At 74.0% G+C, this 92,401-nt stretch carries 91 protein-coding genes, 1 tRNA gene, 2 pseudogenes and 2 riboswitches; of the genes and pseudogenes, 55 read left to right on the forward strand and 39 right to left on the reverse strand.

Features of this window, described 5'->3' with window-relative positions:
• Positions 1-234: 234 nt before the first annotated feature.
• Entirely contained in the window at positions 235-510 is a 276-nt protein-coding gene (locus tag M2302_RS23210; protein WP_280839956.1) for a hypothetical protein, read from the reverse strand.
• Between the two features lie 428 nt (positions 511-938).
• On the opposite strand from M2302_RS23210, the gene M2302_RS23215 reads away from it, so the two are divergent.
• The 3 genes from M2302_RS23215 (at position 939) to M2302_RS23225 (ending at position 2,658) form a co-directional block, all read left to right on the forward strand.
• Positions 939-1,751: a helix-turn-helix transcriptional regulator gene (locus tag M2302_RS23215; RefSeq protein WP_280839957.1), complete on the forward strand. Its 813-nt coding sequence runs from the start codon at positions 939-941 to the stop codon at positions 1,749-1,751.
• Positions 1,742-1,924 carry a DUF397 domain-containing protein gene (locus M2302_RS23220; protein ID WP_280839958.1) on the forward strand — a complete coding sequence of 61 codons (183 nt, stop codon included), beginning with the start codon at positions 1,742-1,744 and terminating at the stop codon, positions 1,922-1,924. Before M2302_RS23215 ends, M2302_RS23220 begins: the two co-directional genes overlap by 10 nt.
• Positions 1,925-2,085: 161 nt before the next feature.
• Positions 2,086-2,658 carry a GNAT family N-acetyltransferase gene (locus M2302_RS23225; protein ID WP_280839959.1) on the forward strand — a complete coding sequence of 191 codons (573 nt, stop codon included), beginning with the start codon at positions 2,086-2,088 and terminating at the stop codon, positions 2,656-2,658.
• Here the strand turns inward: M2302_RS23225 and M2302_RS23230 are convergent.
• Positions 2,618-3,163: a CGNR zinc finger domain-containing protein gene (locus M2302_RS23230; RefSeq protein WP_280839960.1), complete on the reverse strand. Its 546-nt coding sequence runs from the start codon at positions 3,161-3,163 to the stop codon at positions 2,618-2,620. The two genes, M2302_RS23225 and M2302_RS23230, sit on opposite strands and share 41 nt — an antisense overlap.
• A gap of 82 nt (positions 3,164-3,245) precedes the next feature.
• On the opposite strand from M2302_RS23230, the gene M2302_RS23235 reads away from it, so the two are divergent.
• Both M2302_RS23235 and M2302_RS23240 read left to right on the forward strand, forming a co-directional pair.
• Positions 3,246-4,205, forward strand: a complete 960-nt coding sequence (locus tag M2302_RS23235; protein ID WP_280839961.1) for an EamA family transporter — start codon at positions 3,246-3,248, stop codon at positions 4,203-4,205.
• A 13-nt stretch (positions 4,206-4,218) separates the two neighbouring features.
• Positions 4,219-4,911, forward strand: coding sequence for an HAD family hydrolase (locus tag M2302_RS23240; RefSeq protein ID WP_280839962.1), 693 nt, complete (start codon positions 4,219-4,221; stop codon positions 4,909-4,911).
• Here M2302_RS23240 and M2302_RS23245 read toward each other — a convergent pair.
• Positions 4,898-5,866 (reverse strand): hypothetical protein, encoded by a 969-nt coding sequence (locus tag M2302_RS23245; RefSeq protein ID WP_280839963.1) that lies wholly within the window; start codon positions 5,864-5,866, stop codon positions 4,898-4,900. The two genes, M2302_RS23240 and M2302_RS23245, sit on opposite strands and share 14 nt — an antisense overlap.
• Before the next feature lie 223 nt (positions 5,867-6,089).
• A complete protein-coding gene (locus tag M2302_RS23250; RefSeq protein ID WP_247659348.1) occupies positions 6,090-6,698 on the reverse strand; it encodes a helix-turn-helix domain-containing protein in 609 nt (202 codons plus the stop codon).
• A gap of 237 nt (positions 6,699-6,935) precedes the next feature.
• Here M2302_RS23250 and cysS point away from each other — a divergent pair, with 237 nt between their 5' ends.
• Together cysS and rlmB are read left to right on the forward strand one after the other, a co-directional pair.
• The gene (cysS, locus tag M2302_RS23255) at positions 6,936-8,351 is read left to right on the forward strand and encodes a cysteine--tRNA ligase (protein WP_280839964.1); all 1,416 of its coding nucleotides are present in this window, start codon (positions 6,936-6,938) and stop codon (positions 8,349-8,351) included.
• Complete coding sequence (gene rlmB, locus M2302_RS23260; protein WP_280839965.1) at positions 8,351-9,478, forward strand: 23S rRNA (guanosine(2251)-2'-O)-methyltransferase RlmB; 1,128 nt, start codon at positions 8,351-8,353, stop codon at positions 9,476-9,478. The genes cysS and rlmB overlap by 1 nt, the downstream gene beginning before the upstream one ends.
• 83 nt (positions 9,479-9,561) lie before the next feature.
• Here the strand turns inward: rlmB and ugpC are convergent, their stop codons facing one another.
• Positions 9,562-10,653 carry a sn-glycerol-3-phosphate ABC transporter ATP-binding protein UgpC gene (ugpC, locus tag M2302_RS23265; protein ID WP_280839966.1) on the reverse strand — a complete coding sequence of 364 codons (1,092 nt, stop codon included), beginning with the start codon at positions 10,651-10,653 and terminating at the stop codon, positions 9,562-9,564.
• A gap of 364 nt (positions 10,654-11,017) precedes the next feature.
• On the opposite strand from ugpC, the gene M2302_RS23270 reads away from it, so the two are divergent.
• Positions 11,018-11,094, forward strand: a tRNA-Thr gene (locus tag M2302_RS23270).
• Between the two features lie 939 nt (positions 11,095-12,033).
• On the opposite strand, the gene M2302_RS23275 is transcribed toward M2302_RS23270, so the two are convergent.
• Complete coding sequence (locus tag M2302_RS23275; RefSeq protein WP_280839967.1) at positions 12,034-12,405, reverse strand: hypothetical protein; 372 nt, start codon at positions 12,403-12,405, stop codon at positions 12,034-12,036.
• Between the two features lie 838 nt (positions 12,406-13,243).
• Positions 13,244-13,471 (reverse strand): hypothetical protein, encoded by a 228-nt coding sequence (locus M2302_RS23280; RefSeq protein WP_238448404.1) that lies wholly within the window; start codon positions 13,469-13,471, stop codon positions 13,244-13,246.
• Positions 13,472-13,576: 105 nt separating this feature from the next.
• On the opposite strand from M2302_RS23280, the gene M2302_RS23285 reads away from it, so the two are divergent.
• The 5 genes from M2302_RS23285 to M2302_RS23305 all read left to right on the forward strand — a co-directional run bounded on the left by M2302_RS23285 (position 13,577) and on the right by M2302_RS23305 (position 16,257).
• Positions 13,577-13,981 (forward strand): AraC family transcriptional regulator, encoded by a 405-nt coding sequence (locus tag M2302_RS23285; RefSeq protein ID WP_280839968.1) that lies wholly within the window; start codon positions 13,577-13,579, stop codon positions 13,979-13,981.
• 35 nt (positions 13,982-14,016) lie between these two features.
• Complete coding sequence (locus M2302_RS23290) at positions 14,017-14,436, forward strand: VOC family protein (protein WP_280839969.1); 420 nt, start codon at positions 14,017-14,019, stop codon at positions 14,434-14,436.
• Positions 14,437-14,449: 13 nt separating this feature from the next.
• Positions 14,450-15,115 carry a DUF998 domain-containing protein gene (locus M2302_RS23295; RefSeq protein WP_280839970.1) on the forward strand — a complete coding sequence of 222 codons (666 nt, stop codon included), beginning with the start codon at positions 14,450-14,452 and terminating at the stop codon, positions 15,113-15,115.
• 72 nt (positions 15,116-15,187) lie between these two features.
• Complete coding sequence (locus M2302_RS23300; protein ID WP_210773737.1) at positions 15,188-15,802, forward strand: histidine phosphatase family protein; 615 nt, start codon at positions 15,188-15,190, stop codon at positions 15,800-15,802.
• A 29-nt stretch (positions 15,803-15,831) separates the two neighbouring features.
• Positions 15,832-16,257 (forward strand): ASCH domain-containing protein, encoded by a 426-nt coding sequence (locus M2302_RS23305; protein ID WP_280839971.1) that lies wholly within the window; start codon positions 15,832-15,834, stop codon positions 16,255-16,257.
• Between the two features lie 80 nt (positions 16,258-16,337).
• Here M2302_RS23305 and M2302_RS23310 read toward each other — a convergent pair whose 3' ends face one another.
• Positions 16,338-17,000, reverse strand: coding sequence for a type 1 glutamine amidotransferase domain-containing protein (locus tag M2302_RS23310; protein WP_280839972.1), 663 nt, complete (start codon positions 16,998-17,000; stop codon positions 16,338-16,340).
• A 72-nt stretch (positions 17,001-17,072) separates the two neighbouring features.
• Between M2302_RS23310 and M2302_RS23315 the strand changes: the two genes are divergently transcribed.
• Positions 17,073-17,957: a LysR family transcriptional regulator gene (locus tag M2302_RS23315; RefSeq protein WP_280839973.1), complete on the forward strand. Its 885-nt coding sequence runs from the start codon at positions 17,073-17,075 to the stop codon at positions 17,955-17,957.
• A gap of 7 nt (positions 17,958-17,964) precedes the next feature.
• Here the strand turns inward: M2302_RS23315 and M2302_RS23320 are convergent, their stop codons facing one another.
• Positions 17,965-18,450: a hypothetical protein gene (locus M2302_RS23320; RefSeq protein WP_280839974.1), complete on the reverse strand. Its 486-nt coding sequence runs from the start codon at positions 18,448-18,450 to the stop codon at positions 17,965-17,967.
• A gap of 206 nt (positions 18,451-18,656) precedes the next feature.
• Between M2302_RS23320 and M2302_RS23325 the strand changes: the two genes are divergently transcribed.
• From M2302_RS23325 to M2302_RS23335, 3 genes and pseudogenes are all read left to right on the forward strand, one after another.
• Entirely contained in the window at positions 18,657-21,044 is a 2,388-nt protein-coding gene (locus M2302_RS23325) for a M4 family metallopeptidase (RefSeq protein ID WP_280839975.1), read from the forward strand.
• A gap of 111 nt (positions 21,045-21,155) precedes the next feature.
• Complete coding sequence (locus M2302_RS23330) at positions 21,156-21,923, forward strand: enoyl-CoA hydratase/isomerase family protein (RefSeq protein WP_210773732.1); 768 nt, start codon at positions 21,156-21,158, stop codon at positions 21,921-21,923.
• A 107-nt stretch (positions 21,924-22,030) separates the two neighbouring features.
• Positions 22,031-22,120 (forward strand): annotated as a pseudogene (locus M2302_RS23335) (DUF6228 family protein); the annotation flags it as partial.
• 101 nt (positions 22,121-22,221) lie between these two features.
• Here the strand turns inward: M2302_RS23335 and M2302_RS23340 are convergent.
• The 4 genes from M2302_RS23340 to M2302_RS23355 form a co-directional block, all read right to left on the reverse strand.
• Complete coding sequence (locus tag M2302_RS23340) at positions 22,222-22,365, reverse strand: hypothetical protein (protein WP_280839976.1); 144 nt, start codon at positions 22,363-22,365, stop codon at positions 22,222-22,224.
• 125 nt (positions 22,366-22,490) lie between these two features.
• On the reverse strand, positions 22,491-22,934 hold the full coding sequence (locus tag M2302_RS23345; RefSeq protein WP_154941475.1) for an HNH endonuclease: 444 nt from the start codon (positions 22,932-22,934) through the stop codon (positions 22,491-22,493).
• A gap of 318 nt (positions 22,935-23,252) precedes the next feature.
• Positions 23,253-24,779 (reverse strand): FAD-dependent oxidoreductase, encoded by a 1,527-nt coding sequence (locus M2302_RS23350; protein WP_280839977.1) that lies wholly within the window; start codon positions 24,777-24,779, stop codon positions 23,253-23,255.
• Positions 24,780-24,817: 38 nt separating this feature from the next.
• The gene (locus M2302_RS23355; RefSeq protein ID WP_280839978.1) at positions 24,818-25,309 is read right to left on the reverse strand and encodes an MSMEG_6728 family protein; all 492 of its coding nucleotides are present in this window, start codon (positions 25,307-25,309) and stop codon (positions 24,818-24,820) included.
• 88 nt (positions 25,310-25,397) lie between these two features.
• On the opposite strand from M2302_RS23355, the gene M2302_RS23360 reads away from it, so the two are divergent.
• Positions 25,398-27,176 (forward strand): NAD-binding protein, encoded by a 1,779-nt coding sequence (locus tag M2302_RS23360; protein WP_280839979.1) that lies wholly within the window; start codon positions 25,398-25,400, stop codon positions 27,174-27,176.
• Positions 27,177-27,182: 6 nt separating this feature from the next.
• Here the strand turns inward: M2302_RS23360 and M2302_RS23365 are convergent, their stop codons facing one another.
• Both M2302_RS23365 and M2302_RS23370 read right to left on the reverse strand, forming a co-directional pair.
• Positions 27,183-28,421 carry an APC family permease gene (locus M2302_RS23365; RefSeq protein ID WP_280839980.1) on the reverse strand — a complete coding sequence of 413 codons (1,239 nt, stop codon included), beginning with the start codon at positions 28,419-28,421 and terminating at the stop codon, positions 27,183-27,185.
• A gap of 10 nt (positions 28,422-28,431) precedes the next feature.
• Positions 28,432-29,199: a phosphatase PAP2 family protein gene (locus tag M2302_RS23370; RefSeq protein ID WP_280839981.1), complete on the reverse strand. Its 768-nt coding sequence runs from the start codon at positions 29,197-29,199 to the stop codon at positions 28,432-28,434.
• Between the two features lie 110 nt (positions 29,200-29,309).
• Here M2302_RS23370 and M2302_RS23375 point away from each other — a divergent pair, with 110 nt between their 5' ends.
• Positions 29,310-30,521 carry a DUF4032 domain-containing protein gene (locus M2302_RS23375; protein ID WP_280839982.1) on the forward strand — a complete coding sequence of 404 codons (1,212 nt, stop codon included), beginning with the start codon at positions 29,310-29,312 and terminating at the stop codon, positions 30,519-30,521.
• A 145-nt stretch (positions 30,522-30,666) separates the two neighbouring features.
• Here the strand turns inward: M2302_RS23375 and nagA are convergent, their stop codons facing one another.
• The 3 genes from nagA to M2302_RS23390 are packed head-to-tail and all read right to left on the reverse strand — an operon-like array spanning position 30,667 to position 33,634.
• On the reverse strand, positions 30,667-31,776 hold the full coding sequence (gene nagA, locus M2302_RS23380; RefSeq protein ID WP_280839983.1) for an N-acetylglucosamine-6-phosphate deacetylase: 1,110 nt from the start codon (positions 31,774-31,776) through the stop codon (positions 30,667-30,669).
• 2 nt (positions 31,777-31,778) lie between these two features.
• Positions 31,779-32,708, reverse strand: a complete 930-nt coding sequence (locus M2302_RS23385; RefSeq protein ID WP_280839984.1) for an ROK family protein — start codon at positions 32,706-32,708, stop codon at positions 31,779-31,781.
• Positions 32,705-33,634, reverse strand: coding sequence for a sugar isomerase (locus M2302_RS23390; protein WP_280839985.1), 930 nt, complete (start codon positions 33,632-33,634; stop codon positions 32,705-32,707). The genes M2302_RS23385 and M2302_RS23390 overlap by 4 nt, the downstream gene beginning before the upstream one ends.
• Before the next feature lie 199 nt (positions 33,635-33,833).
• Between M2302_RS23390 and M2302_RS23395 the strand changes: the two genes are divergently transcribed.
• The 16 genes and pseudogenes from M2302_RS23395 to M2302_RS23470 all read left to right on the forward strand — a co-directional run bounded on the left by M2302_RS23395 (position 33,834) and on the right by M2302_RS23470 (position 44,752).
• Positions 33,834-34,619, forward strand: coding sequence for a DeoR/GlpR family DNA-binding transcription regulator (locus tag M2302_RS23395; RefSeq protein ID WP_154941489.1), 786 nt, complete (start codon positions 33,834-33,836; stop codon positions 34,617-34,619).
• 122 nt (positions 34,620-34,741) lie between these two features.
• On the forward strand, positions 34,742-35,752 hold the full coding sequence (locus M2302_RS23400) for an ATP-binding cassette domain-containing protein (RefSeq protein ID WP_280839986.1): 1,011 nt from the start codon (positions 34,742-34,744) through the stop codon (positions 35,750-35,752).
• A complete protein-coding gene (locus M2302_RS23405; RefSeq protein WP_280839987.1) occupies positions 35,749-36,765 on the forward strand; it encodes an ABC transporter permease subunit in 1,017 nt (338 codons plus the stop codon). Before M2302_RS23400 ends, M2302_RS23405 begins: the two co-directional genes overlap by 4 nt.
• Positions 36,766-36,901: 136 nt before the next feature.
• Positions 36,902-37,366, forward strand: coding sequence for a DUF3263 domain-containing protein (locus M2302_RS23410; RefSeq protein ID WP_280839988.1), 465 nt, complete (start codon positions 36,902-36,904; stop codon positions 37,364-37,366).
• 158 nt (positions 37,367-37,524) lie between these two features.
• A complete protein-coding gene (locus tag M2302_RS23415) occupies positions 37,525-38,424 on the forward strand; it encodes a hypothetical protein (RefSeq protein ID WP_280839989.1) in 900 nt (299 codons plus the stop codon).
• A gap of 154 nt (positions 38,425-38,578) precedes the next feature.
• Positions 38,579-39,088, forward strand: coding sequence for a GNAT family N-acetyltransferase (locus tag M2302_RS23420; RefSeq protein ID WP_280839990.1), 510 nt, complete (start codon positions 38,579-38,581; stop codon positions 39,086-39,088).
• Positions 39,089-39,375: 287 nt separating this feature from the next.
• Positions 39,376-39,801, forward strand: a complete 426-nt coding sequence (locus M2302_RS23425; protein ID WP_280839991.1) for a hypothetical protein — start codon at positions 39,376-39,378, stop codon at positions 39,799-39,801.
• A 2-nt stretch (positions 39,802-39,803) separates the two neighbouring features.
• Entirely contained in the window at positions 39,804-41,012 is a 1,209-nt protein-coding gene (locus M2302_RS23430; RefSeq protein WP_280839992.1) for an SRPBCC family protein, read from the forward strand.
• A gap of 35 nt (positions 41,013-41,047) precedes the next feature.
• A pseudogene (gene gvpJ, locus M2302_RS33175) lies at positions 41,048-41,233 on the forward strand (gas vesicle protein GvpJ); the annotation flags it as partial.
• Between the two features lie 208 nt (positions 41,234-41,441).
• Positions 41,442-42,218, forward strand: a complete 777-nt coding sequence (locus tag M2302_RS23440) for a GvpL/GvpF family gas vesicle protein (RefSeq protein WP_280839994.1) — start codon at positions 41,442-41,444, stop codon at positions 42,216-42,218.
• Positions 42,219-42,221: 3 nt separating this feature from the next.
• Positions 42,222-42,578: a gas vesicle protein GvpG gene (locus tag M2302_RS23445; protein WP_280839995.1), complete on the forward strand. Its 357-nt coding sequence runs from the start codon at positions 42,222-42,224 to the stop codon at positions 42,576-42,578.
• A gap of 5 nt (positions 42,579-42,583) precedes the next feature.
• Positions 42,584-42,934: a gas vesicle protein gene (locus M2302_RS23450; RefSeq protein ID WP_280839996.1), complete on the forward strand. Its 351-nt coding sequence runs from the start codon at positions 42,584-42,586 to the stop codon at positions 42,932-42,934.
• Position 42,935: 1 nt separating this feature from the next.
• Positions 42,936-43,304, forward strand: a complete 369-nt coding sequence (gvpJ, locus tag M2302_RS23455) for a gas vesicle protein GvpJ (RefSeq protein ID WP_154941509.1) — start codon at positions 42,936-42,938, stop codon at positions 43,302-43,304.
• Positions 43,288-44,109 (forward strand): GvpL/GvpF family gas vesicle protein, encoded by an 822-nt coding sequence (locus M2302_RS23460; RefSeq protein ID WP_280839997.1) that lies wholly within the window; start codon positions 43,288-43,290, stop codon positions 44,107-44,109. The genes gvpJ (M2302_RS23455) and M2302_RS23460 overlap by 17 nt, the downstream gene beginning before the upstream one ends.
• Positions 44,103-44,387 carry a gas vesicle protein gene (locus M2302_RS23465; RefSeq protein WP_280839998.1) on the forward strand — a complete coding sequence of 95 codons (285 nt, stop codon included), beginning with the start codon at positions 44,103-44,105 and terminating at the stop codon, positions 44,385-44,387. The genes M2302_RS23460 and M2302_RS23465 overlap by 7 nt, the downstream gene beginning before the upstream one ends.
• Positions 44,384-44,752, forward strand: a complete 369-nt coding sequence (locus tag M2302_RS23470) for a gas vesicle protein K (protein ID WP_280839999.1) — start codon at positions 44,384-44,386, stop codon at positions 44,750-44,752. The genes M2302_RS23465 and M2302_RS23470 overlap by 4 nt, the downstream gene beginning before the upstream one ends.
• A 30-nt stretch (positions 44,753-44,782) precedes the next feature.
• Here M2302_RS23470 and M2302_RS23475 read toward each other — a convergent pair whose 3' ends face one another.
• From M2302_RS23475 to M2302_RS23505, 7 genes are read right to left on the reverse strand one after another with little or no spacing between them, the layout of a single operon-like run.
• Positions 44,783-47,134, reverse strand: a complete 2,352-nt coding sequence (locus tag M2302_RS23475) for an AAA family ATPase (protein WP_280840000.1) — start codon at positions 47,132-47,134, stop codon at positions 44,783-44,785.
• A 45-nt stretch (positions 47,135-47,179) separates the two neighbouring features.
• Positions 47,180-47,692 (reverse strand): hypothetical protein, encoded by a 513-nt coding sequence (locus M2302_RS23480; RefSeq protein WP_280840001.1) that lies wholly within the window; start codon positions 47,690-47,692, stop codon positions 47,180-47,182.
• A gap of 44 nt (positions 47,693-47,736) precedes the next feature.
• Positions 47,737-48,489: an ATP/GTP-binding protein gene (locus tag M2302_RS23485; protein WP_280840002.1), complete on the reverse strand. Its 753-nt coding sequence runs from the start codon at positions 48,487-48,489 to the stop codon at positions 47,737-47,739.
• Positions 48,467-48,955 (reverse strand): DUF742 domain-containing protein, encoded by a 489-nt coding sequence (locus tag M2302_RS23490; RefSeq protein ID WP_280840003.1) that lies wholly within the window; start codon positions 48,953-48,955, stop codon positions 48,467-48,469. The genes M2302_RS23485 and M2302_RS23490 overlap by 23 nt, the downstream gene beginning before the upstream one ends.
• Complete coding sequence (locus tag M2302_RS23495) at positions 48,952-49,422, reverse strand: roadblock/LC7 domain-containing protein (protein WP_280840004.1); 471 nt, start codon at positions 49,420-49,422, stop codon at positions 48,952-48,954. The genes M2302_RS23490 and M2302_RS23495 overlap by 4 nt, the downstream gene beginning before the upstream one ends.
• Positions 49,419-52,187: a nitrate- and nitrite sensing domain-containing protein gene (locus M2302_RS23500; protein ID WP_280840005.1), complete on the reverse strand. Its 2,769-nt coding sequence runs from the start codon at positions 52,185-52,187 to the stop codon at positions 49,419-49,421. The genes M2302_RS23495 and M2302_RS23500 overlap by 4 nt, the downstream gene beginning before the upstream one ends.
• Positions 52,174-53,376: a hypothetical protein gene (locus M2302_RS23505; RefSeq protein ID WP_280840006.1), complete on the reverse strand. Its 1,203-nt coding sequence runs from the start codon at positions 53,374-53,376 to the stop codon at positions 52,174-52,176. The genes M2302_RS23500 and M2302_RS23505 overlap by 14 nt, the downstream gene beginning before the upstream one ends.
• A gap of 379 nt (positions 53,377-53,755) precedes the next feature.
• On the opposite strand from M2302_RS23505, the gene M2302_RS23510 reads away from it, so the two are divergent.
• The 3 genes from M2302_RS23510 (at position 53,756) to M2302_RS23520 (ending at position 58,104) form a co-directional block, all read left to right on the forward strand.
• On the forward strand, positions 53,756-56,623 hold the full coding sequence (locus M2302_RS23510) for an alpha/beta fold hydrolase (RefSeq protein WP_280840007.1): 2,868 nt from the start codon (positions 53,756-53,758) through the stop codon (positions 56,621-56,623).
• Positions 56,623-57,531, forward strand: a complete 909-nt coding sequence (locus M2302_RS23515; protein ID WP_280840008.1) for an ABC transporter permease subunit — start codon at positions 56,623-56,625, stop codon at positions 57,529-57,531. The genes M2302_RS23510 and M2302_RS23515 overlap by 1 nt, the downstream gene beginning before the upstream one ends.
• A 123-nt stretch (positions 57,532-57,654) precedes the next feature.
• Positions 57,655-58,104, forward strand: a complete 450-nt coding sequence (locus M2302_RS23520) for a DoxX family protein (RefSeq protein WP_210773701.1) — start codon at positions 57,655-57,657, stop codon at positions 58,102-58,104.
• A gap of 55 nt (positions 58,105-58,159) precedes the next feature.
• On the opposite strand, the gene M2302_RS23525 is transcribed toward M2302_RS23520, so the two are convergent.
• Both M2302_RS23525 and M2302_RS23530 read right to left on the reverse strand, forming a co-directional pair.
• A complete protein-coding gene (locus M2302_RS23525) occupies positions 58,160-58,504 on the reverse strand; it encodes a hypothetical protein (RefSeq protein ID WP_280840009.1) in 345 nt (114 codons plus the stop codon).
• A gap of 35 nt (positions 58,505-58,539) precedes the next feature.
• Complete coding sequence (locus M2302_RS23530) at positions 58,540-58,848, reverse strand: hypothetical protein (protein ID WP_280840010.1); 309 nt, start codon at positions 58,846-58,848, stop codon at positions 58,540-58,542.
• Between the two features lie 135 nt (positions 58,849-58,983).
• A riboswitch (SAM riboswitch) is annotated at positions 58,984-59,116 on the forward strand.
• Between the two features lie 10 nt (positions 59,117-59,126).
• On the opposite strand from M2302_RS23530, the gene thrC reads away from it, so the two are divergent.
• The 3 genes from thrC to paaN all read left to right on the forward strand — a co-directional run bounded on the left by thrC (position 59,127) and on the right by paaN (position 63,622).
• On the forward strand, positions 59,127-60,416 hold the full coding sequence (gene thrC / locus M2302_RS23535) for a threonine synthase (protein ID WP_280840011.1): 1,290 nt from the start codon (positions 59,127-59,129) through the stop codon (positions 60,414-60,416).
• Between the two features lie 410 nt (positions 60,417-60,826).
• On the forward strand, positions 60,827-61,846 hold the full coding sequence (locus tag M2302_RS23540) for a GNAT family N-acetyltransferase (RefSeq protein ID WP_280840012.1): 1,020 nt from the start codon (positions 60,827-60,829) through the stop codon (positions 61,844-61,846).
• Between the two features lie 102 nt (positions 61,847-61,948).
• On the forward strand, positions 61,949-63,622 hold the full coding sequence (gene paaN, locus M2302_RS23545; protein WP_280840013.1) for a phenylacetic acid degradation protein PaaN: 1,674 nt from the start codon (positions 61,949-61,951) through the stop codon (positions 63,620-63,622).
• A gap of 273 nt (positions 63,623-63,895) precedes the next feature.
• Here the strand turns inward: paaN and M2302_RS23550 are convergent, their stop codons facing one another.
• Positions 63,896-64,426, reverse strand: coding sequence for a GNAT family N-acetyltransferase (locus tag M2302_RS23550; protein WP_280840014.1), 531 nt, complete (start codon positions 64,424-64,426; stop codon positions 63,896-63,898).
• Positions 64,427-64,646: 220 nt separating this feature from the next.
• On the opposite strand from M2302_RS23550, the gene M2302_RS23555 reads away from it, so the two are divergent.
• From M2302_RS23555 to groL, 3 genes are all read left to right on the forward strand, one after another.
• Entirely contained in the window at positions 64,647-64,850 is a 204-nt protein-coding gene (locus M2302_RS23555) for a cold-shock protein (protein ID WP_280840015.1), read from the forward strand.
• Between the two features lie 103 nt (positions 64,851-64,953).
• The gene (locus M2302_RS23560; protein WP_280840016.1) at positions 64,954-65,997 is read left to right on the forward strand and encodes a hypothetical protein; all 1,044 of its coding nucleotides are present in this window, start codon (positions 64,954-64,956) and stop codon (positions 65,995-65,997) included.
• 275 nt (positions 65,998-66,272) lie between these two features.
• A complete protein-coding gene (gene groL, locus M2302_RS23565) occupies positions 66,273-67,895 on the forward strand; it encodes a chaperonin GroEL (RefSeq protein ID WP_280840017.1) in 1,623 nt (540 codons plus the stop codon).
• A 62-nt stretch (positions 67,896-67,957) separates the two neighbouring features.
• Here the strand turns inward: groL and M2302_RS23570 are convergent, their stop codons facing one another.
• The 3 genes from M2302_RS23570 to M2302_RS23580 form a co-directional block, all read right to left on the reverse strand.
• On the reverse strand, positions 67,958-68,200 hold the full coding sequence (locus M2302_RS23570; protein ID WP_210773766.1) for a hypothetical protein: 243 nt from the start codon (positions 68,198-68,200) through the stop codon (positions 67,958-67,960).
• Between the two features lie 149 nt (positions 68,201-68,349).
• Positions 68,350-69,270 (reverse strand): GNAT family N-acetyltransferase, encoded by a 921-nt coding sequence (locus M2302_RS23575; RefSeq protein ID WP_280840018.1) that lies wholly within the window; start codon positions 69,268-69,270, stop codon positions 68,350-68,352.
• 46 nt (positions 69,271-69,316) lie between these two features.
• Entirely contained in the window at positions 69,317-71,830 is a 2,514-nt protein-coding gene (locus M2302_RS23580; protein ID WP_280840033.1) for a S8 family serine peptidase, read from the reverse strand.
• Positions 71,831-72,069: 239 nt separating this feature from the next.
• Here M2302_RS23580 and M2302_RS23585 point away from each other — a divergent pair, with 239 nt between their 5' ends.
• Complete coding sequence (locus M2302_RS23585; protein ID WP_280840034.1) at positions 72,070-73,887, forward strand: glycerol-3-phosphate dehydrogenase/oxidase; 1,818 nt, start codon at positions 72,070-72,072, stop codon at positions 73,885-73,887.
• Positions 73,888-73,963: 76 nt separating this feature from the next.
• Complete coding sequence (locus tag M2302_RS23590; protein WP_280840019.1) at positions 73,964-74,476, forward strand: hypothetical protein; 513 nt, start codon at positions 73,964-73,966, stop codon at positions 74,474-74,476.
• Positions 74,477-74,507: 31 nt separating this feature from the next.
• Here M2302_RS23590 and M2302_RS23595 read toward each other — a convergent pair whose 3' ends face one another.
• Positions 74,508-75,908 (reverse strand): FAD-linked oxidase C-terminal domain-containing protein, encoded by a 1,401-nt coding sequence (locus tag M2302_RS23595; protein WP_280840020.1) that lies wholly within the window; start codon positions 75,906-75,908, stop codon positions 74,508-74,510.
• 35 nt (positions 75,909-75,943) lie between these two features.
• Here M2302_RS23595 and M2302_RS23600 point away from each other — a divergent pair, with 35 nt between their 5' ends.
• Positions 75,944-76,216, forward strand: coding sequence for a DUF4031 domain-containing protein (locus tag M2302_RS23600; protein WP_154941551.1), 273 nt, complete (start codon positions 75,944-75,946; stop codon positions 76,214-76,216).
• Between the two features lie 123 nt (positions 76,217-76,339).
• On the opposite strand, the gene M2302_RS23605 is transcribed toward M2302_RS23600, so the two are convergent.
• Entirely contained in the window at positions 76,340-76,975 is a 636-nt protein-coding gene (locus M2302_RS23605) for a metal-dependent phosphohydrolase (protein WP_280840021.1), read from the reverse strand.
• 65 nt (positions 76,976-77,040) lie between these two features.
• Here M2302_RS23605 and M2302_RS23610 point away from each other — a divergent pair, with 65 nt between their 5' ends.
• Positions 77,041-78,300, forward strand: a complete 1,260-nt coding sequence (locus tag M2302_RS23610; protein WP_280840035.1) for an FUSC family protein — start codon at positions 77,041-77,043, stop codon at positions 78,298-78,300.
• 58 nt (positions 78,301-78,358) lie between these two features.
• Here M2302_RS23610 and M2302_RS23615 read toward each other — a convergent pair whose 3' ends face one another.
• The gene (locus M2302_RS23615) at positions 78,359-79,627 is read right to left on the reverse strand and encodes an aminotransferase class V-fold PLP-dependent enzyme (RefSeq protein ID WP_280840022.1); all 1,269 of its coding nucleotides are present in this window, start codon (positions 79,625-79,627) and stop codon (positions 78,359-78,361) included.
• A gap of 49 nt (positions 79,628-79,676) precedes the next feature.
• Positions 79,677-79,798: riboswitch (SAM riboswitch) on the reverse strand.
• A gap of 23 nt (positions 79,799-79,821) precedes the next feature.
• Between M2302_RS23615 and M2302_RS23620 the strand changes: the two genes are divergently transcribed.
• Positions 79,822-81,297 (forward strand): PrsW family intramembrane metalloprotease, encoded by a 1,476-nt coding sequence (locus tag M2302_RS23620; protein ID WP_280840023.1) that lies wholly within the window; start codon positions 79,822-79,824, stop codon positions 81,295-81,297.
• A 41-nt stretch (positions 81,298-81,338) separates the two neighbouring features.
• Here M2302_RS23620 and M2302_RS23625 read toward each other — a convergent pair whose 3' ends face one another.
• Both M2302_RS23625 and M2302_RS23630 read right to left on the reverse strand, forming a co-directional pair.
• A complete protein-coding gene (locus tag M2302_RS23625) occupies positions 81,339-81,494 on the reverse strand; it encodes a hypothetical protein (protein ID WP_179800955.1) in 156 nt (51 codons plus the stop codon).
• 129 nt (positions 81,495-81,623) lie between these two features.
• The gene (locus tag M2302_RS23630; protein ID WP_280840024.1) at positions 81,624-81,971 is read right to left on the reverse strand and encodes a co-chaperone GroES; all 348 of its coding nucleotides are present in this window, start codon (positions 81,969-81,971) and stop codon (positions 81,624-81,626) included.
• 108 nt (positions 81,972-82,079) lie between these two features.
• On the opposite strand from M2302_RS23630, the gene M2302_RS23635 reads away from it, so the two are divergent.
• The gene (locus tag M2302_RS23635; RefSeq protein WP_348529443.1) at positions 82,080-83,429 is read left to right on the forward strand and encodes an AI-2E family transporter; all 1,350 of its coding nucleotides are present in this window, start codon (positions 82,080-82,082) and stop codon (positions 83,427-83,429) included.
• Between the two features lie 67 nt (positions 83,430-83,496).
• On the opposite strand, the gene M2302_RS23640 is transcribed toward M2302_RS23635, so the two are convergent.
• The gene (locus M2302_RS23640) at positions 83,497-85,668 is read right to left on the reverse strand and encodes an ATP-dependent DNA helicase (protein WP_280840026.1); all 2,172 of its coding nucleotides are present in this window, start codon (positions 85,666-85,668) and stop codon (positions 83,497-83,499) included.
• A gap of 120 nt (positions 85,669-85,788) precedes the next feature.
• Here M2302_RS23640 and M2302_RS23645 point away from each other — a divergent pair, with 120 nt between their 5' ends.
• On the forward strand, positions 85,789-86,295 hold the full coding sequence (locus tag M2302_RS23645) for a DUF402 domain-containing protein (RefSeq protein WP_238450621.1): 507 nt from the start codon (positions 85,789-85,791) through the stop codon (positions 86,293-86,295).
• Between the two features lie 7 nt (positions 86,296-86,302).
• On the opposite strand, the gene sigJ is transcribed toward M2302_RS23645, so the two are convergent.
• Positions 86,303-87,256, reverse strand: coding sequence for an RNA polymerase sigma factor SigJ (gene sigJ, locus M2302_RS23650; RefSeq protein ID WP_348529442.1), 954 nt, complete (start codon positions 87,254-87,256; stop codon positions 86,303-86,305).
• 267 nt (positions 87,257-87,523) lie between these two features.
• On the opposite strand from sigJ, the gene M2302_RS23655 reads away from it, so the two are divergent.
• The 3 genes from M2302_RS23655 (at position 87,524) to M2302_RS23665 (ending at position 90,273) form a co-directional block, all read left to right on the forward strand.
• Positions 87,524-88,507: a PPK2 family polyphosphate kinase gene (locus tag M2302_RS23655; RefSeq protein WP_280840028.1), complete on the forward strand. Its 984-nt coding sequence runs from the start codon at positions 87,524-87,526 to the stop codon at positions 88,505-88,507.
• 130 nt (positions 88,508-88,637) lie between these two features.
• Positions 88,638-89,264: a DUF47 family protein gene (locus M2302_RS23660; RefSeq protein WP_280840029.1), complete on the forward strand. Its 627-nt coding sequence runs from the start codon at positions 88,638-88,640 to the stop codon at positions 89,262-89,264.
• Positions 89,265-89,268: 4 nt separating this feature from the next.
• Entirely contained in the window at positions 89,269-90,273 is a 1,005-nt protein-coding gene (locus tag M2302_RS23665) for an inorganic phosphate transporter (protein ID WP_280840030.1), read from the forward strand.
• Positions 90,274-90,324: 51 nt separating this feature from the next.
• Here M2302_RS23665 and M2302_RS23670 read toward each other — a convergent pair whose 3' ends face one another.
• Positions 90,325-91,293: a Gfo/Idh/MocA family oxidoreductase gene (locus M2302_RS23670; protein ID WP_280840031.1), complete on the reverse strand. Its 969-nt coding sequence runs from the start codon at positions 91,291-91,293 to the stop codon at positions 90,325-90,327.
• Between the two features lie 120 nt (positions 91,294-91,413).
• On the opposite strand from M2302_RS23670, the gene M2302_RS23675 reads away from it, so the two are divergent.
• Positions 91,414-92,247 (forward strand): NUDIX domain-containing protein, encoded by an 834-nt coding sequence (locus tag M2302_RS23675; RefSeq protein ID WP_280840032.1) that lies wholly within the window; start codon positions 91,414-91,416, stop codon positions 92,245-92,247.
• Positions 92,248-92,401 lie beyond the last annotated feature (154 nt).

A 92,401-nucleotide genomic window follows, 5' to 3' on the forward strand; every position in this document is an offset into this window, starting at 1 on the left:
CAAGACCGCCACCCGCTACGACCAGACAACCGCCTGGTCACACCGAACCCAACCCGCCGCTGCTTGACATCCAAGCTCCTGGGATGTCTGACCCCCGCCCCGACCCGGCCCCGGCCCGCCCCCGACCCTGGCGGGGGGCCTGCATCGGCCCCGCGCTCCGTGCGCGGCCCCCGTTTGCGGCGTGTTGCGGTGTCCGGGCGGTGGGACACCGCGACACGCCGCAAACGGTGCGGATCACCGGTCTTCTGGCGTCGCCTGACCACGGGGGACCCAGGCGAGGAAGCGTCCGAAGAGGGTCGCCGGGTCCGGTCCGTCGTGCGGGTGGAGTCGGTACAGGTCGGCGGCCGCGTCATGCAGCACCGCGCAGAGGTAGACGCTGAGCCCGACCCGGTCGTGGGCGTACTCGGCGATGAGGGCGAGCCGGGCCGTCGCGCAGGGCCACGGCGCGGCGCAGGTCCGGCAGATCCAGAGCGGGCGCAGCGGCAGATGCGGGTGGGCCGCGCCGCTCACCACGGGCCGTGGCCGGGCCGCCCGGACGACCCCGGGGTGTGCCGCCGGGACGACGCGGAGATGAGCCGCTTGGACGACGTTGGCGTGAGCCAGCCGGCCGGATCTGGTGCCGGCCCCTCCGTCGGCAGAGGCGTGCGCGAGGACCAGGGTTGCCAGGCGGACCGGGGCATGTGGACTCCCTACGAGGCTGAAACGGCTGCGTCGTCTCCCCCGGTGGGTGGGACCGCCCGGCCGGGGGAGCGGGCGGTCCCACCGCGACACCGGCGCTGCCGGAGGGTTGGCCGCGCGGTGTCACTCTTCACAGTCTGGTGATGAACCCACTACGTTCGGAAGGGTTCGCGCCCGTTCCGGGAGGTGCCGTGTGCTTCGGTCCAGGCCGGCTGGTGCGGCGCTGGAGTCGATCATCGGGGCGCTGGAGGGCGGCTGGGATGGCGGACGGGCGGATGACGGCGACTGCCTTCCTGGTCGCCGAGCTGCGCCGGGCGCGGATGCGTCGAGGCTGGAGCCAGGACGAGTTGGCCAAGGCGGTCAGCTACTCGGCGTCGATGGTGAGCGCGGTCGAGTTGGGCCAGCAGCAACCCACGGCCAAGTACCTGGAACTGGTCGACAAGGCCCTGGATACCGGCGGCCTCTTCGGCCGGATGCTCACCGAACTGGTCAGCCTGGACAAGGCGCAGGTGTGGCTACGCGGTTGGCGCGCGATTCTCGCCGAAGCGCAGGTGATGCGATGGTACGAACCGCGCTATGTGCCGGGCCTCCTCCAGACCGAAGGCTATGCACGAGCGGTCTTCGAGGCCGGCGACCTGCTCAGCCAGGACGAGGTGGAACGGCGGCTCACCGAGCGGATGGACAGCCAGGGCTGTCTGGGCGGCGAGCGGACGATCAAGCTGGTGGCGGTGCTCGACGAAACAGTGCTGCGTCGCTGCGTGGGCGGCCACAAGACGATGTCGGAGCAGGCTCTGCACCTGGCGCGGATCGCAAGCGAGCACCCGCACGTCCGGCTGCATCTCGTGCCACGCTCCGCAGGCGAGTATCCCGGACTAGGTGGACCCTTCATCCTGGCCTCGATGCCCGATGGGAGCGAACTGGGCGTCATCAGTGGACAGGGTCGTGGTGAGGAGCTGCACCAGCCGGGCGATCTGCGGCGGCTCCAACAAGTCTGGGAAGTTAGCCTGGGAGCGGCCCTGCCGGAGCAGGAGTCGATCGAGCTGTTGAGGGAGATAGCCGAGTCATGGAACTGACCAGTGCCCGATGGCGAAAGAGCACCAAGAGCGATCAGGCGACCCAGTGTGTCGAGGTGTCGACGAATCTGCCGGGCGTCGTCGGGGTGCGGGACAGCAAGGATCCGGCTGGTCCGGTGCTCACCTTCGACCCGTACGCGTGGCGGGCCTTCGTGGCCGCGCCGCCGCGCTGAGATGACCCTGCGCCGGCCGGAGCGCCCATGATCGGGTAGCAACTTCCGCACACCCGGCGCGGCGTGTCGTCTCGGAAATCGTGACCCGATCATGGGGCTGACCACCCGGCGGCGGGGGATATCGGTCGACCGGTTCGGGTGGGGCGCGGCATCATCCCGGCATGACCGCTGACGTGCTGCTGGAGACCGAGCGGCTGCGGCTGCGCCGGTTCACCCCGGACGACGTGGACCACCTCGTCGAGCTGGACAGTGACCCGGAGGTCATGCGCTTCCTGACCGGTGGCCGGCCGACCCCGCGCGCCACCGTGCGCGACGAGCAGTTGCCCCGGCTGCTGCGTCAGTACGACGAGCACCCCGGCCTGGGGCGTTGGGCGGCGGAGGACCGGGAGAGCGACGACTTCCTGGGCTGGTTCGCGCTCGACCCGTCCGACGACGGCAAGGAGGCGGAGCTGGGCTACCGGCTGCGCCGTGGCGCGTGGGGGCGCGGCCTGGCCACCGAGGGCTCCCGGGCGCTGATCCGGTACGCCTTCACCGAGCTGGACGTCCGGCGCGTCTGGGCCGAGACGATGGCGGTGAACGCCCGCTCCCGGCAGGTGATGGCGAAGTCCGGCCTGCGGTACGTGCGCACCTTCCACCTGCACTTCGACGACCCGGCCCCGGGGACCGAGCACGGCGAGGTGGAGTACGAGCTGCTCAGGAGCGAGTGGCCGCCTTCCGCGCCCGGTACGCGCTGACCGCGGCCCGGTTGCCGCAGCCTGCCTCGCAGAACCGGCGGGACCGGTTCTTCGACAGGTCGACCAGCACGTTCTCGCAGTCCGGGTGGGCGCAGATCCGCAGCCGGGCCAGCTCGCCGGCGCGGACCAGGTCGGCCAGGGCCATCGCCGCCTCGACCGCCATCCGGGTGGCCAGCGGCGCGTCCCGGGGCACCGCGTGGAGGTGGTACGGCTCGTCGTCGTGCCGGATCAGTTGCGGCAGCGCGTGGGACTCGCGGAGCAGCTCGTTGACGACGGCGACGATCTCGTCGACGTCGGCGTGCCAGATCCGGCGCAGCCGGGGGCGCAGCTCGCGTACCGCCCGCAGCTCGGCCTCGGTGTGTTCGTGCCGGCCCGTCCACCCGTAGGTGACGACGAACCGGTCCAGCGCCGCGACGTCTGGCAGCCCTTCGTCCGCCGGGTCGTCGGTGTTGACCAGGGCGGTCGCGGCGATCAACCCACATTCGGTGTCATGGGCAAAAAGCAACTTGACTCCTGTCAGAGTCGGCCGTTAGCGTCACCAGCATAGGCGTTGTTCGGTCATGACAACTACCGGCGAGGAGAGCCCGATGCACGAACGATCCGCCGGCGCGGGCCTGGGACTGGCCCTGCTGTCAGCCGTCACCTTCGCCACCTCGGGCACCTTCGCCCGCTCCCTGATCGAGGCCGGCTGGTCGGCCGAGGCGGTCGTCGTCGCCCGGGTCGGGATCGCCGCCCTGGTGCTGGCGGTGCCGGCCGTGCTCTCGCTGCGCGGCAAGGGTGCCGTGCTGCGTCGCACCCTCGGTCCGGTGAGCGTCTTCGGCCTGCTCGGCGTCGCCACCGCCCAGGCGTGCTTCTTCAACGCCGTCCGCTACCTGCCGGTCGGCGTGGCCCTGCTGCTGGAGTACCTCGGCATCATCCTGGTGGTGGCCTGGATGTGGCTGGTGCACGGGCAGCGCCCCCGAAGGCTCACCGTGGTCGGCTCGGCCGCGGCGCTGGCCGGCCTGGCCTTCGTGCTCGACCTGACCGGCACCGGCCGCCTCGACCCGGTGGGTGTGCTCTGGGGGCTCGGGGCCGGGGTGGGGCTGGCCGGCTACTTCGTGCTCGCCGCCCGGGTCGACCCCGCGCTGCCGTCGGTCGCCATGGCCAGCGGCGGCATGGCGATCGGCGCCGCGGTCCTCGCCCTGCTCGGGCTGGTCGGGGTGCTGCCGCTGCGGGCCACCTTCGGCGACGTCGAGTTCGCCGGGCAGCGCACCAGCTGGCTGGTCCCGATCGTCGGGCTGTCGCTGGTCGCCGCGGTGATCGCGTACCAGGCCGGTATCGCGGCGACGCGGATCCTCGGCGCCCGACTCTCGTCCTTCGTCGGGCTGACCGAGGTGATGTTCGCGGTGCTCATCGCCTGGCTGGTGCTGGGCGAACTGCCCACCGTGGTGCAACTGCTCGGCGGCGCGCTGATCGTCGCCGGGGTGGCACTGGTCCGCCTCGACGAGCTGCGCGGCGACCGCGTGGAACGGTCGGAGACCCCGGCCGAGGAACCCGCCCTGACGTGAGATGGTCGGTGCCGTGCTGACCGTGCTGGTGTTCGACGCCGACGAGACCCTGCTCGACCTGTGCCCGGCGGTCACCGGCGGCCTGGTGGCCGTACTCGAGGAAATGCGGCGGTTGACCCCGGCGGCGGCCGAGGTGTCGCTCGCGGACCTGGAGTCGGACTGGGGCGCGGTCTTCGGTGCGATGAGCGCGGCCCCCGTGCAGGAGATCCGGCGGGCCGCGCTGGCCCGCTCGCTGGCGCGGGCCGGCCTGGCGGACCGCCTCGACGAACTGGCGGCGCTCTTCTTCGCCCGGCGGTTCACGCTGACCCGGCCCTACGCCGACGTGCTTCCCGCGCTGGCCACGCTGCGCCGCCGGTTCCGGCTGGGCTACGCCACCAATGGCAACAGCCGCGCCGAACGCTGCGGGCTCGCCGGCGAGTTCGCCTTCGAGCGGTACGCGCACGACGACGGCCTGCCGAAGAAGCCCGACCCCGGGTTCTACGCGGCGGTGATCGAAGCCGCGGGCGTGCCGGCGGAGCAGATCGCGTACGTCGGGGACTCGCCCGCCCACGACGTGGTCGGCCCGCAGCGCGCCGGCCTGTGCGGGATCTGGCTCAACCGACTCGGCCTGCCCTGCCCGCCGGGGGTACGACCCGACGCCGAGATCACCGGCCTGGCCGCGCTCCCGGCCGCGCTGGCCGCCCTCCAGCCGGTCAAAGCCGGATAAGCGTCCATTCCGGACGCCCGTCTGGCGCAACCCGCATCGGTGTTGTCTGATGGCTGCCACGTCCCTCAACGAGAGGATCTGATGTGGTGAGCAAAGCCAGGTCGGGACGCAGCACCAGGTTGGACGGCAGCCGGACCGGATGCTGGGTGACCGGCCGGGGCAGGCCGCCGAGGACCAGGCGTACCCGCAGGTGGGACTCCGGGGGTGACTGCGCTCCCGGGTCGGCCAGGTCGAACACTCGACAAGCCCGTCGACCACCGGGGCGGTCGGCGAAGCGCTCCGCTACCTCGGCGAGGGCGCCGAGGTCGGTCAGACCGCCGGCCAGCAGCGAGTCGACGATGCCCACCGCTCGCACCGGATCCAGCCAGGCTCCGGTTTCCCAGGCGGCTACGGCCGGCTGCGACCAGGGCGACATGTCGGCCGCGCGAAAGGTCGGTGCGTCGCTCGGCGAGAGTTGATCGGGCGGCGTGGGCGGGCCGCCGACCATCGCACCGGGCGTGGGCGGGCCGTCGACCGTCGCACCGGGCTTGGGCGGGCCGTCAACCACCGCACCCGGCGTGAGTCGGCGCCCGAGGCGGCCCGACGCGACGGCATCGCCCGCCCGTCGTGGCGACAGCGTCGTGTGGACCCGCAGGCCCCGCTGGGTGCGGACGCTCGTCGCCCACGGGGCCAGGACATGGACGTCGTCGGCGAATCCCGCCGCGTGCTCGACGCCGTGCAGGTACGCCGCAGACGGCCCGGCGAGCACCGTCCCGCCGGGCATCCGCAGGGACACTCCTTGGCAGGCCAACCGGTGATCCCGGTCGAGCCGGGAGTCGGCGTAGACGTCGCGACGCAGCCGGACCCAGGCGGAGCTGCGCAACTGGTGAGGGCTCAGCAGACCGTGGCGGATCGCGTCCGAGCCGCGGAACACCTGCCAGGCCAGCACGCTGGGCCGGTATGCGAGAGGAGGCATGCCGGCCAGCGTGGCGACCGCGAGGTGCTCCCCGACACCCCTGTGGACAGCCGGCGCACCACCCACCGGACCCCCCTGTGGAAAAGCCCTACCCATCACGCCCGCTCTGCTAAGGGGGCCGGGCCTTGATCGACTCGCTTTGCGGCGTGTGGCGGTGTCGGCGCGCCAGGACACCGCGACACGCCGCAAACGGAGTGGATCGGACGGGGCCGAGGGTTGGCGGTCAGGAGAGGGCGGCGGCGATCGACTGGGCGGCGGCGAGCACCTGCGCGCCGACGGTGTCAGGGTCCAGGGGGGCCAGCGCCACCACCCCGACGCTCGCCTCCAGACCCGGCACCCCCAGCACCGGCGCCGCCACCCCGTACGCCCCGGGTTGGAGTTCCCCGACGGTGCTCACCGGGTCGGCCACTCCCGACCGGCCGGCGAGGATGGCCAGGCCGGCCGCCCCGCGCTCCAGCGGGTGCCGGGCACCGGTCCGGTACGCCACGTGGAACGACGTCCAGCTCGGCTCGACCACCGCCAGCGCCACCCCCTCGCCGCCCTCGACCACGGTGAGGTGCGCGGTCGCGCCGGCCTGCTCGGCCAGTCGGCGCAGCGCCGGCAGCGCCCCCTCGGCGAGCAGCGGCTGGGCCCGACGGGCCAGGTGCAGCACTCCGGCGCCGAGGCGCAGCCGGCCGTCGCCGTCCCGGCGCAGCATCCCGTGCCCGGTCAGCGCCCCGACCAGCCGGTAGACGGCCGCCCGGCCGATGCCCAGCCGGTTCGCCGCCTCGGTCACGGTCAGCCCGGCGGGAGCGTCGGCCACCAGGTGCAGCAGCCGCAGGCCCCGGTCCAGGGTCTGCGCCGTCTCCCCGGGCCGGCCCGCCGCCTCGCCGCCCGCCGCCCGGTCCCGCTCCGTCGCCCCGACACCGGCCCGCTCCGTCGCCCCGACGCCGACCCGTTTGGTCGCACCGGCTCCGGGCCGGACCGCCGCGTCCCCGGGCTCGCCGGACCTCGCCGTCGTCTCCACAGCACGCAGCGTACGACCCGGCTCCGGGCGACCCCGGAATGCGTGGACGGCTACCCTTGTACGGTGACGCTACGCCTGTATGACACCGCCACCCGATCGGTGCGGGACTTCGTCCCGCGGGAAGCCGGCAAGGTGGGGGTCTACCTGTGTGGTCTCACCCTCCAGGCCCCGCCGCACATCGGCCACCTTCGCTCCGGCGTCAACTACGACGTGCTGCGCCGCTGGCTGCTCACCGCCGGCTACGAGGTCAACTTCATCCGCAACGTGACCGACATCGACGACAAGATCCTGGTCAAGGCGATGGAGCAGGGCCGCCCCTTCTGGTCCATCGCGTACGTCAACGAGCTGATCCTGGCCGAGTCGTACCGGGCGCTGAACGTGCTGCCGCCGACGTACGAGCCGCGCGCAACCGGGCACATCCCGGAGATGCACCAGCTGATCGCCGAGCTGATCGAGACCGGGCACGCCTACCCGGCCACCGACGGCTCCGGCGACGTCTACTTCGACGTGGCCTCCTGGCCGGCGTACGGGTCGCTGTCCGGGCAGTCGCCCGACGACATGCAGTCCGCCGGGGACGCCCCCGAGCGCGGCAAGCGCGACCCGCGCGACTTCGCGCTCTGGAAGGGCGCCAAGCCGGACGAGCCGGCCGACGCCTACTGGCCGTCGCCGTGGGGCCGGGGCCGCCCCGGCTGGCACATCGAGTGCTCGGCGATGTGCTGGCGCTACCTGGGTGCCGAGTTCGACATCCACGGCGGCGGGCTGGACCTGACGTTTCCGCACCACGAGAACGAAATCGCCCAGTCCCAGGCCGCCGGGCTGCCCTTCGCCCGGTACTGGGTGCACCACGGCCTGCTCAGCATCGGCGGCGCCAAGATGGGCAAGTCGCTCGGCAACGCCCTCGACCTGACGTACGTCGACTCGCTCGGGGTGCGCCCGGTGGAGCTGCGCTACTACTACGCCGCCGCGCACTACCGCTCCCGGATCGACTACTCCGAGGAGGCGCTGCGCGAGGCCGCGGTGGCGTACCGGCGGATCGAGGGCTTCGTCCAGCGGGCCGCCGAGCGGGTCGGCGGCGGGCAGCTCGGCGAGCTGCCGATCGGCTTCGTCGCGGCGATGGACGACGACCTGAACACCTCCGCCGCCCTCGCGGTGCTGCACGAGGTGGTCCGGGACGGCAACACCGCGCTGACCGCCGGCGACGATGTGACCGTCCGCACGACCCTGGCCTCCACTCGCGCCATGCTGGATATCCTGGGGGTTGACCCGCTGGACCCGGCGTGGACCGGCGGCGACCGCGCCGACGACCTGCGCGGCGTGGTCGACTCCCTGGTCGCGCTGGCCCTGGAGCAGCGTGCCCAGGCCCGCGGCCGCAAGGACTGGGCCGCCGCCGACGCCGTACGCGACCAGCTCAAGCAGGCCGGCGTGGTGGTGGAGGACACCCCCCAGGGCCCCCGTTGGACTATTGGAGAGCAGGACTGATGGCCGGCAACTCACAGCGCCGTGGCCGGCGACTGACGCCGAAGGCGGGCGCCCCGAAGGGCACCGGCGGCAAGGGCAAGGACGCTCTGGCCGGCCGGGGCAGGACCCTGCCCGCCGACGAGCGGCCCTGGCACAAGGCGTACTCGGGCACCGAGAAGCTGCCGCAGCGCACCGCCTGGAAGCAGGACAAGGAGCGCCGCGCGGCGGCCGAGGAGGGGCGCGCCCCCAAGATCGGTCAGCCGGGCAGCAAGGACACCACCTGGGGTCGCGGCGGTGGCCGGGGTGCTCCGGCGGCCCGTGGCACGGGCGGCCGGGGCGGTAAGCCCACCGGTCGCTCCGGACCCCGGGTCGCGCCGGGCCGCAAGTCCAACCCGTCGAAGGACACCCCGGAGCTGCTGGTCGGCCGCAACCCGGTGCTGGAGTCGCTGCGCGCGCAGGTGCCGGCGACCGCGCTCTACACCGCGCAGGGCATCGACGCCGACGACCGGGTCAACGAGATCATCCGGACCGCCGCCGACCGGGGCATCGCCATCCTGGAGATCAGTCGCGCCGAGCTGGACCGGATGACCGGCGGCGTGCTGCACCAGGGCGTCGGCCTCCAGGTGCCGCCGTTCGCGTACGAGCCCTTCGAAGACATGATCGCCGCGTCGGTGGAGCACACCGCCCCGCTGCTGGTGGCGCTGGACGGGGTCACCGACCCGCGCAACCTGGGTGCGGTGATCCGCTCCGCCGCCGCGTTCGGCGCGCAGGGTGTCTTCGTACCCGAGCGGCGGGCCGCCGGGATCACCGCGACCGCCTGGCGGACCAGCGCCGGCGCGGCCGCGCGGGTGCCGGTCGCCCAGGTGACCAACCTGACCCGGGCGCTGAAGGCCTGCCAGGACGCCGGCTTCATGGTGGTCGGCCTGGACGCCGACGGCGAAACCGACCTGTACGACCTGGAAGCCGCCGTCGGCCCGCTGGTCGTGGTGGTCGGCTCGGAGGGGCGCGGGCTGTCCCGGCTGGTCGGCGAGACCTGCGACCTGACCGTCAGCATCCCGATGATCTCCGACGTGGAGTCGCTGAACGCCAGCGTCGCCGCCGCGGTCGCCCTCGCCGAGGTGGCCCGGCGCCGCGCCGCTGAGGTCTGACCCACCCGCGCACGCGCAGACGAGAAGGGGCGGCCCGCCGACAGCGGACCGCCCCTTTCGCGTACGTCAGTGCAGCCGGTACGTCAGATCCGCTTGCCGGTGACGGCGTGGAAGACGTGACTGCGGCCGGTACGCGGCTTGACGAACACGGTGTCACCCATGTTCGGCATGGTGCGCCGGTCGGTGCGGACGACGAACCGCTCGTTCGCGCCCTCGAGCGCGGCGTGCCCGTAGACGTTGGCGTCCGAGCCGAGGTCCTCGACCAGCTCGACCACGACCGGCATGCCGCCCTCGGTCGGGCTGACCAGGTCGCAGTCCTCCGGGCGGAAGCCGACGGTCACCTTGCCGTCGCCACCCTCCTCCTTGGCCGCGGCGATCTGCTCCCGGGTGAGCGGGATCTGCAGGTCGGCGAAGGCGGCGCCCTGCTCGTTCAGCGGCACGGTCTTGATGTTCATGGCGGGGGAGCCCATGAAGCCGGCGACGAAGACGTTGGCCGGGGTGTCGTACAGCGCACGGGGGGTGTCCACCTGCTGGAGCACGCCGTCGAGCATGACCGCCACCCGGTGACCCATCGTCATCGCCTCGACCTGGTCGTGCGTGACGTAGACCGTGGTGATGCCGAGCTTGGCCTGCAGCGAGGCGATCTGGGTACGGGTCTGCACCCGGAGCTTGGCGTCGAGGTTCGACAGCGGCTCGTCCATGAGGAAGACCTGCGGCTCGCGGACGATCGCGCGGCCCATGGCCACCCGCTGGCGCTGGCCACCGGAGAGCGCCTTCGGCTTGCGGTTGAGGAACTCCTCCAGCTGGAGCAGCCCCGCCGCCTCCTTGACCCGCCGGTCGATCTCGTCCTTGGAGGTCTTGCGCAGCTTCAGCGCGAACGCCATGTTCTCGTACACCGACATGTGCGGGTAGAGGGCGTAGTTCTGGAAGACCATCGCGATGTCGCGGGCCTTCGGCGGCAGGTGGGTGACGTCCCGGTCGTCGATGTAGATCGCGCCGTCGTCGACGTCCTCGAGGCCGGCGAGCATCCGCAGGCTGGTGGACTTACCGCAGCCCGACGGGCCGACCAGGACGAGGAACTCCCCGTCGCCGATCTGGAGGTCGAGCTGGTTGACCGCGGGGCGTTCGGTGCCCGGGTAGATCCGGGACGCCTTCGCGTACGTGACCGTAGCCATGGTGGTGCGCTTCCTTTCACCGGCAGGAACGTGCCGGACGATCCGAGTGAAGGAGACACCGGCACCCTCGGTGCCGGTCCTCGGGCGACGTCCCCTGCGGCCGGAGCCGATCGGGGGTGTCATCCGTGTCACTGCACGGTAAACGGCTTTCCCCACCCTGCCAAGACGGGGGACAGCGGGTGGGATGGACCGCATACGCATTCCGGTCAGTCGGGCACGGCCGGGGATCAATCGCCACAGGCGGCCGCGCGGGCCACGGCGATGCGTCGGCCCCGAGGGTCGGGAAATTGACGTTTTCCGTGCTCGGGACACCTGCCCAGCGGGATTTCCGGACACCAGTCGCTATGCTGACGTCGAGACACGCGCCCCTGTAGCTCAGCTGGCCAGAGCACTCGCCTTGTAAGCGAGATGTCGCCGGTTCGATCCCGGCCGGGGGCTCCACCTTCGCCCGGCAGATTCAGCCGGGCCCTGTCCGCCAGTGTGACCGGATGCTGTCGACGCCGCGTCACACCTGGTGACGCCGGGGAGGCAGTGCCCGGCCCGACCATCGGTGGCACGACCTGACGACTCGAATGATCTTTTGGTCAGTTGTGCGGTTATCGTGTTGCCTGTCGATGGGTCTCCCAGAGGTGGGCGGCGTTGCCATCCGGGTCCCGCAGGCTGGTGAACCGTGCGTCGGGGATACTCCTCAGGTCCACCTCCACAAGGCGCCGCGCAACTGGGTGACCATCGTGTCGAGGTCGGCCAAAACCCAACCCATTCCGAGCTCCTCGGTGGCGTCCGCGGCCCGCCGGAGCGGGGCTGGTACGTCGTCCTCGTCGGATCCGACGGGTTTGAAAGCGCCAGAAGCAAGATAGACGAACGCTCGGGCACTCGGGTATGGGCCGACGAGCAAGCCGCAGAACGAGGTCGACGCGGGGCCGCCGGAGTCCGGACGCGCCAAGCCGTACCCAATGCGACAAGGGCAGGGGTGGGAGATGGAACTTCGCCTCTGCCGGGAGTCCGACTCTAGAAGTCGGAGGCTACTGCCCATGCCAGGCTGTGCGTGCCTGTAGGGGCCGGTCGCCATCCCGCCCGCCGTCGACTCAGTCGAAACCGAGCAGGCGTTACCTACTCCGCTGTCCTGGGCCAACGGCCGGCGGGATGGCGATAGCAGCACGTGGTTTGTGCATCGCAGCCCTAGTCAACAAGCGACGACAGGGAAATGCGCTAGATGGACATGCGGGAACGCCGCAGTAGCAACTCAGCTCGAAATTGGTTGCTGACTATGGTTTCATGTAGGGTGCCGCCCTGGCGGTCGGTGGTTTCTACCTCGTTCCCTTTATGGGCTGGCTTTGGATTATAGGCAATCCTGGGTCCAGGCTAGTCTTTGCCTTCAGCCTAGGATTGAACCACTCCACTGCACCCTACGTTCCTCTCGCATACGTAGAACCAATCTACGCCGACGCTAAATCCTGCACTTCCGCCGCCTGCGCTGCTTCCGTTAGGGTCACCAACCGTGCGGGAGGTACCGTCATTCAACCAGAAGTAGCCGTACACGCCGTTGCCGTCAGCCTCTTTGTCATAAACCTCTACGAAGGTATGACCCGACGACACTGTTGCCACGTCGGACCCGTGGTAGGCTGCGGCGAAATGCGCCTGTGCTGGTGTCGCCCCAAGTCCCAGCATTAGGGGAACGCCAGCAATGGCGGCCAGGGGCAGCCGGAGCTTTTTTGAAAGGCGCATGCATTCCTTCTTCCGATCGAAGATCATGAGGCGTCAAGCGTAAGTCACCCGCTCGCTTGAGTCAATGCATGCTCCCGACAGATGTGACCACTAACCTGTTCATCCTGCCCATCGCCCCCATTGACCCCGATGCTCGTCGACAGCCTCTCCGTGGCACCAAGTCGGTGCCAGTCCGCCGTCAATGGCCCGAGCGCCATCCGGCTGCTCGATCCATGCAGGGCACTAGAGATGGCAGCGGCTGAACTTCACAGGCGAACCTCGAACGCACCAACCCACGTTGTCCCCACCGCCCCACCCAGCGCAGCAAACGGAAGCATCGTGAGTACTACGGGAAGTCCGGCCAGCTGCGCCGCCTGATTGCCGAGCCCCCAGCAGTCGCCTCGCCCGACGCAAGGGCGCGGGCAAATGCATACGGGTGTCATCTCCGGCTTGAGCCCGTTGGACACCAGTAGGCCCTAACGCTTCTGTCAAGAGCATGTGGTAAGCGAGATGTTGCCGGTTCGATGCCGACCGGGGAACGCATCCCCGCCGACCGTCGCGCAGGTGTTGCCTGTCAGGCATGGTGCCGACGGCGGGCAGAGGCCTCAGAGCTTGGATTTCTCCCTCTGGTCTTCGTTTAGCAAACCGGGACGCGTTGTCTCCTCCGCGCCCCCGTTCCCTTGGTCGACGCCGAATTCGTGGGCCCCACCCTTGCCGGGCAGTCGCCCATGCGCTGGCGAGTGGAAGGGGAGCGGCGGTAGGTCCAATAGCGGCCCGGGCCGGCCATGCTCGCCTCGCGGCCCCAAGTGGCTCGGTCAGGCGATCGACGTGTGGGGGTCCGCGGGCGCGATTGCTAGAACCCTCGGTCGGGGCGCGCGAACGACCCTCATTCGCCGCCGTTCGACTCCTCGTGGAAGTAGACGGTCAGCGAGTACCAGTCACCGTGCTCGTTGATCTCGTTCTCGAAGGTCATGTCCTGGATCCACACCGGCCCGAGTTCCTCGATGGTGTCCGCGACCCGCCGGAGCAGCGCCGGTACGTCGTCCTGGCCGGGCCCGACGGGGTTCGCCGTGGCGAAGTACCGGACGGTCGGGAATTCGGAAACCTCGTTCACAATAAGATTGTTGCATCGATAGATACCGCTGCGTTGTCCCTCGGTGCCGGCGCCAGGCGACGGCGATAGCCTGGCGCTGACGGCGGGGAGGACGGGTGGGGGCCGATGAGTCGGGCAATGGAGGAGTCGAACCGGGCCATGCTGCGCGCCCGGGACGCCATGGACCGGGCGTACGCCGAGCCGCTGGACATCCCGGCGCTGGCCCGGATCGCGCTCGTCTCCGAGGCGCACTTCATCCGGACCTTCCGCGCCACCTTCGGCGAGACCCCGCACCGCTACCTGCAACGGCGGCGGGTGGAACGCGCGATGTCGCTGCTGGTCGAGAGCGAGCGGGACGTGACGGACATCTGCTTCGCGGTCGGCTTCAGCAGCCTCGGGACGTTCAGCCGGACGTTCCGGCAGATCGTCGGCGAGTCGCCGAGCGACTTCCGCAGGCGCCGGTCGGCCGTCGCCGCGCGCGTGCCGAGCTGCTTCACCAAGGCCTGGACCAGACCGAGCAGTTTTGGATAAGCGGCAGGTCAGGCCCGACCTCTAGCGTTATGGGCATGACGATGAACGCAATCAGCCGCTCCCAGATCTACGTCCTCGACCAGGACGAGGCCCTCGACTTCTACGTCGGCAAGCTCGGCATGGAGGTCAACACCGACCAGGACCTCGGCTTCATGCGCTGGCTCACGGTCAACCTGCCCGGCGACCCGGAGCGCGAGATCCTGCTGGAGAAGCCGGGCCCCCCGAGACTCGACCCGGCCACCGCCGAGCAGGTCCGCGAGCTGCTCACCAAGGGGGCGCTGCCCGGCACCCTCTTCATGACCACCGACGACGCCCGCAAGACGCACGAGGACCTGGTCGCCAAGGGCGTCGAGATCACCGACGAGCCGATGGAGCGCCCGTACGGGATCGACTTCGGCATCCGGGACCCGTTCGGCAACAGTATCCGGATCGGCCAGATGTTCCCCCGGGCCTGAGGGGAGCGGGGCCGTGACCGACGCGATCACCCTGCCCGCCGCCGGACCGGCCGCCCTCGGCCGGGACCGGGCCCTGCTGGTCGGCGGCATCCTCGCCGGCCCCGTCTTCGCCGTGTCCGCGCTGGCCCAGGGCCTCACCCGGGACGGCTTCGACTTCCGGCGGCACCCGGTCAGCATGTTGAGCACGGGCGACCTGGGTTGGCTCCAGATCGCCACCTTCCTGGCCACCGGGGCGCTCTGCGTCGGCGCCGCCGCCGCGGTGCGCCGCCGGCCGGTGACCGGCTCGACCTGGCTGCCCCGGCTGCTCGCCCTCTGGGGATTCGGCCTGATGGCGGCCGGGGTCTTCAGCGCCGACCCGGCCGACGGCTTCCCGGCCGGCACGCCGCGGGGGCCCGGGCAGATCAGCTGGCACGGTGGGCTGCACTTCCTCGCGGCGGCGGTCGCCTTCGGGTCGCTGATCGTGGCGACCGTCGTCGCCGGCCGCCGGGCCGCCCGAGACGGCGACCGTGTGTCGGCCGTCACCAGCATCGCGACCGGGGTGTTCTTCGCGCTCGCCTGGGGCGCGCTGATGGTCCGGCCCGGCCCGGTGGCCATGGTCGCCTTCGGTCTGGCGGTGACCGCCGGCTGGGCCTGGGTGACCGCGACGTTCGCCGCGGCGCTGCGACGGTCGCCTCGCTGAGCGTGATCGGGGCGGCGACGGCCGGGAGGTGCGGGTTAGCATCGCGCCTCCCGGCTGCACGAGGAGGCGACGATGGCCACCCGGCTGCTCTACCTGGCCAGGCACGGCGAGCAGGACCGCCCGGAGATCGAGTCGCCGGAGGTGGGGCTCTCCGAGCGGGGCCGCCGGCAGGCCGCGCTGCTCGGTCAGCGACTGCGGGCCGTACCGTTGCGCGCCGTCCACCACGGCCCGCTGCGTCGGGCCGTCGAGACCGCCGAGCTGGTCGCCGGGTCACTGCCGACGGTCCCGGTGTACGCGACGGAGCTGGCCGGCGATCACCTGCCGCACGACACCGACCCGGCCGGGCTGCCGGTGACGTACGCGAGTTTCCTGGCCGGCTTCTCGGCGCGCGAGCGGGCCGACGGGCCGCGACTGGCGGCGGAGGCCGTCGCCCGGTTCGCCACCGCCCCGCTCGACGGTGACGTCCGCGAGCTGGTGATCACGCACAACTTCCTGATCGCCTGGCTGGTCCGGCACGCCCTGGGCGCCCCGGAGCGGCGCTGGCTGGGCCTCAACCACCACAATGCCGGGCTGACCGTGATCCGCTACAGCTCGACCGGGCCGCCCAGCCTGATCGCCTTCAACGACGTGTCCCACCTGCCACCCGAGCTGCGCGGCACCGGACTGCCCAGCGATTATCGGGTGTGACCGGGCGCGGTGCCGGCTACGGTCGCCGGATGACGACGCCGCCGCCCGACCTGCCGAAGACCGAGTTCGCCTTCCCGGGGCCGCTGCGGGACCAGCTCGTCGCAGCCGTCCTTTCCGGCGCGAAGACCTCCACCACCGGTCTGTTCCAGGACCACGAGCGCGACGGCGAGCCGCTGCCGGTGGTCGGTGCCCGCTCGGTGGTGGTCGACTCCGCCGACCGTCCGGTCGCGATCATCGAGCTGACCGAGGTACGCCTCGTCCGGCTCGGCGACGTCGACCTGGACCACGCCCGGGACGAGGGCGAGGGGTACGACTCCGTCGCCGCCTGGCGCGCCGGGCACGAGACGTACTGGCACGGCCCCGACTACCGGGGCTGGCTCGGCGACCCCGACTTCACCGTCACCGACGACACCCTCGTGGTCGCCGTACGCTTCCGCCTCCTCCAGCGCCTCTGACGGCCGAACCGTCCCCGGAAGGAGTGGCCGTTCCACCGGGAACAGCGACTCCTTCCGGGCGTCCCCGCCCGCCGAGGGGGTCAGCGGGAGGCGACGGTCCTGACGACGGCTTCGGCCATGGCCCGGGCGGACTGCGGGTTCTGGCCCGTGACCAGGCGGCCGTCGACGACGACGTGCTCGGTGAAGTTCGGCGCCGGTACGTGGACGGCACCGGCCTCGGTGAGCTTGTCGGCCAGCAGGAAGGGGACCTCGTCGCTGAGGCCGACGGCGTTCTCCTCGTCGTTGGTGAAGCCGGCCACCCGCTTGCCCGCCACCAGGTGGGAGCCGTCGGAGAGCTTCAGGTTCACCAGCGCGGACGGGCCGTGGCAGACCGCCGAGACGACCCCGCCCCGCTCGTAGACGGTCGCGGCGATGCGCGCCAGGTCCGGGTCGTTCGGGAAGTCCCACATGGTGCCGTGACCGCCGGCGAAGACGATCACGTCGTACCCGGTCGGGTCGACGTCCGCGGCCTTCGGGGTGTGCTCCACGCCGGCGGTGGCCAGGAAGTCGTTCTGGGTCCGGTCGTTCTCGTCCCGGCCGTCCAGCGGCGGCTGGCCGCCGGCCACCGAGACCAGGTCGACGTCCCAGCCGGCGGCCCGGAACACCTCCCACGGCTCCGCGGCCTCGCCGACGTAGAAGCCGGTCTCGCGGCCCGTGGTGCCGAGCTGGCGGTGGCTGGTCAGAGCGATGAGTGCACGTGTCATGTCCACCATGCTGGCGCGCGAATCCATAGCTGACCAATAGGCGAACGACACAGCGGCGATAGGTTTGCTGATGTGAAGGTGTCACTCGACCTGCTCCGCAGCTTCCTGGCCGTGCACCGGTCCGGTTCGATCACCGCCGCCGCGGAGCTGCTCGGGTTGGCCCAGCCGACGGTCACCGCCCAGATCCGCGCGCTGGAGGAGGCGGTGGGCCGGCCGCTCTTCGACCGGGTGCCGAGGGGCGTGCTGCCCACCCCGGCCGGCGACGAACTGGCCCGCCGGGTGGCCGATCCGCTGGACCGCCTCGACGCCGTGCTCGCCGACGACACGGGCACGCCGTACCCGCGGACGGTCTTCCTCGGCGGGCCGGCCGAGTTCCTCGCGGAGCTGGCGCTGCCGGCGGTGGCCGGCCTGGTCGCCGAGGGGCTGGAGCTGCGGGTCTCCGCGGGGCTGCCCGAGCAGCTCCTGGACGAGGTCGCCGCCGGCCGGCTCGACCTGGTGGTGAGCAGCGTGCGCCCCCGACGGCGAGGGCTGGCCGTCGAGCCGCTCTACGACGAGGAGTTCGCCCTGGTCGCCGCGCCCGCCTGGGGCGAGCGGCTGCCCGACCCGGTGACCCCGCAGGCCCTGCGGGACGTGCCGCTGGTCGCCTACGCGGAGGAGGCGCCGATCCTGCGCCGCTGGTGGCGGACGGTCTTCGACACCCGACTCACCCGTACGCCCAGCCTGGTGGTGGCCGACCTGCGGGCGGTGCTGGCGGCCGTGGTGGCCGGCGCTGGGGCGAGTGTGCTGCCGACGTACCTGTGTCGCAGTGAGCTGGCCTCCGGCGCGCTGCGTCCGCTGTCGAGCCCGGCGGTGCCGCCGCTCAACACGCTCTTCCTGGCCGCCCGGCCGGCGGTGGCGGGGCGGCGCGAGGTGCAGGCCGTGCGGCGGGCGCTGCTGGCGGCGGCGGCCGGCTGGTAGCCGGGCGTCAGCGCAGGGCGCCGGCCCGGAGCAGGAGGTCGGCCAGGGCGGAGGCGGCGGCCGGCGGCTGGGGGCCGCTCGGGCAGTCGGTCCACTCGACCGGGTTCGCGCCGATGGTGAGCCGGTAGGTGTAGGTGTCCGCGCAGCGCACGTCGGGGCGGCCGGGGCCGCCGCCGCTGGGGGCGCTGCCCGCCAGCGCGCGCAGCCGGTCGAGGTCGGCCGGGGAGAGCTGACCGGTCCGGGTCGCGCCGGTGCGACCGGTCGCCGTCCACCGGCCGTCCGGTTCCACGGTGACCGTGTCCGCGCCGCCCGCGATGCCGCCGCTGCGGGTCAGCGTCACCCGGGAGGCGGTCGCGGCGGGGGTGCCGCTGGCGGTGCCGCCCGGCGTGGCGGTGCCCGGCGTGGCCGTGGCGGTCCCACCGGTGGGGGTGTCCGACGCCGGCGCAGGTGAACCGGAACCGGTTGCTGAGCAGCCGGTCAGGAGGCTGGCCACAGTTACGATCTTGACAATGGCCAGGACGGATGATCTCATGCCGTTCGGACGTGCATCGATGCCGCCGGGTTCCCTCACCAGGGCTCATCCTCCGTTCGGTCAGTGTCGCGGGATGGAAGCGCTTCCCCTCTTCTCTTTTCTTCGATGTATCTCCATATTTACATGCGTGACTACCCCCGTCACATCTTTCCTTGTCAGGAGGGCACGTGAGAAGAACCCTCGCCGCCGTCAGCGCAGCGCTGCTTACCAGCGGCATGCTGACCTGCGTCGCCACCGCAGCGCAGGCGGCCCCTAGCGCCCCCGCCCCGGACACCTCACCCGCAGCTCGTGCCGAAAGCCTGCTCCGCAACAACCCCGGCGCCGTCCAGGGCGTCAGCGGAGAGTCGTACCAGGCGGTTCGCACGAAGGTGGACGCGAACGGCGCGGCGCACACCCGCTACACCCGGACCTACCAGGGCCTGCGCGTCTACGGTGGCGACTTCGTCATCCACACGACGCCCACCGGCGGCTACGCCGGCTCCTCGGTCGGCCTCGCCGCGCCGCTCACCCTCGGCACCGCGCCGAAGGTCACGCCGGCCAGGGCCAAGGCGACGGCCAGGAAGGCGTTCTCCGGCAAGCTGGAGAGCGTCGGCGCCCCGGAGCTCTTCGTCGACGCCAGCTCCGGCACCGGCCGCCTCGCCTACGAGACGGTGCTCTCCGGGTGGCACACCGACGGCCAGACCCCGTCCCGGCTGCACGTCATCAGCGACGCCGTCAACGGCAAGGTGATCGGCTCGTACGACGAGATCGAGATGGTCGCCGGCACGGGCCAGAGCGTCTACTCCGGCACGGTCGCCATCGACACCACGCTCTCCGGCAGCACGTACCAGATGATCGACCCGTCGCACGGCAACGGCAGCACCTGCGACATGAACCAGGGCACGTCGACCTGCACGACGTTCACCAACACCGACAACAGCTGGGGTGACACCAACACCCGCCAGCGGGCCGGCGTCGACGCGCACTTCGGCGCGGCCAAGACGTTCGACTACTTCAAGAACGTGCACGCCCGCAACGGCATCTTCGGCGACGGCCGCGGCGTGCCCAGCCGGGTGCACTACGGCAACAACTACGTCAACGCCTTCTGGGACGGCTCCCGGATGACGTACGGCGACGGTTCCGGCAACTCCCGCCCGCTGGTCTCGCTCGACGTGGCCGGTCACGAGATGGCCCACGGTGTGACCGAGAGCCTGGTGTCCGGCGGCCTGACCTACTCCGGCGAGTCCGGCGGCCTGAACGAGGCCACCAGCGACATCTTCGGCAACATGGTCGAGTTCTACGCCAACACCACCGTCGACCCGGGTGACTACCAGGTCGGCGAAAAGATCAACATCAACGGCAACGGCACGCCGCTGCGCTACATGTACGACCCGGCGCTGGACGGCTCGTCCGACCGTTGCTGGACCACCAGCACCAAGAACAAGGACGTGCACTACTCGTCCGGCCCGGCCAACCACTTCTTCTTCAACCTGGCCGAGGGCACCGGTGCCACCCCGTACGGCACCTCGCCGATCTGCGGCTCCGCCCCGGCGGTGACCGGCATCGGCCGGGCCAAGGCGGAAAAGATCTGGTACCGCGCCCTGGACGTGTACTTCACCTCCAACACCTCGTACGTCAACACCACCACGCCGTCGAACACCGCTCGGGCCTACACGTTGCGCGCGGCGACCGACCTGTACGGCAACTGCTCCACCGAGTACAAGGCCGTCCAGGCGGCGTGGACCGCGGTGGCCGTCGCCGGCAACGACGCGCCCTGCTCGTCGACCGGCAACGACTTCTCCGTCTCGCTCTCCCCGACCTCCGGCTCGGTGACTGCGGGCGGCTCGGTCTCGACCACCGTCGCCACCGCCACCACCGGTGGCACCGCACAGACCGTGACGTTCTCCGCGTCCGGCCTGCCGACCGGCGCCACCGCCACGTTCAACCCGACCTCGGTCACCTCGGGCGGCTCGTCGACCCTCACCATCGCCACCTCGGCCGGCACCCCGGCCGGCACCTACTCGGTGACCGTCACCGGCGCCGGCTCGGTGAACCGGACGGCGACCTACACGCTGACCGTCAACGGCACCGGTGGCGGCTGCACCGGCGCCGGCCAGAAGCTCGGCAACCCCGGCTTCGAGTCCGGCACCACCCCGTGGGCGTCGACCTCGGGCGTCATCGGCTCGTTCACCGGCCAGCCCGCCCGTACCGGCACCCGCAACGCCTGGCTGGACGGCTACGGCAGCACCCACACCGACACGCTCTCGCAGGCGGTGACCCTGCCGGCCGGGTGCACGTCGTACAACTTCACCTTCTGGCTGCACATCGACTCGGCGGAGACCACCACCGGCACCGCGTACGACACGTTCCGGGTGCAGGTGCTCAACTCCTCCGGGACGGTGCTGGCGACCCTGGCGACCTACTCGAACCTGAACAAGGCCGCCGGGTACTCGCAGAAGTCGTTCTCGCTGGCCTCGTACGCCGGCCAGACCGTCACCCTGAAGTTCACCGGCACCGAGGACTCCTCGCTCCAGACGTCCTTCGTGGTCGACGACACCGCGGTCAACGTCTCCTGACCTGACCTCGCCGTCGGCGGGCCCGGCGACCACCCCTCGCGGGTGGTCGTCGGGCCCGCGCCGTTATGGTCGCCGGACCGGGTCGGCGCGCGCCGGCCGGCGGAAGGGGTGGTGTCGGTGTCGGACGCGGAGCTGACCGTCGAGGTGACCGGCGCGGTGGCGACGGTGACGATCCGGAACCCGGCCCGGCGCAACGCGATGACCCTGGACATGTGGCGGCGGCTGCCGGTGCTGCTCGACGCCCTGGAGGCCGACCCGGCGGTGCGCGCCCTGGTGCTCACGGGCGCGGACGGCACCTTCTGCGCCGGTGCCGACCTGGGCGACCTGGACGAGTTGCTGGACGCCGGCGACCACAGCATCGCGGTCGTCGCCGAGGAACGGCTGGCCGCCTTCGCCAAGCCGACGGTCGCCGCCGTGCAGGGGCCCTGCGTCGGCGGTGGTTGCCAGCTCGCCGTGGCCTGCGACCTGCGGGTCGCCGCCCCGGACGCCCGCTTCGGCGTGCCGCCGGCCCGGCTCGGGCTGGTCTACCCGGCCCCGACCACCCGCCGGCTGACCCGGCTGGTCGGCCCGGCGACGGCGAAGTTCCTGCTCTTCACCGCCGAGCTGATCGACGCCGAGCGGGCCCTGCGGGTCGGCCTGGTGGACGAGGTGGTCGACGACCTGGCCGGCCGGGTGGCCGCGATCACCACCGCCATCGCCCAGCGCTCGCAGCTCAGCGTCGCCGCCGCCAAGGAGATCGTCGACGACCGGGCCGGGCCGGCCCGGATCGCCTGGTGGCACCGGAAGGTGCGGGACAGCGGCGAGGCCCGCGAGGGGGTCGCCGCCCACCGCGAGCGACGGGCCCCGAACTTCGCCTGGTCGCCGTCCGACCGCCCCTGACCGCCGCTGATCGTGGTCCCGTCGGTTCGAGGGGCCGGCCCGGCACCCTCGGACACCTTCCGGACGCTACGGACCTGATGACGTAGACGGATCGCCTGTCGGGCCCGTGGCGGGCGTCGATCACGACCTGGCTCGAAGCCGGCGAGCAGATGAGCCGCCTCGCCGCGGACCTCCGCGAGTTCCTGCCCAAGCCGTGAGTCGTCCACGACATCAGGTCTGTAGCGTCCGCAGCCCCTCTCCGGCGTCGGCCCGCAGGGGCGGCAGTGAGCTCCGGCGGTGAGGACGTGTTGGGGGTCCGTCAGCCGCCGGTCCCCGAAGCCGGCGGAGTCGAAAGCGACGTGACGAGCCTGAGTAGTTCGAGGCGGGCTTCGCCGGCACCCGCCGGGTGGTCGCGCTGCGCGCCCTGCTCGCGTACGCCGTCGGCGCGATCCAGCTCGAACACCTGGGCCCGCTCTCGGGCAGCGGCACGGACGCGATGGCGGGACTGTCCCCGGCGGAGGGACCGGCGGGCGCCGCGCCGGAGGTGTACCCCTCCGACGCGGCCCCCTGTGCCCGCCGGCCGGCGGGTCACCGCCCGGCGAACGCGGCCCAGCTCGGCGTCACCGGCTCGCGCCGCAGCGGCATGCCCGCCTCGGCCGGCGTCCGGTCGCCCTTGCGCTGGTTGCAGGCGTAGCAGGCGGCGGTCGTGTTCTTCCAGGTGTTCCGGCCGCCGCGCGAGCGGGGCAGGATGTGGTCGATGGTGCTGGCCGGGCCGCCGCAGTACGCGCAGCACCGGTCGTCGCGCCGCAGCACGGCGGCACGGGACCAGGCCGGCCCGGCGTGGAACCGCCAGCGGGTGACCACGTACCGGACGAGGCGGACCACCCGGGGAACCGGGAAGACCCCGATCACCTGGTCCGGCTCGGCCTCGTGGATCTCGGCGACCCGGCGGCACAGCATCCGGATCGCGTGCTGGACGGTGACCCGGTGCAGCGGGCCGAGGTCGGCGTTGATGACGAGGACGGCGTCCACCGGGCTCTCCCTTCACGATCGGCGGCGGACCGGGCCGGACAGCGAAAAGCCGCCCGGTCCGGCTGGGGACGGGCGGCTGGAGCGCGTGCGGGCACGCGTCAGTCGGGCCACCCGTCCCGGGGACCTTCAGCTCGGCAACCATCGAGCGGCAGCGTCGACCACGCGCACGTGACGTGCGACAACGACATGACTGACTCCCGGCGGGCTGGTTGACCTTGCGCGATCACGGTAGGGCGGTCCCGGGCGGGCCGGCAACGCATTTCGATGCCCGCCCGGGCCGGCTCAGCCGGAGACCGACCAGACCGACGGGCCCAGCGCTCAGCGTCGGGCCAGCAGCCCGCGCGGCCGGACGGACCGGACCGGCTCGGCAGCCCCGCCCTCGGCCCGCATGATGTGGTTGGCGGCGATGATGCCGGTGGCCGCCGCACGCTCCATCAGCGCGCTCGGGAACTCCGTCCGGATGCCGTCGCCGGCCAGGTAGAGGCCGTTCGCGTCGGTGCGTACCCCCGGCCGGTCGGCGTGGCTGCCCGGGGTGAACGCCGGGGCCTGGGCCTCCACCCGGGCGCGCAGCTCGCGGACCCGCAGCCCGGCCGCCTCCGGCCAGAGCGTGGTCAGCTCGACCCGCATCCGCTCGGCCAGCTCCTCGGCGGGCACGCCCTCGTCGCAGGCGTACGCGTGCAACTCCACCACCGAGCCGCCGGTCCGCTCGGCCCACCGGCGGGAGGAGTTCTCCAGCCGGTGGTAGAGGGTCACCGAGTCCAGGGTGGGCTGCCGGGACACCCCGCTGAACACCGCCCGGTCGGCGCGGACGTCCCCGTCCATCCAGTACCGCGCCACCGCGTACGGCGGACCGGGCCGGCCGAACGCGGGCATCCGCGCCACCAGCCGGGGCGCCGCCCCGGGCAGGCCGGGGGAGGCCGCGACCAGGGCGGCCAGTGCGGGCGGGTCGACGGCGAGCACCACGTGCGCGGCGCGGTACGCCGAGCCGTCCGCGGTCCGCACCCGCCAGCCACCGGGCTCCCGGTCCAGCCGGGTGACGGCGGCCTCGGTGACCACCCGGCCGCCGTGCTTCTCGACGTGCCGGGTCAGCGGCTGCCAGATCGCCGTCGCGTAGTCCTCGTCCGGGCAGTCGAAGGCCAGCCCCTCCGGGTTGCCGAGCAGGTAGAAGTGGAACTGGGCGATCATCTCGGCGGCCGACATCTCCGCCTCGCGGTTGAAGAACGAGTGCGAGAAGACCTCGAAGAGCATGGCCCGGGCCCGGTCCGGCAGCTTCAGCGAGGTCAGCAGCTGGTCGGCGGTGGTTTTGTCGAACTCGGCGTAGGTGCGTTCCGGGTGGTAGCCGAGCAGCGGCAGCGCGGCGTCCCGGTCCATCCGGCGCAGGTCGGCCAGGCGCAGGCTGGGGCTGCGCAGAACGAGGGCGAGCAGGTTGAGCGGCGCGGCCGGCGGCAGCCGGCCGAACTCCTCCGTCGGCCACTGCCCGCTCAGGATCGGGTACCCGGGGATCGGCTTGAGGAAGCCCAGGCCCGGATCGACCCGGCGCAGGATCGCCCGCCAGTTGTAGTACTGCCGGAAGAATGCGTGGAACCCGTGCTCGACGAGCTGGGTGCCGTCGGTCAGGGCCACCGGCCAGGCGCCGAGCCGGCCGCCGAGCGTCGGCGCGGCCTCCAGCACGGTCACCGCCACGCCCCGCTCGGCGAGCACCACCGCCGCGGACATGCCGGCGATCCCGCCGCCGACCACCACGGCCTCGACCGGGCGCGGCACGCGGGGGGCGCCACCGCCGCCGGGGTCGACCACCCCCTGCCGTACGCCGATGAGCCGGCCCAGCATCTGTGACAGCGCCATGTGCACCTTCCCGGCCGAAGAAATCTCAGTCTGCCCGGTCAGCCCTCTGACGGGAGCAGACAGCGCCGTTCCCGGTCCGAGGCGGGCCAGACGTACTCCAGGTCGGGCGGGATGTCGCCGAACTGCGGCCGGTAGTGCTCCGGGTCCTTGCGCAGCAGCGACGAGCGGTGGCTCAGGTGCAGGTCCTCCCGGCCCAGCCAGGGTGGCAGCTCGCCGGCCCCGGCCAGCTCGGCCTGGGTCCGGATCCGCTCGATCCCGCAGGCGGCGTTCAGGTCGGTGGTCATGGTGCCGGCGCAGGTGTCCGCCCGGCCCGGCTCGCACCAGACCGCGCACATGTCCAGCCCGTACCGGGTCAGCGCCTCCTCGTAGCCGGCCCACATCTTCACCGCCGGATGGTTGCGCCAGCCGTAGGTGGGCCGGGTCAGCCCGCGCAGCACCTGGATGGTCTCCACCCGTTGTTTGCCCAGCCGCTTCTGGTCCAGCGTCCGGGCGCTCGCCAGGAAGTCCGGGTACGGGAGGAACGTCTGCATGCCGCTGCACTACCCGCCGCACGCCCCGACATGCGCTTCATGATCAGCGGGGCTGCGCCCGGTGCGACCGGCTGACTACGATCCGGTCATGGCGGAACCCCTGCGCGACCGCGCGCGCCGCGCGACCGGCTGGCGGTTACGGGCCAACGGCGAGACGCGGCCGCACTACGTCGTCTGCGGCAACGACCCGCTCGCCTACTGGGTGGTCAAGGCGCTGCTCGCCACCGAGCTGGCGCAGGGCCGGGTCCGCATCACACTCGTGGTGCCCGAGCGCCGTCGCTCCGAGGGGCCGGACGGCCGCGACGTCGACGGCATCCAGGTGGTCCGCGCCGACCGGCTCGACGAGGCCGCCTTCCGCCGGGCCGGCCTGGCCGGCGCGGACGGGCTGGCCCTGCTGCACCAGGACGACGTGGGCAACATGCACGCGGCGCTCTGCGCCCAGGAGGTCGAGCCCCGGCTGCGCCTGGTGGTGCGCATGTTCAACACCAGCCTGGCCAACGGCCTGCGCGAGCTCTTCCCCGACTCGGCGGTGCTCTCCGACGCCTCGATCGCCGCCCCCGCGTTCGTGGCCGCCGCTCTCGGCGAGGTCGCCCCCACCCATTTCCGGCACGCCGGGCGCACCCTCTACGTGGCCCGTCGCGAGGACGTACGCGCCGGCGACGTCGTCTGCGGCCTGGCCGTCACCACGGATCCGGCCCTGGTCCGCGTGCTGCCGGCCGACGAGCCGGTGGCCGACGTGGTGCTCGCCGAGGCGACCGGCCAGCCGGCCGGCACCGAGCTGGCGGCCCGTCGGCTGGTCCGGGCCCGCCGCCGCCGGCAGCCGGTCGCGGTGCTGCTCCGGGCGGTCCGCAGCTTCGCCACCCGCAAGATCGGCATCGCGGTGATGGTGCTGCTCGGGGTGATCGCGGTGCTCGGCTGGCTCAACTCCCGCGCGGTGGACGTGAGCTGGACGGAGGCGCTCTACCTGACCCTGGTCACCACGCTCAGCGGCCAGGACCCGGACGTCAGCAAGCCGGCCGCCGCGCAGATCATGCAGGTGGTGCTCAACCTCGCCGGGCTGGCGCTGATCCCGCTGATCACTGCCGTGGTGGTCGACGGCATCGTCAACGCCCGGCTCGCCCTGCACGCCGGCCGGATCCAGCCGCAGCGCACCGGGCACGTCGTGGTGGTGGGGCTGGGCAACATCGGCACCCGGGTGATGGCCCAGCTGCGCGACTTCGGCGTCGAGGTGGTCGCGATCGACCGGACCGCCGAGGCGCGCGGCGCGGCGCTGGCCCGTCGGCTGGGCGTACCGCTGATCGTCGGGGACGCGGCCCGGGAGGAGACCCTGCGGTCCGCCTCGGTGGAGACCTGCCAGGCACTGGTGGTGGTCTCCACCGACGACGGGGTCAACCTGCGCGCCGCGCTCAACGCCCGGGGGCTCAACGCCGAGCTGCGGGTGGTGCTGCGGCTCTTCGACGGCGACTTCGCCGAGCGGATCCAGCAGGCGTTCGGGATCGGCATCTCGCGCAGCGTGTCGTACCTGGCCGCGCCCGCGTTCGCGGCGGCGCTGCTGGACCGGGCGGTGATCGCCACCATCCCGGTCGACCGGCACGCGCTGCTGGTGGTGGAGGTGCCGGTGGTGGCCGGCGCGCCGCTGGACGGCCGGCCGCTGGCCGCCGTCGCCCGCCCCGGCGAGGTGCGCCTGCTCGCACACACCCGGGTCGGGCAGCGGACGGACTGGTCCGCCGACCCGCGCATGGTGATCAACTCGGGGGACCGGCTGACCGTGGTCGCCCGGCGGGCCGGGCTGAGCGCGCTGCTGCGCGAGACCACCCCGCCGCTGCCCGCGGCCAGCACTCCCACCCCCCGCGAGCCGGAGGACTGACCCGGGTCAGCGGGCCCGGTGGCGCAGCGCGTACCAGGTGGCGCCGAGGGCCAGCACGCCGAAGCCGGCGAGCACGCTGGCCGGCGGCAGGTTGACCGCCAGCAGCAGGCAGCCGGCCAGCCCCGCGGCGGCCAGCGCCCGTACCGGCAGCTTCCGGGCCCGATCCCGGCCGAGCGTCAGCGCCGACGCGTTGGTGATCGCGTAGTAGACCAGCACGGTGCAGCTGGAGAAGCCGATCGCGCCGCGTACGTCGCCGAGCGCGACCACCAGGATCACCACGGCGGCCACCGCCAGCTCCGCCCGGTGCGGCACCCGGTGGACCGGGTGCACCGCGGCCAGCGCGCCGGGCAGGTCGTGGCGACGGGCCATCGCCAGCAGGGTCCGGCCGACGCCGGCGAGCAGGGAGAGCAGCACCCCGGTCACCGCGACGGTCGCCCCGGCCCGGACCAGCCAGGCCAGGTCAGGCAGCCCGGCGGCGGCCACCACGTCGACCAGAGGCGCGGCCGAGGCGGCCAGCCGGTCGGCCCCGAGCACGCCGACCGCGACCACGGCGAGGAGCAGGTAGACCGCCAGCACCACGCCGAGGGCCAGCGGCACCGCCCGGGGGATGGTCCGCTCCGGGTCGCGTACCTCCTCGCCGAGGGTGGCGATCCGGGCGTACCCGGCGAAGGCGAAGAAGAGCAGCCCGGCCGCGGTGAGCACGCCCCGGACCGAGCCGCCGGCTTCGGTGAGCCGGTCGAGCCGGACGTCGCCGGCCGCCACCCCGGCCACCGCGACCAGGGCCAGCACCGCCAGCACCACGACCACCAGGAGCTTCGTCGCGGCGGCGGTCTTGCCGATGCCGCGCAGGTTCACCACGGTCACCGCGACCACGGCGGCGACGGCGACCAGCCGGGCCTGCCCGGGCCAGAGGTACGCCCCGATGGTCAGCGCCATCGCCGCGCAGCTCGCCGTCTTGCCGACCACGAATCCCCAGCCGGCCAGGAAGCCGGCGAACGGGTTCAGCCGCTCCCGCCCGTAGACGTACGTGCCGCCCGACTCGGGGTAGCGCGCGGCCAGCCGGGCCGAGCTGGTCGCGTTGCAGAAGGCGATGAAGCCGGCCAGCGCCAGCGCGACCAGCAGCCCGGCGCCGCCGGCCGCGGCGGCGGCCGGGGCGAAGACCACAAAGACGCCCGCGCCGAGCATCGACCCCAGCCCGATCACCACCGCGTCGGGTACGCCCAGCCGGCGCCTCAGTCGCTCCACCGGCAGCAGGCTAGGTGATCGAGGTGAACGGACGGTCCCAGGCGCGCAACCGGCCGGGAAGGGGCAGGTCGTCCCAGGGCACCCGGTGCAGCAGCCGGTCCAGCAGCAGCCCCAGCAGCAGCCCGGCCACCGAGTCGGTCAGCCAGTGCCAACCCAGGTAGGTGGTGGTGGTCAGCACCACCAGCGGCGGCACCACCCGGACGACGGTGACCAGCCAGGTCGGCAGCCGCCGGCCGAAGGTGCGCAGCAGCGGCGCGATCAGGAGCGCCAGCACGCCGTACCAGACGATCGCGTTGGCGACGTGGCCCGACGGGTAGGACTGCGCGTAGCTGACCGGCAGGTCGTGCTGGAACAGCGGCAGGGTCCGCTCGGGCGGCAGGAAGGGCTCCTTGACGCTCGCGCTGGGGGCGGGGCGGGCGGTCCACACCTTCAGTGGCCCGATCGTCAGGTAGGTCAACGCGAAGGCGGCCACCGGGGGCAGCACCGGGCGGACCGAACGCAGCCGGACCGCCAGCAGCACGCCCAGCCCGGCGGCGAGGAGCGTCAACGGGGTGCCCTGGCCGAGGAAGTTGAACACCCGGGCCACCCAGTACGCCGCCGCCGGCCGGTGCTCCCCGGCCCAGTCGGCGACCGCCCGGTCGATGCCGAAGAAGTGGCCGGTGGCGAGCGCCACGGTCAGCCCGACCAGCCCGGCCAGCAACAGGGCGTCCCACCACCAGCCGGCGGGGCGTACCCGCGGTGGTCGGGACGCGCCGCGTACCGTCGTGGTCTCCCGCACGCGATCACGCTACCGGCCGCGGGCGGCGACCGGCCGGCGCGGGCCGTGGCGGCTGTGTGCCGAGCCACGAAGGGAAGCGTTGGGCGGGGGCACCCTTCACACTTGTCCCCGTGCGGATCACCTCGGCCCTCGTCGACCCGGCGCTGCTCGACCTCCCCTGGTCGACGCCGCTGGAGCAGTGGCCTGCCCAGCACCTGGTGGCGCTGCCCCAGGGCATCTCCCGGCACATCGTCCGGTTCGTCCGGCTCGGCGATTACGTGTACGCGTTCAAGGAGACCCGCGAGCGGATCGCCGAACGGGAGTACGACCTGCTCCGTGCCCTGGAGCGGATCGACTTCCCGTCGGTCGAGGCGGTGGCGATCGTCGCCGACCGGCAGACCGAGGACGGGGAACCTCTGGAGTCGGTGCTGATCACCCGGCACCTGCAGTTCTCGCTGCCCTACCGGGCGCTCTTCTCGCACACCCTGCGACCGGAGACGATGAGCCGGCTGCTTGACGCGCTCGCCGCGCTGATCGTGCGGATGCACCTGACCGGCTTCTTCTGGGGCGACTGCTCGCTGTCGAACACCCTGTTCCGCCGGGACGCCGGCGCGTTCGCCGCCTACCTGGTGGACGCCGAGACCGGCGCCCTGCACAGCTCGCTCTCCAACGGCCAGCGCGGCGAGGACCTGGAGATCGCCCGGGTCAACATCTTTGGCGAGGCGCTGGACCTCCAGGCCGCCGGGCTGCTGCACGAGTCGATCGACCCGGAGGTGGTCTGCGAGGAGGTCGTGCAGCGCTACGAGCGGCTCTGGCACGAGATCACCTACGAGCAGCAGGTCGAGCGGGAGGCCCGGCACGACATCGAGGGGCGGATCCGCCGCCTCAACGAGCTGGGCTTCGACGTGGCCGAGGTGGCCCTGTCGACGGTCGACAACGGCCGGTACCTGGTCCGCCCGAAGGTGGTCGACGCCGGCTACCACACCCGGCGGCTGCTCCGGCTGACCGGCCTGGACGCCGAGGAGAACCAGGCCCGCCGGCTGCTCAACGACCTGGACGCCTACCGGGTGGAGAGCGACCTGACCGACGAGCAGCAGGCGGCCCACCGCTGGCTGACCGAGGTCTTCGAGCCGGTGGTCCGGGCGGTGCCGGCGCACCTGCGCCGCAAGCTGGAGCCGCAGGAACTCTTCGCGCAGATCATCGAGCACAAGTGGCTGCTCTCCGAGCAGGCCGGTCGGGACGTCGGCATGGGCCCGGCGGTGCAGTCGTACCTGGCCGACGTGCTGGTGCACCGCCCGGACGAGCAGGCGGTACTGGGCGTCGAGGTCCCCACCGCGGGCTGACGCGCACGGCCCCTGCCCGCCCGGTTCGATTCGCGCCCGCGGCTGCTCCGTGGCTGCTCCGTGGCTGCTCCGTGGCCTCGGCCGATTCGTCTACGACATCAGCTCCAAAGGGAGTCGACGGGGCGTGCCGCCCCTACGGAGGGGCTCAGTCCAGCCAGGAGCCGCCGCGCATCACCCGGACCACGTTCAGCTCGTCGTCGAGTACGACGAGGTCGGCGCGGAGCCCGACCTGGAGCGCGCCGAGCCGGTCGCCGAGGCCGATCGCGCGGGCCGGCGTGGTGGCCACCATGCGGACGGCGTCGGCGATCGGGATGCCGGCGTCCACGGCGTGCCGCAGCGCGGCGTCCATGGTCAGCGTGCTGCCGGCGATCGCGCCGTCGCGGGCGAGCCGGGCCACCCCGTCGGCCACGGTGACCGCCTGGCCGCCCAGCTCGTACTCGCCGTCGGGCATCCCGGCCGCGGCCATCGCGTCGGTGATCAGCGCGGCCCGCTCCGCGCCGGCGGTCGCGGTGGCGAAGGTGAGGATCCCGTCGTGCAGGTGCACGCCGTCGGCGACCAGCTCGCAGACCACGTTCGGGGCGTCCAGCAGGGCGACGATCGGGCCGGGCTCGCGGTGGTGCAGCGGCCGCATGCCGTTGAACAGGTGCGTGGCGACGCTCGCGCCCGCCGCCACGGCGGCCCGGGTCTCGTCGTACGTGGCGTCGGTGTGCCCCACCGCGGCGACCACGGCGTGCGAGGTGAGCAGCTTGATCGCGTCCAGCGCGCCGGCCCGCTCCGGGGCCAGCGTCACCATCCGCACCGCGCCCGCGCCCAGCTCGATCAGCTCGGCCAGCTCGTCGGTGGAGGGGTCGCGCAGGTACTCCGGGTTCTGCGCGCCGCACCGCGTCGCGGACAGGTACGGCCCCTCGAAGTGGACGCCGGCCAGCACCCCCTCGCTGACCAGCGGGGCGAACGCGGCGGTCGCGTCCCGCATCAGCTCGATCGGGGAGCTGACCAGGCTGGCCAGCAGCGTGGTGGTGCCGTGCCGCAGGTGGAAGGCGGCCGCCGCGCGGGCGGCGTCGGCGTCGCCGGTGGTGAAGGTGTGCCCGCCGCCGCCGTGGGTGTGCATGTCCACGAACCCGGGCACGATCCAGTGCCCGTCGCGCTTCGCCGGGTACTCGGCGACCGCGGTGATCCGGTCGCCGCTGATCTCCACACACCCCTGCCGGATCACACCGGTCGGGGTCACCACCTTGCCGTTCACCCGCAGGGCCATCACTACTCCAGTCTGTCGAGGGCGAGCAGGGCGGCGCCGAGGCAGCCGGCCTCGTCGCCGAGGGCCGCCGCGACCAGCCGCGGCTCCCGGTGGAAGGTCATCCGTTCCCGCAGCGCCGCCCGCAGCGGGTCGAACAGCCGCGCGCCGGCCCGGGCCAGCCCGCCGCCGATCACCATGGTCTCCACGTCGTAGAGCGCCTGGGCGGTGGCGAGCCCGTCGGCGAGCGCCTCGACGGCCTCCCGCCAGACCTGCCCGGCCAGCTCGTCACCGGCCGCCGCGCGGTCGGCCACCTCGGCGGCGGTCAGCGGGGTGCCGGCCAGCTCGGTGTACCGGCGGCCGACGGCCGAGGCCGAGGCGACCGCCTCCAGGCAGCCGGGCCGCCCGCAGCCGCAGGGCGGGCCGTCGGGGCGTACCTGGATGTGGCCCAGCTCGCCGGCGGCGCCGTGCGCCCCGGCGGCGGCCGAACCGCCGACCACGTGGGCGGCCGCGATGCCGGTGCCGACGGCGACGAAGAGGACGTGGCCGACGCCGCGGCCGGCGCCGAGCCGGCTCTCGGCGAGGCCACCGACGCGCACGTCGTGGCCGAGCGCCGTGGGCAGTCCGAGCCGCGTGGCGGCCAGCTGCCGCAGGGGTACGTCCCGGAAGCCGATGTTGGACGACCAGACCGCCACCCCGGCGACCTCGTCCACCAGCCCGGGCACCCCGATGCCGCAGGCGACCGGGGTCAGGCCCTCGGCGCGGGCCTTGCCGGCCAGCCCTTCCGCCACGTCCAGGATGGTGTCGACCACGGCGGCGGGGCCGCGCTCGGCGCCGGTGGGGTGCCGTTCGGCGTGCACCACGGCGCCGTCCGGGCGGACCAGCGCGCACTTCATCCCGGTGCCGCCGACGTCCAGTGCGACGACGACCGGGGCACCGTCGGGAGCGTCGGTCACGCGAGGACCACGGAGCGGCTCAGGTGCCGGGGCGCGTCCGGGTCGAGGCCGCGGCTGGTGGCCAGGGCGACCGCGAAGCGCTGGGCCAGGATCAGGTCGGCCATCGGGTCGACCGGGGTACGCCCCGCCGCCCAGCTGCCCAGCACGGTGCGGCAGCCGTGGTGGCGGCTGTGCACGAACGCCGCGCCGGTGGCGGCAACGTCCTCGGGCAGCCCCTCGGGCAGCTCGCCGAACGCCCAGACCAGCCGGCCCGGTGCGGCGATCGAGATCGGGCCGTGCCGGTAGTCCATCGCCGGGTACGCCTCGGCCCAGAAGGTGGCCGCCTCCCGGCACTTCAGCGCGGCCTCCTGGGCCAGCCCGACCGTCCAGCCCCGGCCGAGGAAGGTGGCCTGCTCGATGCGGGCCGGGTCGATCGGCAGCGGGGCCCGGACGGTCACCTCGGCGTCGGCGGCGAGCGCCTCGACGTTGTCGCCGAGGTGGGCGCGGAGCAGCGCCAGGGCGGTGGTCGCGAAGCGGGTCTGCACCACCGACCGCTCGTCGGCGAAGGGCATGGTCACCGCCGCGTCGGCCAGCCCGGTGGCAGGCGAGGCGGGGTCGCCGACGAGGACCGTGGTGGGGGTCTGCCCGCGCAGCGCGGCGAGCAGGTCGAGCACCTCGGTGGTGGTGCCGGAGCGGGTGATCGCGATCAGCCGGTCGTAGCGGCGGCCGGTGGGGAACTCGCTGGCCTGGAAGGCGTCGGTCTCGCCGTGGCCGGCGCGCTCGCGCAGCCCGGCGTACGCCGCCGCCATGAACCAGGAGGTGCCGCACCCGACGACGGCGACCCGCTCGCCGGGGCGCGGCAGGTCGGCGGCCACGGTGCCGGCGAGCTGTGCCGCCTCCCGCCAGCAGTCGGGCTGGCTCGCGATCTCCGCGTCGACGTACGCCATGAGAACTCCTCGCACAGGGCGGCGGTGCGCAATACGGCTCATTACAGCCGTCTTTCGCGCGTCATTCTGCGCGAACCCGGGCGGCCATCGCAACCAGCTCCCAGATCGCGCAGGTGGTGGTTTTGCGCCTACGTAGTTTCGCGCACTACTGTGCACGCAATCAATCACCGTTCGTGCAGAGTCAACGGAGGCCCCCGCGGTGGACCGGTACGCCAGATGGAACGCTCTGCTCGAGATGCTGACCGACAGTGGCCGGGTCAGCGTCGAGGAGGCGGCGGAGCGGCTGGACGTCTCGCAGGCCACCATCCGCCGTGACTTCGACCAGCTCGCCCAGCAGCAGATGATCACGCGGACCCGGGGCGGCGCGGTCGCCAACGGCGTCTCGTACGACCTGCCGCTGCGCTACAAGACCGCCAAGCACTCCGCCGAGAAGCAGCGGATCGGGGCGGCCGCCGCCGCCCTGGTCTCCCCGGGCACCGTGGTCGGCCTCAACGGCGGCACCACCAGCACCGAGGTCGCCCGCGCCCTGGCCGTCCGCCCCGACCTGAACACCAGCGCCGAGGGCGCCCAGCTGACGGTGGTCACCAACGCCCTGAACATCGCCAACGAGCTGCTGGTCCGCTCCCGGATGAAGGTCGTGGTCGCCGGCGGGGTGGTGCGCCCGAAGTCGTTCGAGCTGGTCGGCCCGCTGGGCGGGGCGCTGCTGCGCGAGGTCACCCTGGACGTCGCCCTGCTCGGCGTGGACGCCGTCGATCCGCAGCTCGGCGCCGCCGCCCACCACGAGGGCGAGGCGGCGATGAACAACCTCATGGTGGCCCGCGCCAAGCGCGTCGTGATCATCGCGGACTCGTCCAAGCTCGGCGGGCACGCCTTCGCCCGGATCTGCCCGGTGGACCGGGTGGAGACCCTGGTGACCGACTCGGGCGCGTCGGTCGACGTGGTGGAGGCGTTCCGCGCCGCCGGAGTCAACGTCATCTGCGCCTGAGTGTCTCGTTGATACACGGTCGGTAGCGACTCGACGCCCCGATGCATACCGGGTATTGCCCTCCGGGGTATACCGAGTATGGTGACCGCTGTCCATGAGCCAACCATCGGGGGAGGCGCAGCTTGTCGGCTGTCCTGGAGATCGAAGGTCTACGTAAGACGTACAAGAGCCGCCGGCGGGGCACCCGCAACGCGCTGGACGGCTTCGACATGCGGGTCGAGGCGGGCCAGGTGCACGGCTTCCTCGGCCCCAACGGGTCGGGCAAGACCACCACCCTGCGGACCCTGCTCGGCCTCATCCGGCCCGACGGCGGCCGGATGACCATCCTCGGGCACGAGGTGCCCGCGGCGCTGTCGACCGTGGCCGGTCAGGTCGGCGCGATCGTCGAGAGCCCGCAGTTCTTCCCGCACTTCACCGCGCGCGACACCCTGTCGCTGCTCGCCGGTGCCGGCGAGGTGCCGGTCAACCGGGTCGACGAGGTGCTGGAGCTGGTCGGCCTGCGCGACCGGGCCGGCGAGCGGGTCAGGACGTACTCGCTCGGCATGAAGCAGCGGCTCGCGGTCGCCTCGGCCCTGCTCAAGAACCCGACGCTGCTGATCCTCGACGAGCCGGCCAACGGCCTCGACCCCGGCGGCATCCGGGAGATGCGCACCCTGATGCGCACCCTCGCCGAATCCGGGATGACCGTGGTGCTCTCCAGCCACATCCTCGGCGAGATCCAGCTCATCTGCGACTCGGTCACCATCATCTCGCTGGGCCGGCGGGTCGCCTTCGGCCCGGTCGACCAGGTGCTCGCCGCGCACTCGCACGGCGGGGTCCGGGTCCGGCTGGAGGCGGCCGAGGACCTCGCCGCCGCCGCCGACCTGCTGGACCGTTCCGGCGTGTCGGTGACCCGGCACCCGGACCACCTGATGCTGGCCGGCGTGGACAAGCCCGCCTCGGTCAGCCGGCTCCTCGCCGAGCAGCACCTGTACGTCAGCGAACTGGCCCCGGTCGCGGTGGACCTGGAGAGCGTCTTCCTGGAGCTGACCGCGACCGCGCCGGTGCCCGGTCAGCACCGCCAGGTCGACCAGTCCACGAAGGTCGGTGGGTCGGACCAGGCCGGCGCCGCCGGAGGAGGTTGGGGAGCATGAGTCTCTACCGTACGGAGCTGCGCCGGCTGACCAAGCGGCGCCTGACCCGCTGGTCGGCCCTGCTGGGACTGCTGGTCCTGACCGCCGTGGTGGTGGGGGTCTTCTTCACCAACCAGAAGATCGACGCGAGTACGCGGGCCACCGCCGAGCGGGCCGCCGAGCAGCAGTGGCAGCAGGACGTCCGCAGCAACGAGCAGTATCGCGCCGAGTGCGAGAAGGCGAAGACCAGCGGCACTGCCCAGCCCGGCCAGTTCCCCGATGACTGCTCGATGATCCAGCCGCCGCCTCGGGAGGCGATCCAGGCGGACTGGTTCCTGCCCTCCACCTTCGACTTCCGCACCAACTTCGGCGACACCCTGCTGCCGCTCGCGGCCATCCTGGCGATGGTCGGGTTCGTGGTAGGCGCCTCGTTCGTCGGTGCGGAGTGGAGCACCGGCGGGATGATGAATCTGCTGCTGTGGCGGCCGAAGCGGTTGACCGTACTCCTGACCAAGCTGGCGGCGCTGCTCACCGGCCTGCTCGCGGTGGCGGTGCCCACGACGGTGCTCTGGTTCGGCAGCTTCTGGCTGGTGGCCAACCTGCGCGGGAGCACCGCGAAGATGACCTCCGGCACCTGGCAGTCGTTCGCTCTCGGCGGGCTGCGCGGGGTGGTGCTGGCCCTGGTGACCGCGACCATCGGCTTCGCCCTCGCGTCCCTGGGACGGCACACCGCGATGGCCCTGGGCGGGGTGATCGCCCTGATGGTGGTCGGCCAGTTCGGCCTCGGGATCCTCCTGGAAATGGCGGGTGTGCGGTTCGCCGCGGCGTGGCTGCTGCCCACCTATGCGCTGGCCTGGATGCAGAAGAAGGTCACCCTGGAGGACTGGGACTCCTGCCAGGCCACCTACTTCGGGGAGTGCAAGCCGGACACCCTCACCATCACCTGGCAGCAGTCCTCGGTGCTGCTGGCGGTGGGGCTGACGGTGATCCTCGGCGCGGCCCTCTGGACGATGCGGCGGCGCGACATCTCCTGACCCGCCGGCCGGGTCCCGCGCCACCGCGCGGGGCCCGGCGCGCGTCGGGTGCGTCGGACAGCGGCCCTGGTTACGCTGGGGTCCCCCCGGTCGGCGTTCGGAGTTGCCGGCCGTCCGCGCTGTGTGAGGAGCGACCATGCCCGCCGACGCGTCCGCCGCCGCCAGCGACCGGCCGGAGCCGTCCGGGCAGGCCGTCACCGACCAGCGGCCCGGGGCCGTCGTCCCCCCGCCGCGCAGCGCGCCGCCGGTCGAGGACGCCCCGGAGCCCGTCGACGCCGCTGCCGTCCTCGCCGCCATGGCGGACGACGCGCCGGAGGTCGAGGGGTTGCCGGCCGAAGCGGTGCCCGCGCAGCGCGGACCGGGGACGGCGGACACCCTGACCGAGCGGGAGCAGCAAATTCTCGCCTTCGAACAGCAGTGGTGGAAGCACGCCGGGGCCAAGGAACAGGCCATCCGGGACACCTTCCGCCTCTCCGCCACCCGCTACTACCAACTGCTCAACGCCCTGCTGGACCGGCCCGCCGCGCTCGCCGCCGAGCCGGTGCTGGTCGGGCGGCTGCGCCGGCTGCGCTCCTCGCGGGCCCGCAACCGCCGGCGCTGACCCACTTCCCGTCCGTGCGCAGGCCGCCGCCGGTGGTGGGAAGGTCGGTGACCGGCGTGTACCGGCGGGTTCGTCCGAATCCCGGTGGCGCCGGACTCGGGCATGGCGTGGGCCGGGCCGGGTAGCCGGGCTCGGACGACGGCGAGGGGAGCGGGCTGATGGTGGGACCGGAGGCGCGGCACCCGGCGGGGCACACGGTGCGGACCGTCGGCGAGGCGTACGCGATGCGGGTGCGGTCCGCCTCGGTGGCGGCGCCCGGCCGCCCGGAGAACGAGGACGCGGTGTTCCGGTTCGGTCCGCTGGTGGGCGTCCTCGACGGGGCGACCGTGCCGGAGGGCTTCGACACCGGGTGCGTGCACGGGCCCGCGTGGTTCGTCCGCCACCTGGCCGCCCGGATCGGGCTGGCCGTCGCCGCCCGGCCGACGGCGACCCTGGTGAGCAGCCTCGCCGCAGCACTGCTGGCGGTCCGCGCCGACCACGGGGACGCCTGCGACCTGGACCATCCGGGCACCCCGTCGGCGACCGTCTGCCTGCTCCGGGAGGGCGGCGACGAGATCGACTACCTGGTGCTCTGCGACAGCCCACTGGTCCTCGACGTCAGCGGCCGGGTCGAGGTGATCTCCGACGACCGGCTGGACGACGCGCTGGCCGACCTGCGCCGGATCGCGGCGGGACTGCCGGCCGGGCAGGTCGACGCGGAAACCCGGTTCCGGCAGGCGGTGCAGGTACAGCGGGCGCGGATGAACCGCACCCACGGTTACTGGGTGGCCGCGACGGACCCGGACGCCGCGTACCACGCGGTCACCGGAACCCTGCCGCTGCGCGGGCCGGACGCGGTCCGCCGGGCGGTGCTGCTCTCCGACGGCGCGTCCAGTGCCGTGGAGCAGTTCGGCCTGTTCGACTGGGCCGGACTGCTCGACCTGGTGACCACGCAGGGGCCCGGGGCGCTCATCGACCGGGTACGCGCCGCGGAGCGCGACCATCCCGAACTACTGCGCCGGCACAAGCGCGCCGACGACGCCTCGGCGGTGCTCTGCGAGTTCCCGTCCCGAACCTGAGCCGCGCGGCCGGCCGGTGCCGGCGCTGGCCGCCGACAGCGGAGCGTGACGCGGAACACCCCGATGGGACGACCGGCCGGTACCTCCGGCCGGAGGGCCATTCGCGGCCCAAAGGGCTGGACGACCGGCGGCGGTGCCGGCAGACTGCGGCACTGTGACGGGTGCGGTACGACTGGAGCCACTGGACGAGCGGAACCTGGAGCCGTTGCTCTCCGTAGCGGTGGCCGAGGCGGAGGCGGGTGACGTGATGCCCCCGGTCGAGGCGCCCGCCGGCTGGTCGCTGGCCCGTCGGGAGGCGTTCCGGGAGTTCCACCGGGCCAACTTCGCCGGGCTCGACGGTCCCACCCGCACCCGCATGTACGCGATCGTCGCCGGTGGCGAGGTGGTCGGCATGGTGCGGATGAGCCGCTGCGAGGAGCCCGGCGTGGTGGAGACCGGGATGTGGCTCGGGCGTTCGGCCCGCGGCCAGGGCCTCGGCGTCGGCGCCCTGCGCGAGTTGCTCAACGAGGCCGCCGCGGCCGGCATGCACGCCGTGGTCGCGGACACCACCCGGGACAACATCGGGGCCGTCCAGGTGCTGAAGAAATGCGGCGCGAAACTGCTCGAAAATGGCGACAAGGTTCACGCCGAAATCTGCCTCGACGCCACCCCGCCGGCATTCTGACAATTCTTCGCGAGGTTTGATCCATCTCGCGTCCTTCCTGGTCGACGCGCTCTGACTGTCCGGTTTGTGGCCTTGGTAGCCGCCTGGACGACTCCTTCCCCTCCTTGCCGTAATGGGGCCAGGAATTGCCGGGAAATGTTTTGCACCGGGGCGGGCGGGTACTGCCGGCCGGGTCCGTAACAACGGGACGTCCCGACGCAGGACCGCCGTGCGCATTTCCCCGGTGCTGGTTTCCGGCCCTCGGTGGAATCGGGTCGTCCCGACCACCGGGGAGTGAAGGAGAACCGATGAAGAGCGGAATGCGGGTCGGCCTCGCGGTCGGCCTCGGATACGTCCTCGGCCGACGGAAGAAGCTGCGTACCGCCCTCACCCTGGCCGCCGCCGTCGCCGCCGGGCGGGCCAGCCGTGATCCCCACCTGCTCAAGCGCGGCACCGACCTGTTGACCTCGGCCCCCCACCTGGCGGGCCTCGGCAAGCTGGGCAGCCCACTCGCCTCGGCCGGCAAGGCCGCCGCGGGCGCCGCCGCCGGCAGCGGGATCGACGCCATCAGCGGCAAGCTGCGCGGCAGCGCGGACGCCCTGCGCCGCAGGTCCGGCGGAGGTGGGGGCGACGACGGGCAGCGGTCCGCGCCCGACGAGGAGCAGGAGCTGGGCGACCAGCCGCAGCCGGGTGAGGGCGGCGCCGACCCGGCGACGTCGAAGCGGGGGCGGTGACCATGGCGGCCAACGATCCCGGCGCCCTGGCCAACCGGGCGAAGGAGCAGCTCGGCGCCGACCTGCGGGACCTGGCATCCGCGATCGGCGAGCGGGCCGTCTCGGTGGTCACCGAGCGGATCACCGGCGCCACCGGCCGGCTCAGCGAGTACGCGAAACAGGGCGGCGGCCCCGGCCTGATCGCCGCCGCCACCGGCGCACAGCAGCTCGCCGAGGGTAAATCCCCCATGAAGGCCATGTTCCGGGCCGGCCTGGCCGGCGGTAAGGAGAAGGTGATGTCGGCGTTCGGTCGTGGCGGCGGCAAGGGTGGCAAGGGCGGCGGCAAGAAGCTCAAGGTCACCAACATCGTCGAGACGATCGAGGTCGGCGTGCCGGTCCGGGTCGCGTACAACCAGTGGACCCAGTTCGGCGACTTCCCGAGCTTCATGAAGAAGGTCGAACAGGCCGACTGCGAGTCCGACGAGAAGATGACCTGGAAGGCGCAGGTCTTCTGGTCGCACCGGAGCTGGGAGTCGACCATCGTCCGGCAGATCCCGGACCGGCTCATCCACTGGCGGTCCAAGGGTGAGAAGGGTTCGGTGGACGGCACCGTCAGCTTCCACGAGGTGGCCCCCGAGCTGACCCGCATCCTGGTGGTCCTGGAGTACCACCCGCAGGGGCTCTTCGAGCACACCGGCAATCTCTGGCGCGCCCAGGGCCGACGGGTCCGGCTGGAGCTGAAGCACTTCGTCCGGCACGTGATGACCAACACCGTGCTCGACCCGGACTCCGTCGAGGGCTGGCGGGGCGAGATCGAGGACTCCCAGGTGGTCAAGGACCACGAGAGCGCGCTGCGCGAGGAGCAGGAGGCCCGCGAGGAGGAGGAGCGGCGGGGCCGGGCCGCGGAGGCCGAGGAGCAGCCGGAGGAGCCCGAGGAGGAGCGCGAGGAGCGCCGGCCCGCCGAGCGCGCCCGCCGTCGACCGCCGGAGCGCCGCCGGCCCCCGGCGGACGAGTACGACGCGTACGACGAGGGCGAGGACTACGACGAGGGGTACGACGAGGCGGAACCCGAGGAGGAGCCGCCGCCCCCGCCACGCCGGCGACCCGAACGGGCCCGCCGACCCCAGCCTGCGCGGGAGGAGCCGGAGCGCCCTCGCCCGGCGGCGCGACGTGCCCCGGAGCCCCCGCGTCGCCCGGTGGTCCGCCGCCGGCGTGAGGAGCGTGGCGAATGACGATCGCGACGACCGGTGGACAGGCCGGTAGCGCCCTGGAACGCGGCGGAGGCGGTGCCGGCGGGAGCAACCTCGCCGACGTGGTGGAGACGGTGCTGGACAAGGGCGTGGTGATCGACGCCCAGGTCTCGGTCGCCGTGGTCGGCATCCAGTTGTTGGAGATCAACGCCCGGATCGTGATCGCCAGCGTGGAGACGTACCTGCGGTTCGCCGAGGCGGTCGACCGGCTGAGCATCACCCCGAAGAACCAGAAGGGGCTGCCCGACCTGGTGGGGGACGCGGCCGGTGCGGCGACCAAGGGCAAGGCGATCTCCGGCCTCGGCAAGGCGGCCCAGGAGATCAGCGGCGCGGTGGCGGACTCGCTGGGCGACCGCGGCCGGGACCGGCAGCGGGAACGGCCACGCCGGCGCCGGGACGAGGAGCGGTGAGATGACCGACGAGCAAATTCAGCCGGGCGGCGAGCTCGGGCTGTTCATCTACGGCATCGTGCCGTCCGACGTGGAGCCGACCCCGGACGCGGAAGGGGTCGGCGACCCGCCGGGCGAGGTGGCCGCGATCCGGCACGGCGAGCTGGCCGCGCTGGTCAGCGAGGTCGGGTTGGTGGAGCCGTTGGGCCGCCCCGCCGACCTGACCGCGTACCAGACGCTGCTGGACGGGACGGCGGCCGTCGCGCCGGTGCTGCCGGTGCGGTTCGGCACGGTGGTGACCGGGCCGGACGCGGTCGAGGACCTGCTGGAGGCCCACCACGACCGGTTCGCCGCCGCCCTCGACGAGTTCGAGGACCGGGTGCAGTACACCGTGCACGGCCGCTTCGACGAGGAGGAGATGATCAGCGACTTCCTGGCCGAGAACCCCTCCGCCGCGGCGCTCGCCGACCAGGTGCGCGGCCGGCCGGAGGCGGAGAGCCGGGAAGAGCGGATCCGACTGGGCGAGATGATCAGCCAAGGGGTGGAGCTGCGCCGGGAGGCGGAGAACCGGGCGCTGATCGACACGCTCACCCCGTACGCGGTGGCGCACGCACCGCGCCCGCCGAGCAGCGAGCTGGACGCGATGAACGTCGCCTTCCTGGTCGACGCCGACGACGAGGAGGAGTTCGTCCGGGTACTGGAGGAGTTCGCCGAGCAGCGTCGGGACCTGATCCGGATGCGGCTGCTCGGGCCGCTCGCCCCGTACGACTTCGTCAGCGCGCACCAGCTGGTGGAGTGACCGGTGGACATCCTCTGGACGCTGCTGACCCTGCCGTACGCCCCGGTGCGGGGGCTCACCGCGGTGGTCAAGGTGATTGCCCGGGAGGCGGAGTCGCGGCAGTACGACCCGGCCAACATCCGGCGCGAGCTGGAGGAGCTGGACCGGGCGGCGGAGGCCGGCGACATCACCCCGGAAGAACGGGACCGGGGGCAGCAGCGGGTCCTGGACCGGTTGACCGGCGCCGGCGCCGGCGGCGGGGCGGACACCGCCGCCACGCCGGCCCGCCCGCCCCGGCGGCCACCCGCCCGCCGCCGGGCGGCGGGTCAGGCACGGCGGATGGACCGGCGGGACGACCCCGATCGACGGCGAGGGAGGTGAGCGGGATGGCCCCAGGACGCGTGCGGGGAGACGGTGACCGCGAGCGCCGGCAGGAGCCGGTGCGGCAGGACGACCGGTACGACGACGAGGACTACGAGCCGATCTCGGCCGCCGAGGCGGCCCGCGAGGGGCTGCGCCAGCTCGTCGGCCTGACCGGCAAGGACCCGCTCGGCGTCACCTCGATCCAGCCCACCGACGACGGCTGGCTGGTCGGGGTGGAGGTGGTGGAGGACCACCGCATCCCGGCCTCCACCGACCTGCTCGGCCTCTACGAGGTCGAACTCGACATGGCGGGTGGCCTGCTGGGCTACCGGCGGACGCGCCGCTACCAGCGGGGCAAGGGCGACGGGGGTTGAGATGACCAGTCCGCGGCCAGCGGTGGTGCAGAACACCGGCCAGGTGATGGGCGCCGGGCACGAGCCGGCCAACCTCGGCGACATCCTCGAACGGGTGCTCGACCGGGGCATCGTGATCGCCGGCGACATCCGGGTCAGCCTGCTCGACATCGAGCTGCTGACGTTGAAGCTGCGGCTGGTCATCGCCTCGGTGGACACCGCGCGGCAGATCGGCATCGACTGGTGGGAGCACGATCCGTGGCTCAGCTCGAAGGCCCGCCCGCCGGTCGAGCCGGGGCCGCGCGACCCGGAGCAGGTGGAGGCGGAACGCCGGCCCCGGGTGGCCCGGCGGGCGGCCGCACGGGAGGGGTGGAATGAGTACGGCACTTGATCCGGCGGTCACCGTCGGCGCCTGGCTGCACGGTGTGGTCCGCGACCCGGACCCGGCCGCCCTGGCCGCGGTCCCCGGCATGGACGGTGGGCCGGTGCGGGCCGTCCGGGCCGCCGGCCTGGCGGCGGTGGTCAGCGCCGCGCCGCTGACCGAGTACGGCGAGGAGGCGCTGCGCCGCAACCTGGAGGACCTGGCCTGGCTGGAGCGCGCGGCGCGGGCGCACCACGCGGTGGTGGACGCGCTCAGCCGGGCCGGCGCGGTGGTGCCGGCCCGGCTGGCCACCGTGCACCACGACGACACCCGGGTCGCCGCCATGCTCGCCGAGCGGCAGGCCGAGCTGGCCGCGACGCTGCACCGGCTGACCGGCCGCGGCGAGTGGGGCGTCAAGGGGTACGTGGTGCCGGGCGCCCTGCCCCGCACCGAGGCCGCCGACGGCGGGCGCGGGCCGGGCGCGGCGTACCTGCGGCGGCGCCGGGCCGAGCTGACCGCCCGCGACGAGGGGCAGCGGATCGCCGGGGAGGCCGCCGCGGCGGTGCACGCCGCCCTCGCCGGGTACGCCGCCGTCGCGCGCCGGCACGCTCCCCAGGACCGGCGGCTCTCCGGCGCCCCGACCGCCATGGTGCTCAACGGCGCCTACCTGGTGGAGACCGCCGGGGTGGCGGGCTTCGCCGCGCTGGTCCGGGAACTCGCCGACCGGCATCCGGAGATCCGGCTGGAGCTGACCGGCCCGTGGCCGCCGTACTCCTTCGTGGCGGACGGTCCGGAGGAGCCCGCGCACCCGGTGCGGCGGGAGCCGGCGTGGTGACCACCTCGCTCGCCCCGAGCAGTGCCGACGACCCGTTGGCCTACCGCCCGGTGGCGCTGGTCGACCTGCTCGACCGGGTGCTCGCCACCGGGGTGGTGATCTCGGGCGACATCACCCTGGCCATCGCCGACATCGACCTGGTCCGCATCTCGCTGCGCGCGCTGGTCGCGTCCGTCGGCGCGCTCACCCCGCCCGAGCTGCCCGAGCCGCTCGGGGAGGCGCGGCCCGGTGCGGTCGGGTCGCCCGGTGTCGTGGTGCTGCCCGGGGAGGTCGGGTGACCGGGCCGGGGCCGCGCCGGGACGAGGCCGCCGACCTGGCCGCGGCCCTCGGCGAGACGGCCGCCTGGCAGGCCCCCCGGGTGACGCCGCTGGACCGGCGGCTCGCCGTCGACCGGGACTCCGTCGAGCGGGGACTGGCCAGCCTCGTGCTCACCGTGATCGAGCTGCTGCGCCAGCTGATGGAACGGCAGGCGCTGCGCCGGGTCGACCTCGGCGATCTCACCGAGGAGCAGATCGAACGGGTGGGCGCCACGCTGATGGCACTGGAGGAGCAGATGGCCGAGCTGCGCCAGTACTTCGGCCTCGCCCCCGAGGACCTCAACCTCGACCTCGGTCCGCTGGGCCCGCTGCTGCCCACCGACTGAGGGCCCCGGACGCCCTCGACGGGTTGCCCGTCAGCGTGCCGCGTGCTTCTCCGCGTACGCGGCCAGCCAGGCCACCTGCGCCGGGTCGAGTGAGGGGCGCACCCGCCGCCGGGCGGTGGCCACGTGCCCGGCGGTGACCGTGGACGCGGCCAGCGACTCGCGCATCGCGGCCAGCGCGGCCTCCCGGACCAGCGCGGCGCAGTCCGCCGCCGAGAAGCCGTCCAGCTCCCCGCCGAGCGCGGCGAGGTCCACGTCCGGGGCGAGCGGCACGGTCCGGGACGCGGCGTGCAGGATCTCCGCCCGGGCGGGACCGTCCGGCGGCGGCACGTAGACCAGCCGTTCCAGCCGCCCGGGGCGCAGCAGTGCGGGGTCGACCAGGTCCGGCCGGTTGGTCGCGGCGACCACCACCACGTTGCGCAGCGCCTCCACCCCGTCCAGCTCGGTGAGGAGCGCGGCGACCACCCGGTCGGTCGTACCCCCGTCGCTGGCCTGGCCGCGCACCGGGGCCAGCGCGTCCACCTCGTCGAGGAAGACCAGCGTGGGCGCGGCCTCGCGGGCCCGGCGGAACAGCTCCCGGACGGCGCGTTCGCTCTCGCCGACCCACTTGGAGAGCAGCTCCGCGCCCTTCACGGACAGCACGTTCGCCCGGCCCGACCCGGCCAGCGCGGTCACCAGGTAGGTCTTGCCGCATCCGGGCGGCCCGTAGAGCAGCACGCCCCGGGGCGGCTGCACGCCCAGCCGGGCGAAGGTGTCCGGATAGGTCAACGGCCACAGCACCGACTCGGTGAGGGTCTGCTTCACCTCGACCAGGTCGCCGACGTCGTCCAGGGTGACCGAGGCCAGCTCCAGGGTGGACGCGGCCATCGTGGTCGGCCGGACCACCTCCAGCGCCGCCGTGAAATCGGCCATCGCCACCGTCGGCCGCTCGACGGCCTTCTGCCGCAGGGCCGCGCGGACCCCGGCCTCGCGCACCAGCGCGGCCAGGTCGGCGGCGACGAACCCGGGGGTACGGCCGGCGACCTCGTCCAGCCGGACGTCCTCGGCCAGTGGCACCTGCCGGGTCAGCACGGTGAGCTGCTCGCGACGCAGCGCCGGATCGGGCAGCGGGACGGTGATCCGCAGGGAGAGCAGGTCCGGGGCGCGCAGCGCCGGGTCGACCGCCTCGGGACGGGAGGTGGTGCAGACCACCGCCGCCCCGGCGCGGACGGTCTCGGCGATCGCCTGGCGGAACACGGTGGCCAGTGGACCGGGCTCCTCGGCCGGGGCCAGCGCCTCCACGTCGGTGACCAGGAGCACGGCCGGCCCGCCGGCGCGTACCTCGGTGGCGGCCTCGCGGAGCCGGCGGGCCGCCGCGTCGTTGCTCAGCGCGGCCAGCTCGGGCGCCCAGAGCGGGCGCACCCGTGCGCCGACGGCGGCGGCGACCGCCCGGACCAGCGCCGACTTGCCCGAGCCGGCCGGCCCGCTGAGCAGCACGCCGAGCGAGACGGTGGTGCCGAGCCGGCCCAGCACCTCGCGGTGGTGGAAGCCGAGGTCGAGCAGCTCGGTCAACTCCTCGGCCTGGGTCCGCAGCCCGGGCAGCTCGTCCACGTGCGGCGCCTCGTCCGCCGCGACCGTCCCGCTGCCGTCCAGCCCGGTGCCGTCGAGCCCGGCGCCGTCCAGGCCGGGACCGCTCCGGTACCGCAGCGTCCCGGTCGCGGCCTGGGGGGTGCCGTTCCGGCCCGTCCCGGTGGTGGGGTGGGCGCCCGGCGCCGAGCCGGGCGCGAGGCGGGCGGTGGTGGGGCGGGCCGGTCCCGGCGAGCCGTGGGTGGCCGGGCCGTGCTCCCAGCCGACCACGGTGTCCATGGTGACCAGCGCGCCGGCGTCCGGCTCGGCGTCCACGACGGTGAGCAGGGTGCTGGTCCAGGCGTACCCGACGGTGTTGGCGAGGCTGCGCCGCGCGGCCTCGACCAGGCTGCGCACCGAGGCGTCCGGCAGCACGTCCTGCGGCAGCAGGGAGACGTCGTCGCCGGGGGTGACCATCTTGCCCAGCAGGGCGAGCCGCAGCATCTCCGGCGACACCGCGGCCACCACCGCCACCGGCCCGCTCAGCGTCACCCGGCGGGCGGGGACCACCGGTGCCGGGCCGATCGTCACCCGGCCACCGTCGCGCAGCCCGAGGTTGCCCAGTACCAGATCGTCGGCGTAGAGCAGGGCGGCGCTCGCGGTCGGCTCGGCGGGCGCCACGATGCCGGCGGTCACCCGCCGGCCGACCAGCCGCACCGGGTCGCCGGGGCGCAGCGCCAGCGCGGTCAGCACCTCCGGGTGCAGCCGCACGATGCCCCGTCGGGCGTCCAGCGCGGCAGGCCGCAGGCTCGCGGTGAGGGTCAGGTCCGGTTCGGCCATCGCCCGAGAGTAGCGGCCCCCGACACCCCCGCCCGGCCGTCACGGTCACCGGTCGTCGGCGAGCAGCGACGGGTCCCGGCGGACCATCTCGGCCAGCCGGGCCGCCTGGTCGGCGCCCGTCCCGTCCCGGCCCGCCGACCACACCGGCCCGGTGTTGACCGGCCTCGGCCAGGGCGGCGGGGGCGTGGCCGTGTTCTCCGCGGCGACCGTCACCGCCGTGTCCGCCCAGTCGACCCGCAGCGGGTACGTCCGGCCCTCGTGCTCCACCCGCATGACGACCGACAACCCGGGGTGCTCGGCCACCACCTGGCGGACCGCCTCGGCGACCTCCTCCACCGGGTCGCGCCCGTGGGCGGCCGACCGTCCCACCCCGGTCCGCGCCGCCTCCGACCGGCCGGCCCCGTCCCACCCCGGGCCGTCCGACCGCCCGGGGTGGCCGGTCGCCTCGAAGGCGACGGTCGACGCCCCGGCCTCCTCGCCCGGCTCGCCCGCCCGGCGCCGCAGCGCCTCCTCCCGGCGGGCCAGCCGGGCCAGCGTCTCGTCCAGACCACCTCTCATCACGTCCCCCTCTTCCTGATGAACGGGTCGTACCGGCGAACGGTTCACGTCCCCCTCTCCCGGGTGGCGCGGTCCAGCGCGCCGTCCAGGACGACCAGCAGGGCGTCCCGCACCGAGAGCCGGTCCCGGGCGTCGAACCGCACCAGCGGCACGTGGTCGCCGATCGCCAGCGCCCACCGGATCGCCCCCAGGTCGTGCGCCAGCCGTCCGTCGAAGGCGTTCACCCCGACGACGAACGGCAGCCCGGCCCGCTCGAAGAAGTCGATGGCTGGGTAGCAGTCGTCCAGCCGCGCGCTGTCCACCACCACCAGCGCGCCGAGCGCGCCCCGGGCCAGGTCCTCCCACATGAACCCGAACCGGGCCTGCCCGGGCGTGCCGAACAGGTAGAGCTTGAGGGTGCGGTCGATGGTGACGCAGCCGAAGTCCATCGCCACCGTGGTGGTGGTCTTCGTGCTCCGTACGCCCGGATCGTCCACGCCGAGGCCCGCGCTCGTCATCGACGCCTCGGTGGTCAGCGGGGCGATCTCGGAGATCGCGCCGACCGTGGTGGTCTTGCCGACGCCGAAGCCCCCGGCGATGAGGATCTTCACCGGGATCGGCGGCCGGCCACCCGGCGCGGTCCGGGCCGCCCCGCCCGTGGCGGCCGGCGGCCGGTACGGCGGTGGCGGGGTCGCGGGCGGCGCGGGCGGTACGTCCTGCCCACCGCCCACCGGGCTGCCGTAGCGGGTGGCGGCGCTGTTCGAGGAGACCCCGCCCAGCGGGGCGACCGGCCATTCAGGAGATCGCACGGAGTCCATCAATCACTCGCAGGATGAGGTCGGGGTCGAGGGCGTCGTCGACGCCCCCGACGTGCACGTCGAGGTGGCCGGCGGCCCGCAGGTCGCCGACCAGGACGCAGGCCACGCCGAAGTGCATCCGCATCCGGGCGGAGATCTCGGCGACCGAGATCGGTTCACCGCAGAGCGCGATGATCGCCTGCAACTCCGGGGCGAGCCGGGCCGCCGAGGTGGCCGTCCACGGGCCGCCGCCCGGTCGCGCGGTCACCTGGGTCTCCAGACCGATCGCCGGGTCGGTACCGGTGACCCGCCCGGCGGTGAGCACGAACGGGCGCGGGCCGGCCGGCCGTTCGGCCCGCGGGTCGGGCCCGGGCGCCGGCCTCGTCGCCGGTACGCCCCCGCCGGTCGGTGCCGGCGTCCGCAGGTAGGGACGGATCCGGACCATCGGGTCCGGTTCCGGTCCCTCGCCGGCGGCCTGCGGGGTCATTGCTGAACGGCGTTCTTCAGCTCGGCGATGAGGGTCGGGCTGAGGGCGCCGCCGGCCCGCCCGGCGAAGAGGGTCATCTCGTACGCCACGGTGCCCAGGTTGGCCGACCGGTCGGCGACGACGCCGAGCACCGAGCCACTGCTGATCGCGCTGATCAGCAGGTAGCCGTCGGCCATGTCCACGATCACCCGGTTCAGGCCGCCGAGGGTGTACCAGCTCGCCGCGCCGCCGGCCAGGCTCGTCATGCCGGAGACGACGGCGGCGAGCCGCTCGGCGTTGGACCGGTCCTTGATGGCCGACATGGCCATCAGCAGCCCGTCCGAGGAGACGGCGATCGCCTCCAGGACCCCGGCGGTGCTCGACGTGAACGAGTCCAGCAGCCAGTTGAAGGTGCGTGCCTCCGGGCTGAGGTCGGGCCCGGCGTGGGTCGGGTGGTCGACGTTGTCGTGCAGGAAGGGGCTGGTCACCGTGATGATTCCTCTTCGTCGTGGCGGTGGTCGGTGTTGACTTCACGCAGAGCACGGGCGACGCCCGCCTCGAACTCCGTGATCAGCTCCCGGACCTCGGTCGGGTCCTGCGGCGGCTGGCTCACCTGGGCCTGCTGCGGCGGGGTGACCGCCAGGTTGGCCCCGGGCACCCGTCGGCTCAGCCGTGGCCGGCCCGGGGTGGCGCCGAGGTCGGCCCAGCCGGACTGCTCGGCCCGGCGTACCCCGGACTGGAACTGCTCGACCAGCGTCCGGGCGGCGTCCGGGTCCGCGCCGGTGGCGTCCACCGGGCCGATCGCCGGCTCGGCCGGTGACAGGGTCGCCCCCGGCACCCGCTGCCGGACCGTCGGCGTCCCGGCCTCGCCGGGCGGTGGCCAGGACGGCGGGCCGGCCGGCGCGAAGAGCGACGGCGCGGGCGCCGCCGGGACGGGCGGCGCCTCCGCCCACGGTGGGCCGGCCGCCGGCGTGAAGAGCGACGGCGCGAGCGACAGCTCCACCGACTGCGGGGCGGGGGCCGGCGGCCGGCCGGCGACCGGCACGTCCGCACCGGTCGGCGCGGGTCGGCCGGCGACCTCGTCGGGCCGGCGCCGTCGCGGCAGCCCGCCGGGGGTGGCCGGGTCCGCCGCGGCGTCCGGGTCGGGCTGCCGGATCTCCAGGAACGCGGTGCCCCCGGTCGGTGCCGCCCCGGCGCCGAACGCGTCCCAGGATTCGCCGGCCGCCATCGTGCGGGTGGCCCGGTTCAGCAGCGCGGGATCGAAGGTGGCGGCCGGGCTGTCGGCCGGCGCCGCGGTGAGTGCGCGGCCGGACCGGGCCGGGTCGATCGCGGCGGCCGGCGACCGCCGGTCCCGATCCGGTACGGCGGCCCGCGCCACGGTCGCGCCGGCCGGGTCGGCCGGCCGTACCACCAGCAGCGGGTGCGGCACGTCCAGCCGGGCGGTGACCCCGCCGCCGGCGGTCGGGGCGAGGCGCACCGTCCAGCCGTGCCGGCGGGCCAGCCGGCCCACCACGAAGAGGCCGAGCACCTCGGTGGGGGCCAGGTCCAGCCGCTCCCGGCGGGTCAGCCGGGCGTTCTCCTCGGCCAGCCGGTCCTCGGTCATGCCGATGCCCCGGTCCACCACGCAGATCCGGGCGCCGATCTCGGTCAGCTCGCCGGAGACCACCACCCGGGTGTGCGGCGGCGAGAAGACGGTGGCGTTCTCCATCAGCTCGGCCAGCGCCAGCACCAGGTCGCCGGCGATGGCGGGCGCGGCGGAAATCTCGGCCGGCACCCGCACGTCGACCCGGGTGTAGTCCTCGATCTCGCCCAGCGCCAGCCGTACCACGTCGGCCAGCGGCACCGGGGCGACGTGCCCGTCGCTGCCGGTCGCGCCGGAGAGCACCACCAGGCTGCCCGCGTTGCGGCGCAGCCGGCTGGAGATGTGGTCCAGCCGGTACAGGTGCGCCAGCCGGCCCGGGTCGGTCTCCTGCCGCTCCAGCCGGTCGATCAGCGCGATCTGCCGGCCGACCAGGTTCTGGGTACGCCGTCCGACGTGGCCGAACATCTGCGCCACGTTGCGCCGGCCGGCCACCTGGCGCTCGACCAGCCGGGCGGCGGTGCTCTGCACCCGCTCGAAGGCGCGGGCCAGGTCGCCGATCTCGTCCCGGGCCCGGACGTCGACCGGGTCGAGGCGTACCGGGGGGCCGGTGTCGGACTCGTCGTCGGCGACCCGCACCAGCTCGGCCTCGGCGACCCGGGCCACCCGGTCGGCGGAGCGGGTGAGTCGGGTCAGCGGCCGGGCGACCGTACGGGCCACCGCGACGCTGAGCAGCACCACGGTCAGCAGGACCAGGCCGGCCGCCCCGGCCACCAGCCAGGCCGTGGTGAGCGCCCAGCGCTTGTCGGCGGTGGTCTGGGCGATGACGTCGGCGACGACCTTCTTCTCCACGAACTGGCCGAGGGTGATCATCGAGCGGACCGACGGGAAGAGCGCGTCCAGCGGGACGTCCCGGATCGCCGCGATCGGGTCCTGGACGCTGTCGACGAGGAAGGTCGGGCTGGTCCGGGCGGCCACCGCCGCGTCGTCCAGCAGGGCGAGCTGGTACTGCTCCGGGGTGATCAGGCTGCGGAACCGCAGGTTGTCCACCTGGAGCGCGGCCATGCAGGCGATGTAGGAGGCGGACACCCGCGGGTTGCTGGTCGCCTTGACCAGCACGATCAGGGTGGCGCAGGCGCCCAGCCCCTCGTCGGCCCGCAGCAGCGCGTCGAGCGCCAGCACCTGCCGCCCGGCGGGGACGGTGGTGTCCACCTTCGACGGCAGCTGCAACGAGTCGATCAGGGCCATGTCGATCGGCCCGTACGCCTCCATCACCTGGGCCGGGGTGGCGGCGCGGGTGAGCACCTGGGTGCGCAGCTCGGCGAGTTCGTGCACCCCGTCCAGGGCGGCGGTGGTCTCGGCGGAGAGCCGGCCGGCGTAGTCGGCGCGCAGGTCGGCGACCAGGTCGTCCACCATGGCCGCCTTCTGGATCAGCTCACTGCGCTGCACCCGGCCGAGCAGCAGCCCCACCGACATGACGCGTTCCTGCTGGAGGTCCTGGACCAGGCTGCCGATCCGGCTGGCGAGCCGCACGGTGTCGGCGGTCTCGCCGGCCCGCTGGGCGGCGGCGACCCGGTCGAGCACCACCGGTACGGCCAGCCCGACCGTGCTGAGCAGCGGGATGAAGACCAGCAGGGCGAGCTTTCCCCGGATCCGGAGCCTACCGAGCAGCATCGAAGGGCCCCCAGCGTTCGGATCCGCCGTCGCGGCCCGAGCCGGCCGGCTGGAGCAGCCGGTGGTCCTCCGGGCGGATGCTCCGCTCCGCCGCCGGCGGCGCCCAGCGCTGCGGCTCGGGCACCGTGTCGGTGTCGCCGTCGCCGGCGCGCCGGGCCTCGGCGGTGTACCGCCGCGCCCGCCGGTACGCGGCGATCAGCACGCCGGCGAGGAGCAGCACGAGCAGCACCGCCGTGCCGGCGGCCCCGGCGGCCAGCCGGCGGTCCCGGTCGTACGACTCGATCCGCTCCTTCAGCAGCGCGTCGAGCTGGTCGAGGATGACCGGCTGGAGCTGCCGGGCGGCGGACTGCGCGTTGAGCCGGGCGGCGGCGACCTGGCCGGGGTCGGCGAGCCCGGTCTTCGATCCGGCGCTCGGCCCGGAGAAGGCGGCGAGCGCCTCGACGGCACGCTGGTAGGTGTCCAGCGGGGTGAGCACGTTGGTACCGAGGTCGGTGCTCTCCGAGCTGTCCACCGCCTCGCGCAGGTCGGCGACCAGGTCGGTGGCGGAGGCGAGCGCGCCGACCCGCAGCTCGGCCAGTTCGCCCTGGGTGCGGGCGCGTTCGGCGGCCGGCCGGGTGGCGCCGAGCGCGCTCAGGTCGGCGAGCCGGCCGGCGGCGACCATGGCGGTCGGCAGGTCCAGGCCGATGCTGTCCTGGAGGAAGAAGGAGTCCTGCCGGGGGTCGCGGACCAGACCGGAGCTCTCCCGCACCTTGCGGTGCAGGGCCAGCAGCAGGTCGGTGACCTCCCCGTACGCGACGAAGGCGGCCTCCGGGTCGGTGAGCGGCCGCTCCGGCAGCGCCTCCAGCTTGGCGCGCAGGCCGGCCCACCGCTCGTGGCTGCGCAGCTCGTCGCCGATGCGCACGTCGACCCCGGCGGCGTCCCGGACGGCCCGGTCCAGCGCGTCGCGGCCGGCGGGGCGGCCGGCCACCGCGGCGGACTGGGCGTCCACCAGCGCCTCGGTCACCGGGCCGAGCGCGCGCAGGTACTCGACGCCGAGTCGTTCCCGGACCGCCAGGTCGCGGTCGTCGCCGGTGAGCCGGTCATGCTGCGCGAAGAGGAAGGCCACCGGCGCCAGCATCGCCACGACGAGCAGCAGCGGCAGTACGCGGCCGGAGGGCCGTCGACGGACCCGCTGCGCGGGGACGGTCATGGGTCTGTCTCCTCCGGCGACGGCGGGGGATCTCCTCCGGGTGTCGGGGGTCGCCAATGGAGTCCCGTACACCGGACCGGAAAACTAACCGACCCGGCCCTGGCTCATGCCGTGGTTGTTCAGTCAACTTCGCGTCACTACGAGCGATGTCACATGCCGTTCACCGATCGCCACGGAAAGTGTCGCCGGGGTAGCCGTCATGGTCTGATCCGAGTCGATTTGGGAGCTAAGATCGGAATTCACGTGATCCGAAGTCGTCCCCCCGGTAATGGTCTGGACGGCGCGCGCTCGATCGACCCCGCTCGTCGATCGGACGAACCGGACGGACGTACGGAGGATCCCAGCCAACGCTCAGGAACCGGGCCGTACCGTGAGCCACATGAGATCACCGCTGTCGGCCGCGTGGCTGCGGCGCGTCCTGGCCAGCCGCCGCCGGGTCGCGGTCGCGTCGGTGGTCGTCGTGCTGCTGGTCGCCGCCGCCGTCTGGGCGGCCCGACCGGACCGGCCCGGCTTCCGCACCGAGTCCGCCCTGGTCACCGTCCGATCCGGACCGGCCGGCGACCAGCCGGTCGAACTGGACACCACGCTCTGGCTGCCCGACGACGCCTCGGCCGACCGCAGGGTGCCGGCGGTGCTGCTGGCGCACGGCTTCGGCGGTACGAAGGACTCGGTCCGGTCCGACGCGGAGGACCTCGTCACCCGCGGCTACGCCGTGCTGACCTGGACCGCGCGTGGCTTCGGCCGCAGCGGCGGCCAGATCCACCTGGACCACCCCGACTATGAGATCCGGGACGCCCAGCGGCTGCTGGACCGGCTCGCGGAGCGCCCGGAGATCCGCACCGACGCCGCCGGCGACCCCCGGGTGGGCGTGGTCGGCGGCTCGTACGGCGGCGGCCTGGCCCTGCTGCTGGCCGCCCAGGACCAGCGGGTCGACGCGATCGTCCCGATGATCACCTGGAACGACCTCTCCCGGGCCTTCCTCCCGGAGAGCACTGGCCGGCCGGCGACCGACGGGGTGTTCAAGAGGGGCTGGGCCGGGATCTTCTTCGGCGGCGGCGGCAACGCGGGCTCCGGGCCGGCCGGGCTCTCCGGCACCTCGGCCGCCCAGCCGGAGGGCGCTCCCGCTTCCGCCGGACCGGCCAGCCCGGCGCCGGGCGCGGGACCGGGCACCGGTCCGGGGCCCGGCCCCGCGCCGGCCGCCGACCCGTCCTGCGGCCGGTTCGCCGCCGACATCTGCGCCGCGTACCTGCGGATCGCCACCACCGGGCGGGCCGACCAGGCGGCGGTGGACCTGCTGCGCCGCTCCTCGCCGGCCGGCGTCCTCGACCGGATCAAGGCGCCGACCCTGCTGGTGCAGGGCGAGGCGGACAGCCTCTTCCCGCTGACCGAGGCGGACGCCAACGCGCGCGGCATCGCCGCCGCCGGCACCCCGGTGCGGGTGGCCTGGTTCACCGGCGGCCACGACGGCGGCACCGGGCCGACCAGCGACTCCGACCGGGTGAAGTTCCTGACCGCGCAGTGGCTCGACCACTACGTCAAGGGCGAGGGGGCGGCTCCCGGCGACGGCTTCACCTTCTCCCGGATCGCCGGCTTCGACGCCCTCGACCGGGGGCTGGTGGCCACCGGCTACCGCACCGCCGACTACCCGGGCATCGCCGGGGACGCCCGGCGCGAGGTCGCCGTCACCGGCCCGGCCCAGCCGATCGCCAACCCGCCGAACGGCAACCCGGCGGCGATCTCCTCGGTACCCTTCGCCGGCGCGCTCGGCTCGCTGCTCGGCGGGGTGGCCGGCGACGTCCCCGGCCAGCACGCCCGGTTCGAGTCGGCGCCGCTGGCCGACGCGGTGGACGTCGCCGGGTCACCCACCTTCGCGCTCCGGGCGGCCTCGCCGACCGGTGCGGCGGTGCTCTTCGTCAAGCTCTACGACGTCGACCCGAACGGCGCCGCGACGCTCCCCGACGGCCTGGTCGCCCCGGTGCGGCTGACCGGCCTGCCGAAGAGCCTCGACGGCGCGCGGCCGGTCACCGTCACGCTGCCGGCGATCGTCCGCCGGATCGAGGCCGGGCACCGGCTGCGGGTCGTGGTCGCCACCTCCGACCAGGCGTACACCACGCCCGCCGAGCCGACCGTCTACACGGTGGCGACGGGCGACGCCCCGGTCAGCCTGCCGACGGTCGACGCCGAGCCGATCCCCACCACCGCCACCGTCTGGCGCTGGGTGCTGGTCGGGCTGCTCGCCGCCATCGCGGTCGGGCTCGCCGTGGTCGTCGCCGTCGCCCGCCGCCGGCACCGCCGCCAGGACAGCTCGGTCCACCCGGAGTACGCGGGCGTCCCACTCGCCGTCCGCCAGCTCCGCAAGGAGTACGCCGACGGCTTCGTCGCCGTCTCCAACGTGGACTTCGAGGTGCACCCCGGGCAGGTGGTCGGCCTGCTCGGGCCGAACGGCGCGGGCAAGACCACCACCCTGCGGGTGCTGATGGGGCTGACCCAGCCCACCGCCGGGGAGATCTACGTCTTCGGGCACCGGCTGGTGCCGGGCTCGCCGGTGCTGTCCCGGATCGGCGCGCTGGTCGAGGGGCCCGGCTTCCTGCCGCACCTGTCCGGGCTAAAGAACCTGAGGGCGTACTGGCGGGCCACCGGGCGGCCGGCTGCCGACGCGCACTTCGACGAGGCGCTGGAGATCGCCGGACTGGGCGACTCGGTGCACCGGCGGATCAAGAACTACAGCCACGGCATGAAGCAGCGGCTGGCCATCGCGCAGGCCATGCTCGGCCTGCCGGAGCTGCTGGTGCTGGACGAGCCGACCGACGGGCTCGACCCGCCGCAGATCGCCGAGATGCGCCGGGTGCTCCAGCGGTACGCCACCGACGGCCGGGCGGTGCTGGTCTCCAGCCACCTGCTCGCCGAGGTGGAGCAGACCTGCACCCACGCGGTGGTGGTCAACAAGGGCCGAATCGTCGCCTCCGGGCCGGTCGAGGAGATCGTCGGCGATTCGCCGAGCGTGCTCTTCGACGTGACCGACCCGGCCGCCGCGCGGGTCGTGCTGGACCGCCTGAAGGGGGTCCGGGTGCTGCCCGACGGTGACGGCGGCCTGGTGGTAGACACCAACGGCACCGCGCGCAGCGAGGTGGTGGCGGAGCTGGTCCGGGCCGGGATCGGGGTGGACCGGGTGGTGCCGCGGCGCCGCCTGGAGGACGCGTTCCTCGCCCTGGTGGGCGAGAATTCTCGGGGAAGCGGGGACCGGTGATGGCGGGCTCATCCATCGACACGGCGGGTCCGGCCGACGCCGGCCGGGTCGGACCGGGCGGGGCGGCCGCCGGCTACCGGCCGTCGGCGACCCTGCCGTTCGCGGCCGAGTTCCGCCGGCAGGCGTCGCGGCGGCGTACCCAGCTCGCGCTGGGGTTCATGGTGCTGCTGCCGCTGATCATCCTGATCGCCTTCCAGTTCGACTCTGGCGACGACGACGACAACGGGCGCAACGAGTTCGGCAGCCTGGTCGAGCTGGCCACCTCGGGCGGGCTCAACTTCACCCTCTTCTCGATCTTCGTCTCGGCGTCGTTCCTGCTGGTCGTGGTCGTGGCCCTGTTCTGCGGGGACACCGTGGCCAGCGAGGCGAGCTGGGGCAGCCTGCGCTACCTGCTGGCGGTGCCGGTGCCCCGGTCCCGGCTGCTCGCGGTGAAGCTGCTGGTCGCGCTCGCGTACTCGGCGCTGGCCCTGCTGCTGCTCGCCGGCACCGCCCTGCTCGCCGGCACCCTGCGGTACGGCTGGGAGCCGCTGCGCAGCCAGGTCGCGGCGGAACTGGCGCCGAGCGACGGGCTGCTGCGGCTGCTGGCGGTGCTCGGCTACCTGGCGGTCGTCCTGCTGGTGGTGGCCGGGTTGGCCTTCCTGCTGTCGGTGACCACGGACGCCGCGCTCGGCGCGGTCGGTGGCGCGGTGCTGCTCTGGATCCTCTCCAGCATCCTGGATCAGATCACCGCCCTCGGCGGGCTGCGCAACTTCCTGCCGACGCACTACAGCACCGCCTGGCTCGGCCTGCTCTCCACTCCGGTGCAGACCGACGACGTGGTGCGGGGCGCGATCTCGGCGGTGAGCTACGCGACGCTCTTCTGGGGGCTGGCCTTCTGGCGGTTCACCCGAAAGGATGTCACGAGCTGACGGCGGGGTGGCCTTGAGCGTTGAATCGCCCAGACGGCGCGTTCGTTAACAAAAAGTTCATTAGGTCGGATATTTCCTGGCTGATCCTGGGTGCACCGTTTCCACTCACCCGGAGGTAGCGAGATGAATCTCGACCGGTTCAACGGACCCGCCCTGTCCCTCTTCCGTATGGTCATCGGCCTGCTCTTCCTCTGCCACGGCCTGTCGTCGCTCTTCGGCGTGCTCGGTGGCGCCCGCGGCACAGGCGAGTCGCTGCCCGTGGGGCAGTGGCCGGGTTGGTGGGCGGCGCTGATCCAGGCGGTGTGCGGCGCGCTGGTGCTGGTCGGGCTCCTCACCCGGCCCGCCGCGCTGCTCGCCTCCGGCTCGATGGCGTACGCCTACTTCGTCGTGCATCAGCCGGACGGCCTGTTGCCGATACACAACAACGGCGAGCTCGCCGCCCTGTTCTGCTGGGCGTTCGCCCTGGTGGTCGTGCTCGGGCCGGGCAGTTGGGCGCTCGACCGCCTGATCGGTCGACGCCGCGCCGGCGTGGCCACCCCCGCGCCGGCGGGCCGGAACTCCGTACCCGCCTGACCCCGCCGGCCACCATCCGCCGGAGCCGTTCCGCACGGCTCCGGCGGCGACCCGGTCAGGGCGAGTACGGCGCGTCGGTGTGGCCCACCTCGACCAGCGTCGGGCCCGAGAGCTGGTACGTCGACGTGCGCCTGATGTCCAGCTCGGCCATGCTCCTGCCGTCGCTGCGGGTCAGCCAGACGACGGTGGCCTGCTGCCCGGCCACCTTGACCGACAGGACCGGGGTGCGGTCGCCGAGATCGGCCAGCGCCCGGAAGGCCGGCTTGCCGCCGCTGTTGCGCCAGGCGAGCACGGTGAAGAAGGTGCCGCTGCCCCCGCCGTTCAACGCGACCACGCCGACCGCGTCGGCCGCCCCGTCCCCGTCGAGGTCGCCGATCCCGCACGGCTTCTGCAACAGCACGGTCGCGCCGTCCTCGCCCGACCAGCGGCCCTCGATCAGCGGCAGGTGGTCCGGGTAGCCGTTGTAGGCACCTTGGCGCTGCCGACGTGCGCACCGGCGAGCTGCTTGCAGGTCAGCGCCGGGGCGGCGGGCGGCTTCGGCTTCGCCGTCAGGGTCTCCGCCGGAGCGGGCGCGGCCGGCGCCGCCGTGGTCGGCGTGGCGCTGGGCGCGATGGCGGCCGGAGCCGCGTCCGCCGACGGGGTGACGGTGGTGGACGCGGTGTCGGTCGTCCCGGTGTCACCTCCGCACGCGGTGAGCAGGCAGGCCAACGTGACGGCCGCGAAGCTCGGCAGGGTCCGGCGCATGGGCGGAGATTTCCTCTCTCGACGGGATCGCCCGCACCGTACCGACCCCCCGCCACCCACGGCCTCAGCTCACAGCGTGGGAACCGGGGTCGGGTTCGGGTCGCGGAACTTCTAGACTCGGTGGCACAACTGCATACCTCATCCAGAGGGGCTGAGGGATACGGCCCGACGACGCCCCGGCAACCACCCGCACGCTCGATGACGAGCCGGCGCGGGCAGGTGCCAATTCCGTCCCCGCCGCAGGGTGCGATGCGGGGAAAGATGAGAGGACTCTCGACATGACGTCGACGCTTCCCGCCGCCCCCGGCATCGACACCACCGCCAGCCCGGCCCGCGCCCTGGTCTGCCGCGCCTGTTCCGCGCGGTACCCGCTCGCCGCCCAGCACGCCTGCTACGAGTGTTTCGGGCCGCTGGAGGTGGACTACGACACCGCCGCCCTGGCCGCCGTCACCCGGGAGCGGATCGAGGCCGGCCCGCAGAACATCTGGCGGTACGCCGCCCTGCTCCCCGCCGGCCAGGACCCGGCCACCCGGGTGACGCTCGACCCGGGGCTGACCCCGCTGGTCGCCGCCCCGCACCTGGCCGCCGAGCTGGGCATCACCGCGCCGCTCTGGGTCAAGGACGACAGCGCCAACCCGACCCACTCGTTCAAGGACCGGGTGGTCTCGGTGGCGCTGACCGCCGCTCGGGCGCTCGGCTTCACCCGGTTCGCCTGCGCCTCCACCGGCAACCTGGCCAACTCGGTGGCCGCCCACGCGGCCCGGGCCGGCGTGCCCTCGGTGGTCTTCATCCCCGGTGACCTGGAGCAGGGCAAGGTGGTCACCACCGCCGTCTACGGCGGCGAGCTGGTCGCCATCGACGGGTCGTACGACGACGTGAACCGGCTCTGCGGCGAGCTGGTAGAGACCGACGAGTTCGAGGACACCGCGTTCGTCAACGTCAACGTCCGCCCGTACTACGCGGAGGGCTCCAAGACCCTCGGCTACGAGGTGGCCGAGCAGCTCGGCTGGCGGATCCCGGCCCAGGTGGTCATCCCGATGGCCAGCGGCGAGCTGCTCACCAAGATCGACAAGGCGTTCTCCGAGCTGGTCGAGATCGGCCTGGTCGAGGCGCCGACCGGTGGCTGGAAGGTCTTCGGCGCCCAGTCCGCCGGCTGCAACCCGATCGCGGTCGCGCTGCACGGCGACAGCGACACCATCGTCCCGGTCAAGCCGACCGGCATCGCCAAGTCGCTCAACATCGGCGACCCGGCCGCCGGCCTCTACGCCCTGGAGGCGGTGCGCCGCACCGGCGGCTGGATGGAGTACGTGGACGACGAGGAGATCCGGGCCGGCATCCGGCTGCTCGCCCGGACCACCGGGGTGTTCGCCGAGACGGCCGGCGGGGTGACGGTGGCGGTGCTGCGCAAGCTGGTCGAGTCCGGCCGGCTCGACCCGACCGCGGAGACCGTCGTGTTCAACACCGGCGAGGGCCTGAAGACCATCGACGCGGTCGCCGGCCAGGTCGGCCCGACCCACCGGATCAAGCCCTCGCTGCGCGCCGCCCGCGACGCCGGCCTCCTCGCCTGACGCCGCCGGCCCGCTTGATCGACCCCCGTTTGCGGCGTGTCGCGCCCTCCCGCCGCCGGGACACCGCGACACGCCGCAAACGGGGGCGGCGGTGGGCGGCCCGCGCAGCCGGAGCGGGGCGAGGGGTCGGCCGCGCGGGGGATGGGCGGATCGCCCGGACGGGGGATCGGGTCGATCCGCCGGGTAACTGGCTTTTCGCTGTGAGTGTGGAAAACCCGCCGACAAGGACTTGACGACAGGAACCGGACGGCGCAAGATGCTCCGTGCGGGAGGGCGATCCGCCGGAGACTTTGAGTTCTTACGACCCAACGCCGGAGGCGTTGTGTGGACGTCCCTCCCGACCAACGTCCGAACGGGCCAGCGAGAAAATCGCTGGCCCGTTCGCTTTCCGGTGCCGCAGGCTCACCGGCATGGGCATCTCCCTCACGGCGCTGGAGCCGACCGACCAGACCGCCGTCGACGCGGCGTACCGGATCGGGGCGGCGGTCACCGACGCGGACGCGCCGGACCTCCCGCCGTACTGCCGGCGGCGCTTCGAGGCGCTGGTCCGGCACCCGATGCCGGGCCTCGTCGTGCACTGGGCGCTGGCCCGGCTCGACGGGGTGCCGGCCGGCTGGCTCCGCCTCGAGCTGCCGCAACTGGACAACACCGACAACGCCGTCGCCGAACTGGTGGTGCACCCGGCGTACCGGCGGCGGGGCGTCGGCCGGGCGCTGCACGAGCACGGGGTGCGGCTGCTCCGCGACGCGGGGCGCAAGCGGGTGGTGGGGGAGGTCGTCTCGGCCCTGCCCGGCGGCCCGGCCCGCGACCCCGCCGGAGCGGCCTTCGCCGCGGCGGTCGGCGCCCGCCCCGCGCTGGCGGCGGTACGCCGCCGGCTGGACACCACCACGCTCGACCGGGCCGCGTTGGACACCCTGCTGGCCGGCGCCCGGAGCGCGGCCGCCGGCTACCGCACGGTCCGCTGGCAGCAGGCCACCCCCGAGGAGTACGTCGACGACGTCGCCTACCTGGAGGGCCGGCTGATGACCGACGCGCCCCTGGGCGACCTCGAGTGGGAGCAGGAGCGGGTCGACGCGGACCGGATCCGGGGCACCGAGCGGGCGCTCGACCTCCGGGGCAGCCGCCGCTACCACGTCGCGGCGGTCGACGAGCGCTCCGGCCGGCTGGTCGCCTGGAGCATGCTCAGCCTCGGCGCCAGCGCGGACTGGCACGCCTGGCAGCAGATCACCATCGTCGACCCGGCCCACCGCGGCCACCGGCTGGGTCTGCTCACCAAGATCGAGAACCTCGGGCACGCCCTGGCGTACGAACCGGCGCTGCGCGCGATCGACACCTTCAACGCGGCGGAGAACGAGCACATGATCCGGATCAACGAGGAGCTCGGCTTCCGGCCGGTCGACGCCTCGACGGAGTGGCAACTGACGCTCTGACCGCCGGGGAACCAGCGGGCGGCCGGACCGAGCGGCGGGTGACGATCCCACTTGTGACACTGCTCTACTGATCTGGGACCAACCTGTTGCATGATGGCGGGCATGACGGAGACCCCGCACCCCCTGTACGACAGGCACGCCGACACCCTGAACCGTGCGCTGACCGCCATCACGGAGCGGGGATACTGGTCCGCCTATCCCGAGTCACCCAGCCCCCGGGTGTACGGCGAGACCGCCGCCGCCGACGGCAAGGCCGCCTTCGAGGCGTACCTGAACGGCGACTTCCCCCTCGACCAGCCCGGCTCGGGCGACCGGGTCGCCACCGAGACCAGCCCCTTCGGGCTGGAGCTGAACGTGCGCTACCCGCACGCCGCCGCCGACGAGCTGGTCGCCGCCGCCTCCGCCGCCCTGCCGGCCTGGCGCGACGCCGGCCCGCAGGCCCGGGTGGGCGTCTGCCTGGAGATCCTCGACCGGCTGCACAAGCACATCTTCGAGCTCGCCAACGCGGTGCAGTTCACCAGCGGCCAGGCGTTCGTGATGGCCTTCCAGGCCGGCGGCGCGCACGCGCTGGACCGCGCGCTGGAGGCGCTCGCCTACGCGTACGCCGAGATGACCCGGCACCCGGGGACGGCCGGCTGGGAGAAGGCGGCCGGCAAGGGCGACCCGCTGCGGATGACCAAGACGTTCCACGTGGTGCCCCGGGGCGTGGCGCTGGTGATCGGCTGCAACACCTTCCCCACCTGGAACTCGTACCCGGGTCTCTTCGCCTCGCTGGTCACCGGCAACCCGGTGGTCGTCAAGCCGCACCCGCGCGCGGTGCTGCCGCTGGCCATCACCGTCCGGTACGCCCGCGAGGTGCTGGCCGAGGCCGGGTTCGACCCCAACCTGGTGCTGCTCGCCCCCGAGGGGCCGGGCGAGAAGCTCGCCTCCACCCTGGCGCTGCACCCCGCCGTGAAGATCGTCGACTTCACCGGCTCCACCGAGTACGGCGACTGGCTGGAGGCGAACGCCCGGCAGGCGGCCGTCTACACCGAGAAGGCCGGCCTGAACACGGTGGTCATCGACTCCACCGACGACTTCGCCGGCTTGTGCCGCAACCTCGGCTTCACGCTGACCCTGTACAGCGGCCAGATGTGCACCACCTCGCAGAACATCCTCATCCCGGCCGGCGGCATCGAGACCGACCAGGGGCACAAGAGCTTCGACGAGGTGGCCGCCGGCATCGCTGGCGCGGTCGGCAAGCTCACCGCCGACCCGGCGCGCGGGGTCGAGCTGACCGGCGCCATCGTCAACGTCGGGGTGCTGGAGCGGCTCGACGAGGTGACCAAGGTCGGCGAGCCGGTGCTGGAGTCGCGTACCGTCGAGCACCCGGCGCTGCCCGGCGCGGTGGTGCGGACGCCGACCATCGTGAAGCTGGCCGCCGACGACACCGCGACCTACGGCCGGGAGTGGTTCGGGCCGATCTCCTTCGTCATCGCCACCGATTCCACCGCGCACAGCCTGGAGATCATGCGCGCGACGGTGGGGGAGAAGGGCGCGCTGACCGCCGCCGTCTACTCCACCGACGAGGCCGTGCTGGACGCGACCGAGGCCGCCGCGGTCGACGTCGGCGTGCACCTGTCCTGCAACCTGACCGGCGGGGTCTTCGTGAACCAGTCGGCCGCGTTCTCGGACTTCCACGGCAGCGGCGCCAACCCGGCCGCGAACGCCGCGCTGACCGATGGGGCGTACGTGGCGAACCGGTTCCGGATCGTGCAGAGCCGGCGGCACGTCTAGGCCTTCGTCTCGGGGCTAGGCCTTCGCCTTTGGTCCAGGTCGGGGTTTCCGGGGGAGCCCGCCCGCTCCAGGCGGTCAGGCGTGATCCTTCCGCGGGCGGGCTCCCCCGGAAACCCGTGCGGGGTGCGCTTGGGGCGTCGCTGCCGGGACCGGGGGTGTGGCTCATCGGGGTGCTGCCCTGCGTCGTGTCCCCTGTCCCTGGGCGGGCCGGGCACTGCCTCCAGCGGGGTGTGGCTCGTCGGGGTGCTGCCCTGCGTGATGTCTCCGGTGGGGTCAGGCGGGGCGGCGCATCTGGAGTTCGCGCATGGCGGGGACGGTGGGGTGCGGCACGCGTACGCCGGTGTCGGTGAAGCCCAGCCGCTGGTAGGCGCGGTAGGCGCGGTCGTTGCCGACCACCACCTCCAGCAGCAGTTCCGGGCGGCCGGCGGCGCGGGACCAGGCGGCCACCCCGTCGATCAGGTCGGCGAGCAGGCCGCTGCCCCGCCAGGTGGGGGTCACGTAGACGGCGTAGACGACGGTCAGGCCCGGCTCGTCGGGGGAGACGGTGCCGCCGGCGTGGCCGACCAGCCGGCCACCGGGGTCGGCGACGAACTGTGCGGTGTGGTCGCCCCGGGAGACCGCGGCGATCCGGGCCGCGTAGTCGGCGTGCGGGCGGGCGGCGGCCTGGGCGACGGTCTCCAGGAACGCCAGCGGCGCGTCCGCGAGCATCTCCAGCCGCAGCGCCCGCATCCGGGCGGCGTCCTCGGGGCGTACCCGGCGGACGGTGGCTCTCCGGGCTTCCGGCGGGGCCGGGGCAGGTGTCATGTCCGCATGCATACCGCAGCGACCACCGCCGATGGACGGACGGTCGGCGGAGCACCGGAATATGCCCGATTTGTGGTCGTGCGCGGCCGTCACGCCTCGTGTAGCGTGCGATTTCGGTCACCGATTCAGCGGCCCTCACCGATCGCCGAAGCGGTGGTCCTCCGGTGCCGGTCCGCCGGCCCGGGGTCGTGGAACGCCGCGCAGAGTGAGGAAGTGCACCGTGGCACAGGGCAGCGTGAAGTGGTTCAACGCCGAGAAGGGCTACGGCTTCATCGCCGTCGACGGCGGCCAGGACGTCTTCGTCCACTTCTCCGCCATCGAGATGGACGGCTACAAGGCGCTGGACGACGGGCAGCGGGTGGAGTTCGACATCGCCCAGGGCCAGAAGGGCCCGCAGGCCGAGCGGGTGCGCGTCATCCCCTGAGTCGCGTCCGGTTCCGCTCGTCGGCCGGCCCCCCACGGGGCAGCGGCGCGGGCGGGCACCAGGGAAGATCGTGGGCCGATCCAGCCGTCGCTGAGGAGTGCTCATGTCCGACCAGTCCCCGTCGGGTCCGCCCGGACCCGATCCCGTGGACCCGCCCGCGCCGGGCGGCCCGGTCGGGCCCGCCGGCCCGTACCAGGGCTGGGTCTTCCCGCCCACCGGCGGCTACCCGCCCGGCGCCGACCCGTACGCCGGCTTCCCGCCGGGCTACCCGCCGTACGCCGGCCACCTGCCGTACGGCTGGCCGGCCGCCGGCGGCTGGGACCCGGCCGACCCGCTGGTGAACCCGCCGCACGCCGGCGTCGACGGCTGGTTCACCCGGTGCGCCGGCGCGCTGCGTCGGGGCTGGCGCACGCTGCTGCCGATCATGCTGCTCACCCAGGCGCTCCCCGCCGCAGTGGTCTCGATCATCTCCCTCGGGCTGGAGCCGTCCTCGCAGGTGCCGGCCGACGGCTCGCTGCCCCCGGGCTACCTGGGTGACTTCCTCACCTTCGGCGGCGCGACGCTGGTCGCCGTCCTGCTGCTGTACCTGGTGCAGAGCGTGGGTTGGGCGGCCGGCACCTGGGTGGTCACCCGGCAGGCGGCCGGTGAGCCGGCCGACCTCGGCGGCGCGCTGCGCTACGGCCTGCGCCGGGCGCCCGGGCTGTACGGCTGGACCCTGCTGGTCGGCCTGCTCGTCACGGTCGGTCTCAGCTGCTGCGTGCTACCCGGCGTCTACCTCGCCTTCGCGCTCGCCCTGGCCGGCCCGGTCTACCTCTTCGAGCGGCAGAACCCGATCGGCCGCTCGTTCCGCTTCTTCCACGACCGGCTCGGCATGGTGCTGGGCCGGGTCGGGCTGGTGGCGGTGGTGGTCGTCCTCGGCGGCGTGCTGGGCGTGGTGCTGGAGGCCGTCGGCACGGCGCCGCTGGGCACCGACCCGTTCGCGGCGCCGGGCACCGCGGTGGGCGCCGTCGTGGTGGTCACGCTGGCCGCGGTGCTGGTCGTCCCGGTCTACCTGGTCCAGCTGGTCGGGCTGGTCGTGGCGTACGCCGAGCAGCGGGCCCACGAGGGGCCGGTGAACGCCGCGCAACTGGCGGCGGAACTCGGCTGACCGGCCCGAGTGCGCTTGCACTCGGCAGGGGAGAGTGCTAAACAAGTCATTGGCACTCGCATACCGTGAGTGCCAGTGGTCGGGACGGTGGGGCCAAGGTTCCAGCGGCGTTGGAGACGCCGATGGGGCACACGGCCGGTCGTCGCGGGCTATCCGGCCCGGCCGAAGGACGTCGTCGTCGCCAGGTGGCGACGTCCCAAGGTGCGTACACCAGGCGGCCCATCCGGGGCACAAACACTCGGGTGGCCCGTGAGTGTCCAGGAGGACAACGCCGTATGGCCAAGATGATCGCGTTCGACGAAGAGGCGCGCCGCGGCCTCGAGCGGGGCATGAACCAGCTCGCCGACGCCGTGAAGGTGACGCTCGGCCCCAAGGGCCGCAACGTCGTGCTCGAGAAGAAGTGGGGTGCCCCCACCATCACCAACGATGGTGTGAGCATCGCCAAGGAGATCGAGCTCGAGGACCCGTACGAGAAGATCGGCGCCGAGCTGGTCAAGGAGGTCGCCAAGAAGACCGACGACGTCGCCGGTGACGGCACGACGACGGCGACCGTCCTGGCCCAGGCCCTGGTTCGCGAGGGCCTGCGCAACGTGGCCGCCGGCGCCAACCCGATCGCCCTGAAGCGGGGCATCGAGGCCGCCGTGGCCAGCGTCTCGGAGGAGCTGCTCAAGCTCGCCAAGGACGTCGAGACCAAGGAGCAGATCGCCTCCACCGCCTCCATCTCCGCCGGTGACAACACCGTCGGCGAGATCATCGCCGAGGCGATGGACAAGGTCGGCAAGGAAGGCGTCATCACCGTCGAGGAGAGCAACACCTTCGGCCTGGAGCTCGAGCTCACCGAGGGCATGCGCTTCGACAAGGGGTACATCTCCGCGTACTTCATGACCGACCCGGAGCGTATGGAGGCCGTCTTCGACGACCCCTACCTCCTGATCGTCAACAGCAAGATCTCGTCGGTCAAGGACCTGCTCCCGATCCTGGAGAAGGTCATGCAGTCGGGCAAGCCGCTGCTGATCATCTCCGAGGACATCGAGGGCGAGGCCCTGGCCACCCTGGTCGTCAACAAGGTCCGGGGCACCTTCAAGTCGGTCGCCGTCAAGGCGCCGGGCTTCGGTGACCGCCGCAAGGCCATGCTGGCCGACATCGCCATCCTCACCGGTGGCCAGGTCATCAGCGAGGAGGTCGGCCTCAAGCTGGACGCCGTCGGCCTCGACATGCTGGGCCGCGCCCGCAAGGTCGTGGTGACCAAGGACGAGACCACCATCGTCGACGGTGCCGGCGACGCCGAGCAGATCCAGGGCCGGGTCAACCAGATCCGGGCCGAGATCGACCGGAGCGACTCCGACTACGACCGCGAGAAGCTGCAGGAGCGCCTGGCCAAGCTGGCCGGCGGTGTTGCGGTGATCAAGGTCGGCGCGGCCACCGAGGTCGAGCTCAAGGAGCGCAAGCACCGCATCGAGGACGCTGTCCGCAACGCGAAGGCCGCCGTCGAGGAGGGCATCGTCCCGGGTGGTGGCGTCGCGCTGGTGCAGGCCGGCAAGACCGCCTTCGACAAGCTGGACCTGACCGGCGACGAGGCGACCGGCGCGCAGATCGTCAAGATCGCGCTGGACGCCCCGCTGCGGCAGATCGCCGTCAACGCCGGCCTCGAGGGTGGCGTGGTCGTCGAGCACGTCCGCAACCTCGAGCCGGGCCACGGCCTCAACGCCGCCAACGGCGAGTACGTCGACCTGCTGGCCGCGGGCATCATCGACCCGGCCAAGGTGACCCGCTCGGCGCTGCAGAACGCCGCGTCGATCGCGGCGCTCTTCCTCACCACCGAGGCCGTCGTGGCGGACAAGCCGGAGAAGACCCCGGCCGCCCCGGCTGGTCCGGGTGGCGGGGACATGGACTTCTGAGTCCAGCTCCACCAACGCCGAAAGGGGCGGGCCGCGCGAGCGGTCCGCCCCTTTCCGTCTCCTCAGGGCAGGCTGCGCTGGTTACGCCGCTTCTGCGCCCGGTCGTACGGCGGGCGGATGGCGACCGGCTCGTCCACCACGGTCACCAGCTCCTCGGCCTCCGGCTCGTCGACGCCGGTCATCTCGGCGAGCTGCTCCGCGTCGCCGTAGTCCCGCCGGTCGAACGGCACCGCGATGGGCGGGTCGCCGACCGGAGCCCAGGTGCGGGGCACCGGATCGTCGGTCTGTTCGTCGTCCGTGGTCATGGGTCGCCTCCTCTACCGAAACGGTAGGGGGCGGCCATCGCACATGCGGGCGAATGGCATTATCAGGGTCTATATCCCATTCGCCCGTTTATCGATATCTCGCGGTCTTTCCCGGGGCGCGCGCCGCGCCCGTCCGGCCGGCAGGGCCGTCAGAGCGTGCGGCGGTACAGGAAGAAGACCCGCTCGATCCGGGCGCCCGCGCTGCCGGAGTAGAACGGCACCGGGCCCACCCAGCCGATCTGCGCCGCGCTGATCCCGGCCTCGTGCTGGTCGCGCAGGCAGCGGCGCAGCAGCACCCCGCCGATGCCCGAGCCCGCCGCCGCCGGCGCGGTGCCCATCGGCCCGAACCAGCTCGGCCGCGACGAGCCCCAGGCCGCGAAGCCGAGGATCTCGCCGTCCCGCTCCGCGAGGTGGCAGCCTGCGTCGGCGCGGCCGACCGAGCCGGCCAGCTCGCCGTCCCAGGCGCCGCCGAAGGTGGAGCGGGCGAACGCGGCCAGCGCCGGCAGGTCCGCCGGCTCCGCCCGGCGTACCGACACGCCCTGGCCGGCCAGCCTCGCCTCCGCCGGCTCCGTCGTGCGCAGCGCCGGCGACCCGTCGTACGACAGGTCGGCGGTCATGTTCCAGGCCGTACGGTCCTGCCGGTAGCCGAGCGCCAGCGCCAGGCAGACCGCCGGGGTGTACCGCACGTCGATGCCCGGCCAGGCGTAGTACGGCGGGTTCCCGGCCAGCAGCAGCTCGGCCGCGCCGAGGCCGGCGAGCCGCCGTTCCGCCTCGGCCACCAGCGCCCGGCCGACCCCCCGGCGCCGCCACTGCGGCGCGACGGCCAGCAGGTCCACGTGCCCGAGGCGCTCCTCCGCCGCCGAGACCGATCCGATCAGCACCCCGACCAGTTCGTCCCCCGCGTACGCCCCGACCGCCAGCACCGTCCGGTCGGCCGCGGCCCGGGGCCAGAGGGCGGTGACCACGGACTCCGCCTCGGCGGCGTCCTCGGGCAGGTCGAGCGCGCGTCCACAGAGCGCGACGACGGCGGGGACCCGGTCGGCGGGCAGGTCGGCGAGGGTGAACTCCATGGTGGCCGACCCTAGATCAACCACCACGGGTGGGCGCAAGACCCGATCAGCCGGCCCGGGCCGCCCGCACCGCCGCGTACGCGTCGACGAGGCCCGCACCGGTGATGTTCGCGTCCCCGCCGCAGGCGTCCTGCGGTGCGCGGGAGCGGTAGCTCGGCTGCGCGGGCCTCGCCGTCTCCCGCAGGATCCGGCGGGTGCGCTCCAGGTCGCCGACGAGCGCCGGGTTCGCCGACCACATCAGCGCCACCACGCCCGCCACCTGCGGCGTCGCCATCGAGGTGCCGTCCAGGGTGGCGTAGCCGCCGCCCGGCATCGCGGAGAGCACGCCCGCGCCCGGGGCGAGCACGTCCGGCTTGGCCGCGCCGCCCGGGGCCGGTCCGCGACTGGAGAAGAGGGTCACCCGGCGGTTCCGGTCCACCGCGCCGACGGTCAACACGTCCGGGTACGGCGCGGGCGGGTCGGCGATCGAGCCGCAGTACGGGCCGGTGTTGCCGGCCGCCGCGACCACCAGGATGCCGGCGGCGGCCAGCGCGTCGGCGGCGGGCCGGAGCGCCCGCGGGTCGCACCCCTCGATCGGTGGGCAGCCCCAGGAGTTGGTCAGCACGTCCGGCGCGCGCGCCGGACGGCCGTCGGTGAACGGGTCCCCGCCGGACGGGAAGGGGGCCAGCATGAACTGGAGGCAGTCCAGGTAGTGCGCGGGGCTGCCGAGGTTGCGGTCGAGGTTGACGCAGCCCACCCAGCGCGCGCCCGGGGCGACCCCGATGCCGTCCCGACCCACCGCGCTGCCCACCGTGTGGGTGCCGTGCCCGCCCGCGTCGTTCGGGGAGCGGGTGCGGTCCCACGGGTCGTACCAGGAGTCGTCGCCGCCCCGGAAGCCGTCGGCCAGCGCCGGGTGGCGGCCGTCCACCCCCGAGTCGGAGCTGCCGACCACCACGCCGGAACCGGTCACCCCCAGCTCCGACCAGACCCGGTCGGCGCCGAGCAGCCGGATGTTCCAGGCCGGGCCGGCCGGCGCCGGCGCGTTGCCGGAGGTGGTCGGGGCGGGGGCGGGCAACGGCCGTACCCGCTGGCTGAGCAGCACGCGGGAGACCTCGGGACGGCCCGACAGCCAGGCCCGCACCGCCGGACCGCCGTCGATCTCGATCGCGTTGACCAGGTAGTACGGCCTCGGGCTCAGGCGCAGCCGGGACAGCTTCCGGCGCAGGTCGCCCTGGGTCCGCTCGGCGGTGGCGACCAGCCGGCGGTACACCTCGGCGGCGCGCGCGTCCCGACCGGCCCGGCCCGGCGTACCGGCCGGGATGCCGGTCAGGTCGGCCTGCTCGCGCAGCACCACCAGCAGCCGCTCGCCGTGCAGCCCGGGCTGCCCGGGGACCACGTCGACCACCCCGACCGCGGCCAGCAGCACGCCGGCGGCCAGCACGGCCACCCGCCGGCTGGGCGTGACCGCCCGGGGCCGGGCCAGCAGGACGCCGTACCCGACGGCGAGCAGGACCGCGACGCCGAGCCCGGCGACCGCGGCGGCGGCCACCCAGAACGGCACGTCGCGGGTGGTGGCCAGGAGGACCGAGACCTCCTCCGGGTCGGCCAGGGCGAGCGGGCCGAACAGCGCCAGGCCGACCAGCCAGCGGACCGGTGCTACGGCCCGGGTGCCGGCCTGGCGGGTGGCCGCGTACAGGGCGGCCAGGGTGAAGGCGACCGGCGGCACGGCGAGCAGGGCGGGCAGTTGGGCCCCGGACTGGCCGGTGCCGGCGGCCAACAGCAGCAGGGTGACCCCGCCGACCAGCCCGCCGAGGAACACCAGCCGGGCGGGCCCGGGTGGCTCGCCGCCCCCGAGCCGGCACCAGAACCGCCCGTCGAGCAGCACCCCGGCCAGCGCGCCGAGCGCCGCCGCGGCCAGTGCGGCGAGCACGGTCTCCAGCAGGCCGCCCAGCGCGCCGAGCCAGGCCCAGGGGAGCAGCAGGGCCAGCCCGGCGGCCACCGCGAGCAGGGTGACTGGATCGGGCCAGCGGCCGCCTGTCCCGCCGGTGGCGCTCGCCCGCCGCCCGGTGTGGGATGCGCCGTCCGGTGCGTCGGGAGTGGCCGCAGGCCCGGGCTCGCCGTCCGGTGCATCGGGGGTGGTCGCCGGCTCCGGCTCGCCCCCTGGTGCAGCGGGGGTGGCCGGCCCGGGCTCGCCCCCCGATCCGTCGGGCAGGGCGCGGCGTCGGGCCGGCAGCCGGGCGGCGACCAGGGCCAGCCCGGCGGCGGTGGCGGCCAGCGCCGCCAGGTAGAGCTCGTGGTGTACCGGCGGGAGGGCACGCAGCGCCCCGAGCGCGCCGAGCGCCAGCGCTCCGGCCAGCCAGGCCCGGCCGGTGCCCCGCAGCGCCGGGGACCGGGGGAGCAGCGCCAGCAGCAGGGCCGGCAGGCCGACCAGCAGGACGCCGGCCAGGGAGACCACCGGCCAGAGCCACGGCCACCGGTCCAGCCCGCTGGCGAGCCGTACCTGGTCGACGGACCAGCCGGCGACCTGGAGCAGCACGGTGGTCGCCACCGTCCAGCCGCCCGCCAGCACGGCCGCCACCACCGCCCAGGGGTTGGCGGACCGGGTGGTCCCGTCGCTTCCGGTGGGAGGTGGCTCGGGCCGCATCCGGAAACAGTACGACGCCCGACCCGCCCCCGGACGTCCGTGCCGTCCCGGCGTGCCCGGATCGCGCGAACCCCGTCGCGCGGTGGGTGATCAATGCCTCTCCCTGCCCCTGGCGGGGGACAGGACCTGCTGCCCGGGCCCCGGGCGGTTACGGTGGACCCGTGCGCGACCCCAACGTGACCCGATCCGCCGCCGGCCAGCTCTCCCCGGAGCGCCGCGCCGCGGACCTGCGCCGCCTCCGGTCCGAACGGTTCGACGTGCTGGTCATCGGTGGTGGGGTGACCGGGGCGGGCGCCGCGCTGGACGCCGCCTCCCGGGGGCTCAAGGTGGCCCTGGTGGAGGCCCGCGACTACGCCGCCGGCACCTCCAGCCGGTCCAGCAAATTGATCCACGGCGGCCTGCGCTACCTGGAGCAGTTGGAGTTCCACCTGGTCCACGAGGCGCTCACCGAGCGCGGCCTGCTCGCCACCCGGCTCGCTCCGCACCTGGTCCGGCCGGTGCCGTTCCTGGTGCCGCTGCCCGCCGGCCGTGGCCTGCGGGACCTGCCGGCCCGGGCGTTCCGCCGCTCCTACTACGGTGCCGGCGTGGCCGCGTACGACGCCTTCGCCGGGGTCTTCGGCGGTGGGCGGGGGATGCCGCTGCACCGGCACCTGACCCGCGAGGGCGCCCGCCGGATCTTCCCCAGCCTGCGGGCCGACTCGCTGGCCGGCGCCATCCGCTACTACGACGGCCAGGTCGACGACGCCCGGCTGGTGGTGACCCTGGCCCGCACCGCGGCCAGCCTGGGCGCGACCGTGGTGAGCAGCGCCCGCGCGGTCGGGCTGATCCGGCAGGCCCGCGAGGTGACCGGGGTCCGGGTCCGCGACCTGGAGGCACCCGCCGGTTCGCCGGACGCCGAGTTCGAGGTACGCGCGCGCACCGTCATCGGGGCCACCGGCGTGTGGAGCGACGACATGTCGCGGATGCTCAACGACGTCGGACTGCGCCCCGGCATCCGGGTGCGGGCCTCCAAGGGCGTGCACCTGGTCGTCCCCCGCTCGGCGATCACCGGCGAGACCGGGCTGATCCTGCGCACGGCCACCAGCGTGCTCTTCGTCATCCCGTGGGGCGGGCACTGGATCATCGGCACCACGGACACCGACTGGCGGCTGGACCGGTCCCACCCGTCCGCCTCCGCCCGCGACATCCAGTACCTGCTCGATCAGGTCAACACGGTGCTCGACCGGCCGCTGTCCACGGCGGACATCGAGGGCGTCTACGCCGGGCTGCGCCCGCTGCTCGCCGGTGAGGCGGACTCCACCTCCAAGCTCTCCCGCGAGCACGCCGTCTTCGAGCCGATGCTGGGGCTGCTCCTGGTCGCCGGCGGCAAGTACACGACGTACCGGGTGATGGCCTCCGACGTGGTGGACCGGGCGGTCCGCCGGCTCGGCGGCGGTCGCCCCTCGCGCACCGCCGACCTGCCGCTGCTCGGCGCCGACGGCTACCAGGCCATGTGGCGGGACCGGGCCGACCTGGCCCGCCGGCACGGGGTGCCGGTCGGCGTCGTCGAGCACCTGCTGGAGCGGTACGGCACGCTGACCCGGGAGCTGCTGGCCCTGGTGGACGCCGACCCGCTGCTCGCCTCGCCGCTGGCCGGCGCGCCGGAGTACCTGGCCGCCGAGGTGACGTACGCGGCCCGCGCCGAGGGGGCGCTGCACCTGGAGGACGTGCTGACCCGGCGTACCCGGATCTCCTTCGAGACCACCCATCGCGGCCTGGAATCGGCCGGGCACACCGCGGAGCTGATGGGCGCGGTGCTCGGCTGGGACGCGGCCACCCGCGAGCGCGAGATCACCCACTACCAGGCCCGGGTCGAGGCGGAGCGGGAGTCCCAGCTGATGCCGGACGACGCCACCGCCGACGCGGCCCGGCTCGGCGCGCCGGACGTGCGGGGCTTCGCCGCCGACCGGGGCGTCGACGGGGACAGCGCCGGGCTGCCCACCTCGTCCCGTTGACCGACCGTTACACCCATCGATGCCCATCCGGTCGGCGGGTACCGGTCGCTACCTACGGTGGGGTAAGTTCCGGCGCGTGGTTCCCAACCAGTGGTCACGCATGCTCATGGTCTGCGCCGGTGCCGTCCTGACGATCGCCCTCACCGCCTGCTCGGTGTTCGACCGGGGCACGGACTCCACACCGGACAAGGCCGCGGCGGCGACGGCCTCCCCCGGCGCCGGAGCGGCCAACCGGGTCAGCCTGGTACAGAAGCTCGGTCAGGACGGTCCGCTCCGGTCGCTCAACGTCGAGCCGGACGGCCACTGGGAGTGCGACGACTGCGCCGGCGACGGGGTGACCTCGACGGGCAGCCTCGACCCCGAGCAGGTGAAGCGGCTGCACGACCTGCTCGCCGACCCGCGCCTGCGTCAGGAGACCGACGAGGCCCGCCGCTACCGGGTCAGCTGCATCGACGCGCTGACCTCCAGCCTGCTCACCTCGGCCGGCCTGATCACCTCGCAGGACTGCCCCGGCGAGGATCGGCCGCCGGTGGCCAACGAGATCCTGCTGCTGCTCACTCAGGCCACCCCCGCCGAGCCCACCGCCTGACCCGCCCCCGGGCAGCGGCGGGCCCCGCGCCTCAGAGCACCTTGCCCGGGTTGAGCAGCCCGGCCGGGTCGAGCGCCGCCTTGATCGCCTGGTGTACCCGCACCCCGACCGGACCGATCTCCCGGGCCAGCCAGTCCCGCTTGAGCAGCCCGACGCCGTGCTCGCCGGTGCAGGTGCCGCCGAGGTCCAGGCCCAGCCGCATGATCTCGTCGAAGGCGCGCCGGCCGCGCTCCAGGCTGGCCGGGTCCGCCCGGTCCACCACGATGTTCGGGTGCATGTTGCCGTCCCCGGCGTGCCCGACGACGCCGATCGGCACGTCGCAATCCTCGGCGATCCGCGCCACCCCGTCCAGCAACGCCGCGAGCGAGCCGCGCGGCACCGCCACGTCGTCGATCACCAGACCGCCGTTGCCGCCGGGGAAGGCGTCCGCGGCGAACTTCTCCATCGCCGGGTGCGCCAGCCGGCGGGCCTGGAGCAGCGCGGCCGCCTCGACCGCGTCGGTGGCCGCGTACACCTCCTCGGCGCCGGCGGCCTCGCACACCTCGGCCAGCCGGGCCAGGTCGTCCGCCGCCCGCGCGCCGGTGTCCGCGGCGGCCAGCAGCAGCGCCTGCGCGTCGGTCCGCAACCCCATCGGCCGGTACGCCTCGATCGCCGCCAGGTGGGTCCGGTCGAGCAGTTCCAGCAGGCTGGGGGTGAGCCCCCGGGCGGCGATCTGCGCCACCGCGGTGCCCGCCTCGGCGGTCGAGCCGAAGACCGCCACCATGGTCAGCGACTCCTCCGGCGCCGGGCGCAGCGAAACGGTGATCTCGGTGAGCACCCCGAGGGTGCCCTCCGAGCCGACGAAGAGCCGGGTCAGGTCGTAGCCGGCGACCCCCTTGGCGGTGCGCCGGCCGGTGCGCAGCACCTCGCCGGAGGCGAGCACCACCTCCAGGCCGAGCACGTACTCGGTGGTCACGCCGTACTTGACGCAGCACATGCCGCCGGCGTTGGTGGAGACGTTGCCGCCGATGGTGGAGGACTCCCAGGAGCCCGGGTCCGGCGGGTAGTAGAGGCCGTGCTCGGCCACCGCCGCCGCCAGCCGCGCGTTGACCACGCCGGGCTGCACCACGGCGATCCGGCTCACCGGGTCGATCTCCAGGATGGCGTCCATCGCCACCGTGCTGAGCACCACCGCGCCGTCGATCGCGTTCGCGGCGCCGGCCAGGCCGGTCCGGGCACCCTGCGGCACCACCGGTACGCCGTGCCGGGCGGCGGCCCGGACCACGGCGGCCACCTGCCCGGTGTCGCGCGGGCGGGTCACCACCAGCGGCGTACCGGCCGGGCACAGGTCCGCCTCGTCGCGCTGGTGCATCCGGAGCAGATCGGGGTCGGTGAGGACGGCGTCGTCGCCGAGCGCCGCACGCAGGTCGTCGAGGAGGGGGGATCCGGCCATGCGGGAGAGGCTAACCGGCGGCTAGATTGGCCGCCATGCTGTACCTGGACCGGCCCGCCTGGCCGTCGCGGGGACGGCTCTGGTCGCACCTGATCAGCGACGTCTCCCTTGCGGAGCTGCACGCCTTCGCCGAGGCGCTGGGCGCACCCCGGCGCGGCTTCGACCGCGACCACTACGACATCCCCGCCGAGCGCTTCGCCATGGCCGTCTGGCTCGGGGCCCGGGTGGTCCCGAGCCGGGAGCTGGTCCGCCTGCTCCGCGACGCGGGCCTGCGCCGCCCCAAACACCTGACCCGCCCCGCCCGCTGACCCCCGTCGCCCCGGCCCGGCGCCGCCGCGGTTCGCGGCGTGTCGCGGTGTCCGGCCGCGCGGAGACCGCGACCCGCCGCGAACCGGGAGTGGATCATGCCGCCGGGTGGCCGGGCCGGAAGGTCAGGCGAGGGTGGCGAGTTCGCGGGTGAGGTTGGCGCGGGCCGGGTCGGTCCAGCGGGCCGCGAGCGGGGGGAGCCGGTAGAGGGCGGGGAGCGCGAGCAGGGCGGTCAGCACGCGGGCCCGGCCGGCCCGGAAGTCGGGCTCCGGCACGTGCGCGTACTCCGCGCGGATCGCGGCGGCGTACGCGTCGTACTCCTGCCGGGGTGCGGCGAGGATCGCCAGGTCGGCGTCGCAGAGCAGGGCGCCGTCCCGGTCGCCGGCGGTGGTGGCGTGCCCGGCGGTGAGCAGCACCAGCCGGCGCACCTCGGCCACCGCGGCGGCCGGCAGCCCCAGCGCGGTCAGCAGCGTGCCGGCGAGCGCGGCGCTGTCCCGCTCGTTGGCCTCGCCGGCCGCGTGGGGGTCGTAGACCGCGTCGTGGCACCAGGCGGCCAGCCGGACCAGGTCCGGCCGGTCGGCCAGCTCCGCGTACCCGTCGACCACGTCGAGCACGGCGGTCAGGTGCCGCACGGTGTGGTAGCGCCGCTGTGGCTCCCGCCATCGGGCCAGCAACTCCTCGCCGGCCCGGACCAGCGCCGGCCCGTCCGGGGCGCCGGCGTCCCGCGCGGCCATCCGCCAGCGGTCGATCAGCTCCGTCACCTCGCCGAGTCTGCCCGAGCGGGCGGGGATGAACCGCGCCGGTACGGGTAGTCCCGGCCATGGCCGTGGCCCGGGACCGACGACTACCGCTGTGGCGTCGGCTCGGCCGGCGCGACGGTGAGTCCGACGTCGACTCGATGCGCATCGCCGACGCGGTGGAGGAGCTGCGGCATCGCAGCCGCGCCACCCTGCACGACCGGTTGCACCGGGTGCGGATGGCTCTGGGCCTCGCTCTTCAGGCCGGGGTCGCCGCGGCGCTGGCCTGGGTCGTCTCCCACGAGTTCCTGAACAATCCGCAGCCGGTCTTCGCGCCGATCTCGGCGGTCGGCACCCTGGCCGCCTCGGTCGGCCAGCGGCTGCGCCGCACGGTGGAGCTGATCATCGGGGTCGCGGTCGGGGTCTTCCTCGGCGACGTCCTGATCTACTTCCTCGGTACCGGGGGATGGCAGCTCGGCCTGGTGGTGACCTCGGCGATCCTGCTGACCATCTTCTTCGGCGCCAGCGTCGCCATCGTCATCCAGGCCGCGGCGACCGCGGTGCTGATCGTCACGCTCAGCCCCTCCACCCAGGACCTGGAGATACCCCGCTTCATCGATGCGTTCATCGGCGGCGGCATCGCCCTGCTGGTGACGGCGATCCTGCTGCCGCTGAACCCGCTACGCGTGATCAACCGGGCCGCCCGGCCGGCGCTGGACCTGCTCGCCGCCCAGCTCGACATCACCGCCGAGGCGCTGCGCAACCGGGACCGCGGCAGTGCCCAGCGGGCCCTGGAACGGCTCCGCGAGAACAAGGAGGAGCTGGCCAACTTCAGCGAGGCGATCGAGGGTGCGAAGGAGACCAGCACCCTCTCACCGGCCCGCTGGCACCGGCGCAGCGAGCTGACCCACTACGCGGAGGCCGCCGACCCGATCGACCGGGCCATGCGCAACAGCGGCACCCTGATCCGGCGCGCCGTCACGATGATCGAGGACGAGGAGCCGGTGCCGGATCCGCTGCCGGACGCGGTGGCCCACCTCGCCGAGGTGGTGCGCCTGCTCCGGCACGAGTTCGCCGTCGGTGAGGAACCGGAGAAGGCCCGGGAACGCTCGTTGCGCGCGGTCAGCGAGGCCGGCCGGGCCTACGCGGAGGGCGTCGGCTTCTCCGGCAGCGTGGTGGTCGCCCAGGTGCGTACCACCGCCAGCGACCTCCTGGTCGCCTCCGGCATCGACCAGGAGGAGGCGAACCGGCTGGTCCGGAGGTCCTTCGGCGACCAGGAGAAGCCGGCCGGCGAGCCGGCGGAGCGGCAGGGCACCTCGAGGCCCCCCACCGCCCCGCCGATCGGCTGAACCCCGCCCGCACCGGTCCCGCCTGAGCGCCGGCGGGTCAGCTCCCGCGCGCTTGGGCTCAGTGCAGGGCGGCCAGCGCGGCCAGCAGCCGGTCCACGTCCGCCACGGTGCTGCCCAGCCCGAGGCTGGCCCGCAGCGCGGTCGGCGGCAGGTCGTCCCGCCCGGCGCGCGCCGCCGCCTCGGCGAGCAGCCGCCGGGCCAGCGGGTGCGCGCAGAACAGGCCGTCGCGCACCCCGATGTCGTGCTCCCCGGCCAGGTACGCGGCCACCTCGGCGGAGTCCCGGCCGGCCAGCACGAACGACACGATGCCCACCCGGGGCGCCTCGGGGGAGAAGGTGCGCAGCTCGACGGCGTCCGGCAGCGCGGCGAGCCCGTCGCGCAGGCGGTCCACCAGCCGCTGCTCGTGGGCGTGCAGCGCCGCCCGGTCCGCCCCGGCCAGCGCCGCGCAGACGGCGGCCAGGGCGACCGCGCCGAGCAGGTTGGGCGTACCGCCCTCGTGCCGGGCCGGGCCGGTCGTCCAGCGCACCTCGTGGGTGGCCGCGCCGACGTGGCTGGTGGCGCCGCCCCCGGCCAGGTACGGCGGGGCGGCGTCCAGCCAGTCCGCCCGGCCGAGCAGGATCCCCGCGCCGAACGGGGCGTACAGCTTGTGCCCGGAGACGGCCAGGTAGTCCACGTCCAGCGCGGCGACGTCCACCGGCGCGTGCGGGGCGAGCTGGGCGGCGTCCACCACGATCCGGGCGGCGTGCCGGCGGGCCACCCGGGCCAGCTCGGCCACCGGCCAGCGTTCGCCGGTCACGTTGCTCGCCCCGGTCACCGCGACCAGCACCGGCAGCCCGGACGTGGCGCCCCGGCGCAGCTCGGCCAGGGCGGCGTCCAGCGCCCGGACCGCCCCGGCGGGACTCTCCGGCACCGGCAGGCGGACCGAGCCGCGCGGCCAGGGCAGCAGGTTGGCGTGGTGCTCCCCGGCGAAGGTGACCACCGTGGTGCCCGGGGGCAGCGCCCTGGCCAGCAGGTTGAGCGCGTCGGTGGTGTTGCGGGTGAACACCACGTGGTCGTCGGGCCGGGCGCCGAAGAAGTCGCCGACCGTCTGCCGGGCCCGCTCGTAGGCCAGGGTGCAGCGCCGCGACAGCGCCCCGGCGCCGCGGTGCACGCTGGCGTACCAGGGCAGGAGCTCGGCCACCGCGTCGGCCGCGGCCCGTGCGCAGGGTGCGCTGGCGGCGTGGTCCAGGTTGATCTGCCCGGGTACGCCGAGCACGCCGAGCGGATCCGGCCCGGTCGACGCCGGCGTGACGGTGGCCGGGGCGGGCGGTACGAGGGTGAGGGTCATGGTGGGCCTCCGGGGTCCAGGGACCCCGGGTGTGGGCACACCGGGACGGGGTCCGCGCTTGCCCAGCACACGGATCGGGCCGGGCCCGGTCATCACCCGGGGCACCCCACCGCGAACCTCGACGAGGGTTGCCGGCCAGCAAGCCGGGGCTTGACGCTGGCGCTCGTGACCTGACCGCAGCATAACCACCACCGATGCGCCCGGACCAGTGGACCGGAGATGACTACGCTGACCGCATGGCCGACACCCCGCCCGGCTCGCCCGCGCCGCCGCCGCTCGCGCCCGCCCTCCCGCCGCCGTCGGGTGGAGCCCTGCCCCGGATGCCGCTGCGCCGGCTCGGCTGGCGACGGGTCCTGGCGCTGGCCGGGGTGGTGCTGCTGATCGCGGCCTGCGCGGTCTACATGCTCTTCGTGCTCGGCTCCAACCTCGGGCTGGAGGCACTGCTCATCGGCCTGGTGGCGGCGATCCTGCCGGTGCCGGTGCTGGTCGCCTGCTTCCTCTGGCTCGACCGGTACGAGCCGGAGCCGCTGAAGTACCTGATCTTCTGCTTCGCCTGGGGCGCGTTCGTCTCCACCGCCGCCTCGCTGACGGTCAACGAGACCGCGGCCGGGCTGTTCAAGGACTGGGGGCTGCCGCAGGCGCTCACCGGCGTGCTGGTGGCGCCGTTCATCGAGGAGCTGACCAAGGCGCTCGGCCCGATCCTGCTGCTGGTCTTCCGGCGGCGGGAGTGGTCCGGCATCACCGACGGCCTGGTCTACTGCGGGCTCTCGGCGGTCGGCTTCGCCATGGTGGAGAACATCCTCTACCTGGGCGGCTACGGGTACGCCACGGGCGCCGACCAGTGGGGCCCGGCCACCGGCTTCCGGCAGGTGTTCGCCATCTTCATCACCCGGATCCTGCTCTTCGGCTTCGCCCACCCGCTGTTCACCGCGATGACCGGGGTCGGGCTGGGCATCGCCGCCCGGACGGCGGACCGCCGGGTGCGGTTCCTCGCGCCGGCCGCCGGCCTGCTGCTGGCGATGATGCTGCACGGCACCTGGAACCTGATCCCGACGCTGGTGCAGGCCACCGGCGAGCTGGTGATCTTCATGTACGGCATGGTCGCGCTGATGGTGCCGATCTTCTTCGGCATGGTCGGCTTCGCGGTCTGGCTGCGGGCCTGGGAGGGGCGGCTCACCGAGCGGACGCTGCCGGACTACGTCCGGGCCGGCTGGCTCAGCCCGCCGGAGGTGGCGGCCCTGGGCAGCCTCGGCCGGCGGCACGCCGCCCGGGTCTGGGCCCGCCGGGTCGGCGGCGACGCCGGACTGCGGGCGATGCGTGGCTACCAGTTCGCGGCCACCCGGCTGGCGCTGCTGCGCGACGGGATGCGCCGGGGGCTGGACCGCAAGGCGGCCGACCGCGAGCGCACCGTCCGGGAGGAGCGGGAACTGCTGGAGGCGATCGCGGCGTACCGGGCGTTCTTCGTCGGGCGTGACCCGCAGGCGCCGGTCGGGGTCTGGGACGGGCAGCGCTACCACCTGCGCTTCCCGGACGGGTCGCGGCGGGCGGTGGACGCCCCGGACTCCCCGGTGGTGCCGATCCCGGTGGTGCTGGCCCCGCCGCCGCTCCCGGCCGGCCACCCCTGGTACGGCCCGTCCCCGGCCGCGCCGTGGGGGCCCAGGCAGCCCTGACCCGCGCCAGGCGTCGCCGGTGCGGAGGCGGCGCACGGTGGTCAGGTCATCAGGCTGGTCATGAAGTCACCGAGGCCCTGGAAGATCGCCATCAGGCCCGCGCCGATTCCCTTGAACATCTGCGCCGCCCCGTCCGGCCGAAACGCCATGAAGAAGATCAGGAACGCGATGAAGCCCCAGAACAAAAGCTTCCTCACTAATTCCGGCATCGTCCCTCCCCAGGGCCCCTGATTGGGGCCTGGCTTCCCCTCGACAGGAAGCCCAAACGGCGCGGCCAGTGGTCGAGGTGAAACGACGGCACGCCGGTGCCGTCGACCGGTGATCGGCTACAGGTAGAGGCCGGTGTTGCCGGTGGACTCGACCTCCACCCGCTCGGCGGCGACGGCGTGCACGTCGCGCTCGCGCAGCAGGACGTACCCCCGGCCGTGCAGCTCGACCTCGGAGCGTTCGTCGGGGTCGAAGAGCACCCGGTCACCGGAGACGATCGCGCGGACGTTGGGCCCCACCCCCACCGCGGTCGCCCAGGCCAGCCGCTTGCCCACGGCGGCGGTGGCCGGGATCACGATGCCGGCGGTGGAGCGGCGCTCACCCTCGCTGCCCTCCACCCGCACCAGCACGCGGTCGTGCAGCAGACGGATCGGCAGGCCGGAGTCGAGGTTCTGATCGGCGGTCACGCGAAGACGCTACCGCGTGCCCGGGGGCGCTCGTCGCCGCGGTTGAGCGGTGCTGGGCGGGGGCAATGTGTGGCGGAACTGCCCTACGGTGTCGCTGTCGGACGTACCCTGTCCGGACCGTCGTCCTGGGCGGCCCGGTTTCATCCTGAGGAGGTGCGCTTGAGCCGCTTCGAGCAGGTACGCGGTCGGCTCCGCCGCGCGTACGAGTCCGGGCGGGAGTCGGTGCGCTCCGGTCGTTCCACCGCCGCCGACGTACCCGAGGAGGCCCGGGTCGCCTCGCCGGCGTCCCCCGGGCCGGCCGCGCCGAGGTCGGCGACGGTGGTCGGCGCGGAGCCGCCCGCCGCGATGCACAACTCGACCAGCAGCCGCGACGACGCGGACGTGCCGCACGCGCTGCGGATCGCCGCCGCCTGGTCGTGGCGGCTGATCGTTATCGGCGTGGTCACCTGGGCGGTGCTGAAGATCGTCGGCACGATCAGCATCGTGATCATCCCGCTGGCGGTGGCGCTGCTGCTCTCGGCGCTGCTCGCGCCGGCCGTCGGCTGGCTGCTCAGGGCGCGCTTCCCCCGGTCGCTGGCGACGGCCGTGGTGCTGGTCGGCGGCCTGGCGGCGGTGGTCGGCACGCTGACCCTGGTGGTGAACGAGTTCATCCAGGGCGTGCCGCAGCTGAGCGACAAGTCGTCGCAGGGCGTACGGCAGATCCAGAACTGGCTCAAGACCGGCCCGCTGCACCTCTCCGACGGCCAGTTGGAGCGCTACATCGACGAGGCGCAGGCCTGGGTGAACGGCAACACCGAGAAGTTCACCAGCGGCGCCCTCGCCACCGCGAGCACCCTGGCCGAGGTGCTGACCGGCACCGTCCTGGTGCTCTTCGCCACCTTCTTCTTCCTGCGTGACGGCAACAACATCTGGCGGTTCCTGGTCCGGCTGCTGCCGGTGGCCGCCCGTTGGAAGGTCGACGACGCCGGCCGGGCCTCCTGGGCGACGCTCGGCGCGTACGTGCGGGCCACGGTGCTGGTCGCTTTCATCGACGCGGTCGGCATCGGCATCTTCCTGGTCATCTTCGACGTGCCGTTCGCGTTCCCGCTGGCCGCGCTGGTCTTCCTGGGCGCGTTCATCCCGATCGTCGGCGCCGCGCTCTCCGGTGTCGTGGCGGTGCTGGTGGCGCTGGTCGACAGCGGCCCGGTGACCGCGTTGATCATTCTGGGTGCGGTGATCGGGGTGCAGCAGGTCGAGGGCCACGTCCTCCAGCCGCTGATCATGGGCCGGGCGGTGGCCATCCACCCGCTCGCGGTGATCATCGGGATCGCGGCCGGCGTGGTGCTGGCCGGCATCACCGGCGCGCTGGTGGCGGTGCCGCTGATCGCGGTGCTCAACACCGCCGTCCGCCGGTTGGCCGCGCGTACCGTCCCGGACACCCCGCCGGACGCGGTGGTGGTCGCCTCCCAGGCGCCCTGACCGCGCAGACCCGCACCCGGGCCCGTCCCTTCCCGGGGCGGGCCCGTCGCGTCGCGGGCAGCGGAGGTCAGGCCTTGGCGAGGCGTTCGAGGGCGCCGCGGGCCACGTCGGGGCGGGTGGTGTACCAGAACGGGGGAAGCGAGCGGCGCAGGAACGGCCCGTAGCCGCGCGCCGTCTCCAGCCGCGAGTCCAGCACCGCGACCACACCCCGGTCGCCGGTGGCCCGGATCAGCCGGCCCACCCCCTGGGCCAGCCGGACGGCCGCGATCGGCACGCTGACCGCCGCGAAACCGGAGCCGCCGCCGGCGTCCACCGCCGCCGCCCGGGCGGCGGCCAGCGGCTCGTCCGGGCGCGGGAAGGGCAGCCGGTCGATCACCACGAGCTGGCACGCGTCGCCGGGGACGTCCACCCCCTGCCAGAGCGACATCACCCCGAACAGGCAGCTCGACCGCTCCTGCCGGAACCGGCGGACCAGCAGCGGCAGCGCCTCCTCGCCCTGGAGCAGCACCGGCAGGTCCGTCCGCGCCCGCAGCAGCTCCGCGGCCTGCTGCGCCGCCCGCCGGGAGGAGAAGAGCCCGAGGGTACGGCCACCGAGCGCGTTGACCAGCCCCAGTAGCTCCTCGCCCGCAGCCTCGGGCAGCCCCGACACGCTCGGGCGGGGCAGGTGCGCGGCGACGTAGAGGATGCCCTGCCGGGCGTAGTCGAACGGGGAGCCGACGTCCAGCGACCGCCAGCCCGGGCCCTCGGTGGCGGGCACGGTGCCGGTCGCGGCCCGGCTGCCCGCGGCGACCGCCACCCCGCCGGCCTCCGATCCGGTGCCCGGCGTGACGCCCGGCCGGCCGGCGGCGGCGGTCACGGCCATCGCGGCGGCGGCCGGCGACGGCGGGGCGGGCGGGGGAGCGTCCAGCCCCAACGCCCGGGCCACCGTGTCGAAGCGCCCGCCCAGCGCCAGCGTGGCCGAGGTGGCGACCACGGTGCGCTCGTCGTACAGGTGGGTGGCGAGGGTGCCGGCGACCGACAGCGGCGCGACCACCAGCGCCCGGCGGCTGCCGTTCTCCGGCTTCTCCACCCAGGCCACGTCGTGGTCGGCCTCCTCCAGCAGCCGCTGGGCGGTGGTGGAGAGCTCGTCCAGCACCGCCTTGGCCTGCTGCTTGCGCACCGGGTCCGGGTCGTCGGCCTTGATGTCGCCGATCGCGTCCAGCGCGGCCCGGGTCGCCGCGTCGAGCAGCGTGCACGCCTCGCGCAGCGGGGCCGGCAGCCCGGCGGTGATCCGCCCGGCCGGCGCCTCCGCCAGCCCGACGGCGAGCGCGTCGCCGGCCTCGGTCAGCCGCTCGGCGACGTCCGGTCGCAGCAGCGGCCGGGCCCGTCGGGCGGACCGGTCGACCAGCTCCGGGACCAGTTCGGCCTGGGCGGCCGAGGAGACCCGGTCGGCCAGCTCGTGCGCCTCGTCGACGATGAGCAGCTTGTGCGGCGGCACGATGTGCCGGCCGGCGATCATGTCGACGGCGAGCAGGCTGTGGTTGGTGACCACGATGTCGGCCTCCCGCGCCCGGGCCCGGGACGCCTCGGCGAAGCACTCCTGGCCGAACGGGCAGCGGGACGCGCCGACGCACTCCCGCGCTGGCATGGAGACCAGCCGCCAGGCCTGGTCGTCGACGCCCGGGTCCAGCTCGTCCCGGTCACCGGTGGCCGTCTCGTCGGCCCAGTCGCGCAGCCGCTGGACCTGCTTGCCCAGCCGCCCGGCCTCGCCGAGCCACCTGGTGCCGCCCCCGGGCCGCGCCGCCGGGGCGTCGAAGAGGGTGTCCTCCGGCTCCTCCTCGGTGGAGTTGTCCAGCCGGGCCAGGCAGAGGTAGTGGTGCCGGCCCTTGAGCACCGCGAAGGTGGGCCGCCGGCCGAGCAGCGGCTCCACCGCGTCGGCCAGCCGGGGCAGGTCGTGGTCGACCAGCTGGGACTGCAACGCCAGGGTGGCCGTGGAGACCACCACCGGGCCGTCGACGGTCAGCGCGGGGGCGAGGTAGGCCAGGGACTTGCCGGTGCCGGTGCCCGCCTGCACCAGCAGGTGCTCGCCGGAGCCGATGCTGTGCTCGATCGCCTCGGTCATCTGCTGCTGGCCGGGGCGGGCCGCGCCACCGGGCACCGCGCCGACCGCGGCGGCCAGCAGCTCGCCGCCGCTGGGCCGGGCGCCCCGACGCCGGCCGCGGGGGGTGGCGGAACCGGTGGCGGTGCGCGGCGGAGTCACCGTGCGACGGTACCCGCCGACGCCGACACCGGGCGCGCCACCCGGCCGCGTGGGATACCCGATCGTGACCGGTTACTTCCGCGCAGCGACCGTTGGGCGGAATCGGTTAGGGTGCGACTCATGCCGAGCGACGTGGTCCGTGTGATCTACCGCAAGTACGACGGCAGCGCCCACCGTGACTACCCGGCCCGCCGGCTCACCGAGGACGACCTGGGGGTCTGGCTGGGTGTGCCGGCCGGCACCGAGTCGGTCTACCACGGCCGGCCCTCGGTGGAGCAGATCCCCTTCGTGCTCCTGGTGCCGCACCACGCCTGGTGGACGGGCATGTTCAACCCGCCGCCGCGGACCAGCGAGGTCTACTGCGACATCACCACCCCGGCCCGCTGGGAGGGCGACGACACCGTGCACCTGTTCGACCTGGACCTGGACGTGGTGCGCCGGCGTGCCACCGGGGCGGTCGAGCTGCGCGACGAGGACGAGTTCGCCGAGCACCGGGAGCGGTTCGGCTACCCCGACGACCTGGTGGCCGAGGCGGAGGCGGCGTCGCGCTGGCTGCTCGGCGCGCTGGGCGACGGCACCGAGCCGTTCGCCACGTCGTACCGGAAGTGGCTGGCGCTGGTGCTCTGAGCCGGGCTCACCAGCGCTGCGGCCAGTCGTCCCCGGCGCCGATCTCCGCCACCCGGGTCAGCTTGTCCGGATTGAGCTGGTTGAAGATTCCGGTGATCCGCCCGCCGTCCACGGCGAACGCGCTGACCAGGCGCTGCATCCGCCCGTCGGGCCGGGTGGTCTCGATCTGCAACCCGAGCGCCCCGTCCACCAGCACGGGCCGGGCGCGCACCCGGTGGCCGAAGCGGTCGGCCCGGCTGAAGAAGCCGAGGGTGAACCGGGCGACCTTGTCGGCCCCGGCGATCGGGTTGCGGGCGGCCGGGGCATGCCCGCCGCCGTCGCCGATCAGCACCACGTCCGGCGCCAGCACCCGCATCAGCCCCGCCAGGTCGCCGGACTCCGTGGCGGCCACGAAGGCGGACACCACCCGCCGCTGCTCGGCCGGGTCGGCGGTGTGCCGGGGCGCGTCCGGGGCGTTGACCGCGCGGCGGGCCCGGGAGGCGAGCTGCCGGGCCGCCTCCGGGCTGGTGCCGAGCGCCTCGGCGACCTGACCGAACGGCACCGCGAAGACATCGTGCAGCACGAAGGCCACCCGCTGCTCGGGGGTGAGCCGTTCCAGCACCACCAGCAGGGCGGTGCCGAGCTGGTCGCGGCGGACGACCCGCTCGGCCGGGTCGGGGGCGAAGCCGTCCGGCTCCGGGGCCGCATTCAGCGGGGTCACCCGCGGCTCGGGCAGCCACTGCCCCGGGTACGTCTCCCGGCGTACCCGGGCGGAGCGGAGCAGGTCGAGGCAGATCCGGGCGCAGGTGGTGGTGAGCCAGCCGCCCAGGTGCCGCACCTCGGCGCGGGCGGCCGGGTCGCCGAGGGCAGTGGCGTAGCGCAGCCAGGTCTCCTGCACGGCGTCCTCGGCCTCGCTCCGGCTGCCCAGCATCCGGTACGCCACCGCCATCAGTCGCCCGCGCTCGGCCTCGAACTCGCTCACCGCGTCCACCGTCACAGTCCCCTCCCCACCCGACGGCATTCTCCCCGCCCACCGGACGCCCCACCGCCCCAAAACGTGACACCCACTCCCGCCAGCTCCGTCCGACAACGCGCACTTTCCGAGAAAGCGGGGCCGCGGAGGGCCGCGAGGCCACTCCTTCTCCGAACGTACGCGGATCTTGAGCGGGCCCGGCGGGGCGGTGCGGCGGAGGGGAGGGGCGGTGGTGCTCGGGAGGCGGCGGGGGGTTTGGTGGGTGATGATCGCGGGATGAGCGCAGTCGATGGATCGGACATCGTGGCACCCGAGGGCGGAACGATGCGGGACCTGCTCCGGGTCTCACCGGGGGCGGTCGACCCGCGTACGGTCGATCCCCGCTCGACCGCGGGGCTGCCGGCGGCGGCCGGCGGCGGCCGGGCGCGCAAGGCCTGGGCCCGTGAGCAGGTCGAACTGCTCGGCGCGGAGCTGGGCGAACAGCAGGAGATGCTCTTCGCCACCGCGAAGGCCGCCGGCGAGCCGGACGCGCCCGCGTCGGCGCCCACCATGGGCGGCGCGGAGCTGGCCCCGGGCCGGCCGGGTCGGGTGCTGCTGGTGCTCCAGGCGATGGACTGCGGCGGCAAGGACGGCACGGTCAAGCGGGTCGCGGGCGCGATGAACCCGCTGGGCCTGCACATCCGCTCCTTCGGCCCGCCCACCGACGAGGAGCTGCGGCACGACTTCCTCTGGCGGATCCGGCGCGCGCTGCCCCCGCCCGGGTACGTGGGTGTGTTCAACCGCTCACACTACGAGGACGTGCTGGTGGCCCGGGTGGCGGAGCTGGTCCCGGAGGCCACCTGGCGGGCCCGGTACGACGAGATCAACGCCTTCGAGCATGAGCTGGTCGACGCCGGGGTGACCCTGGTCAAGGTGATGCTGCACATCTCCCGCGAGGAGCAGGGCGAGCGGCTGCTGGAGCGGCTGACCGACCCGCGCAAGCACTGGAAGTACAACCCGTCGGACCTCGATTCCCGGGCCCGCTGGGACGACTACCAGGCCGCGTACGCCGAGGCGCTCCAGCGGTGCGGCACAGAGGCCGCGCCCTGGTTCGTGGTGCCGGCGGACCGCAAGTGGTACCGGGACTGGGCGGTGGCCCACCTGCTGCGGGAGACGTTCGCCGGTCTGCATCTGGGGTATCCGCCTGCCGGTTTCGACGTCGAGCGCGAGCGGGAGCGGTTGCGGGCCGACGATGAAGGGATGAAGGTGAACGGCGGGTGAACGAGCGGTGAATCGGGCCTGACCAGGGGTGGGCCGGGGAATGCCCGGTTTTCCCATGTCCTTAGCATGCCCAGAGCAGGCGCCCCGGCGGCGTCGGCCACCCTTCCACCGACACGACGAGGTCCGTGCTGTGAAGTTTTCCTTCCGTCCCACCGAGGGCGCCTTCTACGAGCTCTTCACCAGGGCCGCGCAGAACCTGGTGAAGGGCACCGAACTGCTGAACGAGCTGGCCCTGCCCGGAGTCGAGGTGCAGTCGGTGAGCGAGCGGCTGACCGAGGTCGAGCACGACAGCGACCAGATCACCCACGAGCTGTACAAGAAGATCAACTCGACCTTCATCACCCCCTTCGACCGGGAGGACATCTACCGTCTGGGCTCGCTGCTCGACGACGTGATGGACCACCTCGAGGCCGTCGGCAACCTGCTCTACCTGTACGGCCTCACCAAGCTCCCCTCGCTGCCCCGCGAGATGCACGAGATGGTCAACGTCCTCGACCAGCAGGCCAAGCTGACCGCTGACGCGATGCCCAGGCTGAAGTCGATGAAGGACCTCGAGGACTACTGGATCGAGTGCAACCGGCTTGAGAACACCGGTGACCAGGTGTACCGGATGCTGCTGGTCCGCCTCTTCTCCGGCGAGTACGACGCGCTCACCGTGCTGAAGATGAAGGAGGTCGCCGACGAGCTGGAGGCCGCCTGCGACGCCTTCGAGCACGTGGCCAACACCGTCGAGACCATCGCGGTCAAGGAGTCCTGATCCTGTGAGTCCCGAACTCATCGCCGTGCTGGCGGTGATCGTGGTGGCCCTGGCGTTCGACTACACCAACGGCTTCCACGACGCCGCCAACGCGATCGCGACCAGCGTCTCCACCCGGGCGCTGACACCCCGGATCGCCCTGCTCCTGGCCGCGGTCGGCAACTTCGTCGGCGCGCACTTCGGCGCCGGGGTGGCCAAGACCGTCGGCGACGGCCTGGTCACCCTGCCCACCGGCGTGGCCAGCCTGGGGGTGGTCTTCGCCGGGGTGCTCGGCGCCATCGCGTGGAACCTGATCACCTGGTACTTCGGTCTGCCCTCGTCCTCCTCGCACGCCCTCTTCGGCGGCCTGGTCGGGGCGACCCTGCTCGCCACCGGCGGCGTGGTGCAGTGGGCGAACATCGGTCAGAAGGTCATCGTCCCGATGATCCTGTCGCCGATCGTCGGCCTCACCCTCGGCTACCTGCTGATGCTGGCCATCCTCTGGCTGTTCCGGAAGGGGCAGCCGGGCAAGCTCAACCGGGGCTTCCGCTGGGCGCAGACCGCCTCCGCGGCGGCCATGTCGATCGGCCACGGCATGCAGGACGCCGCCAAGACCATGGGCATCGTGGTGCTGGCCCTCTACACCGGTGGTTTCCAGGACGACAAGACGCACATCCCCGGCTGGGTGTTCTGGACCTCGGCGACCATGCTGGCGCTGGGCACCTACGCGGGCGGCTGGCGGATCATCCGCACCCTCGGCCGCAAGATCATCGACCTGGGCCCGCCGGAGGGCTTCGCCGCCGAGACGGTGGCCAGCATGGTGCTCTACTTCAACGCCCTGGTGCTGAAGGCCCCGATCTCCACCACCCACACGATCACCTCGGCGATCATGGGTGTGGGTGCCACCAAGCGGCTCTCCGCGGTGCGCTGGAACGTCGCCGGCAACATCGTGCTCGCCTGGATCATCACGTTCCCGGCGGCCGCGCTGATCGCCTGCCTGACCTACCTGGTGGTCCGGCCGTTGTTCTGATCCCGGCCGCACCGCCCGTCGAGGGGCTCCCCGCCACCGGCAGGGGGCCCCTCACGCGTAGTGCACGCCGATCCGCTCCCGGATGCCGTCCAGCAGCCCCATCACCTCACACGTGGCGGAGTGCGGCACCAGCGGGCTCTCGGTCAGCCCCGCCGCCAGGCAGCGCTGCACCTCGGCGGCCTCGTGCTGGTAGCCGCCACCGGTGAGGTCGGCGGGGATGATCTCCGGCTCGGCGCCGGCCCGGTGCAGCACCGCCGACCCCGGCCGGTAGAACGGCTCGGGCAGGTCGATCCGGCCGGTGGTGCCGGTGATCGAGGCGGTGATCGCGGTCGCGCCGACCATGCCGCAGCCGAGCGTGGCGACCGCGCCCGAGTCGTACCCGAGGACGATGCCGGTGTTCTCGTCCACGCCCTCCCGGCCGAGCTTCGCCCAGGCGTGCACGTGCTGCGGCACGCCGAGCAGCAGGTGGGCCAGGCTCACCGGGTAGACGCCGAGGTCGAGCAGGGCGCCGCCGCCGAGGGTGCGGGCCCGCATCCGGTGCTCGGGCGGGAACGGCCCGGCCGCGCCGAAGTCGGCCCGGACGCTGGTCACCTCGCCGATCGCCCCGTCGGCGATCAGCTCGACCACCCGCAGGACGAGCGGGTTCGTCCGCATCCACATGGCCTCCATCAGGAAGACCCCACGGGCGCGGGCGGACTCGACCAGCTCGGTGCTGCTCGGCAGGTCGAGGGTGAACGGCTTCTCCACCAGCACCGCCCGGCCGGCGTCCAGGCAGACCCGGGTCGCCTCGTGGTGGGCGGCGTGCGGGGTGGCCACGTAGATCACGTCGAGGTCCGGGTCGGCGGCCAGCTCGGCCCACGAGGCGTACGCCCGGGGGATGCCGTGCCGGGCGGCGAACAGCTCGGCGCTCTCGGCGGTCCGCGAGCCGACCGCGACCAGTTCGGCCCCCGGCACCAGGCGCAGGTCCTCGGCGAAGCGGCCGGCGATGTACCCGGTGGCCAGGATTCCCCAACGTGTCATGCCGGCAGGTTAACGAAGATCGACGACCGGCCGGTCGGGCGATCCACAGCTCGGGAAATGGGGCCGGTGTGAAGGTCCTCGGCCGGCCAGGGGCTTTGACACAGGCCCTAGGCTCGCGGGATGACGATCGACAGTGACGGCTTCGCCGCCCCGGCCGCCCTGGTCGAGCACGCCCGCCGGTTCCGCGCCGAGGGTGGCACCCCGGCGGTGCCGCGGGTCGCGGCCACCGTGCTGCTGCTGCGCCCGGCCGGCGACGACTTCGAGGTGTACGTCATCCGCCGGGTCGCCGCGATGGCCTTCGGCGGCATGTACGCCTTCCCTGGCGGCGGGGTGGACCGCTCCGACTCCCAGGCGCACCTGGACTGGGCCGGCCCGGAGCCGGCGGAGTGGGCCGGCCGGCTGGGGGTGGCCCCGGCGGCTGCCCAGGCGGTGGTCTGCGCCGCCGCGCGGGAGGTCTTCGAGGAGGCCGGCGTGCTGCTGGCCGGCCCGGACGCCTCGACCGTGGTCGGCGACGTCAGCGGCGACGAGTGGGAGGCCGCCCGGCAGGACCTGGAGGCCCGCCGGGTGGGCTTTGCCGACCTGCTCGCCGGGCGGCGGCTGACCCTCCGGTCGGACCTGCTGCTGCCGTGGAGCCGGTGGATCACCCCGGAGTTCGAGCCGCGCCGCTTCGACACGTACTTCTTCGTGGCGCTGCTGCCCGAGGGGCAGCGGACCCGGGACGTCTCCGGCGAGGCCGACCACACCATGTGGATCCGCCCGGCGGACGCCCTGGCCCGGGCCGAGGCCGGCGAGCTGACCATGCTGCCGCCGACGCTGGTCACCCTGGCCCAGATGGTCGCCGCCGGCGACCTGGCCGGCGTGGCGCGGGCGGCGGCCGACCGGGACGCCGCCACCCCGGTCACCCCGCGTCTGGACCTGCCCGAGGACGGCGAGCCCCGCTTCGTGCTGGGCTGACCCGCCGCCCGCCGCCCGCCGCCCGCCGCCCGCCCGCCGCCCGCCGCCGCCCGCCGTTTGCGGCGGCGGGACCTGGTGGCGCACGGCGCGCACCTGGCCCGCTGGCGGGGCACCCCGTACGGGATGCGGAGCGCCCTGGAGCTGGCCACCGGGG

It is taken from the genome of Micromonospora sp. A200 (genome assembly GCF_029893845.1).
In the GTDB taxonomy this organism is placed as follows: Bacteria; Actinomycetota; Actinomycetes; order Mycobacteriales; family Micromonosporaceae; genus Micromonospora; species Micromonospora purpureochromogenes.

Excerpts from the sequence above, each read along its gene's own strand:
- M2302_RS23355 (WP_280839978.1), bottom strand. The coding sequence starts at position 25,309 with ATGCAGACGTTCCTCCCGTACCCGGACTTCCTGGCGAGCGCCCGGACG.
- M2302_RS23220 (WP_280839958.1), top strand. The coding sequence starts at position 1,742 with ATGGAACTGACCAGTGCCCGATGGCGAAAGAGCACCAAGAGCGATCAG.
- M2302_RS23670 (WP_280840031.1), bottom strand. The coding sequence starts at position 91,293 with ATGACACGTTGGGGAATCCTGGCCACCGGGTACATCGCCGGCCGCTTC.
- M2302_RS23275 (WP_280839967.1), bottom strand. The coding sequence starts at position 12,405 with ATGATCTTCGATCGGAAGAAGGAATGCATGCGCCTTTCAAAAAAGCTC.
- M2302_RS23510 (WP_280840007.1), top strand. The coding sequence starts at position 53,756 with ATGAGATCACCGCTGTCGGCCGCGTGGCTGCGGCGCGTCCTGGCCAGC.
- paaN (WP_280840013.1), top strand. The coding sequence starts at position 61,949 with ATGACGGAGACCCCGCACCCCCTGTACGACAGGCACGCCGACACCCTG.
- M2302_RS23405 (WP_280839987.1), top strand. The coding sequence starts at position 35,749 with ATGAGTCTCTACCGTACGGAGCTGCGCCGGCTGACCAAGCGGCGCCTG.
- M2302_RS23490 (WP_280840003.1), bottom strand. The coding sequence starts at position 48,955 with ATGACCCCGCAGGCCGCCGGCGAGGGACCGGAACCGGACCCGATGGTC.
- M2302_RS23615 (WP_280840022.1), bottom strand. The coding sequence starts at position 79,627 with ATGACCCTCACCCTCGTACCGCCCGCCCCGGCCACCGTCACGCCGGCG.
- M2302_RS23570 (WP_210773766.1), bottom strand. The coding sequence starts at position 68,200 with ATGACCACGGACGACGAACAGACCGACGATCCGGTGCCCCGCACCTGG.
- M2302_RS23475 (WP_280840000.1), bottom strand. The coding sequence starts at position 47,134 with ATGGCCGAACCGGACCTGACCCTCACCGCGAGCCTGCGGCCTGCCGCG.
- M2302_RS23235 (WP_280839961.1), top strand. The coding sequence starts at position 3,246 with ATGCACGAACGATCCGCCGGCGCGGGCCTGGGACTGGCCCTGCTGTCA.
- M2302_RS23215 (WP_280839957.1), top strand. The coding sequence starts at position 939 with ATGGCGGACGGGCGGATGACGGCGACTGCCTTCCTGGTCGCCGAGCTG.
- M2302_RS23245 (WP_280839963.1), bottom strand. The coding sequence starts at position 5,866 with ATGCCTCCTCTCGCATACCGGCCCAGCGTGCTGGCCTGGCAGGTGTTC.
- M2302_RS23675 (WP_280840032.1), top strand. The coding sequence starts at position 91,414 with ATGACGATCGACAGTGACGGCTTCGCCGCCCCGGCCGCCCTGGTCGAG.
- M2302_RS23485 (WP_280840002.1), bottom strand. The coding sequence starts at position 48,489 with ATGGACTCCGTGCGATCTCCTGAATGGCCGGTCGCCCCGCTGGGCGGG.
- M2302_RS23290 (WP_280839969.1), top strand. The coding sequence starts at position 14,017 with ATGACGATGAACGCAATCAGCCGCTCCCAGATCTACGTCCTCGACCAG.
- M2302_RS23390 (WP_280839985.1), bottom strand. The coding sequence starts at position 33,634 with ATGGCGTACGTCGACGCGGAGATCGCGAGCCAGCCCGACTGCTGGCGG.
- M2302_RS23500 (WP_280840005.1), bottom strand. The coding sequence starts at position 52,187 with ATGCTGCTCGGTAGGCTCCGGATCCGGGGAAAGCTCGCCCTGCTGGTC.
- M2302_RS23425 (WP_280839991.1), top strand. The coding sequence starts at position 39,376 with ATGAAGAGCGGAATGCGGGTCGGCCTCGCGGTCGGCCTCGGATACGTC.
- M2302_RS23350 (WP_280839977.1), bottom strand. The coding sequence starts at position 24,779 with ATGGCGCTGTCACAGATGCTGGGCCGGCTCATCGGCGTACGGCAGGGG.
- M2302_RS23550 (WP_280840014.1), bottom strand. The coding sequence starts at position 64,426 with ATGACACCTGCCCCGGCCCCGCCGGAAGCCCGGAGAGCCACCGTCCGC.
- M2302_RS23430 (WP_280839992.1), top strand. The coding sequence starts at position 39,804 with ATGGCGGCCAACGATCCCGGCGCCCTGGCCAACCGGGCGAAGGAGCAG.
- M2302_RS23505 (WP_280840006.1), bottom strand. The coding sequence starts at position 53,376 with ATGACCGTCCCCGCGCAGCGGGTCCGTCGACGGCCCTCCGGCCGCGTA.
- M2302_RS23530 (WP_280840010.1), bottom strand. The coding sequence starts at position 58,848 with ATGCGCCGGACCCTGCCGAGCTTCGCGGCCGTCACGTTGGCCTGCCTG.
- M2302_RS23305 (WP_280839971.1), top strand. The coding sequence starts at position 15,832 with ATGACGACGCCGCCGCCCGACCTGCCGAAGACCGAGTTCGCCTTCCCG.
- groL (WP_280840017.1), top strand. The coding sequence starts at position 66,273 with ATGGCCAAGATGATCGCGTTCGACGAAGAGGCGCGCCGCGGCCTCGAG.
- M2302_RS23620 (WP_280840023.1), top strand. The coding sequence starts at position 79,822 with ATGCGCCCGGACCAGTGGACCGGAGATGACTACGCTGACCGCATGGCC.
- M2302_RS23450 (WP_280839996.1), top strand. The coding sequence starts at position 42,584 with ATGGCCCCAGGACGCGTGCGGGGAGACGGTGACCGCGAGCGCCGGCAG.
- thrC (WP_280840011.1), top strand. The coding sequence starts at position 59,127 with ATGACGTCGACGCTTCCCGCCGCCCCCGGCATCGACACCACCGCCAGC.
- M2302_RS23285 (WP_280839968.1), top strand. The coding sequence starts at position 13,577 with ATGAGTCGGGCAATGGAGGAGTCGAACCGGGCCATGCTGCGCGCCCGG.
- M2302_RS23560 (WP_280840016.1), top strand. The coding sequence starts at position 64,954 with ATGTCCGACCAGTCCCCGTCGGGTCCGCCCGGACCCGATCCCGTGGAC.
- M2302_RS23410 (WP_280839988.1), top strand. The coding sequence starts at position 36,902 with ATGCCCGCCGACGCGTCCGCCGCCGCCAGCGACCGGCCGGAGCCGTCC.
- M2302_RS23415 (WP_280839989.1), top strand. The coding sequence starts at position 37,525 with ATGGTGGGACCGGAGGCGCGGCACCCGGCGGGGCACACGGTGCGGACC.
- M2302_RS23310 (WP_280839972.1), bottom strand. The coding sequence starts at position 17,000 with ATGACACGTGCACTCATCGCTCTGACCAGCCACCGCCAGCTCGGCACC.
- M2302_RS23655 (WP_280840028.1), top strand. The coding sequence starts at position 87,524 with ATGAGCGCAGTCGATGGATCGGACATCGTGGCACCCGAGGGCGGAACG.
- ugpC (WP_280839966.1), bottom strand. The coding sequence starts at position 10,653 with ATGGCTACGGTCACGTACGCGAAGGCGTCCCGGATCTACCCGGGCACC.
- M2302_RS23440 (WP_280839994.1), top strand. The coding sequence starts at position 41,442 with ATGACCGACGAGCAAATTCAGCCGGGCGGCGAGCTCGGGCTGTTCATC.
- M2302_RS23645 (WP_238450621.1), top strand. The coding sequence starts at position 85,789 with ATGCCGAGCGACGTGGTCCGTGTGATCTACCGCAAGTACGACGGCAGC.
- M2302_RS23575 (WP_280840018.1), bottom strand. The coding sequence starts at position 69,270 with ATGGAGTTCACCCTCGCCGACCTGCCCGCCGACCGGGTCCCCGCCGTC.
- M2302_RS23300 (WP_210773737.1), top strand. The coding sequence starts at position 15,188 with ATGGCCACCCGGCTGCTCTACCTGGCCAGGCACGGCGAGCAGGACCGC.
- nagA (WP_280839983.1), bottom strand. The coding sequence starts at position 31,776 with ATGGCCCTGCGGGTGAACGGCAAGGTGGTGACCCCGACCGGTGTGATC.
- M2302_RS23520 (WP_210773701.1), top strand. The coding sequence starts at position 57,655 with ATGAATCTCGACCGGTTCAACGGACCCGCCCTGTCCCTCTTCCGTATG.
- M2302_RS23225 (WP_280839959.1), top strand. The coding sequence starts at position 2,086 with ATGACCGCTGACGTGCTGCTGGAGACCGAGCGGCTGCGGCTGCGCCGG.
- M2302_RS23515 (WP_280840008.1), top strand. The coding sequence starts at position 56,623 with ATGGCGGGCTCATCCATCGACACGGCGGGTCCGGCCGACGCCGGCCGG.
- rlmB (WP_280839965.1), top strand. The coding sequence starts at position 8,351 with ATGGCCGGCAACTCACAGCGCCGTGGCCGGCGACTGACGCCGAAGGCG.
- M2302_RS23540 (WP_280840012.1), top strand. The coding sequence starts at position 60,827 with ATGGGCATCTCCCTCACGGCGCTGGAGCCGACCGACCAGACCGCCGTC.
- M2302_RS23360 (WP_280839979.1), top strand. The coding sequence starts at position 25,398 with ATGGCGGAACCCCTGCGCGACCGCGCGCGCCGCGCGACCGGCTGGCGG.
- M2302_RS23600 (WP_154941551.1), top strand. The coding sequence starts at position 75,944 with ATGCTGTACCTGGACCGGCCCGCCTGGCCGTCGCGGGGACGGCTCTGG.
- M2302_RS23480 (WP_280840001.1), bottom strand. The coding sequence starts at position 47,692 with ATGAGAGGTGGTCTGGACGAGACGCTGGCCCGGCTGGCCCGCCGGGAG.
- M2302_RS23460 (WP_280839997.1), top strand. The coding sequence starts at position 43,288 with ATGAGTACGGCACTTGATCCGGCGGTCACCGTCGGCGCCTGGCTGCAC.
- M2302_RS23595 (WP_280840020.1), bottom strand. The coding sequence starts at position 75,908 with ATGGCCGGATCCCCCCTCCTCGACGACCTGCGTGCGGCGCTCGGCGAC.
- gvpJ (WP_154941509.1), top strand. The coding sequence starts at position 42,936 with ATGACCAGTCCGCGGCCAGCGGTGGTGCAGAACACCGGCCAGGTGATG.